We start from the raw sequence: 115,343 nt of genomic DNA, 5'->3' as shown, positions 1-115,343 counted from the left end.
ACGTCGTGGCGGCGGCGCGTGCCGCGCTGGGCGACAGGATCGCCCAGTTCGTGCCGGGGCACCCGATCGCGGGCCGCGAATCGAACGGCCCGGATGCGGCGATCCCCGACCTGTACCGCGGCAAGAAGACCGTGCTCGCACCGCTGCCGGAAAATGCGCCGGAGGCCATCGACAAAGTGGCCGCCGCGTGGCGCACGTGCGGCGCCATCATCCACATGCTCACGCCGCAGGAACACGACAAGGTGTTCGCCGCGGTCAGCCACCTGCCGCACCTCCTCGCGTACGCGCTCGTCGACGACATCGCCAACAAGCCGCACGCGGACCTGCTGTTCCAGTACGCCGCCAGCGGCTTCCGCGACTTCACCCGCATCGCGGGCTCGTCTCCGGAAATGTGGCGCGACATCAGCCTCGCGAACCGCGACGCGCTGCTCGGCGAACTGGACGCCTATCTCGCTCAATTGACTCACCTTCGCGCGCGGCTCGCCGCCAGTGACGGACCCGCGCTGGAGGCGACCTACGCCAACGCCCAGCGCGCCCGCCGCGCGTGGACCGAAGCGATCGAAGCCGCGGAAAAACCGCCGGCACCCGATCAGGAATCTGGAAAATGACACAAGCTAAAATCTATCCCCAGCACATCGACCTCGAACCCGTGATGCGCGTACAGGGCACCGTACGCCTGCCGGGGTCGAAGAGTATCTCCAACCGCACCTTGCTGCTGGCCGCGCTGTCCGAAGGCACGACGACCATCCACGACCTGCTCGCGTCGGACGACACGTCCGTCATGCTGGACGCCCTGAAAAAGCTGGGCATCCGGTGGGAAGAAGTCGACGAGCGCACGCACGTCGTGCACGGCGCCGGCGGCAAGCTGCCCGTTGCGCAGGCCGACCTGTTCATGGGGAATGCGGGCACCGCGATCCGTCCGCTGACGGCGGCGCTGGCCGTGATCGGCGGCGATTACACCTTGCACGGCGTCGAGCGCATGCACGAGCGTCCGATCGGCGACCTGGTCGACGCGCTGAATGCCGTCGGCGCGAGCATCGAATACACGGGCAATCCGGGCTATCCGCCGCTGCACATCCGTGCAGGCAAGGTGCAGCCGGACCGCATCGCCGTGCGTGGCAACGTGTCGAGCCAGTTCCTGACTGCGCTCCTGATGGCCGCGCCGCTGATGGCGGTCGCGAAGCCGGTGACGATCGAGGTCGTGGGCGAACTGATTTCGAAGCCGTACATCGAGATCACCCTGAACCTGATGCGCCGCTTCGGCGTGACGGTCGGCCAGGACGGCTGGGCGTCGTTCACCGTGCAGCCGGGCCAGACGTATCGCAGCCCGGGCAGCATCCACGTCGAAGGCGATGCGTCGTCGGCGTCGTACTTCCTGGCCGCGGGCGCCATCGCGGGCGGTCCGGTGCGCGTGGAAGGCGTGGGCAAGGATTCGATCCAGGGCGACGTGCGCTTCGCCGACGCGCTGGAGCAGATGGGCGCGACGATCACGAAGGGCGACAACTGGATCGAGGCGAAGTCCAACGGCGTCCTGAAAGCGATCGACGCCGATTTCAACCACATCCCGGACGCCGCGATGACGATCGCCGTCGCCGCGCTGTACGCGGACGGCACGAGTACGCTGCGCAACATCGCCAGCTGGCGCGTGAAGGAAACCGACCGCCTGGCCGCGATGGCGACGGAGCTGCGCAAGGTCGGTGCGACGGTGGAAGAGGGCCCGGACTACATCCGCGTCACGCCGCCCGACACGCTGTCGCATGCGACGATCGACACCTATGACGACCACCGGATGGCGATGTGCTTCTCGCTGGCGTCGCTGGATGGCGCGGCGCGGCGCGGCAACGCGATGCGCATCAACGATCCGAAGTGTGTGGCCAAGACGTTCCCGGATTACTTCGAAACGTTTTCCGGAATCGCACAAGACACATTATCCTGATGGGATAACTGGTAACCACATACAAGTACATGCCGAACTCGAATATTCCCGTCATTACGATTGACGGCCCGACCGCCTCGGGCAAGGGCACGGTGGCCCACAAGGTCGCCGACCGCCTGGGCTTCCACCTGCTGGATTCCGGCGCCCTGTACCGCCTGACCGCGCTGTCCGCGCTGCGCCGCGGTACCGACCTGCGCGACGAGCACGCGCTCGCCAAGGTCGCCGAACACCTGCCCGTCCGCTTCAACGGCGGCCACATCTACCTGGGCACGGAAGAGGTGAGCAACGCCATCCGCCAGGAAGAAGTCGGCAATACGGCATCGAAGATCGCCGCGCTGCCGGCCGTGCGCCAGGCGTTATATGGCTTGCAACTGAGCTTCCGCGAGACGCCGGGCCTCGTTGCGGATGGCCGCGACATGGGCACCGTGATCTTTCCTGGTGCCCAGTTGAAGGTGTTCCTGACAGCAAGTGTTGAGGCACGTGCGCAACGCCGGTATAAGCAATTGATTGACAAAGGATTTTCTGCTAATATGGACGATCTGCTGGCGGATTTGCAGGCCCGCGACGCGCGCGATACCCAGCGCGCCGTGGCCCCGTTGGTGCCGGCGGAAGGGGCGCATATCCTCGATACCTCGCAGATGACGGCGGACGACGCCGTCGAACAGGTACTTGCCTGGTACGCGCACCCCTAACAAGAATTCATCCCTGAAGTGGTAGGGACTGCCGTTAAAGCGGCGTTTTATGGTGCCCGGGGTGTCCCGGGTGTGGTTCAACTTGACCCAGTTCAGATCGCATATAGCCGATCTGCTGGCTAACATCTCAAAACTTATGGCTACTGCAGCAAATCAAGATACCGGTATGGAAAGCTTCGCAGCACTCTTCGAAGAGTCGCTGGCGCGTCAAGACATGCGTTCGGGCGAAGTCATCTCCGCCGAAGTCGTGCGTCTGGATCACAACTTCGTGATCGTCAACGCCGGCCTGAAATCGGAAGCTTTCATCCCCATCGAAGAATTCAAGAATGACCAGGGCGAACTGGAAGTCAACGTGGGTGACTTCGTTTCCGTGGCCATCGAATCGCTGGAAAATGGTTTCGGCGATACCATCCTGTCGCGCGACAAGGCCAAGCGTCTGGCTTCGTGGCTGGCTCTGGAAAAAGCAATGGAATCGGGCGAGATCGTCACCGGTACCGTGAACGGCAAAGTCAAAGGCGGCCTGACCGTCCTGACCAACGGCATCCGCGCATTCCTGCCGGGTTCGCTGGTCGACACCCGTCCGGTCAAGGACACGACCCCGTTCGAAGGCAAGACCCTGGAATTCAAGGTCATCAAGCTGGACCGCAAGCGTAACAACGTCGTGCTGTCGCGTCGCGCCGTCATCGAAGCATCGATGGGCGAAGAGCGTGCGAAGCTGATGGAAACGCTGAAGGAAGGCACCGTCGTCACCGGCGTCGTCAAGAACATCACCGACTACGGTGCGTTCGTCGACCTGGGCGGCATCGACGGCCTGCTGCACATCACCGACCTGGCATGGCGCCGTGTGCGTCACCCGTCGGAAGTCCTGTCGGTTGGTCAAGAGATCACCGCTAAGGTCCTCAAGTACGATCAGGAAAAGAACCGCGTCTCGCTGGGCGTCAAGCAACTGGGCGACGATCCGTGGACCGGCCTGTCGCGTCGCTACCCGCAAGGCACCCGCCTGTTCGGCAAGGTCACGAACCTGACCGACTACGGTGCGTTCGTGGAAGTCGAGCAGGGCATCGAAGGTCTGGTGCACGTCTCGGAAATGGACTGGACCAACAAGAACGTGGCGCCGAACAAAGTTGTCCAGCTGGGCGACGAAGTCGAAGTCATGGTCCTGGAAATCGACGAAGAGCGTCGTCGTATCTCGCTGGGCATGAAGCAGTGCAAGGCGAATCCGTGGGACGACTTCGGCATGACCCACAAGAAGGGCGACAAGGTCAAAGGTCTGATCAAGTCGATCACCGACTTCGGCGTGTTCATCGGCCTGCCGGGCAACATCGACGGTCTGGTGCACCTGTCCGACCTGTCGTGGACGGAAGCCGGCGAAGAAGCCGTCCGCCGCTTCAAGAAGGGCGACGAGCTGGAAGCCGTCGTTCTGGCGATCGATGTCGAGCGCGAGCGTGTCTCGCTGGGCGTCAAGCAGCTGGAAGGCGACCCGTTCAACAACTTCGCTTCGCTGAACGACAAGGGCACCCTGGTCACCGGCACCGTGAAGTCGGTTGAGCCGAAAGGCGCCGTGATCGCGCTGAACGAAGAAGTCGAAGGCTACCTGCGCGCTTCGGAAATCGCCCGCGACCGCGTGGAAGATGCCGGCACCCACCTGAAAGTGGGCGACAAGGTCGAAGCCCTGGTCATCAACATCGACCGCAAGGCACGCAGCATCCAGCTGTCGATCAAGGCCAAGGACAACGCTGAAACCCAGGAAGCCATGCAGAAGCTGGCTTCGGACAACAGCGCAGCAACCGGCACCACGTCGCTGGGCGCCCTGCTGAAGGCCAAGTTCGACAATAAAGGCTAATCACCGAGAGTGAGCAGATGACCAAGTCCGAGCTGATCAACCGCCTGGCCGAGCGCTATTCTCAGCTGGTGGCAAAAGATGCCGAGTTCGCCGTCAAGACGATCCTCGATGCGATGACCAACGCTCTCTCGAGCGGCCAGCGCATCGAGATCCGTGGGTTCGGCAGCTTTGCCCTGAACAGCCGGCCGCCCCGTATCGGCCGCAACCCGAAGTCCGGCGACAAGGTGATGGTGCCCGAAAAACGGGTGCCCCACTTCAAACCGGGCAAGCAGTTGCGCGAGCGGGTGGATGCGATGGTCGGCCAACCGATCATCGAAGACTGACTCGTCTGCGACAGACTCACAAAACGGCGTCCTTCGGGGCGCCGTTTTTTTTTTGCAGCCGGGCACCCATGGGAATAGAATGACCCTGCCTTCTCCCATCCGTTGCGCGGACCCCGGTGATGAAACAGAAAGAACTACGGCTGGCAATCGTATTCTTCGGCGGCGTGTCGCTGGCCGTCTACCAGCATGGGATCAACCGCGAAATCCTCAACCTCGTGCGCGCGTCGAAGCATTACCACCGGCACGACGGTTCCGCCTCCATGCACGACCACTATCCCGACGAGCCGCAGCATTCGACGGGAGACATTTACTATCGATTCCTTGAAGCGGTCGGCGAGCAATTCGATTTGCAGGTGATCGTCGACGTGGTGTCCGGCGCTTCGGCCGGCGCGATGAATGGCGTCGCATTGAGCCGCGCGCTCGCGCACGATCTGAGCCTGGCGCCGTTGACGGACATGTGGCTGGCCGACGCGGATATCGGACAACTGCTGCACGCCGATGCCAGGGCGAAGCGTTGGAGCAAGTGGTTTTTCTGGCCCTTTGTCCGACCGTTGCTGTCCCGCCTGAAACACGAAGGCCTCATCATCGGCCCGATCGATCGCGAAATGCAGGAAAGAGCGTCGATGTTCCTTCGCTCGCGGTGGTTCAAGCCGCCGCTCGACGGCCGCCGGCTCGCCACCCTGATCCTCGACGGCCTCACGTCGATGGAACGCCCCGGTACAGCCGGCGAGTCGCTGCTGCCGCCCGGCACGCGGCTGGACCTGCTGGTCACGGCGACGGATTTCCGCGGCCTCGACCGCTCGATCTTCATCCATGATCCGCCTGTGCTCACCGAGCGCGAGCACCGACGTCCGTTCCACTTCCAGCTCTATCATGAGAAAAGCGGGCACCTGCGCAGCGACTTCGATCTCGACAGCGTGCCGTCGCTCGCGTTCGCCGCTCGCGCATCCGCGTCGTATCCCGGGGCGTTTCCGCCGGCGCGGATCGGGGAAGTGGACGACCTGCTGGCGGCGCGCCATCGGCCATGGCCCACGCGTGCGCAATTCATCCAACACAATTTTGGCGGATATCGCGATCAGCGCAAGGAACCCGAGGATGCCGTGCTGGTCGATGGCAGCATCCTCGACAACAAGCCGATCAAGGCCACGCTGGACGCGATCCGCACGCACAGCGCGTTCCGCGAGGTCGACCGCCGCCTGATCTTCGTCGATCCGCACTCCCAGCTCGACAAGCCGCCGCCGGGAACGGAGATGCCGGGCTTCTTTGCGACGTTGCGCGGGGCCTTGTCCGACCTGCCGCGCACGGATCCCACCTACAAGGAGCTGGCGGACGTCGGGCGCTACAACAAGCAGGTGCGGCGCCTGAAGCAGGCGATTGCCTACGCCCGGCCGCAGGTCGCGAAACTGGTCGACGAGGTCACCGAAGGCAGGTCCAGGGGCAGGTTTACCGTCAACGACCTCCGGCATTGGCGCCTCAGCTCGACCAATGCGCTGGCCGGCACGCCGATCGTCTACGATTCGTTCATCCGGACGCTGGTGCTGGAGGCGCTGGATTTCGTCGCCGAACTGATCGCCGGCGCATGCGGCTTTTCCCGGGAATCGACCGCGTCGCACCGCGTGCAGGAGGCGATCGAACTGTGGGCCGCGCGCCATGCCATCCTCCTCACCGACTCCTACTTTGCGGCGGAAAACGCCTATGAAAACGTCGACATGCCCGCGTTCGCCAAGATGACGATCGACTTCGGCGTCGTGTACAAGAAACGCCGCCTGAATTTCGTACTGCACGAGATCAGCGATCTATACGATGCCAGCGAGCTCCACGCGGCGGCCGCGGAAGACCTCGATCTCATCAAGATCCAGGTCCACAAGCTTATCGATGCCCTGGCGATGTACGACACTGCCGATTTCCTCAGCGAGCGCGCGATTGCCACGTGCCGCACGCTGTTCGCGCCCGTGACGGCGCAGCGGATGGACGTCGAGCAGTTCGTCGCCGACCGGGATGCGGAGCTGACCGGACTGGTCCGGCGACTGGGTATCGAATGCGACCTCGCGGGCAAGAACGACGACGCCGATACGCTATTGTCGTCGGGGCTCGTGCAGAATCTCGAACCGCGCTACCGCACGGCGATCCTCACCGGCTACCTCGGCTATTTTTACTGGGACGTCATCCTGCACCCGGCCGTCACCGCGCTGGCGTTGGAAACCGGACCGATCGAAGAAATCCTCGTCGACCGCATCAGCCCGGACGACGCGCCCAGCCTGGCCCCACCCGGCAACCCGCGTGTCCTGCTGGGCGGGACCTTCGCCGGCTTCGGCGGCTTTCTCAATCGGGCGACGCGGGAAAACGACTATCTGTGGGGCCGGCTGCATGCGGTCGACCGCCTGTTCGACATCCTGTCCAGTACATTGCCGAACCCGATCCGCGCCACCATCGATCTGCATGCGTTGAAGAAGGCGGGATTCGAATGCGTGATGGAGGAGGAGGCGCAGCGGCTGCACCTCGTGCCGGACCTGGTGTCCCGGCTGCGCGCCGCGATCGCCGCCTTTTGACGCCGGAATTGGCAAAGATGTAACGACGCATTGCAGGGCCGATGCCGTTCGGGCAACCCACGTATAATCACGCCGCAAGCGCACAACGGCCGGGTCAGCCGTCCTAGGAATATCGTTTCAAATATGCGACACTGCGCATTTGCCGTCTTTTCATTCGGGACCTGCTGATGAAACTCGTCTCCACCATCGTCGGATGCCTGCTGTTCGTCCTGTTCTTCAGTTTCGCCCTGAAGAACACGCACCAGGTCGACCTGCATTTCTTCCTGAATTACGAGGTGCGGGGACCGCTGGTGCTGATGCTGCTCGCGTTTTTCATCGCCGGCGCCTTCCTCGGCATCCTTGCCGTGACGCCGACCGTGTTCCGGCACCGGCGCGAAAGCTCGCAGCACAAGCACACGATCCAGGCCCTGCAGAGCGCGGCCGGTACCGCCGCCAATGCGCCGCAGCCGGACAGCGTCGCGCCGCGCGCCTGAACGTTATTCAGTAATCAATAAGAACAACATATGGAATTTGAAATCTGGTGGCTGCTCGGCATCCCCGTCTTTTTTGCCCTCGGCTGGATCGCCGCCCGCGTCGACATCAAGCAACTGGTCTCCGAATCGCGCAGCCTCCCGCGCGGCTATTTCAAGGGCCTGAATTTCCTCCTCAACGAACAGCCGGACAAGGCCATCGACGCCTTCATCGAGATCGTCAAGCTCGATCCCGAAACGGCCGACATGCACTTCGCCCTGGGTAACCTGTTCCGCCGCCGCGGCGAGACGGAGCGCGCGATCCGCGTTCACCAGAACCTCCTGTCGCGTCCCGACCTGCCGATCGAGCAGCAGGTGCACGCGCAGTACGAACTCGGGATGGACTACCTGAAGGCGGGCCTGCTGGACCGCGCCGAAGAGACGTTCAACCTGCTCGTCGACACGCAGTACGGCGTGCAGGCCCGCCGCGCGCTGCTCGAGATCTTCCAGCGCGAAAAGGAATGGCGCCGCGCGATCGCCGCCGCCGAAGGCCTGATGGAATCCGGCGCCGGCGCGTATCACAAGGAAATCGCCCAGTTCTATTGCGAGCTGGCGCAGGACGCCCTCGTGCACATGCATTCGGACGAAGCGAAGGCGCTGCTGGACAAGGCCCTGCAGACCGACCGCAAGAGCGTGCGCGCGACGATGCTGTGCGGCGACGCCCTCAAGGCCGAAGGCGACATCGAAGGCGCGCTGAAGACGTGGCGCCGCGTGGAGCAGCAAAGCGTGCCGCACGCGGCCCTCGTCGCCACGCGCCTGATGGATGGCTACCGCGCCGTCGGCCGCCCGCAGGAAGGCGTCAACCTGCTGCGCTCCTACCTCGAAGAAGCGTCGTCGATTGACCTGATCGAGGTCGTCTTCAAGGCCGTCATTGAACTCAACGGCGTGGACGCTGCCAAACAGCTGGTGGTGGAAGAGCTGCGCCGCAATCCGACCCTGCTCGGTCTCGACAAGCTGCTGGAAGCGCGCCTGATGGATGCGCCGGCGAACGTGTGGGAAGAGCTGTCGATGGTGAAGAACCTGGTGCACGGGTACACGCAGAAGCTGGCGCGCTACCAGTGCAGCCATTGTGGTTTCAAGGCGCGCCAGTATTACTGGCAATGCCCGGGGTGCAGCAAGTGGGAGACCTACCCGCCGCGCCGCACCGAAGAACTGAACGTGATGAACTAAGCTAAAGCGAACCATGAAGATTACGATTATCGGCACCGGCTACGTCGGCCTCGTGACCGGCGCCTGCCTGGCGGAACTCGGCAACGACGTCTTTTGCCTCGACGTCGACCAACGCAAGATCGACCTGCTGAACAACGGCGGCATCCCGATCCACGAACCGGGCCTGGAAGAAGTCGTCGCGCGCAACCGCGCGGCCGGCCGCCTGCAGTTCTCGACCGACGTCGCCGCCAGCGTCGCGCATGGCCAGCTCCAGTTCATCGCCGTCGGCACGCCGCCGGACGAAGACGGTTCCGCCGACCTCCAGTACGTGCTGGCCGCCGCGCGCAACATCGGCCGTCACATGGATGGCTACAAGGTCATCGTCGACAAGTCCACGGTGCCCGTCGGCACCGCCGACCGCGTCGCCGCGGCGCTGCGCGAAGAGCTGCGTCATCGCGGCGAGGAAAGCATGGAATTCGCCGTCGTCTCGAACCCGGAATTCCTGAAGGAAGGCGCAGCCGTCGAAGACTTCATGCGTCCGGACCGCATCGTCATCGGCCACGACGACAGCCCCGCGGGCCAGCGCGCGCGCGACGTCATGAAGCTGCTGTACGCGCCGTTCAACCGCAACCACGAGCGCGTCTACTGGATGGACGTGCGCTCGGCCGAGTTCACGAAGTACGCGGCCAACGCGATGCTCGCGACCCGCATCTCGTTCATGAACGAACTGGCGAATCTCGCCGACCAGGTGGGCGCCGACATCGAAGCCGTCCGCCACGGCATCGGCTCCGACCCGCGCATCGGCCACAGCTTCCTGTACGCGGGCGCCGGCTACGGCGGCTCGTGCTTCCCGAAGGACGTGCAGGCGCTCGAGCGCACCGCGCGCCAGTACGACCAGGAACTGCTGATCCTGCGCGCCGTGGAAGCCGTCAACGACCGCCAGAAGCAGGTGCTGGGCCGCAAGGTCGTGCAGCGCTTCGGCGAAGACCTGACGGGCATGACCTTCGCCGTCTGGGGCCTCGCGTTCAAGCCGAACACGGACGACATGCGCGAAGCACCGTCGCGCGTGCTGCTGAAGGAGCTGATCGAGCGTGGCGCCAGCGTCGCCGTGCACGACCCGGTCGCGATGGAAGAAGCGCAGCGCGTGCTGGCGCTCGACCTTTCCGACGCCCAGCTGGCCCGCGTGGCCTTCAGGAAGACGCCGATGGAAGCGCTGGACGGCGCCGAGGCGCTCGTCATCGTCACGGAGTGGAAGGCATTCCGCAGCCCGGACTTCGAGCAGATCAAGGCGCGCCTGAAGCACCCGGTGATCATCGACGGCCGCAACCTGTTCGAGCCCCCGCTGATGACGGGCCTTGGCATCGAATACCACGGCATCGGCCGTTCCGTCCTGACGGGCAAGTGAGGCGAGCATGACCGGAACTATCCCGAGCCGCCTGCTGCCGACCGACAGCTACCGCCAGGCCGAAGCGCCGCCACTGGAAAGCGTGCGCCTGCTCGTCGTGGGCGACGTCATGCTCGACCGTTACTGGTTCGGCGACGTCTCGCGCATTTCTCCGGAAGCGCCGGTGCCCGTCGTGCGCATCGAGCGCCGCGAAGAGCGCCTGGGCGGCGCCGCCAACGTGGCGCGCAACGCCGCGGCACTGGGCACGCACTGCGGCCTGCTGGGCGTCGTCGGCGCCGACGAGGCGGGCGACCACGTCGAACGCATCCTGCGCGAATCGAGCATTCACAGCTACCTCAAGCGCGACGAGGCGATCTCCACGATCATCAAGCTGCGCGTGATCGGCCGCCAGCAGCAGATGGTCCGCATCGACTTCGAGGACGCGCCGACCGAGACAATCCTGCGCGACAAGCTCACGCAATTCAAGGCGCTGCTGCCGGACTACGACGTGATCATCCTGTCCGACTACAACAAGGGCAGCCTCGTGAACGTGGCCGAGATGATCCGCGCCGCGCGCGCCGCCGGCAAGACCGTCATGGTCGACCCCAAGGGCGACGATTTCACGCCGTACGCGGGCGCCACGATGCTCACGCCGAACAAGTCGGAACTCAAGCGCATCGTCGGCAGCTGGAAGACGGAAGAGCAGTTGACGGAAAAGGCCCAGAAGCTGCGCACGGACCTCGGCCTGGAAGCGCTGCTGCTCACGCGTTCGGAGGAGGGCATGAGCCTGTACACGGCCAATGAGGTCGTGCACGTGCACGCGGACGCGCGCGAGGTGTTCGACGTCTCCGGCGCCGGCGACACCGTCATCGCGACGATGGCCGCCATGCTGGGTGCCGGCGTATCGCTGCCGGAAGCGCTGGCGACGGCGAACCGCGCGGGCGGCATCGTCGTCGGCAAGCTGGGTACGGCGACGGTCACCCGCGACGAGCTGTTCGCGCAGCGGCGCAAGGATGACGGCCACGCGTAATTGCGTCGTCGCAAACCGCGCCGTCAACCCACCGTCGTATTGATCCGTTATGGCAACAGGCGGCCACCTCCCGGCCGCCACCACGATAACGGAGAACACGAGATGATCAAGAAGCTGATGCTTGCAGTCGCCACGCTGGTGGCGTCGATGGGCTTTGCATTCGCCCAGGTGGACGTCAACAAGGCCGATGCCGCCGCGCTGGATTCGGTCAAGGGCGTTGGTCCGGCCATGTCGAAGGCAATCATCGACGAGCGCAGCAAGGCCGGTCCGTTCAAGGACTGGGCCGACTTCCAGAAGCGTGTGAAGGGCGTGGCCGACAAGCGCGCGGCCCAGCTGTCGAAGGCGGGCCTGCAGGTGGATGGCAAATCGAAGGACGGCGCGCCGATGACGGCAACGGCAGCCGCCAAGGCCGACGCGAAGGCCGATGCAGCGGCCAAGCCCGCCAAAGCGGGCGCCAAGCCGGCCGATGCGAAGGCCAAGCCGGAAGCCGCCAAACCGGCCGCCTGATTCGCCGCACGCCGGATTCGCCGGCCGCCCCATCGGAACCCCGCCGCGCGCGGGGTTTTTCTTTGGCGCGGGGCCGCTCTCTGACCCGGTCCCGTACGTGCCGCCCCGTCTCGGATTAGAATGTCGGTTTCGCGTTCGCAAAAGAGTAGGCAATGGCATACAAGACCATCGAAGACACGATCGGCAATACCCCGCTGGTGCAGCTGGTGCGCATCCCCGGGCCGGAAGCGGCGGCCCGCAACAACATCATTCTCGGCAAGCTGGAAGGCAACAACCCGGCGGGTTCCGTGAAGGACCGGGCGGCGATGTCGATGCTGCGCGGGGCCGAGGCGCGCGGCCAGATCAAGCCCGGCGACACGCTGATCGAAGCGACGAGCGGCAACACGGGCATCGCGCTGTCGATGGCGGCCGCGATCCGCGGCTACAAGATGGTGCTGGTCATGCCCGATAACCTCTCCATCGAGCGCCGCCAGAGCATGGCCGCATACGGCGCCCAGATCATCCTGACGCCGAAGACGGGCGGGATGGAATACGCGCGCGACCTGGCCGAGCAGATGCAGAAGGACGGCCAGGGCATCATCCTCGACCAGTTCGGCAACCAGGACAACCCGCGCGCCCACTACGAGACGACGGGCCCGGAAATCTGGCGCGATACGGAAGGCCGCGTCACCCACTTCGTCAGTGCGATGGGCACGACCGGCACCATCATGGGCGTGTCGCGCTACCTGAAGGAACAGAACGAGGCGGTGCGCATCATCGGCGCGCAGCCGGAGGAAGGTTCGTCGATCCCCGGCATCCGCAAATGGCCGGAAGCCTATCTGCCGAAGATCTTCGATAAATCGCGCATCGACCAGGTCGAGAGCGTGACCCAGGCCGCTGCGGAACAGATGGCACGCCGCCTGGCGGCCGAAGAGGGTATTTTCTGCGGTATTTCCGCGGCCGGCGCCTGCGAAATCGCGTTGCGTATCTCGCAGACGGTGGAAAATGCGACGATCGTGTTCATCGTCTGCGACCGCGGTGATCGTTATCTGTCGACGGGTGTGTTCCCCGCCTGATTGTCTTGCTTGTCCGGCGCGGGTGCTCGGCGCTGGGACATCCCCATCCCGCATGCGCTGCGGGGAAAACTACGTCTGATCCGGCTATCCGATCGTTCGGGAGGCCGGCAGTGTCGGGCGGGGCGGCGGCGTCAATGGCCGCCGTCCGGTCCGGTGCGTGCCATTATTACTCGGCGCCGCCTGCGGTGTTGTCCTTGTCCTTCGGCTTGAACTGCTTGTCGCTGATGCGGAACTTGGCACGGCGGTCGCCCATCAGGTAACGCAGGTCGCGGATCGACAGATCGGAGACTTCGTGCATGCGGATCAGCAGCGAAGCGCCGACCGGCAGGCGGTGGTGGCGGATCTTCGAGATCACCGGCGGCGCGACTTCCAGAGCGCGCGACAGGGCCGCATCGTTCTTCAGGCGCAGGTTCTCGATCAGGGTGTCGAGCAGGCGATTCGGGTTGTATTGCAGCAGTTCGTCATTTTCCGAATCGCTGTTCATATCGATACCGACTTGGTTCGTCATGATTCACTATTCCTATGAGGGTTTGTCAGAGCTCGCGGCGGAACTTCCACTCCTGTAAGGATATGAAAGTTTCTACTAAATTATACAACTAATTTCCAATTTAGTACTTAAGAGCAATAAAGATCAGTGGCTTTCGTTGAGTTCGTTGTCTCATCGCAACAATAGCCGCAATGCAATTCTCTCACAAACTCACTGAGAACATAATTGTTTTTTATTTAAACTTAAGTGTAGAGCAATTAACGATGCGCCGCCGCACGTTTAGGAATTGAGTGGCGGAATGACAACTTGAGAGGGGGTATCGGGGAGGATGCCATGTTTCTCAGGAGAACTGTCTAGGAGAAATAAGCATACCCCCGGGGGTATAAGGTTGTCACGACGGCATGACTCAGCCGTATTTATGACAATCCTGTTACAAACTGATACAAAGTTGTTGCCGCAAAGGTACTAGATCCCGCGTGCCAACCGCACCGCACGGCCCAATTCGACCACGGACATGGCATAGAAATAACTGCGATTGTATTTAGTGATAGCAAAAAAGTTAGCGTTTGCTACCCAATACTCCGTCGGGTCCGCTCCATTTTGTAAATCGACGAGGCCATACAGGCGGCCATCCGGCAGGGCGGACCGTGTCGCGATGCCGGCACCGCCGAGCTCGTCCGGACGGTAGCGCGCTTCCAGGCCGCCCAGCAGCGGCTGCCAGGCGAGGCTGGGCGCCACGTCGGCCGGGAACACGGCTGGTCCGGTGTTATTGCGATCCCAGCCGTGCTGGACGAGGAAATTGGCCACGCTGCCGATCGCGTCCGCAGCGGAGCCGCGCAGGTCGACGATGCCGTCGCCGTCGAAGTCCACGCCAAGTTTCAGGATATTGCTCGGCATGAATTGCGGCATGCCGACGGCGCCCGCGAACGAGCCCAGCAGCGAGAACGGGTCGATGTTTTCCTTGCGCGCCAGCAGCAGTGTGTTTTCCAATTCGCCGCGAAAGAACGCCATGCGGTCGGCGCGGTTCGGCGCTTCCGGATAGGCGAAGGCGAGGGTGGTCAACACGTCGACGACGCGGAAGCGGCCCGTGTCGCGGCCATAGATCGTCTCCACGCCGAGGATGCCGACGATGATCTCGGCCGGCACGCCATAGGTCGCCTCGGCGCGCGCGAGGAGGTCGGCGTTCTCGTTCCAGAAGCGTACGCCGGCGTTGATGCGGATCGGCTCGATGAAGCGGTCGCTGTACGCCTGCCAGTTCTTCGGCTTGCCCGGCGGCGCCGGTTTCACGAGCTGGACGGCGGAATCGATGAAACGTGCCCGTTTGATCACATCCTCGATCTGCGCGCGTTCAAAACCGTTGCGGGCGACGATGTCGTCCTCGAATTCGCGCACGGCCTGCCAGTCGCTGAAATTGACGGCCTCGCCGTCGTAATCGATGGCGGGACGGGCGGGCGCCACGGCTTTCGCCTTCTTGCCGGCTTTTCGCCCCGCCTTGGCGGTCTTGGCGGACTTGGCCGCAGCCTTGGTGTGATGGAGCGAGGATGCGGCGAGGGCATCCGCCGCCGGCCCGGCGCCAACGGCCAGGGCAAGCAGCAGGGGAACGAAGGATTTCATCGAACTCGGGACAGCAAATCTCTCAGGATGGAAACGAGGCCGGTGCCCGGACTCTGCGGTCCGTAGCGGTAGGCGCTGTAGCGGCGCAGGAATTCCGTCGCGGCCGCGCCAGTCTCGGGGGCCAGGTCGGCAGCGGCGAGGCGCAGCGCATACGCGGTCGGCCCTTCGTCCGGCGCACGCGGCAGGCCAAGCTGACCGAGGCGCTGGCACAGGACCGAGTATAGCGCATCGACGGGGTCGGCTTTCCGCCTCTGCGAGAATTTTCTTACCAGGAACAACAGGGCGCAGAGCATGGCAATGAGCGCCAGGCTTTGCCAATGGGACAATCCTTCTTGTAAGCGTTGCACGAGATGCTGCTGGCGCTGCGGCGTGTAATTCAACACCCACTGGTTCCAGCCATTGTTGACGGCGCCGATGGCATAGCGGACGCGGCCCAGCAGCGAGTCCGGATCGGGCTGCAGGAGCCGGCCCAGGCCTTCGAAGCCGAACGGCGCGGGCGGCGGCAGCGCGCGCGCCAGGCTGCGCTGCACGCGTTCCGGCGCCACGGCGGCCGTCGGGTCGATGCGCACCCAGCCGCGCCGCGGCAGCCACACCTCGGCCCACGCGTGCGCATCGGACTGGCGCACGGTGAGGTAGCCGTCGATCGGATTCATCTCTCCGCCCTGGTAGCCCGTGACAACGCGTGCCGGTACGCCGGCCGAGCGCATCAGGAATACGAAGGCGCCCGCGTAATGCTCGCAAAAGCCGGCCCGCGTGCCGTACAGGAAGTCGTCGATCGAGTCCCGCCCCGGCAGCAGCGGCGGCTGCAGCGTGTAGACGAAGCCGCCGCCGGCAAACAGGCGCAGCACGGCCGCCACGCGGCGTCCGGGATCGGGTTCGGCCGCCAATGCCTGGCCGGCCGCGCGCGTCCGCGGATTCAAACCGTAGGGCAGCATCAGCCATTGGCCGTCGACGGGCGACGCGTCCGGCTGCAGGCTGTAGTGCACGAAGGAGACAAGGTCGTAGCGCACGCGCTCGGCGATCGGGTCGAGCGACTGGAATTCCAGCTCCCCGGACAAGGTCACGCCGTGCCCCGGCAGCTCGGGGATGGCGCGCGGCATCTCGAGCGCGAACAGCCAGCGCGTGTTCGACGGTTCCAGCGTGACCTGGTAGCCGACCGGTGTGCCGCCCACGGACAGCGACAGCGGCTGGGGCCGGGCCTGGCGCGACGGGCGCACGCGCGTCCAGGTGCGGCCGTCGTAGCTGCCCAGCACGGGGCCGCGCCAGTACAGTTGCGGCTGCGCGGGCACGGGCCCGTCGAACTTCACGCGGAACGCGACGTCTTCCGACTGCGCCAGGTTCGACATCTGCCCGGGCGCCATCGTGTCGGACAGGCCGCTCCGCGCGCTGTGGCTATCGTCCGGCATGCCCCACAGCGGTCCTTCGATGCGGGGGAACAGGACGAACGCGGCGCCCGCCAGCGGCAGCGCCAGCCCGAGCAGCTTCGCACCCATCCACAGGCGCGTGCGCAGCGGCGGCACCGTGCCCGTCAGCTGGAACGACAACTGCGTGGCCAGCAACGCGACGAGCGAGGCCAGCATCAGCAGCGCCGTCGGGATCGTCTGCGAATAAAAGAAATTGGTGAGCACCAGGAAGTAGCACAGGAACACGACGACGAACAGGTCGCGCCGCGCGTGCATCTCCAGCATCTTGAAGGCGACGAGCAGGACGAGCATGGCGACGCCCGCATCGCGGCCCAGCAGGGTGTGATAGCTGCCCAGCACGCCGAACATGGCCGCCGCCGCAATCGGCACGAGGACGACATTCGGGGCATGCGCCGGCCCAGCAAGGTGACCGCGGCGCGCCAGGCCAGCGTGGCGCCGCACAGCAGGCTTACCCACACCGGCAGGTGGGCCGCGTGCGGGGCCAGCACGAGCAGGCTGCTGGCGATCAGCAGCAGCGTGTCCTGCTTGTCCCGCGACAGGGGCGTCTTCACGCCGGCTCCTCCGGCAAGCCGTACAGCGCCAGCGCGCGCAGGCATGCTGCCTGGTGCGCCGTGCCGAGGGCCGCATCGTAGCGGATGCGGCCGAGGATAAAGCCGTAGGGCAGGGCGCGCTGCTCCGCTTCCAGGACCCAGCGGGTCATGCGTGCGAGGCGCAGTTCCACGTCGAGCCCGGACGGCAGCGCGTCGAAGTCGAGTATCAGCTCGTCGACCGTGCCGCCTTCGAACTGCTTGGTGACGAGCTGGCCGCCCAGGTCCGGATCGAGGCGTGCGATCTGGCGCCACGCGAGGTGGCGCAGCGGGTCGCCCGGCTGGTAGCTGCGCACGCCGCCGAAATCGTCGCTTCCCGTGCTGCCCACGCCGTCCGGACTGGGACGCCCGAGCATCGGCAACGGCGGCGCGTCCTGCTCGGGGAAGGGGTAGACGAGGGCGCGGCTGTCCGGTTGCCACCAGCTCCACGCGCGGAACAGCCCGAGCGGGAAGTGCGTCGACAGGCGCACGCGCGGCGCGCGCATCCACCCACGCGTGACGGTTGCCGTGCGCAGCACGAGCGTGGTGCTGCCGCCGGCCGGCACGTCGATGGCTTGCCGCGGCTCGGCCACGTGCTCGACATCGATCCAGACGGCGTAGCGGGCGAGGCGCGTCGGGTTCTCGACGCGCAGTTCGAACGGCGCGTCCTCGCCCGCGTACACGTCGGGCGCGCGGCCGGGACTCAATACGAGGCCGGCCAGGTTGCGCGTCGTCTGCACCATGTCGACGATGGCGCAGGCGCCCGCGACGAACGTGAGGCCGAAGCCGAGGCCCAGGTTGTAGTTGACCGAGCCGATCAGGAGGATCAGCAGCAGCGCACAAAAGCCGAGGCCCGCGCGCGTGGGCAGGATGTAGACGCGCCGCTGGTTCAGCAGCACGCTGCCCTGGTCGCGGGCCGTCGCCTTCCTGCGCCACGACGCACGCCTGCGGTTCAGCCAGTCGCGCGGTTGGGACATCGTGCCGGCCGCGTCCGCCATGTCAGACCGGGACCGATTTCTGCAACTGCAGCACGAGGTCGCGGCTGGCCATCGCCACGCCCTGCGCCGACCGCAACGGCCGCAGGCGGTGCGCACACACCGGCACGAGCAGGGCCTGGACGTCTTCCGGGATCACGTGGTCGCGGCCTTCCAGCGCAGCCCATGCGCGCGCGGCCTGCAGCAGCGCCAGCGTAGCGCGCGGCGACAATCCCTCCGCAAACAGCTTGCCCGAGCGCGATGCCTGCGCCAGCGCCTGCAGGTAATCGATGAGCTTGTCGGAGGCGTGGATCGCGCGCAGCGAGCGCTGGGCATCGAGCAGTTCTTCCGGCCGCATCACGGGGGCAATGGTTTTCAGCATCGCGCGCCGGTCCTCGCCCATCAGCAGGGCGCGCTCGGCGGCGGCGTCCGGGTAGCCGAGCGACAGGCACATCAGGAAGCGGTCGAGCTGGGATTCCGGCAGGGGGAACGTGCCGACCTGGTGCGCGGGGTTCTGCGTCGCGATGACGAAGAAAGGTTCCGGCAGCGCGCGGGTGACGCCGTCGGCCGTGACCTGCCGCTCTTCCATCGCTTCCAGCAGGCCCGATTGCGTCTTGGGCGTGGCGCGGTTGATCTCGTCCGCGAGCAGCACCTGCGTGAAGATCGGGCCGGGGTGGAAGACGAAGCCGTTCTTTTCGCGCTCGTAGACGGAGATGCCGGCGACGTCGGCCGGCAGCAGGTCGCTCGTGAACTGGACGCGGTTGAACCTCAGGCCCAGCGCCAGCGCGAGCGCGTGGGCGAGGGTCGTCTTGCCGACGCCGGGCACGTCGTCGATGAGCAGGTGGCCGCCAGCCAGGAGGCAGGTCAGCGCGAGGCGGACCTGCTGGTCCTTGCCGACCACGATCTGGCTGACCTGGCGGGCGCTAGCGTGCAATTTGTTGAACATGGATGGGTTCCGGTCGTCGTTCGGGGCGGCGGTGGGCGCAGGCGTGGTAGATTAACGCTGTTAGCAATCTTGACATGCCTGCGGTTGCCTTTCCCATCGATTCTATGCGAGAACGGAGGGACTTGCGGTATCGATGAGCATCAACCAGGAATCATGAGCACAGCCATTTACAGCCACCCGGACTGCTCGCTGCACGAGATGGGCAGCTGGCATCCCGAAACCCCCGAGCGCCTGCGCGCCATCGAGGACCAGTTGATCCTCGCGCGCCTGGACGGCCTCGTCGACCAGGTGAGCGCGCCGCTGGCCGACGAAGCCGACATCCTGCGCAACCATACGCAGGGGGCGCTCGACCTCGTACGCGAGAACCTGCCGGCGGCACCGGGCGAACACTATCCGCTCGACGGCGACACACTGCTGTGCAGGGACAGCTACCGCGCCGCCCTGCGCGCGGCCGGCGCCGCCGTGGCCGCGACGGACGCCGTCATTGCCGGCACCGTCGACAATGCCTTCTGCGCGGTCCGCCCGCCGGGCCACCACGCGCGGCCGACGGAGCCGATGGGCTTCTGCCTCTTCAACAACGTCGCCATCGCCGCGCGCCGCGCGCTCGACGTGCACGGCCTGGAGCGCGTCGCCATCGTCGACTTCGACGTCCATCACGGCAACGGCACGGCGGAGTCGTTCAGGGACGATCCGCGCGTGCTGATGGCCAGCTTCTTCCAGCATCCGTTTTATCCGTACACGGACCCGGAACCTATCACTGCGACCAGTATCAATGTGCCGGTGCCGGCCTACACTGGAAGCGACGTCGTCCGCAAGCTCGTCACCGAACAATGGCTGCCCGCGCTGCACGCGTTCCGCCCGCAGATGATCTTCATCTCGGCCGGCTTCGACGCCCACAAGGAAGACGACATGGGCGGCATGGCCCTCGTCGAGGCGGATTACGCGTGGATCACGCACCAGGTCGCCGGCATCGCGCGGCAGTACGCGGGCGGACGCATCGTCAGCTGCCTGGAGGGCGGCTACGCGCTGTCGGCGCTGGGACGCAGTGTCGTGGCCCACGTCAAGGCGCTCGCGGAACTCGACTGACCCGTCGAACTTCGCGCAGAGCGGCCGTATCTAACCTCCACATATCGATGAGTGGAGGACTCGATGAAACCGCTGCGTCTGCTTTTGATGTTGTGCCTGCTCCTGGTCTCCGGACTGGCGTCCGCGACCAATTACACCTTGTGGATCCACGGCCGCACGGGCGGGGCCACGATCGGTAACTACGCCGACTTTTCCTACTGGGGCCGGCGTCGATGGACGCCGGCGTCAACAAGAAAGCCGTCAACTGGGATGGCCGCAGCAGCATCGCCTCGCAGAGCGGCACGATCCGCAACGCCCTCGACTGCTTCTGCACGGGGACCAACTGGTGCTACATCGCCACGCACAGCGCCGGCGACCTGCTCATCGGCTACACGCTTGCCAACTACGGTGGCTCCGCGCGCGTGAAGAAGAACGCGCAGCCGAACGCATCGGGCGTGTGCGGCAATGCGGATGGTTCATCGCAGACGGGATGGAACATCAAGTGGATCGCGTCCGCCGCGGGTTCGGGCGGCGGCTCGGAACTGGCGGACGTCGGGGCCTGGACGACATCCGAGCCGCTCGTGCAGGACCTGCGCGTGAGGACGGCACGCGCGATGTACAACCACAACGAGACGCGCGGCATCTGGTTCTGGATGTACGCGGGCGCCGACGGCGGCCTGACGTCGGCCTTCCTGCCGGGCCAGGACGACGGCGTCCAGGCCTACCACAGCGCGGGCGCGGTCGCCGGCTCGTCGGGCGGATCCTATTGCAACCCGCAGGACTGGTTCTGCGATGTGCTGACACTGGGAGCCGGCCCGGCCGAGGGCGGGCACGCCAAGTGGGCCAACCACTGGGTCGCGTTCCGCGACGACGGCGAGGACTACAACCATTACACGGACGGGCACTGGGGCGGCATCGTCGCCGTCATGCGGGCGGCGGTCGCCGTGAACGCGCGTTGAACATTGCTCTGCGAGCCACTTATCTGGCTCGCGGGCAATTGACATACATACCGACCCTCTCTACAGTCGATTCGGCCGTAAGCTCATCGGCACCGAACCAGCGTACGGCGCACCATCCAACGACGACAATATGGAGGAGTGGAGATGAAACTGATGCGCTGGCTGACGGCGCTGTGCCTGCTCGGCATGACGGGACTGGCATCGGCGACGAACTACACGCTGTGGATCAACGGCCGCACGGGCGGCGGCACGATCGGCGACTACAACAGCTTCACGTATTGGGGCCCGTCGTCGACAGCGGCGGGCGTCAACAAGAAGGCCGTCAACTGGGACGGCTACAACAGCATCGCCTCGCAGAGCTACCACATCCGCGACGCGCTCGACTGCTTCTGCACCGGCAGCAACTGGTGCTACATCGCCACCCACAGCGCGGGCGACCTCATGATGGGCTACACGCTCGCGAACTACGGCGGCTCCGCGCGCATGAAGAAAAACGCGGCGCCGAATTCGTCGGGCGTGTGCGGCAACAGCGACGGGACGTCGCAGACCGGCTGGAACATCAAGTGGGTGCGCGCGGCGTCCGGCGCGGGCGGCGGTTCCGAGCTGGCCGACTACGGCTCGTGGGCTGTCTCCGACCCGCTGACGCAGGATCTCAAGACGACGACCGCGCGCGCCATGTACAACCACAACACGACGCGCGGCATCTGGTTCTACATGTACGCGGGCGCCAAGGGCACCGCGTATTCCGGCATCCTGCCCGGCCAGGACGACGAGGCCGTCGCGTACCACAGCTCGGGCGGCGTGGCCGGCAGTTCCGGCGGTTCGTACTGCAACCCCAGCGACTGGCTGTGCAACGACCTCGCGCTCGGCACGGCCGCGAACGAGGGCGGCAGTGCGAAGTGGAGCTACCACTCCGTATCGTTCCGCGACGACAGCGAAGCCTACAACCATTACACGAGCGGGAACTGGCAGGGCATCGTGTCGGTCGTACGCAATGCGATGGTGAACAGTGCCCTCTAGCCGTAACCGTAACGACAAGCCGCCGCCGCGACGTCCGTCCGCGGCGCCGCGGCCGCGTCTGCGCCGGCTGGCGCTGGCGGCGGCCGCCGTCGCCGTGATCGGGCTGCTCGTATGGAGCGCCATGGACCACGGCGCGCCGGTGCCCGCGGCCGCGGTTGCCCAGGCCCCGGCCCCGCGCGGACCGCACTTCTTCGGCCAGGTCCAGGCCACCGACCTGCCGCTGCCGGACGACCGCAATAACCGGCGCCGGCAACTGGTCGAGAACGTCCAGCTGGCCGACCACACATATTGCAGCTACCGTACGTCCAGCCAGTACCCGGTCGGCTCGCGCCCGATGACGGAAAATCCCGACCAGAACCGCCCCAACGATCCCGTCGCCTCGACGAACCCGATGCGCCTGGACAGCGGCGGCGCCAACACCGGCGTGCAGTTGCAGACGTCGCAGTCGCGCGTCTACATGGCGTCCGGCGAATCGGTGGCGTTCTCGCTGCGCGCCGTCGACGCCGGCGGCAAGACGCTCCCCCTCGTGATCACCCGCGCCCTTGCGCAAGGCATCACGTATGCCGGCACGCGCCAGACGCCGCAGGTCAGCATCCCGTTCGTGGACGACGGCACGGGCGCCGACCCGGTGCCGAACGACGGCGCCTTCGCCGGCGTGCTGGCGCCCGCGCAGACGGGGCTCGCCGCGTTCAACGGCACGATCCGCACCGAGGTGCGCTACAACGTGGGCGGCAAGACGGGCGTCGTGCAATTCGACGTCATCTACACGCCCGAACTGCCGGCCGTGTGGACCGGCGCGCCGCGCGAAGCCGTCGAGGAAGGCTCGCTCGTGTTCCACCTGCCGCTCGACGTGCGCATGCCCGGCCGCTACATCGTGAACGGCCGCGTCGACGACGCCCGCGGCCATGCCGTCGCACTGCTGACCTTCAACGAGGTGCTGGGCCCCGGTCCGAACGACATCAAACTGACGATGTTCGGCAAGCTGCTGCGCGACCAGACACCCGCGCCGCCCCTCACGTTGCGCGACGTCGACGGCTACCTGCTCAAGGAAAACACCGACCCCGACCGCGCGCTGCTGCCGCGGCTGCAGGGCAAGGTCCTGACGGCGGCGGCCCACTCGCCGAAAAGCTATTCGGATGACGAATGGCAGAGCGAGGAACGGTCGCGTTATCTCGCCGAATTCGGCAAGGATCTGCGCGAGGCGCGTGGCCGACTCGCTGCGTTCGACCCGGCCGCGCCGTTGCCGCCAAGCGAGTGCATGCCTGCAACACGGTAGGGCGATTTGCGTGAACTGGGGTAAAATACCCGGTTGCACGCAAATTTTTGAAGGTAGAGCATGTCGATTCAATGGTTCCCGGGCCACATGGCCGCCGCCCGCAAGCAGGCCGCGGAGCAGATGGAAAACACCGATGTGGTCATCGAGGTCCTGGACGCCCGCCTGCCGCAGGCGAGCAGCAACCCGATGGTCGAAGAGTTGCGCAAGTTCCGCCAGCGCCCCTGCCTGAAGGTCTTGAACAAGACCGATCTCGCCGACCCGGCCGCCACTGCGGCCTGGGCCGCGTGGTATGACGCCCAGGAGGGCGTGACCGCGTATCCGATGACGACCAAGAAGCCGTCGGACGTGGCGAAGATCCCCGACCTGTGCAAGGCACTGGCCCCGCACCGCGGCGTGCCGACGAAGCCGCTGCGCATCATGATCATGGGCATTCCGAATGTGGGCAAGTCGACGCTGATGAACGCGCTGCTGAAAAAGCGCGTGGCCAAGGTCGGCGACGAACCGGCCGTCACGAAGTCCCAGCAAAAGCTCTACCTCGACAAGTTCACGGTGCTGGTCGACACGCCGGGCATGCTGTGGCCGAAGATTGCGATGGAAAGCGACGGACTGATGCTGGCGGCCAGCCACGCGATCGGCACCAACGCCGTCATCGAGGAAGAAGTGGCGGAATACCTGGGCGGCCTGCTGCTGCAGCGCTACCCGCAACTGCTGACGGCGCGCTACGGCATCAAGACGGAAGGGCTGGACGGCTTCGGCGTGATCGAGGGCGTCGCCCAGCGCCGCGCGTTCCGCGTGCGCGGCGGCGACTACGACTACGAAAAGGCGGCGCACGTGCTGCTGCAGGACTACCGCCAGGGCGCGCTGGGCCGCATCAGCCTGGAAACCCCGCAGACGCGCGCCGAGGCGCTGGAGCGTCACCGCATCGAGATGGAAGAGAAGGCGCGGATCGCGGCCGAGAAGGCGGCGCGCAAGGCGGAAGAGGCGGCGCGCGGGAAGCGCGGCACCTGATCAGGCCGCGGCGCCAAACCTGAAACTCGACACCGTCAACGCCCCAAAGAAACTCTCTTCGTGATACACGCACGCGGCCGGCTCCTGCTCGGCCGCGCCCAGCGCCACCCACAGCGGCACGAGGTGATCTTCGCGCGGATGCGCCATGCGCGCATATGGCGCCTCGCTCCAGTGCAGCAGCGCCTGTTCGCGGTCGGCGGGAGACAATTCCAGCAGCACGTGCTGCAGCCACGTATCGAACGCGTTCGACGCCAGCGCGCCGCCCGGGCCGAACTGGCGCAGATTGTGGAACGACAGGCCGCTGCCGAGGATCAGCACGCCCTCGTCGCGCAGCGGCGCCAGCGCGCGGCCGGCGGCCAGGTGCACGGCCGGGTCGTAGCCGTGGCGGATCGACAGCTGCACCACCGGCATGTCGGCCTCGGGATAGATCGGTGCCAGCATCGAGAACGTGCCGTGGTCGAAGCCACGCTCCGCGTCCAGGCGGGCGGGCTGGCCGGCGTCGTTCAGCAGCTGCGCGACGCGTGACGCCAGCTGCGGTTCGCCCGGTGCCGGATAGCGGATCTGGTACGTGTGCGGCGGGAAGCCGCCGTAGTCGTAGATCATGTCCGGCGCCGTGCCTGACGACACCGTGAAGTCGTCCGTCTCCCAGTGGCTCGTCACGACGAGTACCGCTTTCGGACGCACGCCGATCTGCCGCTTGATGTCGACCAGCGACGCTTCCAGCTCGGCATACGTGGGGCCGTACTGGTCCTTCATCCACGGCCACGGGCCGCCTCCGTGCGAGACGAAATAGGTGGGCAGGCGGGTCATGGCAGGCTCCTTCAGGCGGCAATCGAAACATTCATGGTAGCGGATCGCGCGGATCAGCGCAGGAGCGCCGTCAGCGCAAACAGGCGCGCCATCCGCATCCACCCGAGCACGAGCACGACGAGCTGGGCCAGCACGACCGCGCCCACGGTGCCGACCGTCCCTAGCGCCGGCACATGCACGCGCGCGAATGCGAGCAGGGCGGCCACGACGAGACCGGCCGCGGTGATGCCGAGCCAGGTGCCCAGCAGTGCGAGTGGCCGGCGTACCAGCTGCCCGCAGCCGCGCCACCACGCGCCGATGACGGACGTGCGGCGGCGGTCGGCGGCCAGCATGGCGCGGCCGATGTCGACCGTCGCGTGGGCCAGCAGGAGCAGCACGACGGCCGCCAACGTGGCCAGGTGCGCGGCGCGTTCGGCGTCGGTTTCCAGCAGCGCCGTCTCCGCGACCTGGCCGGCCAGATGGTGGGCCGAGCTGCCGACCATGCCGGCCATCCCTAGCGGCACGACCGACCACGCGAGCATGCGCGCCATGCGCGGGTAAAACTGCGCGCCGGCGGCCAGCAGCGTGCCGGATGCGAGCGGCTGCGGTGCGCGTGCGGCCGCGAGCGCCATCCCGGCCAGCAGCGGCGACAGCAGCAACGTCAGCACCAGCGCGACGAGGCTGCCCGCGCCCAGCGCCGGCGCGTATTGTTCGCGTGCGGCATGCAGGATGTCGGCGTACGCGATCATGTCGAGGCGTCCCGCCAAACGTGCCGCGTACACCGAGTGATCGAGGCTGGCGGACAGCAGCTCCCACATGGGCAGCGCGGCGACGACGGTCGGCAGCAGCAGGAGCACGGCCCACCACAGCAGCAATCGCCATTGCAGCGCGGCGCGTGCCGCGTTTTGCACGCCGTGCGGGCCGGCCGCGCGCTGCGCGCGTGACGGGGATTCGAGGATCGTTTCGGTCGTCATAAGGTGGCGATCAGGGCAAGGAGGTAGTTGACGACGGCCGCGAACTCGAGGCCCCAGCGATGCGATGCGCTCGCATCCGGGTCGAGCGTGCGGCTGTCGTCGAGCTTGTTCACGTCCAGGTAGTGCAGCCGCTGCGGATCGAGTTCGGCGGAGACGGCCTTCGCCGGCTTCGTCCACGTGAACCTGTGCCAGCGTTCGTCGGCATCCCAGCGCGCGGTCTCGGTGCTGCCGTCGGCGAACTTCACGACGAGCGTCTGCGGCACCGGCGCGCCATGGCGGCGGACCGTCACGTCCGTGCGGTACGGGTACGGGCCGGTGCCGTCCGGATGCGTCTTGCGCCATGCCGCGCGCGCGGCGTCGATGCGCCTGTCGACGGCGCCCTGGCTCTCGTGCGCGCCGGGGAGTGGCACCAGCTCCGTGCTCGTGAGGTCGGCGATGCTGTCGTCGACGCGGGACACAGCGTAGACCTGGCGGTCGAACGCGTCCTCGATGACGGCGCGCTGGCCCGTCACCTCGGCCAGCGTCTCGCGCAGGTCGGCGGTGCTCGGGTGGCGGAACTTCCAGCGCCGGTAGTATTCCTTGAACGCGCGCTCCATCGGCGCGCGGCCGATGCGCGCTTCCAGGTCGCGCATCAGGATCGCCGTGCGCGTGTAGACGGGGCCGATGTCCTGCAGGCGATGCCACGCGTTGGCGCCGGGCGGGTCGGCCGGGTCATGGCGCGGCGTGGCCGTGCGTTCGGCGTCGAAGGTCGGATAGCCGGGCGCGAAGCCGAGCCTTGCCAGCAGCGGCGTCGCGATGTACGCGAGCTGGCCCTGGTCGCGCATCATGCGGTTGTCCCAGTATTCGTTGAGGCCTTCGTCCAGCAGCGGTTCCTCGAATTCGTTCGACGCGAGCAGGCCGTAGAAATAGCTGTGGCCGAATTCGTGGATGGTGACGAAGGCGAGGGCGAACTGGTTCACAGTGCGCGGTTCGACGGTCCGGTAGGCCTCGGCCGTGAAGAACGTCGGGTATTCCATGCCCGCCGCTTCCTCCGCGTTGTAGGGCGGGATCACGATGGTCAGCGTCTTGTATGGGTACGGGCCCAGCGTGTTCGAGAAATACGTCAGCGATTCCTTGGCCGCCTTCAGCGCGGGCGCCGCGCTGGCCGCGAATTCGGGCGGGTACAGCACGGTCACCGTCACCGTCGGGCTGCCGGGGCCGGACCATGTGTCGACGAGCGGTTTCGCGGTCTGGTTGTCCGCTGTCCAGGCGAAATCGTGGACGTCGCCCTGCACGAAGCGCCACGTGCGCATCCCGTCCTTGTCGATTGGAGCGCCATGCGGTTCGCCCGTCGCGCCCACGGTGTAGTCGCGCGGGACGGTGAGCTTGACGTCGTAGCTGCCGAAGTCCGCGTAGAACTCGGAATTCAGGTGGTACTCGTGCACGTTCCAGCGCGGCGTCGTCGCGCCCCGTTCCCCCGGCAGTTCCAGCACGCCGATCTTGGGGAACCACTGCGCGACGAGGTGGAAGGTGCCGAAGTACCCGGCGCGCGCGACGACGCGCGGCAGTTGCGTGACGAAGTCGATGTCGAGCGTCGTCGATGCGCCCGGCGCCACGGCCTGCGGCAGGTCGAAGCGCACGACGGTGCGGTCCGTCGCCGGGCCGTTGTCCGGATGGACGAAGGTCCACGGCACGTTGGTGCCGCCTTGTGCGACGCGGTGCAGGGCGATGTGGCCCCACGCGTCCTTGATGTCGACGCCGGAGCGGAAGGTGCCGTCGCGCTCGCGCCGTTCGGTGAAATACGTGCTGCCCGCGCTCTCGAACGCGTTCATGTACAGGTGCAGGTAGACGCTCCTGACGGCGACGTTGCTGCGGTTGCGCCACGTGAGCCGCTCGCGGCCCGTGACCGTGTGCTTGACCGGGTCGAGCGTGGCGGCGATGTCGTAATGGACGACGCGGTCCGACAGCGTGGGCTCGCGGCCCGTGCGCGGGCCGCCCCACGCATCCGGGCTGCTGGGGATGCGGACGGCGGCGGCATCGGGCTTGGCCAGGGCGATGCCGTCGGGTGACGATGGAAGCTGCGGTGCGGCGAACACCGCCCCCGCCAGCAGCAGGACGGCGGCAAGGGCGAAGCGGACACTGAAACGAGGATGCATGCGGGACCCCTGGCGTGGCTGTTATTTTTGTGCCCACACTATACAGGTTATAATCTCGGGGTTCTGGTGCCCGCATGCGCGTCTGCGCGTGCAGTTAAACGGGAAACACGAAGCGGCGTCGCCACCGGCGGCGTGCCAACGTGTGCTGCCCCCGCAACGGTAAACAAGCGTCGCCGCATGGCGACAGGCCGCCCCGACGACCACTGTGCTTGCGCAGGAAGGTGGGGCGGTCCGTCTTGGAGCCCGGAGACCGGCCAGACAGGGGAAGCCGGCGTCATGCCGCGCTTTTGTGTACGCCGGCGTGCGGGGACGCTTGCCGGCGCAAACGAACACTGAACATCCTATGCATACTGCCGCCTCCACCCGCGGCGCGCCGGCTATCAAGCCGCTCGCGCTGGCCTGTGCCATCGTCCTGTCCTGTTCCACGAGCGCCGTGCGCGCCCAGGACGGCAACCCATCGACCGTCGTCATCACCGGTTCCCGCTTCCCGAGCGTGGAAACCCTGCGCCCGATCGGCGCCACCGTCATCACGCAGGACGACATCCGCCGCGCCGGCGTGAACGACGTGAACAGCGCGATCCGCAAGATCGGCGGCGTGTTCGGCCGCCAGAGCCTGGATTCGTCGCCCGACTTCGCGCTCGACCTGCGCGGCTTCGGCACCAACAGCGCGCAGAACATGGTGATCATGGTCGACGGCGTGCGCCTGAACGAGAACGAACTGGCGAACACCGTGCTGTCGACGATCCCGATCGACACGGTCGAACGCATCGAGATCACCCGCGGCGGCGGTAGCGTGCTGTATGGCGAAGGCGCCACCGGCGGCGTCATCCAGATCACGACGCGCCGCAACGTGGACGGCGGCCTTCACGGTTCCGTGTTCGCGGAAGGTGGCTCGTTCCACGAGCACGACGTCCGCGCGCAGCTGTCGCAGACGGCGGGCAACGTCAGCGCCGACATCGCCGTCGCGCGCCAGGGCTCCAATAACTACCGCCGCAACAGCGATTTCGACCAGACGACGGCCTCGCTGAACGTGCAGACCCGCTTCACGGGCGGCCGCGCCGGTATCCACGTCGAGAGCGCGCGCCAGGATTCGCGTCTCCCGGGTTCGCTGTCGCTGGCCCAGTTCGACGCCGACCCGCGCCAGGCCTCGACGCCGAACGACTTCGGCTCGCTGAACACGGACCGCGCAAACGCCTTCGCCGAATACCGCCTGGGTGCCGTCGACCTGGCAGCCGACCTGTCGCACCGCGAGCGCAACGTGCGTTCGAACTACCTGTCCTTCGGCTCGAACAATGCGTACGACGGCCGCCAGGACCAGTTCTCGCCGCGCGCCCGCTGGCTGTCCGACGTCGGCGGCATGCTCAACGAACTGGTGGGCGGTGTGGATTTCACGCGCTGGAAGCGCAAGACGACGGCCTCGTTCTCGAGCGCCGACGCGAGCCAGTCGTCGAAAGCCGTGTACCTGCGCGACGAGCTGCGCTTCGACCCGGCCCACGACGGCCGCATCGCCCTGGGCGCGCGCCATGAGAACTTCGACAAGAGCGTCGTGGACGCCGTGGGTGGCATCGCGCCGGAAGACCGCTCGCAATCGCAGAACGCGTGGGAGGCGCAGGCAAGCTATCGCGTGCACCCGCTCGTCGAGGTGTATGCGAAGGCGGGCAGAGCTACCGCGTGGCGAACGTCGACGAGAACGGCTACCGGTCCAGCCTCGATATCCTGAAGGCGCAGACGTCGCACGACCTCGAACTGGGCACGACGTTGCGCCATGCGCCGGGCGACGACAGCCGCACGCTTTCGGCGCGCGTGTTCCGCCATCGCCTGAACAACGAGATTTTCTACGACCCGACGCTGAACGGCGGCTGGGGCGCCAATACGAACCTCGATCCGACCGAACGCAAGGGCTTCGAGATCGACGCCGAAGCCGCGCTGGCGGCAGGCTGGCGCGCGAGCGCGCACCTGCAGCACGTGATCGCCCACTTCACGGACGGCCCGAACACTGGCCGCGAACTGGCGCTCGTGCCGAAGAACGTCGTGACGGCGCGCCTGGCGTGGGTGCCGGGCAATGGCCAGTCGGCGGACGTGGGCGTGCAATGGGTCGACAGCCAGCGCTACGGCGGCGACTTCAGCAATACCTGCGGCGCACGCATCCCGTCCTACACGACGCTCGACGCGCGCTACAGCATCAAGCTGGGTGCGTGGGAAGTCGCCGCGACGGGGCTGAACCTGGCGGACCGTCACTACTTCAGCAATGCGTTCTCGTGCAAGGGCGGTATCTACCCAAGCGATGGGCGCCAGCTGAAACTGTCGGCCCGGTACGACTTCTAACAAACCGGGGTCAGAGCCCGGTTTTGGGAAATTGCCAAAAATCGGGCTCTGACCCCGGTGTTGGTTACGACGGTAACCAATTGCAAGAAATAAGCCCCGGCTAAGGCTGACGACCGAAAAAGTGGTAATCTCGCGTCGTTCGCTTAACCAACCCAAGAAGGAAAACTATGCGTTCCCTGCGTTTTGCCCTGCTCGCCACCGTCCTCGCCGCCAGCACCGCTTTCGCTTCGCCGACCGACCCGAAGAGCGGTGTCGAGTACGTGACGCTCGCTCAGCCGCAACCGGTGCAGGCCACGGGTAAAAAGGTCGAGGTGATCGAGTTCTTCATGTACCACTGCCCGCACTGCAACGCGCTGGAACCGCAGCTCGAACAGTGGGTCAAAAAACAGGGTGACAACATCGTGTTCAAGCGCGTGCACCTGCCGTCGTCGGGCCCCAACGATCCGGAAGCGCACCTGCGCCTGACCTTGGAAGCGCTGGGCAAGGCCGAGGAATTCCAGCCGAAGGTGTTCAAGGCCTGGCACGTGGATCGCCTGCGCCTGAACACGGACGCGGCCATCATCGACTGGGTGTCGAAGAACGGTATCGACCGCAACAAGTTCCTGGAAGCCTGGAACTCGTTCGGCGTGACGACCAAGCTCCGTCGCCTGCAGCAGATCACCAGCGACTACAAGGTCGACAGCGTGCCGACCATCATCATCGATGGCAAGTACCAGACCTCGCCGGCAATGCTCTACAATTCGGTCAAGACCCAGAACGAGCCGGTCCTGTTCGGAGCCACGCTGCAAGTGATGGACGCCCTGGTTGCGAAAGCGGCCAAGTCAAAATAACAGGTAGAGAAACAGCGCAATGAGTGATGTCGAAGGCAAGATCCTGAAGATGTACGACAAGTCCAAACCGGACGAGGAACATCTGTTTGATTCGAGTAACTGGAACCACACGGCCTGGATACTCGTGATCGTGCTCGCAGGTCTTGCATTCTGGCTCGCCATTGCGCTGGTGAACGCTGAAAACCAGCGCAACGCGCTGATGACGAATCAATGCCAGGACCCCGTGTTCAAGGGCGAAGTCGACCGGCAATGCCTCCTGACCGTGCATTCGCGCGAACACTGGTGGGAACACCTGTGGTACGGCATGCGCCACGTGAAGCCGGAGCGCCCGGCGCCGGTCGGCCGTCGATAATTCCTTAAGGAAATGGTAACCTTCAGGTTTTCCACGACCTGAAGGATTGCCCATGCTTTTCCTGCGTGCCGCCGGCCTCGGCCTGCTGCTGTCCCTGTCGGTGTCTCTCGCCGGTGCATCGCCCGCCGTTCCGCAGAATGGCGTCGATTACGCTACGCTCGCCCGTCCGCAGCCCGTGCAGGCGAACGGCAACAAGGTCGAGGTCATCGAATTCTTCATGTACCACTGCCCGGTGTGCAATGCACTGGAACCGTTACTGGAGGAGTGGGTCAGGAAGGAAGGCGACCGCATCACGGTGCGCCGCATCCATTACCCGTCGACGGGACAGGCCGATCCGGAAGCGCACCTGTTCCTGACGCTCGAGGCGCTGGACCGGCTCGGGGACATGCACGAGAAAGTGTTCAAGGCGGTGCACGTTGATCATATTCGACTGAACAAGGACGACGTCATCATCGATTGGGCGGCGAAGAACGGCATCGACCGCGCGGCCTTCCTGGAGGCGTGGAATTCGTTCGGCGTGACGACACGCCTGCGCCAGCTTGAACGGATCGCGGCAAGCTACCAGGTCGACTCCGCGCCCACGCTCATCGTCGGCGGCCGCTTCCTGACGAACCCAGGCCTGCTGTCCCGCCAGATGGAAGGCGCCGATCGCGCAGACGTGTTCAAGGCCACGCTGCACGTGGCGGACAAGCTCGTCGACAAGGCCGCAAAAGGTCAATAGCGATTCAGGCCGACAGCACGCCGTCCGGCAGGCTGATGACGAAGCGGGCGCCGCCCAGCGCCGATTGCTCGACTTTCAGATGGCCGCCATGCAGGGAGATCGCCTTGTGCGCGATCGACAGGCCGAGGCCGAAGCCGCCGGTGGCGCGGTCGCGGCTGCGGTCGAGACGGTAGAACGGTTCGAAGATGCGTTCCCGTTCCTCTTCGGGGATGCCGGGACCGTCGTCCTCGACCGCGATCTCGATGCGGCAATCGTCGCGCCGTACGCGCAGCGCGACCTCGTGCGCCGCATACTTCTGCGCATTCCTCAGCAGGTTGCCGATGGCACGGCCGATCAGGCGGCGGTCGCCATCGACGCTGCCCAGGCGCTCACCCAGGTCCACGTGCAGGCGCTGCGGCCGCGGATGCAGGCCGTCCGTGCATTCGCGCAGCAGCGGTTCCAGCTCGAACAGGGTGCGCTGCGGGCCCTGGGCGTTGTCCAGCTTGCTCATCGACAGCAGTTCGTTGACGAGGTCGTTCAACTCGGTCAGGTCGCCTTCCATCGCCGCGATGCGCTTGGTCAGCGCCGGGTCGCCCGCGCGCTCGGCCAGCAGTTCCAGTGCGAATTCCAGCCGCGCGATCGGGGTACGGAGTTCGTGCGACACGGAGTGCAGCAGGTTCTTCTGCGCTTCCAATAACCCCTGGATGCGCTCGGCCATCGCATTGATGCGTTCGGCCAGCGGATAGACCGCGTCCGCCGGCTTCAGATGCGCCCGTGCCGACAGCTGCCCGGCACCGAATTCATCCGCCACGCGCGACAGCGTCTGCAACGCCTGCCAGTGCGAGCGCGACCACAGCGCGATCGGCACGAGCAGCGCGAGCGCCACGACGACGTAGCGCACGATTTCCATTGTGAGCGCCTGGCCGAGGTCGATCGGCAGGTTGTAGGCGCGGATCGCTTCCTCGTTGCTGCCGATGTAGCGGTCGCCGTGCAGGTCGACGCGGCGGAAGAATGCCTTGTGTTGGGGATCGAGCACGACGTCGCCCCGCTCCAGCGCCTCGTGCTGGCGGGCGGGCAGGGCGGCGCGCGCCTGGTCCAGCGGGATGAGGTCGAAGTGGGCCTCCGACACTTCGCGCACCTTGTTCAGGCGGCCCAGCCACTCGTCGGCCGGCGCGCGGTCGACGTATTGTTCGAGCAGGAAGATCTGCGCCGACGCCTGGCGCCGCGCGATGTCGTCGAGCGGATCGCCGAACAGCCGGGCGAAGACGAAGTAGATGACGAACGTCGCGGCCGTAATCGACAGCATCACGAGCACGAAGAAGCGGAAAAACAGGCGATTCACGCCGCCGTCCTCCGGCCGTGGTTACTGTCTGGATCTGGATTGGTCTTGCACATATCGAAATTGTATAGGAGCAATCATATAAAAAACCATCCCTTACAAATTGAGGACAAATGCCCGACAGTCCGCGGATGAAGTTCTTGCCCCTTGTCCGTACGATGTCTACACGTCAGGACACGTCGAAAACCGTCGCGAGCGGCAGCAGTGCCGTTCGAGAAGCGCAGCTGTACGTGAGTACAGCGAGCATCGCAGGACGGCAATGCAACGCGCAGTAGGTTTGCGACCTGTCCTCATTGGGTTTTCCGTTTGGGTCCGCCCGATGCGCGAGAGAAGGCGGACCCTTTTTTATTCGGGATGCGTGCCGGGTACATGGCGCCATCGTTTCCAGGAGAGGGAGAGTATGAGCATGTTTGGACGCGTGATGACGCCGCTGGGCGCCATGATCGTCGGCGCGACATTGGCCGCCTGCGGTGGAGGAAGCACGATGCATGACCAGCAAGCGAGCCCCGGCATCGCGGTCGGCGAGCCGAACCCGGCTGCCCTGGCCACCGCCCCGTTCGTCGAGATGGCGCGCACTGCCGCCTGCGCCGAGACGAAGAACCGCCTGTTCGTCATCGATGGCAAGCAAGTGTTCTGGGATCACGCCGGTCGCTGCGCCGACGCGTCCTATGAGCAAGTCTTGTTCGGCAACAAGCCGGAAACCCGCCTGTGCTCGTATGGCGACACGATCGCCGGACCGAAGACCTATTGCCAGGACGAGAGCGCCCGCGCGCTGTTCGAAACGATCGTCAAGAACGCCGACCAGCCGGATCTCGGCCTGGGCAGCGGTCACAAGGTCGAGCAACTGAACTTCCTGCCGGCGGCCGGTACGGCGGTCACGTTCGACACCGTGGCGAAAGACACGTTCTCGGGCGTGACGGCGCCGCAGACCGTCGTCATCAAGGACCAAGCCGCCTGGGACAAGCTGTGGGCCCAGCACACCGCCGGCCGCACGCCGGTGCCGGCCCAGCCCAAGGTCGATTTCACGCGCAAGATGCTGATCGGCGTGTTCGCGGGCGAGTACGCCAGCGGTTGCCGCAGCATGGTCATCGGCCGCGTTGCGGCGGGCGCCAGCAAGCTGGAAGTCGAGATCGACGAGCGCGACGTGACGACGGTCGCCATCTGCCTGCCCGTCGTGGTCCAGCCGATGCAGGTCGTGGCCGTCGACCGCATGGACGCCGACGTCGCGTTCAACAAGGTGGCCGCCTCGGACATCTTCTTCCAGACCGCGGACGCGACGAGCCTGTCGGGCATCCACGAGGAACGCACCGTCGTCGTCAAGGACGAGGCCGCATGGACCCGCCTGTGGGACGAACACGCGCCGGGCCGCGCCAGGCCTGCCGTCGATTTCGCGTCGCAGATGGTCGTCGGCGTATTCATGGGCAATGGCGCCAGCAGCTGCTACTCGACCGCGATCGATGGCATCCTGCGCGCGGGCGACAAGATCCTCGTGCGTGAGCTGCGCTCGGTGCCGGGACCGGACATCATGTGCGCCATGCTCGTGACGACGCCGGCGCACCTCGCCGTGATTCCGCGCAGCGATCTGCCGGTGGTGTTCTCTTCCGAAGTGGCAACCAGGCATTAAAGCAGGAAAGGATATGGGAGGAAGGAAGACAAGGACGTAGAATATTGTCTTCCCGAATCTTTCAACCCTGAACATGAACAAGCTTCTCTTCCTCGCGCTGAGCGCTGCCTGCGGCACGACGTGGGCCCAGACGCCGGCGACCAACCCCATGCCCGACGGCAGTCGCGACATGTACGTCGGCTTCGGCGTGCAGTCGGCGCCGCGCTGGGACGGGACGGGAAGCCGCAAGGTATCAGCGTTGCCGGTGCTTCAGGTTCAATGGAGCAACGGCCTTTTTATTTCCGGCATGAGCGCCGGCATGCACCTGTCGGACAGCCCGACGTTGGAATACGGCCCGCTGCTGGCCGTGCAGCCCGGCCGTGACGAGTCCGGCACCGGCCGGTCCGTCGACGGCGTCGGCACCGTGGGCACGAGCCTGATCGGCCCGGTCCCGGACCCGATCGACAAGCGCAACATGGTCGCCACGCGCCTGGAAGGCATGGACGAGATCGGCGCCCGCCTGCAGGGCGGCGTGTTCGCGAACTATTACCTGACGCCGCAATGGCGCCTGACGAGCAGCGTCCTGTACGGCGCCGGCAACGACCACGACGGCGCGCGCCTGGACCTGGGCGTGCAGCGGCTCGCGATCGAACTGGGCAGCCAGCATCGCGTGTCGGTGTCGGCGGGCGTCTCCATCGTGAACCGCAACTACAACCAGACGTATTTCGGCGTCACGCGCGACGAAGCCGTGCGTAGCCGGTTCTCCTACTACGAGGCGGGCGGCGGCCTGCAGGAGGCGCGCGTCGGCGTGCGCTGGAACTGGGCCCTGTCGCCCTCGTGGATGCTGACGTCGAACCTGCAGGTCAAGGGCCTGCTGGGCAATGCCGCAAAGAGCCCGCTCGTCGAGCGGTCCACCAACATGACGGTTTCGACCGCCTTCGCCTACCGGTTCTGACGATGCGCGCATCCCGCCAACTCATTGCTGCCTTCGCCTCGCTGCTCGCGGTCGTTTCGACCGGCGCGCAAGCACAGGCACAGGCCGGCGAATGGGTGAGCTACCGGGATGCGTACCGGGCCATGGTCCAGTTCGAGAAATACGGCGGCCCGAAGAATCTGTTGCAAAGCCAGCTGCAGGTGCAGTCGCGCGACCACGCCGGACTGGGCGAGGGCGCCCAGCTCACGCTGACGGGCAAGACGACGCAGCTGAACCTGCCGCTGGACGCCCTCGGCCGCACCGTGTTCCCGCTGACGAAGGCGGCGTACGACGAGAACGCGGCGCTCGTCCTGAACCGCAAGGGCATGCCGTTCGTGCTGCGTCCGCAGGTGACAATCGCGCCGCGCGCCGACGGCCAGTACGACGCCGCCGACCTGCGCACGGCCTGCGCCCAGGCGCTGGGCTTCGTGCGCTACGTCGACGCGTCGCAGCGCGCGCGCCAGTGCGCCGGCGTGCGCTTCGTGTTCCCAAGGAAGGGAACGGCCGAACCGGCCGGCGCCCGCCTGCGCCACGCGGACGGCGGCGAGCAGGCGTTGCCCGTCACGTCCGGCGCCGCCTTCACCGGGGATCCCGACGAAGGCTTCCCCATCGTGACCTGGCGCTTCTCCACCGCGCCCGGACGGGCCCAGGTCGTCACCTATTACGCGCCGCTGGCGATCGTCCCGATCTTCGAATAAACGCGGTATGCTCGTCCGGTTGCATACGACGAGGACGAGAATGGACAAGACAGTACTGATCACGGGCGCCAGCCGCGGCATCGGCGCCGCCTGCGCGCTGCTGGCCGGGCGACGCGGCTACACGGTCTGCGTGAATTACCGGGAGAATGAAGCGGCGGCAAACGATGTCGTGCGCGCCATCGAAGCGGCCGGCGGCCGCGCGTTCGCGGTGGCGGCCGACGTGGCCGACGAAGACGACGTCGCGCGCCTGTTCGCTGCCATCGACGCACGCTGCGGCCGGCTCGATGCCCTCGTCAACAATGCCGGCATCCTCGCGCGCCAGGCGCGGGTGGAACACATGGACGCCGCCCGCATCAACCGCATCCTCGCCACCAACGTCACGGGCAGCTTCCTGTGCGCGCGCGACGCCGTGCGGCGCATGTCCACCAACCACGGCGGTAACGGCGGGGCGATCGTGAATGTGTCGTCGCGCGCGGCCGTGCTCGGGTCGGCCAATGAGTATGTCGACTACGCCGCGTCGAAGGCGGCCGTGGACGCGCTGACGATCGGGTTGGCGAAGGAAGTGGCGCAGGAAGGCATCCGCGTGAACGGCGTGCGGCCGGGGCTGATCCACACGGACATGCACGCCAGCGGCGGCGAACCGGGCCGCATCCAGCGCCTGCAATCGTCCGTGCCGATGGCGCGCGGCGGCACGGCGGACGAGGTGGCCGCTGCCGTGCTGTGGCTGTTGTCGGACGAGGCGTCGTATGCGACCGGGACGTTCATCGACGTGTCGGGCGGGCGTTGACGACCGCCGTCGTTCCCGCGAAGGCGGGAACCCAAGTTCTGCGTGCGTCGCGATCACGCGTGAAAATTGGGTCCCCGCCTCCGCGGGGACGACGTTTTTAGTTCCAGGCCGATGGCGAAAACAGGTAGCCTTCGCCCCACACCGTCTTGATCTTCTCGGACAAATTGTCGTCGAACTTGCGGCGCAGCTTGGAGATGCAGTTGTCGATGCTGCGGTCGAGGCCGTCGAATTCGATGCCGCGCATCTTCTTGAGCAGCTCGTCGCGCGACAGCACGCGGCCGGCGGCCTCGGCCAGCACGAGCAGCAGCTTGTATTCCGTATTGCTGAGCACGCACGGCTGCCCACGCCACGTGACGCTGCGGTCGCTCGTCATGATGCGCAGCGCACCGAACTCCAGCACGCGGGTATCCGTCGTCGTCTTCGTCTGCGTGCGGCGCAGCAGGGCGCGCAGGCGCGCCAGCAGCACGCGCGGCTGCACGGGTTTGTTGACGAAGTCGTCCGCACCCTGTTCCAGGCCCGACACTTCGTCATAGGTATCCTCGCGCGCCGTGAGGATCAGGATCGGCACGTCGGACACGTCGCGGATCTGGCGGCATACGACCATGCCGTCCATGCCGGGCAGCATGAGGTCGAGCACGACGATGTCCGGCGTGGCCGTCTTGAAGTGTTCCAGCGCGGCGTCGCCCCGCGTGACGAGGTCGACCGAGAATTCATAGCCGGACAGGTATTCCGTCACCAGTTCCGCGAGGCGCGGATCGTCTTCCACCAACAGTACGCGATACATGATGTTCTCCTTGAGCCCGACATTCTATAAGAGTGGGCAAGGTTGGAGCATGTTTGGTGGGTAGCCATGACAAAAACATACAGTTTCGCGACAAATCCGGCCGCAGAACGTGCGATGCGGGGTAGTTGAGCGGCGTCATAGCTTACGCGACCATGGCGCTAAATATATTGACGACAGGCAATGGCGACCAGATAAGATTGCCTGCGTCCAATATGTTTCGCAAGGTTTGCGTCTTCCAGTTATATAGTTTCGGTCGAAGCCAATAAGCGAAAGTAAGCAAAAAAAAGGCCTGCATGAAGCAGGCCGTTTTACTTACGCCAGGTATGGCGAAACAATCACGTATTACGCGAAGTTCTTGTTCACGAAGTCCCAGTTGACGACGTTCCACCATGCCTCGACGAACTTCGGACGGGCGTTGCGGTAGTCGATGTAGTAGGCGTGCTCCCAGACGTCGCAGGTCAGCAGGGCCACGTTGTCGGTGGTCAGCGGGGTGCCGGCGTTCGAGGTGTTGACGATGTCGACGGTACCGTCCGTCTTTTTCACCAGCCAGGTCCAGCCCGAACCGAAGTTGCCGACGGCCGACTTCTGGAACTCTTCCTTGAACTTGTCGAACGAACCCCACTTGGCGTTGATCGCATCGGCGACCGGGCCGGTCGGGGCGCCGCCGCCGTTCGGGGTCATGCAGTTCCAGAAGAAGGTGTGGTTCCACACCTGGGCCGAGTTGTTGAACACGCCGCCCTGCGATTTCTTGATGATCTCTTCCAGCGACAGGTTTTCGAACTCGGTGCCCTTGATCAGGTTGTTCAGGTTCGTGACGTAAGCCTGATGGTGCTTGCCGTAGTGGTATTCCAGCGTCTCGGCCGAGATGTGCGGCTGCAGGGCATCCTTAGCGTACGGCAGTGGGGGCAGGGTATGTTCCATGTCTTGTTCCTTGGTAAGTTGACGGGAGACTCAATAGTCTCTGCGGTACATCAATTCGGGCGCTTATTCTAAACCGGTTAAGCAAACGTTGCAGATATGGCTTTGCGAATACATCAGATTGTCATTCGAGTAAGTCTTGTACGCCGGCGATACTGACTTCGGCACTGCCGTCCGCCAGGCGGATGCGCAATACGTCGCGCGGCTTGATCTGGCCCGGCGAATGTAGAACTTTACCTTTCGCGTTGCTGACGATCGCATAGCCGCGCTCCAGCGTCCGCTGCGGGTTCAGCAGTTCCAGCTGCGCCGCCAGGGCGTTCAATGCCTCGCGCCGCGCGCGCAACTGGTTGCCGACGCTGGCCATCAGGTGGCGCCGGTCGGATTCCAGCCGCGTGCGCAGGCCGCTCCAGTCCGGGCGATGGCGGGCCCAGCGCTGCTGCAGCTGGGCCAACAGCAGGCCATGGCGGTTCACCGGCGCGCGGACGGCATGCGTGAGACTGCTGGCCATGCCCAGAAGTTTCAGGCGCTGGTGCTGGATCTGGCTCGACGGGCTCAACAGGCGGCGCGACAGGTTGTCGAGGCCCTGGCCGGCGTCGGACAGGACGCGGTCCATCGCGCGGCGCAGGTCGCCGGCGTCCGCCTGCAGCGACGCGATCCAGTCCGCACGTGCGGTGGCGGCGAGCTCGGCGGCAGCCGTCGGCGTGGCGGCGCGCAGGTCGGCGGCGAAGTCGGCGATGGTGAAATCCGTCTCGTGGCCCACGCCCGAGATCACGGGCATGCTGCACGCCGCGATCGCGCGCGCGACGGCTTCTTCGTTGAAGCTCCACAGGTCTTCGATCGAGCCCCCGCCGCGGCACACGATCAGCACGTCCACTTCGCGTCGGTGCGATGCGACGGCGATGGCTTCCGCGATCTTCTGCGCGGCCAGCTGGCCCTGCACGGGCGCCGGATACAGCACGATGCGCACGTGCGGCACGCGCCGCCTGAGGGCCGTCAGCACGTCGCGCAGCGCGGCCGCCTGCGGGCTCGTGACGATGCCTACCGTGCGCGCGAACAGGGGCAGTGGACGCTTGCGGCTTTCGTCGAACAGACCCTCGGCCCCCAGCTTTTCCTTCAGGCGCATGAACGCTTCGTACAGCGCGCCCACGCCCGCGCGGCGGATCGCCTCCACGTTGATCTGGTAATCGCCGCGCGCCCCGTACAGGGTGACGAGGGCGCGCACCTCGACCTTGTCGCCCTCGCGCGGGGTAAAGCCCGCGTACTGGGCGCGGCCGCGGAACATGACGGCGCGCACCTGGGCTGCGTCGTCCTTCAGCGTGAAATACCAGTGGCCGCTGGCTGCGCGCGTGAAATTCGAGATCTCGCCGCCGATCCAGACGAGCGGAAAGGTGCGCTCCAGCAGGCGCGCGACCTGCTGGTTGAGGGCCGTGACGGTCAGTACGGGCGGGGCGGCGTAGGCCGGGTCGGCGTCTTCGGTGGGGAACATAGGGATGAGCTGGTTTGAACTGTCCACAAAAACATGGCTGCGCGCAGTGTAAGACACATCTGCTGTAAAACAACAAGTAGTTTTTGTAAACACCTGATTTTTATAGTAAAAGATGCTGCCCGATTTCGATGCAGCAACCAAATTGCCTTACGGATCAATGGCTTGAGTGCATCTTCGGATACTTGGCCACAATCTTATCCACAGTTTATGTGCGAAAGTGGACAAGTCGGCGCTGCTCAAAAATTCAGCTTGAATATATTTTCCTTGGGCAATCAAACACTTAGGGCGCTGTCGCGGCCCTTGCTCACATCGTTTTCCACAGTTTATGTGAACAGAGGCCCGTCAACCCGCGCATACACGACCGGTTTTCCACTGCCTAAAAAATCTGCACGGAGAAAATACCGTTTAGATTCAATGACTTTGTCTTCCATCAAGTGCGTTGCTCACAATCTTTTCCACAAAATGTGTGCAGAAGACCGGTTGTGTCGGGACGCGACTATAACCCAGTGGCGGCGTGGCCGGAACAGCCGGCCGTCAAGGCGTGTGCGCTGTGCACAAGTCCAGTATGCCTAAAAATTGGGCTTGGCTAAGAATGCTGAGATAAATCAACGAGTTAGTGGGCGAACGATGAGCTTGCTCACATCTTTTTCCACAGTTTGTGTGAAAAATCCTGCGGGGGGCAGACCCGGCACGGGGACAAGCGCTTGCCCAAAAAACGGGCGCATATTCTTTTCTTCTAAGAATCAAGGACTTAAGGTTTGGTTTGGGCGCTTGCGCACAATTTTGTCCACAAAAAATGTGCAGAAGGGCAGGGTAGGAGGGGATGTGTAGTCTGGCACAACCGTGCCTATTTTTTGGACTTGGAAATTTCTCTGAGCAAAATCAAATACTTACCGCATGGAAAGCTGATTCCTCACAAATTTATCCACAGAAATTGTGGGCAACTACGTGCAGATGGAGCTCGCTACGGGCCTGTAAAGTTCCTTGCTGGAAACGCGTTTTGGTTCTGCCAAGTTTTTACGCACGGAAAAATATCCTTTAAGAATCAAGCCACTTAGCGCCAACGGACGGCCTTGCACACACTTTTATCCACAGAAAGTGTGCAGAACTCTACTTGCCGCAATCCGGGCAACACGTTACATTGCGCAACTACATTGTTTCATTGTTTTTTACTTATCCAGGAGTCCCATTTGCTCGCCATTCTTCAAGCCGCCGGCTGGCCCATCTGGCTGTTGCTGATCGCGTCGATCATCGCCCTGGCCCTGATCATCGAGCGCCTGATCTACCTGCGTCGCGAAAAGATCCTGCCGCGCCAGCTGCTCGATGAAGTCATCCAGGTTTATCGCAGCGGCAAGGTCACTCCGGACATCATCGACAAGCTGCAAACGAATTCCCCGCTCGGTGCCGTGCTGGCCGCTGCGCTGCGCAACGTCGACGCGCCGCGCGACGTGATGAAGGAATCGATCGAGGAAGCGGGCAGGGGCGTTGCCCACGTGCTGGAACGCTTCCTGACGACGCTCGGCACGATCGCGTCGCTGGCGCCGCTGATGGGCCTGTTCGGTACGGTGGTCGGCATGATCGAGATCTTCGGCGCGCAGAATGCCAGCGGCACGAATCCCGCCCAGCTGGCCCACGGTATCTCCGTCGCGCTGTACAACACGGGCTTCGGCCTGGCGATCGCGATGCCGGCCCTCGTGTTCTACCGCCACTTCCGCGCACTGGTGGACAGCTTCATCATCGACATGGAGCTGCAGGCCGTGAAATTCGTCGACGTCGTCCACGGTGCCCGCAAATGATCGACTTCCGTCGCGGCCGCAAACGCGAGGATCCGGAAATCAACCTGATCCCGTTCATCGACGTGCTGCTGGTCGTGCTGATCTTCCTGATGGTGACGACCACGTACAGCAAGTTCACCGAACTGCAGATCACGCTGCCGACTGCGGATGCCGAGAAGGCGATCGAGAAGCCGTTCGAGATCAACGTCACGGTCGACGCCAAGGGTAACTACACGGTGAACAACGTGCCGGTCGCGTTCCACGGCGTGGCGAGCCTCGCCGACGACCTCAAACGCGCGGCCGGCACCGGCCCCGACGGCCAGCCGCTGCCGGCACCCGTGAAGGACCCGGTCATCATCGTCAATGCCGACCAGTTCGCGATGCACCAGATGGTGATCAACGTGCTGGAAGCGGCGCGCATGGCGGGATATGACAAGCTGACGTTTGCGGCGCAGACGGGCGGGCAGAAGTAAGAATTTTCGTCGTCCCCGCGCAGGCGGGGACCCAAGTTCTGCGAGCGCTGACAGTGTGCGTGCAAATTGGGTCCCTGCCTTCGCAGGGACGACGGTTTGGCTAGTACATGGCATCCTCTCTCGAATCCACACTCACCCGCGCCTGGCTCCGGCGCGGGCCGCTCGCCGTAGCCTTGTGGCCGCTGTCCCTGCTGTTCCGTCTGCTGACCGCGCTGCGCATCGCCCTGTACCGCGCGGGCGTGCTGAAGGCCGGACGGCTGCCCGTGCCCGTGGTCGTCGTCGGCAACATCTTCATCGGCGGCACGGGCAAGACGCCGCTCACGATCTGGCTGGCGCAGCAACTGCGCGCGGCCGGGATGCGGCCGGGCGTGATCTCGCGCGGCCATGGCGGCGCGGAAGATGCACCGCGCGAAGTACTGGTGACGTCGCGCGCGCAGGACGTCGGCGACGAACCGCTGCTGATCGCGGCGCGTGCCGGCTGCCCCGTCGTCGTCGGCCGCAAGCGCGTCGCGGCCGGACGCCATCTGCTGGACCTCCATCCCGACGTGGACGTGCTGATCACCGACGACGGCCTGCAGCACTACGCCCTCGCGCGCGACGTCGAGATCATCCTGTTCGACGGCCGCGGCACCGGCAACGGCTGGACCCTGCCGGCCGGCCCGCTGCGCGAAGCGCCGTCGCGCCGGCGCGATGTCACCGTCGTCAACGCGCCGGAGATCACGCCGGCGCTGGCCGCGGCGGTGGGCGGACAGCCGTGGCAGATGCGCCTCGCGGGCGACCATGCCGAGCGCCTGATGGATGCGAACGAGCGCGTGCCGCTGTCCGCGTTGCGTGGAAAACGGGTACTGGCGGCGGCCGGCATCGGCAATCCGGGGCGCTTTTTCGCACTGCTGCGCGCGGCCGGCCTGGACGTCGCCGAACTGCCGCTGCCCGACCACCACGACTTCCTCGACGACCCGTTCCGTACCGTCGACGCCGACGTCATCCTGGTGACGGAGAAGGATGCAGTAAAATGTCGGCAACTTGAAACAATCAACAACGACCCGCGCGTGTGGGTCGTGCCGGTCGGCGCGCAGATCGATGCCGCGCTGGCTGCCCAAATCGTGGAGAAATGTCGTGGACGCCCGACTGCTTGATATCCTGGTCTGCCCGCTGTGCAAGGGACCGCTCGAATATGACAAGAAAGCGCAGGAATTGATCTGCCGCCCGGACCGCCTCGCGTATCCGATCCGTGACGGCATCCCGATCATGTGGGCCGAGGAGGCGCGCAAGGTCGAGCCGGCCCTGTAACCCGATGAGTTTCGTCGTCATCATCCCGGCACGCCTGGCCTCCACGCGGCTGCCGAACAAGCCGCTCGCCGACCTGGGCGGCAAGCCGATGGTCGTGCGCGTGGCCGAACGCGCGCAGCAATCGGGCGCCTCCCGCATCATCGTCGCCACCGACCACGCCGACATCGCCGCCGCCTGCGCCGCGCATGGCGTGGAAGCCTGCATGACGCGTTCGGATCACCCTTCCGGCACGGACCGCATCGCCGAAGTGGCGCACCTGCTCGGCCTCGCGCCCGATGCCGTCGTCGTCAACCTGCAGGGCGACGAACCGCTGATCGATCCCGCGCTGCTGGCCGCGTGCGCCGCGCGCATCTCGGCCGACGTGCCGATGGCGACCTGCGCCCATCCGCTGTCCGATGTGGCCGACGCCTTCAACCCGAACGTCGTGAAGGTCGTGCTGGACAAGTCCGGGCGCGCACTGTACTTCTCGCGCGCCACGATCCCCTGGCACCGCGACGGCTTTGCCGCCACCCGCGAGCAACTGCCTGCGGGCTACGTCCCCCTGCGCCACATCGGCCTGTACGCGTACAGCAATGCGTTCCTGCAGCGCTATCCGCAGCTGGAACCCGCGCCGCTCGAATCCATCGAGGCACTGGAACAATTACGCGTGTTGTGGCACGGCGTCCCGATCGCCGTGCACGTGACGGACGAGGCGCCCCACGCGGGCGTCGACACCCCGGCCGATCTGGAGCGAGTGCGACTTTTCTATACGTCTTGATCCTGGTAGAAACTACTCTTCAGGCTGCTTGCGGCACGTCAAACGGCTGAGAGATCGGCCGCCGCCGGTGGCTTTTATTGCTGCTTTTGTGGTAAGTTTCGTATCAGTAGCTAGATATGCATCATGCAGTTGTCTGTTCCCAACTACAACTGCGTCAAAAAAATTATTAGATACCTTTAGGAAATCCTTCATGCGTCTCATTCTGTTAGGAGCCCCCGGCGCCGGTAAAGGCACCCAGGCGAACTTCATCAAAGAAAAATACAACATCCCCCAGATTTCCACCGGCGACATGCTGCGTGCGGCCATCAAGGCCGGCACCGAGCTGGGCCTGGCTGCGAAAAAAGTGATGGATGCTGGCCAGCTGGTGTCGGACGACATCATCATCGGCCTGGTGAAGGAGCGCCTGAAGGATGCCGACTGCGCCAACGGCTACCTGTTCGACGGCTTCCCGCGCACGATCGCGCAGGCCGACGCCATGAAGGACAGCGGTGTGAAGATCGACTATGTGCTGGAAATCGACGTGCCGGACGAGCTGATCGTCGAACGCATGAGCGGTCGCCGCAGCCACCCGGCATCGGGCCGCGTGTACCACGTCAAGTTCAACCCGCCGAAGGTCGAAGGCAAGGATGACGTGACGGGCGAGCCGCTGGTCCAGCGTGACGACGACACGGAAGAAACGGTCAAGAAACGCCTGGCCGTGTACCACAACCAGACCGAAGTCCTGCTCGGCTACTACAACAAGTGGGCGGAATCGGGCCTGCCGGGCGCGCCGAAGTACCGCAAGATCTCGGGCGTCGGCCCGGTCGAACAGGTACGCGACGCCGCATTCGCGGCACTCGCAGGCTGAGCATTCCAGAGCGGCGCAAGCCGCTCTTTTTGGCTCCGGATGACACATGCCATCCGTCCAGGTTTTTAGATCAAAGTTTTGTCGCACCCTTGTGCGGCGAATGCAGCAAGGCAGGCCGTACCGCAGGTAAGCTCAAGTTAGCTCAACTAAGCTCAACTAAGCGCACGCGGCCTTTCGACTCTGTAGTGGTTTGATCGAAAACGAGGGGGACGACATGGCATCTGCGCAGCTCACCTTCGCCGTCGCGTGCGGCGTCATCGCGGTATTCTACGGCTTGTGGTCGCGCCGATGGGTCCTGCAACAGGATCCCGGCAACGGCCGCATGCAGGAAATCTCGCTGGCCATCCAGCAGGGGGCGTCGGCCTACCTGGCGCGCCAGTACCGTACCATCGCGATCGTGGGCTTCGTCCTGCTGATCGCCATCTACTTCCTGCTCGGTGCCGCAACCGCGGGCGGCTTCCTGGCCGGCGCGCTGCTGTCCGGGGCCTGCGGCTTCATCGGCATGAACGTGTCCGTCCGCGCCAACGTGCGTACGGCACAGGCGGCCGCGACCGGGCTCGACCAGGCGCTGAACGTCGCCTTCCGCGGCGGCGCCATCACGGGCATGCTCGTGGTCGGCCTGGGCCTGCTGGGCGTGGCGCTGTTCTATTGGATCCTCGTGCTGCGCGCGGACCCCGCCCTGACCCCGCACGAAGTGATCCAGCCGCTCGTGGGCCTCGCGTTCGGCGCCTCGCTGATCTCGATCTTCGCGCGCCTCGGCGGCGGCATCTTCACGAAGGGCGCCGACGTCGGCGCCGACCTCGTGGGCAAGGTCGAGGCCGGCATTCCCGAGGACGATCCGCGCAACCCCGCCGTCATCGCCGACAACGTGGGCGACAACGTGGGCGATTGCGCCGGCATGGCGGCCGACCTGTTCGAAACCTACGTCGTCACGCTGGTCGCCACGATGCTGCTCGGCGCGCTGGTGATCCCCGGCATGGGCGGCACCGGCACCGTGTATCCGCTGCTGCTGGGCGGCATTTCCATCATCGGGTCCATCGTCGGCTGCTCGCTCGTGAAGAACCATCCGGGGCACAAGATCATGTACGCGCTGTACACGGGGCTGTGGTGGTCGGCCGGGCTGTCGCTGATCGGATTCGCCGCCGTCACGTGGCTCGTGTGGCCGGACGACATCATGCGCTGGCGCATGCTGGGCTGCGCCACGGTCGGCATCGCGCTCACGGGCCTGATGGTCTACATCACCGAGTACTACACGGCGACGGAATTCGGGCCCGTGCGTCACATCGCCGAAGCGTCGACGACGGGCCACGGCACCAACATCATCGCGGGGCTCGGCGTGTCGATGAAGTCGACCGCGTATCCCGTGCTCGTCGTGTGCGCCGCGATCCTCGTCGCGTACGCGCTGGGCGGCCTGTACGGCATCGCCATCGCGGCGACCGCCATGCTGTCGATGGCCGGCATCATCGTCGCGCTGGATGCCTACGGCCCCATCACCGACAACGCGGGCGGCATCGCCGAGATGAGCGGCATGCCCGACCAGGTGCGCGCCGTCACCGACCCGCTGGACGCCGTCGGCAACACGACGAAGGCCGTCACGAAGGGGTATGCGATCGGCTCCGCGGGGCTCGCGGCCCTCGTGCTGTTCGCCGACTACACGCATGCGCTGGAAGCGCATGGCACCCATATCGCGTTCGAGCTGTCGAACCCGATGGTGATCGTGGGCCTGTTCATCGGCGGCCTCGTGCCTTACCTGTTCGGTGCGCTGGCGATGGAAGCAGTGGGGCGGGCGGCGGGTGCCGTCGTGCTGGAGGTGCGGCGCCAGTTCCGCGACATCGTCGGCATCATGGCGGGTACCGGCAAGCCGGAATACGACAAGGCCGTCGACATGCTCACGGCGTCCGCGATCCGCGAAATGGTGCTGCCGTCGCTGCTGCCCGTGATCGTGCCGATCCTCGTCGGCATGCTGCTTGGGCCCGCGGCGCTGGGCGGCATGCTGATGGGTACGATCGTGACCGGACTCTTCGTCGCGATCTCGATGACGACGGGCGGCGGCGCCTGGGACAACGCCAAGAAATACATCGAAGACAATCACTACGGCGGCAAGGGTTCCGATGCGCACAAGGCCGCCGTCACGGGCGACACGGTGGGCGACCCGTACAAGGACACGGCCGGGCCGGCCGTGAATCCGCTCATCAAGATCATCAACATCGTGGCGCTGCTGCTCGTGCCGCTGCTGCCGGCGGGCGGCTGGCTGGCCGTGTCGGAACCGCAGGCGCTGTACGCCAAGCCCACGGCGACCGTGCAGGCACCGGCAGGGGCATCCTCGAAAGCAGCGGTTCAGCGCCCGAGCGCTTCGCTGAGCGCGCTTTCCAGCGATGCGCGGTCCGAATCGCCGCGGTAGCGTACGCCGTTGATGAAGAAGGTCGGGGTGCCGGTCGCGCCGTCGTGGTGGGCGCGTTCGGCATCCGCCTGCACGCGTGCACGATGGCGGCGGTCCAGCACCTCCGCGCGGAAGCGCTCGATGTCGAGATCGAGGCTTTCCGCCAGCACGGCGAGGTCCTGCTTGTCGAACACCTGACGCTGCTGTTCGTACAGCGCGTCGTGCATGTCCCAGAAGCGGTCCTGGCTGCCGGCCGCCTCGGCCGCTTCCGACGCCAGTTCGGCCAGCGGGTGCAGGTGCGCCAGCGGCAGGTGGCGGTAGACCAGGCGGATGCCGCCGAATTGCTCGTCCAGCTCGCGCAGCGCGACGTGGGCGCGGGCGCTGTACGGGCATTGGAAGTCCGCGTATTCGATCACCGTCAGCGCGGCATCCGCCGGGCCGCGCACGTGTTCGTCATTTCCGATCTCGTCAACTCGCTTCATCGATTTTCTCCTGGTCGCATCGAGGCGCCATGATGACATGACATGCTAAATTGTGTAGTAAATTTTCACCCGGAAAGAAGATAGGTGTAAAAACAAAACAGATGGCGACGAGTTAGCCTCCGTTGCGGTACAGTAGCGTCATCAGCGGTTTTGTTTATTGAACAAGCCGCGCCAGCTTACTAACCAAATGGAGAAAACCATGACGATCAATCTGGAAGGAAAGGGCGTAACCGACGCCCTCGGCCTCGATCCAACCGACGCACCGCGCCAGGACAGCATGCAACGGGCCGACGGCGCCGACCGTGCCGAACTGCAGCGCGCGCTGCTCGTCTACGGCGTGGCCGGCGCACTGGGCGCCGATCACGCACGCAGCACCATGAACGAGACGCGCGTCTGACGGCGTCACGTCGATCAACGAACGGGACCGCGAGGTCCCGTTTTTCATTTCAGAACACGCACATGCGGTCCGCTTCCTCGCGCAGCCACGGCCGGAAATCCGGATGCGCAATGGCGATCAGCGCCTGCGCGCGCTGCTTCGCCGACTTGCCGCGCAGCTGTGCCACGCCCCATTCCGTGACGACATGGTTGACGTCGTTCTTGCTCGTGGTGGCGTGGGTGCCAGGCGACAGGGTCGGCACGACGCGCGAGACGGTGCCGTCCTTCGCCGTGGACGGCAGCACGATGAACGACTTGCCGCCGCGCGACCGGTTCGCGGCGCGTACGAAATCCACCTGGCCGCCCGTGCCGGAATAGGGCAGGTGGCCGATGCTTTCGCTGCCGCACTGGCCCAGCAGGTCGACCTGCAGGCTCGCGTTGATCGACACGAGTTTGTCGTTCTGGCCAGCGATGTACGGATCGTTCGTGAAGTTCGACGGATGCATCTCCAGCATCGGATTGTGGTGCATGAAGTCGTACAGGCGGCGCGAGCCCAGCGCGAACGTCGCCACCATCTTGCCGGGCAACAGCGTCTTGCGGCGGTTGGTCACGGCGCCCGCTTCCACGAGTTTCAGGATGCCGTCGCCGATCATTTCCGTGTGGATGCCGAGGTCGCGCTTGTCCGTCAGCTGCATGACGACAGCGTCCGGAATGCCGCCGTAGCCGATCTGCAGGGTGGAACCATCCTCGATGTGCTCGGCCACGAGGCGGCCGATCGCTTCCTGCACGGGGCCGATGTGGGGCAGGCCCACTTCCATGATCGGGTCTTCGCTTTCGACCAGCGCGGTGACCTGCGAGATGTGCACGTGACACTGGCCGTGTGTGAACGGGACGTGCGGATTCACTTCCAGCACGACGGCGCGCGCCTTCGCGACGGCCGCCATCGTGTAATCCGTGCCGAGGCTGAGGGCGAAGTGGCCGGATGCGCTCATCGGCGATGCCATCGCGAACACGACATCCGCCGGCATGAGCCCTCGTTCGATCAGCATCGGGATCTCGGAAAAATAATTGGGGATGAAGTCGCACCAGCCGCCCTGGCCGCCGGCGCGCGAGGCCCCGCCGAAGAACAGTGCCGCGTGGCGCACATGCGGCCGGCACTCGGGCGCGAAATAGCCGTACTTGCGCATCGCGAGGATCTGCGCGACCTGGACGTCGTGAAAGCCCCGGCATTCCTGCGACAGCGCGTGCAGCAGGGTGGGCGGTTCGCCGACACCGGTCGGGACGACGATCATGTCGCCGTCGCGGACATGGTTGAGGGCGTCGAAGGCACTGCCGCGTTTGGCGCGGTACATCTCCTGCAGGGTCTGCATGGTCGTCTCCTGTATGTTTTTGTTTGAAAACATGCATCGTGGCAGCTTAACAGCGTGGCGCAGGAAACTGACGCGCACCTGACACTCGTCTGACGCACAGCAGCGCGCCGGCACGGCGCAGTGCGGCCGATAATGGACGCGAGGAGTGACGGATCATGAAACCGAAACCATATGTACTGACCGCATGCGCGCTGCTCGCGTGGACGTGCGCGGCGCACGCGCAGAACCAGACCCAGCGGACGGAGCAGGCCAACCGCGACGCGGCCGTGCCCGACGAAGCGAGCACGACGAAGCCTGCGCGCACGCCGCCGCCGGCGCCGCTGAGCTATGGTCCCGTGCTGAACCCGCGCGCGCAGCAGGGCGCGGACGTCGTCCGCAAGGACCCGGCCGAGGTGCACGACGAGGCGGATACGTTGACCCGCCAGGCCCCGCCGTCCGAGAAGCCCGAGAAGAAGCTGAGCGACAAGCAGCTCGAGGAACTGCGCCGCCGCGCCGTACGCCGCCACCCGGCGTCACAGGGCGAGGGGCCGATGGCGCCGCGGCCGCTGCGGTCCGGCGAGACGCCGCCCGCCACCGTCGCCGTACCGATCCCGCCGCGGGCGACAGCGCCGCAACCGACCGTGCCCAGCACCACCGTGATCCGCGGCTGCCAGGGCATCGTTTGCACGGATGGGGCCGGCAATACGTTCAACGCCGGCGGTAATGCCGGCACCAGCAGCACCGGCCGTGCATGTGCGCGGAACGGGACCACGGTCACGTGTTTTTGACGTATCAGCCCAAATCCCGCTAGAATCCGCTGGTTGACGTTTACGTAAACGGAACATCCAGCGAATAACGAAAGGGAGACAGATGCAAATCCAGAATAACGTGTTCATCGTGACGGGCGGCGCTTCGGGCCTGGGCGCGGCCACCGCGCGCACCATCGTGGAAGCGGGCGGCAAGGTCGTGCTGGCCGACGTGCAGCAGGAAGCCGGCGCGGCACTGGCCGCCGAACTGGGTGCCGCGGCGCGTTTCGTGAAATGCGACGTGACGTCGGAAGCCGACGGACAGGCCGTCGTGGCGGCGGCCCTGGAACTGGGCAGCCTGCGCGGCCTCGTCAACTGCGCCGGCGTCGCGCCCGCCATCAAGACGGTCGGCAAGGACGGCCCGCATCCGCTGGACGCCTTCCAGCGCGCCATCAACATCAACCTCGTCGGCACCTTCAACATGTGCCGCCTGGCGGCCGATGCGATGGGCAAGGAAGAGGGACTGGAACACGGCGAGCGCGGCGTGATCATCAACACGGCGTCCGTCGCCGCGTTCGACGGCCAGATCGGCCAGGCCGCATACGGCGCGTCGAAGGCGGGCGTGGCCGGCATGACCCTGCCGATGGCGCGCGACCTGTCGCGCAGCGGCATCCGCGTGATGACGATCGCACCGGGCATCTTCGAGACGCCGATGCTGATGGGCATGCCGCAGGAAGTACGCGATTCGCTGGGCAAGATGGTGCCGTTCCCGCCGCGCCTCGGCATGCCGCGCGAGTATGCGCACCTGGCGAAGACCATCATCGAAAACGTCATGCTGAACGGCGAGACGATCCGCCTGGACGGTGCCATCCGCATGCAGCCGAAGTGAGCGCTTAAGCAATTTCCTGTACGATGCCCTCTGGTATTTCCGGAGAAATCGTATGACCTCGAAGTTGCTCGCCCCGAAGTTGCTTACCCTCCTTTTGGGCGGCGTATTGACCGCCGCCCTCCAACCCGCCGTCACGCTCGCCCAGGACGCCTCGGCGCTGCAGCGAGCCCCGAGGCCGCCAGCGGCTATACCGAGAAGGCCGGCTGGACGGCGCGCAAGTACATGGTGGCGGCCGCGAATCCGCTGGCCGTCGAGGCGGGCTACGAGATGCTGAAGCAGGGCGGCACGGCGATCGACGCGGCGATCGCGACGCAACTGGTCCTCACGCTCGTCGAGCCGCAATCGTCCGGCATCGGCGGCGGCGCGTTCCTGATGTACTACGACGGCAAGAAGGTGCAGGCGTTCGACGGCCGCGAGACGGCGCCGTCGAAGGCGGACGAGCATCTGTTCCAGCGTCCGGACGGCACGCCGATGTCGAGGTCCGAGGGTATCGTGGGCGGCCGTTCGACGGGCGCGCCGGGCGTGCTGCGCATGCTGGCGCTGGCCCACCGCCAGCACGGCAAGCTGGCGTGGAAGACGCTGTTCCAGCCCGCGATCCGCCTGTCGGAACAAGGCTTCGCGGTGAGCCCGCGCCTGAACGGCCTCCTCGCCGGGGACCGGTACCTCCGCAACGACCCGACGGCGCGCGCCTACTTCTATGCGCCCGACGGCAAGCCGTGGCCCGTCGGCCACGTGCTGAAGAATCCCGAACTGGCGCGCACCCTGCGCGAACTGGCCGCCGGCGGCGCCGACGTCTTTTACACGGGCCGCATCGCGCGCGACATCGAGACGAAAGTCAAAAGCCACCCGACCAATCCGGGCCTGCTGACCGCGGCCGACATCGCCGCCTATCAACCCAAGCTGCGCGAGCCGGTCTGCAACGACTACCGTGCCTACACCGTATGCGGCATGCCGCCGCCGTCGTCGGGCGGGATCGCCGTCGCGCAGATGCTCGGCATGTTCGAGACGCGCGACATGAAAGCGCTGGCGCCAGCGAACGGCATCCCGGGCGCGGACGCCGTGCACGTGTTCTCGGAAGTGGGCCGCCTTGCGTATGCGGACCGCGACCGCTACGCCGCCGACACGGACTTCGTCCCGCTGCCCGGCCGCGGCGTACCCGCGCTGCTGGACAAACGCTATCTCCAGCAGCGTGCGAGCCTCGTCGGGCAACGCTCGATGGGCAAGGCGCAAGCGGGCCATCCGCCGGGCGTGGAGATGGCGTGGAACTGGGGCCTGGACAATTCGATCGAAGCGCATTCGACGTCGCACGTCGTCGCGGTCGATCCGTACGGCGCGGGATTGTCGATGACGACGAGCGTCGAGGACGCGTTCGGCTCGCGCCAGATGGTCGACGGCTTCATCCTCAACAACCAGCTGACCGACTTCTCGTTCGATTCGCGCGACGCGAACGGCCCCATCGCCAACCGCGTGGAGCCGGGCAAGCGTCCACGCAGCGCGATGAGCCCCACGATCGTGTTCGACAAGAAGACAGGAAAATTCGTGGAAGCGGTCGGCTCGCCGGGCGGTCCGCTGATCATCAATTACGTGGCGAAGGTCCTCGTCGGCACGCTCGACTGGGGCCTCGACATGCAGCAGGCGATCTCGCTGCCGAACTTCGGCAGCCGCAACGGCCCGACGGAACTGGAGGCCGGGCGCTTCCCGCTGTCCGAGGTGAAGGCCCTGCAAGCGCGCGGCCACGACGTGCGCGTGTTCGAGCAGACGTCCGGCCTGCAGGGCATCGCGCGCACGGAGATTCACGGCGTGCCCCTGTGGCTCGGCGGTGCCGACCCGCGTAGGGAAGGTGTTGCAAAAGGCGATTGAAGACCAGGTCCATTCCACACGTAGACTGCCCGGCAATGGCATCGAAAGACAGAAAAGAAATACGTCGTCAGCTCCCTCCGGGACCGAACAAGAAAGAGTTTTCCCGGGAAAAATGGCTCAGTGCGATGGACGCGGAAAGCTGGACGCCGGACTTCCATAATCTGTTCACGGCCGGGCTCTTTTTCGACACGCTGCTCACCCGCATACGTGCGGAGAAAAAATTAAGCCAATCGCGCCTGCGGCCTGCTCAACTCATGCGTGCGATATTGGCGATATCGACGCACCATTATCACCGGATCTGTGGCCTGTCGATGTCGCAATCGATGGCAGCCCACGACGGTCGCAACCTGAACGGTGTATTGGATGTCACGCTGGATTGCGATGGCAGCGAAGAATTTTTTGTCGACGAAATCATGACCGGTCTCGGTGACGGACTCAGGCATGTGCTGGGTGAATTGGTCAACGAACACAGGGAAACCACGCTCTGGATTCCGGAGCCAGCGCTTACACAGGCCGATATCGAGCAGATTGCGCATGAAGTGGGTGTGGCCGTCACTTACCGCACCGCGTGCGAATATTGGAGCGAGTGTGAGGGTAACGGTTACCTGCTTGACGAGGAACATGACGGAAGTGTCGCACTTCGTCCCGGCGACACAAACAAAGAACGGTGTCGCACCGTTTCCATTTACCGCCGTGTCAACGCCGCGCTGCAGCACAGTCTGTCGTTGGCTGCGGACTTGAAAGGTTTGAGTCCGCAGCAAAAGGCGAGTGTCAGCAAAGTGCCGCTGGTATCCAGGATTTACGGCGGGACCCGTGTGGAACGTGTCGACCTGAGCTTCAACGAAAAGACGATGGACGAAGGCGTTCTGGCGACCGTGGAAGCGCTGACGGTCGAGGAAGGATGCTATGAAGAGCTGATGGATCGTCCGTTGCCGAAATTCGGCGCCGTGACCCTCAGGCAGCTCATGCAGGCTTGGCGAGTCCTCGAGTCGCTCGCGAGGCGTGTCTACGAAGATGCGGTCACGGACGACGTCGACGATATCGCGGCGTGCGAACGGGGTGGTCCTGCGATGAGCCGCTACCTACTGACGAACGTCATCGCGCGTGCCTTGCGCGTGGATGCGAAACGCGCAAGGGACATCCTCGCCGTGTTCGTATTTCGCGGAAAAGGCGAACAGGAGTTGTGGACCCAGCCTTTGATCAGGATCGGTGACCTGTACTACTTTGTCTTTCCATGCATTCTCAGCGTTCATCTTTTTCGGATTGCCGAGGGCTGGATGCGTCAGGGTGGCGTGGCCATGGCCGTACGAGGTACTTGCTTCGAGCGATTTGCGAGAAAGGAAATCGAAATTGCCCGCAAGCGGAGCGACGCGGAGCGGATTTTCAAACTGGTTAACAGCAAGTTGAAGTTGAAACTGAACGGCGTCACGGAAGATATCGATCTCGTCCTCGTCGTCGGTTCCACGATTTTGCTCATCGAGGCGAAATGCATCCTGTGGCCGGATGATGCGTTGCAGTTCGCTAACTACTTCGACACGATCCAGGACGCTGCCGGACAAATCAAGGCGAAGGCGGCGCTCGTTCGGGGAAACTATGCATATTTTTGCGAACGGATGGCGAAGAACGGGGTGGAGGTACCCGCTGACTGCCCTGAAATCGTTTCCTGTGTTTTAGTAAATTCCGCGATATACACGGGGTTCGCGTTCGACGGCATCCCGGTAATCGATCTTCCGATCCTGCTCGCCTATATCGAAAATTCGTACGTGAAATTGAAGCAATGGCGCACGGACGGGCACGAACTGTCGCTACGGTTCTACGAGGGCAGCGAAGATGCCGGGGGTGGACTGGCCGCATATCTGGCACACCCGCCGCATCTGGCGGATCTGCAGGTGCAAGAACGTGAAACGTCTTTCCGCTTTCCCGAGCAAAACGGTGTTCATCTCACACATCACTTCTATAAAGTCGACACCGATCTCGCTGAGATTAAGCGCAAATACGTCGGCAAAGATGAGCTGGATTCAACACAGAGTGTTCGGTATCGTCCTTCGCCCGATGTTTCCAGGTAAGCGTAGCGTACGATGTCATCCGGCCGAGTCTCGGCGGCCGGCCGCGGGCGCGCTTTTGACCGTTTGTCGAGGCCCTTATACAACGAAGTGTTTGTCGAAAAGCTATTTATTCAACGCAAGTTAGGCAGAGTTTGCTAATCTTGCTCTGTGGATATTGAATGTAAAACGGGTTTGATTCTCAGCGGTGGCGGCGCGCGCGCGGCTTACCAGGCGGGGGTCTTGCAGGCGATCTCCCGCATCCTGGGGGAGGCGGGCTGGCCCGCCGCGCGCAACCCGTTCGAGATCATCTGCGGCACGTCGGCCGGCGCCCTCAACGCGGCCGGGCTGGCCTGCCGCGCCGACGACTTCGGCGACGCCGTCGACCAGTTGGCGGACGTGTGGGAGGGCATCGATGTCACGCAGGTCTATCGTGCCGATTCGCTGGGCGTGCTGCGCTCCGGCGCGCGCTGGCTGTCGCTGCTGTCGTTCGGCTGGATGCTGCGCCAGTGGCATGCGGCGCCGCCGGCTTCGCTGCTCGACAACACGCCGCTCGTCGGCCTGCTGCACCACATGCTCGACCTGCCGCGCCTCGACGCGGCGCTGGCCAGCGGCTGCCTGGACGCGCTCGCCGTCACCGCGTCGTCGTACAGCGGCGGCCAGCACGTCACGTTCTACCAGAGCGAACGCGAGATCGCGCCATGGAAGCGGCACCAGCGCGTCGCCCTGCAGGGACAGATCGGCGTCGACCACCTGCTTGCGTCGAGCGCGTTGCCGTTCATTTTCCCGGCCGTGCCGCTGTACCTGGACGGCCGTATGGAATACTGCGGCGACGGCTCGATGCGCCAGTTGGCGCCGATCGCGCCCGCGATCCACCTGGGCGCGCGCCGCGTGCTCGTCGTGGGGGCGGGCCGCATGAACGAAACCGTGAACCACCTGCCGGCGCGCGTGCACTATCCGAGCGTCGCCCAGATCGCCGGCCACGCGCTGTCGTCGATCTTCCTCGACGGCCTCGCGATGGACATCGAACGCCTGCAGAGAGTCAACGATACCTTGTCGATGCTGCCGGACGACCTGCTGGCGAAGACGCCGCTGCGCCGCATCCGGCTGCTCGCGATCGTGCCGTCGGAACGCCTGGACGACATCGCCGCGCGCCACACGCACGACCTGCCGGGGCCCGTGCGCACCCTGCTGGGCGGGATCGGCGCGACGGAAAAGCGCGGCGCCGCGCTCGCGTCCTACCTGCTGTTCGAAGGCGGCTACACGCGCGAACTGATGGCGCTGGGCCAGCGCGACACGTATGCCCGGCGCCACGACGTACTGGAGTTTTTCGAAGCATGAGACGATGGCTGTTCCTGCTGGTTGCGCTGCTGTGGCTCGGGCTCGCCCAGGCCGCGCCGACCCCGACCCTGCGCTTCGAGCACCTGTCGGTGGACGACGGCCTCGCGCAGGAATCCGTGCTGTCCATCGTCCAGGACCCGGACGGCTTCATGTGGTTCGGCACCCAGTCCGGCCTGTCGCGCTATGACGGCTACCGCTTCACGAATTTCCGCAACGTCGTCGGCGATCCGAAGACGCTCGCCAACAACTGGGTGCGCGTGCTGTACGTCGACCGCAAGGGCCGGCTGTGGATCGGCACGGACGGCGGGCTCGATCGCTACGAACCGAAGACCGGTACGTTCACCCACTTCCTGCCGGACGAACCGGCCAAGCGGGGCAACGGCAACCGCCACATCCGCGCCATCCTGGACGACGGCAAGGAGGGCCTGTGGCTCGCGACCGCGGACGGCCTGCAGCACTTCGACATCGCGACCGGCCGCTTCGATACGTGGCACCACGTGCCGGGCGTGCCGGACAGCCTCGCGTCGGACAAGCTGACGGCCCTCGCGCGCGGGCGCGACGGCCGCCTGTGGATCGGCACCGCGGCGGGCCTCGACAGCCTCGATCCGGAGCGGATGCACTTCCGCCACCACCCGTCGCCGCGCGGCGGCAAGTACGACTTCGTGCAGGCGCTGATGGTCGACGCGGGCCAGGGCCTGTGGGTCGGCAGCATGGGCGGCCTGGAACGACTGCCGCTGGGCCAGAAAGGCGACGTCCGCACGTTCGGGCTTGATGACGGCATGCCGCCCGGCGAGATCAACGTGCTGTACGAGGATGCCGAGCGCCAGGTCTGGGTCGGCTCGCACGACCGCGGCCTGTACCGCTGGCTGCCGGCGCCGGGCCGCTTCGAACGCCATCCGCACCGCATCACCGACAGCTACAGCCTCGGCGACAACCAGGTCACGGCGCTGTACGGCGACCGCGTGGGCACGTTCTGGGTCGGCACGTGGTACGGCGGCGTATCGCGCGCGGACATGGGCAGCGGCGGCTTCGCGCGCATCGTGCGCGGCGACGACACGCCGCTCGCGCTGGAAGACAACAAGGTGCGCGGCATCGTCGGCGAGGGTACCGGCAAGCTGTGGCTCGCCACGAACGGCGGCCTGCACCTGTTCGATCCGGCGACCGGCGCGGACCAGGCATGGCGCCTGTCCCCCGTCGAAGCGGGGCTGACGGGCGATGCGATGGCGACGTCGGTGGCGCTGGGCCGCGACGGCGGCGTGTGGGTCGGCACGCGCAATGGCCTCGCGCGCTTCGATCCGAAGACCGGCCAGTTCACGCGGCGCCCGCTGTCCATGGACGACGTCGACGCCAACTTCGTGCGCAACGTGCACGTCACGCGCGACGGCACCCTGTGGGCCGCGAGCCGCGGCGGCCTGCACCGCATCGCACCGGACGGCAAGCAGACGACGTACCAGCACGACCCGGCCGCGGCCGCGAGCCTGGCCGACAACATCGTGCGCCCGATGCTGGAAGACCGCCACGGCCGCTTCTGGGTCGGCACGTTCGACGGCCTGGACCTGCTCGACCGCGGCACCGGCAAGTTCCGCCACTTCCGCCACGACCCGGACGATCCCACGAGCCTGTCGCACGACGAGGTGCACTACCTGCTGGAAGACCGGCGCGGCGACCTGTGGGTCGGCACGGCCGTGGGCCTGAACCGCATGGTCATCGGCGCCGACGGCACGCCGCGCTTCCAGCGCTACACGGTGCGCGACGGCATGGCGGACGACGTCGTGGCCGCGATGCAGGAAGACCTCGACGGCTTCATCTGGGTCTCCAGTTCGAGTGGCCTGCACCGGCTCGATCCGTCCAGCGGCGCCTGGCGCAATTACAATGCGACCGACGGCACGATCGAGGGCGCCTATTTCGACGCGTCCGCGCTGCGCGTGGCCGACGGCACGCTCTACTTCGGCGGCAACAACGGCATCACGGCGTTCAATCCGCGCGCACTGCATGACAACCTGATCGCGCCGCGCGCCGTCATCACCGGCCTGCAGATCTTCGGCCAGCCGTGGCAGGACGTCCGTCCGGGCATGCTGCCGGGCCCCATCGAGCGCCTGTCCGGCATCACGCTCACGCCGCAGGATTCCGTGTTCTCGCTGGAGTTCTCGGCGCTGCACTTCGCCGCCCCGGGCCGCAACCGCTTCGCCTATCGTCTCGTCGGCTTCGACCAGGACTGGATCGGCGTCGACGCCGGCAAGCGCTTCGCCACCTACACGAACCTCGATCCGGGCACCTACACGTTCCAGGTGCGCGCGGCGAACAAGGATGGCGTCTGGAGCGACGCCGCCGCCACGCTGGAGATCACCGTCCTGCCGCCGTACTGGAAGACGTGGTGGTTCCGCACCCTGTGCGCGCTGGTGGTGATCGGCTGCGGCTACGGCGCGTACCGCATCCGCGTGGACGTCCTGCGCCGCCAGAAGGCCATGCTGGAGCAGCAGGTCAGCGCGCGTACGGAGCGCATCGAGCAGCAGAACCGCCTGCTCGAACGCCAGACCGAGGAATTGCGCGAGCAGGAACGGCAGGTGCGGCGCCGCACGAACGAGCTGGCGCTGGCCAACGACGCGCTGCAGGAAAACGAGGAGCGGCTGTACCAGGCCAAGCAGCGCGCGGAAGACGCCACGCGCCAGAAGTCCGAGTTCCTCGCCAACATGAGCCACGAGATGCGCACGCCGCTGGCCGGCGTGATCGGCATGCTGGGCTTCGCGCTGCGCGACACGGCACTGCGCGACTGCACGCGCGAGCAGATCCTGCGCGGCCAGGCGAACGCGCAGTCGCTGCTGGCGATCATCAACGACCTGCTCGACTTTTCCAAGATCGAGGCGGGCAAGCTGACCATCGAGAACATCGACTTCGCGCTCGACGAATCGATCTCCCACGTGGGGACGCTGTTCGAGGAGCAGGCCGGCGCGCACAGCGTGGGCTTCGCCGTGCGCCTCGAGCCGGACCTGCCGCGCTTCGTCGTGGGCGATCCGACCCGCCTGCGCCAGATCCTCGTGAACCTCGTCGGCAACGCCTTCAAGTTCACCGAGAGCGGCTCGGTCACCGTGCGCGTCGAGCGCCGTCCGGAAGACCAGCACGACCGCGCGGGCCGCAACATGATCCGCTTCTCGGTGGAAGACACCGGCATCGGCATCGCGCCGGATGCGTTGCCGCGCCTGTTCCAGAAATTCGAGCAGGCCGACGCGACGACGACGCGCCGCTACGGCGGTACGGGCCTGGGCCTGGCGATCTGCCGCCAGCTCGTCGAACTGATGGGCGGCACGATCGGCGTCGCCAGCACGCCGGGCGTGGGCTCCACGTTCAGCTTCGTGCTGCCGCTGGCGGACGGCGTGCAGCCGCACTCCGTCGTCGACCAGCCGCGCGCGCCGCACACGCACCGCCTGCGCGTGCTGTGCGCGGAAGACTATCCGACCAACCAGATCATCGTGCGCATGATGCTGGAAGAGCTGGGCCACCAGGTCGACGTCGTCGAGAACGGCCTGCTGGCCGTGATGGCCTGCGCACGCACGCGCTACGACCTGATCCTGATGGACGGCCGCATGCCCGAGATGGACGGCGCGACGGCCACGCGCCTGATCCGCGCCGGCGGTCCGCTGGACGCGCCCGTGCTGGACCAGCACCTGATGATCGTGGCGCTCACCGCCAACGTCAGCGAGGAAGACCGCACGCGCTACCTGGCCTGCGGCATGGATGCCTTCATCACCAAGCCCATCGACGACGCGCAGCTGCACTTCCACATCACGCGCGCGATCGAGCGCCAGCTGCAGCGCGGGATCGAGCTCGCGCCGATGCCGGCGCCGGCCGCGCGCACGCCGTCGACGGCCGAGCTGGATGCCATGTTCGACGTGCCGGCCGACGCCGTCGCGCCGGTCGCGCCGGAGCCCGGTATCGTGCGGCGCACGGGCGACCTGAAGGACCGCCTGCGCGGCGCCTTCCTGGCCGACCTGCCGCGCCGCCGCATCGAACTGGAGAAGGCGCTGGAGGTGGGCGACCATGACACGGCCGGGCGCGTCCTGCACGGCATGAAGGGCAGCGCCGGCTACCTGGGCGAGGACGGGCTTCGTGCGCTGTGTGCCGAACTCGAGGGCCTGGCGGACGCCGGGCAGCTCGACGCCGTGCGCGCCGGCCTGCCGCGCCTGTGGGACCTGCTGGCTCGTTTCGAAGCGGAAACAGCCTGAATCGTGCGCTTGCAAGTTATCTGTATAATTGCCATTTAACAATTGCGACACAATGGGGCAGGGATGAAGGTTCTGATAGTCGACGATGACGTGGTGTCGCGCATGATGCTGATGCATATGATCGACAGCACCGCGAGCGGCGTATTCGACGTGCTGGAAGCGGAGGATGGCGAAGACGCGTGGGCGCAACTCGACGCCGGCGCGGATCCCGTGCTGCTGTTCTGCGACCTGCGCATGCCCCGTCTGTCGGGCATGGAATTGCTGGCGCGCGTGAAAGCGGATGCCCGTTTCGCCGGCCTGCCGTTCGTCCTCGTCTCGGCCGCTGCCGATGGCGCGACGATGGAGCAGGCGCTGTCGCTGGGCGCCGCCGGCTACATCGTCAAGCCGTTCGACGCTGCGCGCGTCGCGCAGCACCTGCAACCCCTGATGCGCGCGCCCGACGAGCAGCCCGACGCCACCCTGCGCCGCCTCGGCATCGACGCCACGCGCCTGCTGCTGTACCTCGGCGGCCTGCAGCGCCAGCTCGTCAGCGCCGGCACCGACCTGGCCGCGCTGCTGGCCACGAGCCAGCTCGACGCGGCCCGCGCCCACCTCGCGCGCCTGTGCGAGGGCTGCCGCACCTTGGGCCTGCACGGTGCCGCGAACGGTTTCGACGCCTTGCGCGACGCACCCGACGGCGCCGCCCTGACGCGCGAACTGGAGGCCGCGCATCGCGCCGTCATGCGCCAGACCGATGCCGCCCGGCACCTGGCGATGTAAGGTTTCGCGCCTGTTCGCAACGTTAAATTCCTGCTGGAAAACGCGAAAAATTGTTGTCGGAAATGTTGTAAATCACCCCTCCACACGGTTGCGGAATCCGGCATACTGATCCTTTGCCGTGGCCGGCATGCAGCATATCCCAGGCAGAACGGCAACTTGTCGGGCGTCTTTTTTGCCCCGTACGGACCGCGCCAAGCGCGCGCCGTCCGTCACGAGCTTGTCATTAAAATAGTCGACTTTGCACGGCAGCAGAGAACTGTCGGGATGGACTATCGACCAGGGATTGCATGAGCGAGGACTATGAAGACCACGGTTTCCCCCAGCCTGACCTTCCTTACCGGCGGCGGCCAGATGGCCGCGCGTATCGCCGCACATGATTGGCGCGCCACGGCGCTCGGACCCATCGAGCACTGGCCGGGCGCACTGCGCACGGCACTGGGCCTGGCGCTGAATTCCCGGTTCCCCACCTTGCTGTGCTGGGGCGCCGACCTGATCAGCTTTCATAACGATGCCTATACCCCATTGCTCGGCGACAAGGCCGCGCTGGGCCTGCCGTTCCGCACGGTCTGGCCGGAAGTCTGGGACACCGTCGGGCCGATCGCGACGAAAGCCTACGCGGGCGAAGCCTGCCACCACGAAGACATGCCTGTGCTGATGGAGCGCCAGGGCTATCCGGAACAGAGCTGGTTCACGTTCTCGTACAGTCCCGTGCGCGACGACGACGGCACCGTCGGCGGCATCCTGTGCACGGTCGTCGAGACCACCGGCAAGGTACGCGCGCTGGCGTCCCTGCGCCAGAAGGAAGAGACGCTGCGCCGCCTGAACGAGGCGCTGACGCACCAGGTGGCGTCGCACGCGAGCGACCGCGAACGCCTGTGGCGCATCTCGCCCGACGTGATGGCGGCGGCATCGCTGGCGACGGGACGCTTCCTCACCGTGAATCCCGCGTTCACCGCGTCCTTCGGCTGGAGTGCCGAGGAAGCGACCACGCGTCCGTTCATGGAGATGGTGTACCCGGACGACCGCGAGGACGTCCTGCGGAAGATGCAGGTCCTGGCCGACGGCACGCCGCTCGTCGGCTACGAGACGCGCGTGCTGCACAAGGACGGTTCGTACCGCTGGGTGTCGTGGACGATCTCCCCGGAAGGCGAACTGCTGTACGGCGTCGCGCGCGACATCACGGCGGAAAAACACCAGGCCGACGCGCTGCGCCAGGCCGAGGAAGCGCTGCGCCAGTCGCAGAAGATGGAAGCCGTGGGCCAGCTCACGGGCGGTCTCGCGCACGATTTCAACAACATGCTGGCGGGCGTGACGGGTCATTTGGAACTGATGAAGCTGCGCCTGCGCATGGGCCAGAGCGGCGATCTGCTGACGCGCATCGACGCCGCCCTCGGCGTCACGCAACGCGCCGCCGCGCTCACGCACCGCCTGCTCGCGTTCTCGCGCCGCCAGGCCCTCGATCCGAAGCCGACCAGCGTCAACGCACTCGTGATGTCGATGACGGACCTGATCGAGCGCGCGGCCGGCCCGTCGATCGCCGTGCGCACGCGTCTTGCCGCGGCGCTGTGGACGACCCTGTGCGACCCGAACCAGCTGGAAAGCGCCTTGCTGAACCTGGCGAACAATGCGCGCGACGCGATGCCGGAAGGCGGCCTGCTCGTCATCGAGACGGAAAACGTCACGCTCACGCCAGCCCAGGCGCGCCGCCACGGCGACCTGCGGCCCGGAGAATATGTGCAGGTGAGCGTGCGCGACAACGGCGCCGGCATGGCGCCGGACGTCGCCGCACGCGCGTTCGACCCGTTCTTCACGACGAAGCCGATGGGGCAGGGGACCGGCCTGGGCCTGTCGATGGTGTACGGCTTCGCGCACCAGTCGGGCGGCAACGTGCGCATCGAATCGCGGCCGGGGCAGGGAACGGAAGTGCGCCTGCTGCTGCCGCGCCACCTGGTCGAGACGCCGGCGGCGGCCAGCCCGGACGTCGAGCCGCCGCTGGAAGCGGGGTCCCGCAAGGGCGTGGTGATGGTCGTCGACGACGAGGCGGACATCCGCGCCGTGATGTCCGAGGTGCTGGAGCTGCAGGGCTACACGGTGCTCGTCGCCTGCGACGCGCCGCAGGCGCTGCGCCTGTTGAAGGACGCGCGGCCGGACATGCTCGTGACCGACGTCGGCCTGCCCAACGGCATGAACGGCCGCCAGCTGGCCGACCACGTGCGCGTGCAATGGCCGCAACTGCCCGTACTGATGGTGACGGGCTATGCGGAAAGCACGGTGATGAAGAACGAGAAGCTGCCCGCGCAGATGGAAATCCTGACCAAGCCTTTTGCCATGAACGCGCTGGTGGACAAGGTCGGCTGCATGCTGGCGCAGAGTGTGGGTACTGAGGTGAACGCGGAGACGGGCGCCGAAGCCGCCTGAGCGGCGGCTTCGGGCTTGTCGGTTGAACGTCAGGCGGCCAGGTCGTTCCGGCCGTCGTCCAGCGTGACGAGTTCACCGAAGTGCACGGTGCGCGTCGCGATGTCGTGGTACGCGCCCACGAGACCCATCTCGCCGCGCGCGATGCGCTCGCGCAGGAAGGCGCTGCCGGCGATGATCTCATCCAGCGAGTTCTCGATGTTGCGGCGCGTGACGTCCTCGAGCATCGCCTTGCTGTCCAGCGGATGGTGGGCGCCGCACTTGCACTGGTCGACCGCCTTGCGGATCTTGCCCGTGATCGCCCCCATGCTGTGCGCGCCTTCGTTCTGCAGCGCGAGGCCGATCGCGCCGCAGCTCGAGTGGCCTTTCACGACGATCAGTTTCGCGCCCAGTTTATGGGCGATCTCCAGGCTGCCGATGATCTCGCGGCTGATCACGTTGCCGGCGATGCGGATCGTCAGCAAATCGCCCAGGCCGGCATCGAAGATGATTTCCGGCGACGTGCGCGAATCGATGCAGTTGACGACGACGGCCATCGGGTGCTGTCCGCCCGCCGTCGCCTCGACCTGGTGCAGATAGTATTTCTTGGTCGTGCGGCCCGCGCGGAAGCGCTCGTTGCCGTCGCGCAGCAGTTGCAGCACGTCTTCCGGAGCCAGCCTGGTCTGCGTGTCCTTGTCGAGGGCGGGCACGAACTGGATCGGGTCGTGCAGGACGTATTCGTCGCGCAGCCCGACGACGTTCAGCTTGACGTTGCGTTCCGCCGCCACGACGCGATAGTCGTTGATGACTTCCAGCACGTCGTGGTCGATGTAGTCCGAGTTGGCCGCGTCGATCAGCACGTTCGCGTTCTCCGGGATTTCCCACAGCGCGCTCTTGATCGTCGCTTTGTTCAGGAACGACACCTGGTTCGGCAATTCCATCTTGACGACTTCGCCGATGTGCAGGCGGTACTGTTCCATCGAGAACGGATTCTTGAAGTGGCTGCGCATCAGGTAGAACAGGGCGGCGGCGAGGCCGATCAGCACGCCGGTCAGCAGGTCCGTCAGCACGATCGCGGCGACGGTGACGGCGAACGGCACGAACTGCGACCAGCCCTTCTTGTACATGTCGCGGAACAGCGAGACCTTGGCCAGCTTGTAGCCCGTCACGATGAGGATCGCGGCCAGCGCGGCGAGCGGGATCAGGTTCAGCATGGGCGCCAGTACGAGCACGCTGGCGAGCAGCAGCAGGCCGTGAACGATGGTCGACGCCTTCGTGCGGTTGTCGTTCTGGATGTTGACGGAACTGCGCACGATGACGGACGTGACGGGCAGGCCGCCCAGCAGGCCGGCGCAGATATTGCCGACGCCTTGCGCGACGAGTTCGCGGTTCGTCGGCGTTTCGCGCTTGTGCGGATCGAGCTTGTCGACCGCTTCCACGTTCAGCAGCGTCTCCAGCGACGCGACGATCGCGATCGTGAAGCCGACGATCCACACGTCGTGGTTCGTGAAATGGGCGAGGTCCGGGAAATGCAGGTAAGCACCCAGGTTGCCGATATCGATGGGCGGGATATCGACGAGGTGTTCCGGATCGATGCTCAGTGCAGGAAAGAAACGATCGAATGTCACATTCAGTGCAACGCCCAATGCCACGACGAACAATGGCGCCGGCAGCAATTTGATGTTTTTTAATGGCGTTTTGTCCCAATACACCAGGATCAGCATCGACAGCAGTGCAATGATCATGGCGCCGGGCGTGATTGCATTGAATGCGTGCGCAATGGCGGAAAACGTGTTTTCGCCATTGGCCTGGATGAACGACGTTTCATCGGCCGGATTGGCGTCATAACCGATCGCATGGGGAATCTGTTTGAGAATCAGCAGAATGCCGATCGCCGCGAGTAATCCCTTGATCACGTTCGACGGAATGTAATTGGCGATAAAGCCGGCACGGGCGAAACCCATGGCCAATTGCATTACGCCGGCAATCAATATGGCCACGAGCAGGATCTCGAAGGCGCCGAGTTTCGTGATCGAGGCGAGGACGACGGCCGCCAGCCCGGCCGCGGGGCCGCTGACGCTCGTGTGGGAACCGCTGATGGCACCGACGACGATGCCGCCGATAATGCCGGAAATAATCCCGGAAAACAAAGGTGCGCCCGAGGCGAGGGCAATACCGAGACACAGGGGCAAGGCGACAAGAAACACTACTATGCCGGCCGGCAAATCGTACTTGAGGGTATTCGTATGCATGAGAATCTCGCGGAAGAACGATGGTTGTCAGTCAGAATGCGCTTATTCGTTTTGCGCATGGCGATATAACGATTTACATCGGGTTTTGGCCGATGAATCGGATTCATGAACGTTTGATTTGGATTGAACCAAAACGGTGCAATGCACCGTTTCGATGCATTTTCAGGAACGTCGATTGTTAAAACGACGGGGAAAAAATATAACATGCAGTTTGCAAATGCGTCCAGCATGTCCAATCAAACGTTACAATTCTTTCGACCGAATGGATTTGGATAAAAGCGGTTTTTATCGGGTTATTTTTATTGCTTTGAATAATCCCGAATTACGACTCTGATAAACGTGCGGACGCCTGGAGAGGGGGCGAACGTTGTGGGAGGGGCGTGGCTGCTGTAGAATAGCTGGCTGCAGTACGCAGAGTGTCGCCATAGTACAATGGATAGTACAAGGTCCTCCTAAGACTTAGATGCAGGTTCGATTCCTGCTGGCGACACCACTTCCACCGCCTCCCACACTTTTTACGGAAGTCCGCGAACCGATCGGCGTCGCGGCCGCTCACACCATGGCTGTCATTTCCCTCTCTTCCGCGCAACTGGCATTCGGCCACGTCGCGCTGCTCGACCATGCCGATTTCTCGCTGGAAGCCGGCGAACGCGTCGGCCTCATCGGCCGCAACGGCACCGGCAAATCGTCGCTGCTGAAAATCATTTCCGGCCGTTCGAAACTGGACGACGGCCTGCTCGTCATGCAGCAGAACGTCAAGATCGCGTACGTCGAGCAGGAACCCGTGTTCGATCCGGAGATGACGGTGTTCGACGCGGTCGCCATGGGCATGGGCGACCAGCAGGCGATGCTCGCGGAATACGAGTCGCTGACGGGGCAATTCGGTCATGGCAATGACGACGCCATCATGGAGCGCATGCACGATCTGCAAGTGAAACTCGACGCGACGGATGCGTGGAACCTCGGCAACCGGGTCGAGACGACGCTGGGCCGCCTGGGCCTCGCGGGCGATGCGAAGATGGGCACCTTGTCGGGCGGCATGCAGAAGCGCGTGGCGCTGGCCGTCGCGCTCGTGTCCGGCCCGGACGTGCTGCTGCTGGACGAACCGACGAACCACCTGGACTTCACGTCGATCCAGTGGCTGGAAGGCCTGCTGCGCGAATTCCGCGGCTCCGTGCTGTTCATCACCCACGACCGCCGCTTTCTCGACAACGTCGCCACGCGCATCATCGAACTGGACCGCGGCCGCCTGCTGTCGTTCCCCGGCAATTTCAGCAAGTACCAGGAGCGCAAGAAAGAACTGCTCGCGATCGAAGAGGTCGAGAACGCCAAGTTCGACAAGGTGCTTGCACAGGAAGAGGTGTGGATCCGCAAGGGCGTGGAAGCGCGCCGCACCCGCAACGAAGGCCGTGTGCGCCGCCTGGAAGACTTGCGCCTGCAGCGTTCCGCGCGCCGCGACCAGCAAGGCCAGGTGCGGATCGACGTCGCGACCGGGGAGCGTTCCGGCAAGATCGTCGCGGAACTGGAAAACATCTCGAAGGCCTATGGCGAGAAAACGATCGTCAGCAACTTCACGGGCACGATCATGCGCGGCGACAAGGTCGGCCTGATCGGGCCGAACGGCGCGGGCAAGACGACGCTGCTGAAAATCATTCTTGGCGAAGAGACGGTGGACAGCGGCAACGTCAAGCTGGGCACGCGTTTGAACGTCGCTTACTTCGACCAGATGCGCGCGCAGCTGAACGAGGAAGCGACGCTGGCCGATACGATCGCGCCGGGCAGCGACTGGGTCGAGATCAACGGCCAGCGCAAGCACGTGATGAGCTACCTGGGCGACTTCCTGTTCGCGCCCGAGCGCGCGCGTTCGCCCGTGAAATCGCTGTCCGGCGGCGAGCGTAACCGCCTGCTGCTGGCGCGGCTGTTCGCCAAGCCGGCCAACTGCCTCGTGCTCGACGAACCGACCAACGACCTCGACATCGATACGCTCGAACTGCTCGAAGAACTGTTGACGGATTACACGGGCACCGTGTTCCTCGTCAGCCACGACCGCACGTTCCTCGACAACGTCGTCACGCAAGTCATCGTGTCCGAAGGGCAGGGGGCATGGCGCGAATTTGTCGGTGGCTATAGCGACTGGGAACGCGTGAAAGCGACCCCCACGCCCGCGCCCGCGGTAGCACAAAAGGCCCCGCCGGCGAAAGCGCAGGATATGTCATCCAGCGCACAGAACGCGCCCGGCAAGAAGGTAAAGTTGAGTTACAAGGAGCAGCGAGAGCTGGAGGAGTTGCCTCAGCTTATCGCCAGCCTTGAAGACGAGCAGTCGGCCATCACGGCACAGCTGAATGCGCCCGACTTCTACAAGACCAATCCCGCTGACGCGCGCCGGATCAATGCGCGTTACGCTGAAATCGAGGAGCTGCTGCTCGACGCCCTGGAGCGTTGGGAAGTCCTCGAAGCGCGCGCACGGGGAGAATAGCCCATGCGTTAGCGCATCGCTGAGCGCGGGCCAGGCGCCCGCTGACGGAGGAACATTGACTGAGCATGAAGACCGCTGCGCCGTGCCCGCCACGGCAGCCATCTCCGCCGACGCTCCGATGTTCAACCGCGCGGCCTGGCTTCGCATCCTGCCTTTCGCCGCCTACCTGGCCTTCATCGTCATCGGCGACGTGCTCGAACGCCTGGGTGTCCCGCAGGACGCCCTGCGCTGGCTGTACCCCGCCAAGATCGCCCTCGTGGCCCTGTTGCTGGCGCTGTTCTGGCGCCAGTATCGAGAACTTTCCCCCTTTTATCTCACACCGTCGCAGCTGCTCACCGCGCTGGCGACGGGCGTGCTCGTGCTCGTGCTGTGGATCAGCCTGGACGCTGACTGGATGGTCGTCGGTTCCCCATCCGGCTTCGATCCACGCGTCGATGGCCGCATCGACTGGCTGCTCGTTGCGATCCGCATCGCCGGCGCGGCGCTCGTCGTGCCTGTCATGGAAGAGTTGTTCTGGCGCTCTTTCTTGATGCGATGGGTCGATGCGCCCGACTTCGAGTCGGTTGTGCCCTCTCAACTCACCATCAAAAGTTTCGTGATCACCGTCGTGCTGTTCGGTGTCGAACATAACCTCTGGCTTGCCGGGATCGTTGCGGGCGCGGCCTACAGTCTGCTGTACATGCGTCACCGCAACTTGTGGTCGCCGATCCTGGCACACGCCGTCACCAACGGCCTGCTGGGTGTGTGGGTGGTTCGGACCGGCAGTTGGTCTTACTGGTAAGCCGTCCGCCATTAACTTCAAGAAAAAGATAAACCATCATGCTGAATTTCCGCGTGCGTCCCCTTGCCCTGTTGCTCTGCACCCTGTTCACCTTGCCCGCCGGTGCCGGCCCCAGCGATGCGCTCCACCTCTATGCCGGCGTTGGCTACGGCCACGACGACAACCTGCTGCGTATCCCCGAAGGCCAGCCCGGCTTCGATGGCACCCGCGCCGATTCGTGGTGGATGCGCGAGGGTGGATTGATCTTCGATAAGACCTACAGCCGCCAGCGGATTTCCATCGTGGCCAAGCTGTCGAAGTACGACTTCGACCATTTCAAACAGCTGAATTACGATGGCAAGGACTTGCAGGCAACCTGGTTCTGGCAACTCGGCAACCACCTCGAAGGCAAGGTCGGCACCACCTACCAGCAGGTGCTGGCGCCCTACACTGATTTCCAGAGCAACGAGCGCAACCTTCGCCGCAGCCGCAGCCAGTTCGCGGAAGGCGCGTGGCGCTTCCACTCGTCCTGGCGCGTGCGCACGGGCTTCCAGCGCGACAAGTACGACTACGAGCTGTTCGCCCAGCGCTACAACAACCGCACGGAGGACTCGAGTGAGGTCGAGCTCGATTACCTGCCCAGCAGCGGCAGCACGGTCGGCCTCGTGGCGCGGCGGGTCAAGGGCAAATATCCCTATCCGCGCCCCGTCGGTCCGAACCTTCTCAACGACAATTTCACGCAGGATGAACTGAAGGCACGTGTGCTGTGGATCGCGACGGGCTCCACGACGTTCGACGCCCTGGTCGGCTACACACGGCGCGACCAGCCTTCGTTCGGCACGGGCAAGACGAGCGGCGTGGCCGGCAAGGTCAAGGCCACGTACCAGCCGCGCGGCAAGATGACGTACCGCGCCGCCGTCTGGCGCGACTTCGCGCCGCTGGAGAGCACGGTCGTGAGCTATACGCTGAACAAGGGCGCCAGCGTGGGCGCGCAGTGGGATGCGACGGCCAAGATCAAGGTGAATGCCGACGCCGTCTACGAGCGGCGCAACTACAACGCGCGCGAGACGTTCGCCAACGCGGGCGACATCCGCGATTCCATCCGCACGCAGAGCCTGTCCGCGACGTGGACGCCGCGGCCGACCATCCAGGTATCGGCCGGGCTGGCGCATCAGGCGCGCAGCGGATCGCCGGTGCTCGGTACGGGCAGCTTCAAGTCGAACAGCGTGTCGCTGTCGGCCAATGCGCAGTTCTGATTGCGCAGTTTCTGATTGTCCTTATGACCGTCAATGACATACCGCTGATTTCGTTTTTCCAGCGCGTACTCGATCCTCTGATCATCATGGGCACCCTGTACCTGTCGGCGGTGCTGTTCCATGAACCGTTCTCGGGCTACCTGCTGGTGTTGATGGTGTTGGCGTTCTTCATCTCGTCGGCCGTGTACCAGCACGTCGATCCGTACCGCACGTGGCGCAGCGGCCGCATGTGGGCCTATGCGCGCGACACGATCTTCGGCTGGTGCGTGACGCTCGCCGTGCTGATGTTCCTCGGTTCGTCCAGCGGCCTCAAATACTATTACGACGAGCGCGTGCTGCTCGCCTGGGCCGTCGCCACGCCGCTGATTTTGCTGGGCAGCCACATCGCCGTGCGCATGGCGAACCGGCCCGGCAACAACAAGGAAGTACGCTCCGTCGTGGTGGTCGGCGTCAACGACGTGGGCCTGAAATTCGCCGGCATCTGCGACCGCCATCCGAACCTGTTCATGCAGGTGCGCGGCTTCTTCGACGACCGCGACGGCGAACGGCACCCGGCCGAGCTGCCGCACCCGATGCTGGGCAAGACGAGCGAGCTGGTGCAGTACGTGCGCGATAACGGCATCAAGATGATCTTCATCAGCCAGCCGATCTCGGCGCAGCCGCGCATCCGCAAGCTCATCGACGAGCTGCAGGACACGACCGCGTCCGTCTATTTCCTGCCGGACGTTTACATCTTCGACCTGATGCAGGCCCGCTTCGACAACGTGGGCGGCATGCCCGTGATCGCGATCTGCGAGACCCCGTTCATGGGCCTGAACAGCACCATCAAGCGCGGCTCCGACATCGTACTGTCGTGCCTCATCCTGCTGTTGCTGGCGCCGCTGATGCTCGCGATCGCCGTGGCCGTGAGGATGGATTCGCCAGGCCCGATCATTTTCCGCCAGCGCCGCTACGGCCTGTATGGCGAAGAGATCATCGTCTACAAATTCCGCTCGATGAAGGTGACGGAAAACGGCGCGGCCGTCGTGCAGGCGCGCAAGGACGACGACCGCGTGACGCCCATCGGCCGCTTCCTGCGCCGCACGTCGCTCGACGAACTGCCGCAGTTCGTCAACGTGTTGCAGGGCAGGATGAGCATCGTCGGGCCGCGTCCGCACGCGGTCGCGCACAACGAGCAGTATCGCAAGCTGATCAAGGGATACATGCTGCGCCATAAGGTCAAACCGGGCATTACCGGCTGGGCCCAGGTCAACGGCCTGCGTGGCGAAACGGCCACGCTGGACAAGATGGAGGCGCGTATCCAGTACGACCTCGATTACCTGCGCAACTGGTCGCTGTGGCTGGATCTGTGGATCGTCCTCAAGACCGTAAAAGTCGTGTTGACGCGCGAGAACGCGTTTTAAGACCTGCACATGTGGGGTCGCTTAGGTTCGACTTAAAGAGCCGGATTCAATCGGATCGGCGCTTGCGGCGCCGGATGGGCTGCGTGAGAATAATTGCTGAGATTGCAATTTTTTATTGATTTTGCATAACAATTCGCCAGGACAACAGCCAATGAAGAAAGCGTTGATCACGGGTGTCACCGGCCAGGACGGTTCCTATCTCGCGGAACTCCTGCTGGCCAAGGGTTATGAAGTGCATGGCATCAAGCGGCGCGCCTCGCTCTTCAATACCGAGCGGATCGATCACATCTACCAGGACCCGCACGTCGAAGACAGTCGCTTCCACCTGCACTACGGCGACCTGTCCGACACGTCGAACCTCAACCGCATCCTGTGCGAAGTCCGTCCGGACGAGGTCTACAACCTCGGTGCGATGAGCCACGTGGCCGTGTCGTTCGAATCGCCGGAATACACGGCCGACGTCGATGGCCTGGGCACGCTGCGCCTGCTGGAAGCGATCCGGTTCCTCGGCCTGGAAAAGACGACGCGTTTTTATCAGGCGTCCACGTCGGAACTCTACGGCCTCGTCCAGGAAACCCCGCAGCGCGAGACGACGCCGTTTTATCCGCGCAGCCCGTATGCCGTCGCCAAGCTGTACGCCTACTGGATCACGGTCAATTACCGCGAAGCGTATGGCCTGTATGCCTGCAACGGCATCCTGTTCAACCACGAATCCCCGCGCCGCGGCGAGACCTTTGTCACGCGCAAGATCACGCGCGGCCTCGCGAACATTTCGCAAGGCCTGGAGCAGCAGCTGTTTCTCGGCAACCTCGACGCGCTGCGTGACTGGGGCCATGCACGCGATTACGTCGAGATGCAGTGGCTGATGCTGCAGCAGGACACGCCGGAGGACTACGTCATCGCGACGGGCCGCCAGTATTCCGTGCGGCACTTCGTCGAAACGGCCGCGCGCGAGCTGGGCATCGAGATCGCGTGGCAGGGCGAGGGCGTGCACGAACGCGGCGTGATCGCCGCCATCCACGGCGACAAGGCACCCGGGGTCGTGGTGGGCCAACCGATCGTCGCCGTCGACCCGCAATACTTCCGTCCGACGGAAGTCGACACGCTGCTCGGCGATCCGGGCAAGGCGCGTCGCCGGCTCGGCTGGGAGCCCCGGACCTCTTTCGAAGCAATGGTGCAGGAAATGGTGGCGCACGACCTCGAGACGGCGCGTCGTCACAAGCTCCTCGCCTCGCATGGCTACAACGTTGCAATTTCACTGGAGTGAACGTTGAATACTCAACCCCGCATCTACGTGGCCGGCCATAACGGGCTGGTCGGTTCGGCCATCGTGCGCGTGCTGCGCGCGCAAGGCCACACGAACATCGTCACGCGCAGTCACGCGGAACTCGAACTGACCGACCAGGCCCAGGTCCGCGAGTTCTTCCGCAACGAGCGCATCGACCAGGTCTACCTGGCCGCCGCCAAGGTCGGCGGCATCCACGCGAACAACACGTATCCGGCCGACTTCATCTACGACAACATGATGGTGCAGGCGAACGTCGTGCACGAAGCGTGGCGCAATGGCGTGAACAAGCTGCTGTTCCTCGGCTCGTCGTGTATCTACCCGCGCCTGGCCCAGCAGCCGATCAGGGAAGAGTACTTGATGAGCGGCATGCTGGAGCCCACCAACGAGCCGTATGCGATGGCGAAGATTGCCGGCATCAAACTGTGCGAAAGCTACAACCGCCAGTACGGCACGGATTACCGCAGCGTGATGCCCACGAATCTGTACGGTCCCGGCGACAACTACCACCCGGAAAACAGCCACGTGATCCCCGCGCTGATGCGGCGCTTCCACGAAGCCAAGCTGACCGGTGCGCCCGAAGTCGTGATCTGGGGCAGCGGCAAGCCGATGCGCGAATTCCTGTACGTCGACGACATGGCGGAAGCAAGCGTGTACGTGATGAACCTCGACCACGACACCTATGCGTCGACCACCGACCCGATGCATTCGCACATCAACGTGGGCACGGGCGAGGACGTCACCATCGCGGATCTCGCGCGGCTCGTCGGCGAGACGGTCGGCTACCGCGGCCGCATCGCGTTCGACCCCAGCAAGCCGGACGGCACGCCGCGCAAGCTGCTCGACGTGTCCAAGCTGAAATCCCTCGGCTGGCAGGCGCGCACGCCGTTGCCGGAAGGATTGCAGCGCGCGTACGCGGCCTTCGTCGACCTGATGGCCGACCAGGAAAAGCGGGCCGCCGCCTGAACCATCGCGGCCGAGCCGTACGGCAGAGTGTTAATTGACGAACAGAGTCCGAGTCGTGCGGCTCCCAGAATGAGCAGGCTATCAGTAGCGTCTTACCCATCCACCCAGGAAACCAATTGAACAACAACCACGTGGCTGCCATCATGAACACATCCTCCCCTACGACTCCCAAGCGCGTGCTGTGCGCCGCGCTGATCCTGGTTGCGGCAACCTTGAGCGCGTGCGGCGACAAGGCGAAAGAAAAGAAACCCGGTCAGGCGCTGGCGAGCGTGAATGGGGAAGAGGTCACGGTACTCCAGCTCAACGAAGAATTGCAGCGCGCGGGCGTGTCCGCCGCCCAGCAGGATGCCGCAAGCAAGCAGTTGCTGCAGGTGTTGATCGACCGCCAGTTGCTGCAGGAAGCGGCCGCCAAGGAAAACCTCGATCGCGACCCGAAGGTCATGCAGGCGATCGACCGCGCCCGTTCGCTGATCATCGCGCAAGCCTATTTACAGAAGCGCGTCGGCAACGTGGCGAAGCCGACGCAGGCGGAAGTCGAGGACTACTACAACAAGCATCCGGAGTTCTTTTCCAACCGTAAGCAGTTCAGCATGAACGAACTCGTCATTTCCGCCAACGACCTGACGCCCGACGTGCGCAGCGCGGCCGACAGCGCCAAGTCGCTGGAAGAGGTCGCGGTCTGGCTGGACACGCACAAGATCAAGTACGGCCGCAACCAGGTCACGCGCTCGACGGCCGACGTGCCGCCGCAACTGTCGTCCAAGCTGCTGGGCATGCCCAAGGGCCAGCTCTTCGTCGTCAAGGAAGGGCCGCGCGCGATGTTCATTTCCGTCGCCGAAGTCAAGGATGCGCCGGTCTCGCTGCAGGTCGCGTCCAACCAGATCGAGCAATTCCTCGTGAACCGCAAGAACAAGGAACTGGCCGCAGCCGAGCTGCAGCGCCTGCGTTCCACCGCCAAGATCGAGTACCTGAACAAATCGATGGTGCCCGATCCCAAGGCCGCGCCGGCGTTGCCGGCCGGTGCCGCACCGACGAGCGCGGTGGCGAATGCCGATCCGGCCGCGGCGCCCGCCGCCGCCGGTGCGCCGGCCGCCGCGCCGGTGCCCGAGAATGCACCGGCCGACAATGCATCCGGCGCCGACAAGGCAGCGCTGGACCGCGGCGTCGCCGGACTGAAGTAATCCCAACATTGACGACCAATAAGGAGTGAAGAACATGAAACGACTCGTACACTGGATGATTGCGGCAGTCCTCACGCTGAGCGCGGGCATGGCGGGCGCGGCGGCCATCCTGCTGGGCCCGGGCGACGTGGTCAAGGCATCGGTCTACGGCAGCCCCGACCTCGCCATCGAAACGCGTGTGTCGGAAACCGGCACCATGACGTTCCCGCTGCTGGGCGAAGTGCAGGTCGGTGGCCTCACGACGCAACAGGCGGAAAAGAAAATCGGCGGCCTGCTCGAGAAGGGCGGCTACCTCAAGAAGGCCCAGGTCAACCTCCTGATCACCACGCTGGCGAGCCAGCAGGTGTCGGTGCTGGGCCAGGTCAACCGTCCGGGCCGCTATCCGGTCGACGGTCCGCGCAAGGTGCTCGACCTGCTGGCGCTGGCCGGCGGCATCGGCCCGGAAGGCGGCGACATGGTCAGCCTGGTGCGCACCCGCAACGGTGCCACGACGCGCGAAACCATCGACGTCGTCGACATGGTGCGCAAGGGCGAGCTGAACCGCGATTACGAAGTGGCCGGCGGCGACATCATCTTCGTCGAACGCGCGCCGCGCGCCTACATCACGGGCGAGGTACAGCGTCCGGGTCCGTTCCGCCTGGAACGCGCGATGACGGTCCAGCAGGCCCTGTCGGCCGGCGGCGGCCTGACCCAGCGCGGCACGCAGCGCGGCCTGCGCATCACGCGCCGCGATGCGAGCGGGACCCAGCACACGATCGACGCGAAAGCGGATGACATGGTGCAGGTCGACGACGTCATCACGGTAAAAGAGTCCTGGTTCTAAGGTAGCGGCAGCTCCGGTTCTTTGTTCCACTCCGTTTTAAAAGGTTCATCATGAACGTCCATCAATTCCTGCTGATCTTGCTCGCACGGAAGAAGATCATCCTGACGACCCTGCTGGTCACGGTCGCGCTGGCCCTCGGGTTCAGCCTGATCCAGGCCAAGACGTACAAGGCAACGGCATCCGTTCTGTTGAACTACAAAGGCGTGGATCCATTGACCGGGCTGACGATGCCGGGGCAACTGCTGCCGGGCTATATGGCCACGCAGATCGACATCATCAGCAGCAAGAACGTGGCGCTGCGGGTCGTCGATGCGCTGCACCTGGCCAATAGCCCTGCGGTCATCGAACAGTTCAAGGATGCGACCGAGGGCAAGGGTTCGGTGCGCGACTGGCTGGCCGACCTGCTGCTGAAGAAACTGGAGATCGTGCCGTCGCGCGAATCGTCCGTCGTCGAGATCAGCTTCAAGGGCGCCGACCCCGCGTTCGCGGCGGCGGTGGCGAACGCGTTCGCCGACGAGTACCAGAAGATCACCGTCCAGCTGAAGACCGATCCGGCCAAGAAGACGGCCTCGTACTTCAACGAACAGACCAAGCAGTTGCGCGACAACGTCGAGGCCGCGCAGGCCCGCCTGTCCAAGTACCAGCAGGAGAAGGGCATTGTCAGCCTCGACAACAACCGCGTGGACGTCGAACTGGCGCGCCTGAACGACCTGTCCGCCCAGCTGGTGGCGGCGCAGACGGCCGCGATGGAAGGAAACTCGCGCCAGGCCGCCGCCGGTTCCGCGCTGACGTCGCCGGACGTGGCGAACAACGCCCTGATCCAGACGATGCGCGCCAACGTGGCCCAGGCGCGCGGCAAGTTCGCCGACACGTCCCAGCGCTACGGCCGCAATCACCCGCAATACCAGGCCGCCAAGGCCGAGCTCGACAAGGTCCAGGGCGAGCTGAACGCCGCGCTGGGCACCGTGTCGCGCAGCGTGGGCGCGAATGCCCAGGTGCTGCGCCAGCGTGAAGCGGAACTGCGCGAGGCGGTGGCCCAGCAGAAGGCGAGAGTGCTGGAAATGAACCGCGCCCGCGACGAACTGGGCGTGCTGCTGAAAGACCTCGACAGTGCCCAGCGCGCGTTCGATTCCGCGTCGCAGCGCTTCTCGCAGACCCGCATCGAGGCGCAGTCCGAGCAGTCCGATATCTCGCTGCTGAACCCGGCCGTGGCGCCGACCGAGCCGTCGGGCCCGCGCGTGCTGCTGAACACGCTGATCGCGTTCCTGCTGGGCACGATCCTCGGTGTCGGCCTGGCCCTGCTGCTGGAACTGCTGAACCGTCCGGTGCGCTCGGCCAGCGACGTCAAGGACATGCTGGGCATCCCCGTGCTGGGCACGATCGAATGGAAGTCGCCGCGTGGACGGACGGGTGGCATCCGCTCCCTGATGACGCCCCGCCGCCTGCTCCGTCTTAACTGATCCTGGATTTCAACATGAACTCTCCGATTTTCAATACGCTGCCTGCAGGGCCGGGGCCGGAAACGAGCATGGGGGCCTTGCTGCTCGACTCGGGCAAGCTCAAGCCGGAAGACGCCGAACGCGTGCTGCGCATGCAGAAGGAGACCGGCATCCGCTTCGGCGAAGCGGCCGTGCGGCTGGGCCTGGTCAGCGAGGACGACATCCAGCAGGTGCTGGCGCGCCAGTTCTCGTACCCGTATCTGCAGAAGGGCCAGGCCGGCCTGTCGCCCAAGCTGCTGGCGGCCTACGATCCGTTCTGCCCGCAGGTCGAATCGCTGCGCGCGATCCGCAGCCAGCTGATGCTGCGCTGGTTCGCGCGCGGACGCCGTGCGCTGGCCATCGTCGGCGTGGACCCGGAAGACGGCGCCGCGCTGTTCGCATCGAACCTGGCGATCGTGTTTTCCCAGCTGGGCGAGCAGACCCTGCTCGTGGACGCGAACCTGCGCGCCCCGCGCCAGCAGGATGCGTTCGCGCTCAAGCCGCGCCAGGGCCTGTCCGACCTGCTGGCCGGCCGCGCCGACCTCGACGTGATCGCGCGGGTGCCGGCGTTCGTCGACCTGTCGATCATGCCGGCCGGGACGCTGCCGCCGAACCCGGGCGAACTGCTGGCGCGCGAAGGCTTCCGCAACCTGAACACCCAGCTGGAAAGCCGCTACGACGTCGTGCTGTACGACGTGTCGCCATTCCAGCACGGCATGGACTCCGTCGCGGTCGCGAGCCGCGCGGGCGGTGCGCTGCTGGTCACGCGCAAGAACTACACGCGGATCTCGCACATCGGCCGCGCTGCCGAGCAACTCGTCGATGCCGGCTGCGAAGTCCTCGGCTCGGTGGTGATGGAGTTCTGACATGGACACCGGAGCACGCGCCAGCACCGTGCGGCAGCATGCACCGGACCTGCGTGCGCTGCGCGGCGTCCTGCCGGAATGGTGGCCGGTCTTCCTGGGCCTGGCGATCCTGTTCGTCCCCACGTTCTACGACCTGTTCACCGGCGCCTGGGTCGGAGAAGAGCAGGGCCACGGGCCGATCATCTTCGGCCTCGCGCTGTGGCTCATCTACCGCAAGTGGCCGGACGTGCTGGAGGCGACGACGCCCCCGCGCACCAGCTGGGCCGGCTGGCCCATCCTCGCCGTCGGCCTCATGGCGCATCTGCTGGGCCGGTCGCAGAACATCCTGATGCTGCAGATCGTGGCGATCATCCTCGTGATGGCGGCCGTGCTGCTCGTCAAGCGGGGCGGCCGCGCGCTGCGCGTGCTGTGGTTCCCGTTCTTCTTCATGCTGTTCATGGTGCCGCTGCCCAGCGAATTCGTCGCGGCGGTGACGATGCCGATGAAGATGGCCGTGTCGTGGGCGACCGAGCACCTGCTGTTCGCGTTCGGCTACCCGATCAGCCGCTCCGGCGTGATCCTGCAAATCGGCCAGTACCAGCTGCTCGTGGCGGACGCGTGCGCCGGCCTGCAGACCCTGCTGACCCTGGAAGCGCTGGGCCTGTTCTACCTGAACCTGATGCGCCACCCGTCCGCGTTCCGCAACATCGGCCTGGCCCTGTTCATCATCCCGATCTCGTTCTCCGCCAACGTGATCCGCGTGATCGTGCTCACCCTGATCACGTATTACTTCGGCGACGCGGCGGGGCAGGGCTTCCTGCATGGCTTCGCCGGCATGGTCCTGTTCGTCACGGCACTCGTGCTGATCCTGTCGATCGACTCGGCGCTGCAATGGTGGGCCCGGCGCAGGGGGGCGGCATGAACCGCAAATTCATGGCCAGCGTGATCCTGGGCGTGGCGATGGCGGGCACGTCCGCGCTGACGGGCGCGCTCACGCCGAAGCAGAAGGTGGCCGCCGTCCAGGAACGGTTCGACCTCGACGCGATGATTCCTCAGCGCTTCGGCAACTGGAAGGTCGACAACACCGTCGTGCCGCTGACGCCCGACGAGACGCAGAAGGAACTCATCGCCACCCTGTACGACCAGACGCTGGCGCGCACCTATGTCAACGATGCCGGCCAGCGCGTGATGTTGTCGATCGCGTACGGCGGCGACCAGAGCAAGCAGCTGCAGCTGCACCTGCCGGAAGTCTGCTACGTGGCGCAAGGCTTCGACATGGTGCAGGACCACAAGGCCGAGCTCGCCACGCATTACGGCAGCGTGCCCGTGAAACGCCTGGTTGCGCGCCAGAATGCGCGCAACGAGCCGATCACGTATTGGGTGACGGTGGGCGACAAGGCCGTGATGTCCGGCCTGGGCCAGAAATACCAGCGTTTCCTGTACGGCCTGACGGGCAAGATCCCCGACGGCATGCTCGTGCGCGTGTCGACCATCGAGGCCGACCAGAACAGCGCCTACCGCGTGCAGGACCGCTTCGTGAACCAGATGCTGGACGCCATGTCGCCGCATAACCGCACGAAACTGCTGGGCGCCTCCACCAACAAGGGCTGACGGTCGATGCAGAACTTTCTCCTGTACTTCTATACATCGCTGCCGTTCATCGCCGTCGTGGTGCTGGCGATCATGGCCGTGGTCGGGATGGGCGTCGGCATGGTGTGGCCGCGCTTCCTCGCCTACGTCTACATCGCGGTGTTCTTCTTCAAGAATTCGACGAGCTACGGCTCGCTGGCCGCGGCGGCCGCGCCGGGCATCTACAGCCGCGGCTCCGGCGTGCTGTTCTTCCCGCTGCTGCTGTGGTGCATGGCCGGGGCCTGGTGCTGCGCGCGCGTGTCGGCCGGCTTCCAGCGCTATCCGGCGCCGCCGTGCAACCTGCGGCCCTGGTTCCTCGCCTGGATCCTGCTGCTGGGCGGCCACGTAGCCGTCGCGCTGTTCTCCAGCGTGACCCTGGCCGAAGCGCTGGCGCCTTCCGGCTTTTCCAACATCGTCTGGATGGCGCCGCTCGTCTCGCTGATGCTGCTGTCGTTCCGCACCCGCGAGCACGCGGTCGAGCTGTCGCGCTTCATCCTGCTGGCCGGGCTCGGACGCGCGCTGTTCGGACTCGCGCGCTGGGCATTCCTCGGCGGCGACCCGAACAACGTGTATGCGAACATGAACGCCATCAAGATCAAGCTGACGTTCTTCGACATCAACGACAGCCTGCTGTGCACGATCGCTTTTGCCATCGCCGCCGTGAACCTGTTCCAGGTCGTCAGGAACAAGCGCTCGCTGTTCTGGACCGCGATCGACTGGGCCACGCTCCTTACGACGGCCGCGTGCATCGTGCTGTCGTACCGCCGCAGCGCATGGATCGGCTTCGTGCTCGCCTTCCTCATCATCATGATGCGCTTCCCGCTGCAGCGCCGTATCCACATGATGGCGCTGGGCGCGCCCGTCCTCGGCGCCGGGCTGCTGTATGCGGCGTTCAAGCGCCTGGGCCACACGAAAGGCGCCGGCGGCGGCCTGTCGAGCCTGTTCTACGACATGGAATCGAAGCGCTTCGGCGCCGAAAGCGAGCGCGTGCTCGAACTGAAATTCGCGCTGGCCGATTTCATCTCGCATCCGCTCACGGGCATCGGCACGTGGGGGCGGTACACGGGCTATCAGCACATCTCATGGCAGGCGGGGCAGGACGGCGGCCTGTTCCTGCACAGCGGCGTGCTGCACATCGCCCTCAAAGCCGGGCTGCCCGGGCTGATCCTGCTGGGTGGGACCATCTGGGCGTTCACCCGCCTCGCGCGCCACGCGCTGCGCACGTTGCCGCCCGACCTGCTGGGCCTGGCGACAGCCGGCGCCGCGGGCCTGGCATTCATGCTGCCCGACCTGCTCATCGGCACGCCGTTCCCGCAGGTGCGCACGACGCAGATGCTGGCGATCTGCCTCGCGCTGCCGTACGTGGCAATGGCCGTGGCGCGCGCGCAGCCGGCCGTGCAGCCCGTCGAGACCCGCAAGCGCCGCCACGTCAACCTGGTGCCGGCGCACGTATGAACCTCAGCCTCGTCCGCAACGCCTTCTCGAACCTGCTGGGCGCCGTCATTCCGGCGCTGGTGGCGCTGGGTACGGTGCCGCTCGTCGTGAAAGGGCTGGGCGATGCGAACTACGGCGTGTACTCGCTGGTGACGGCAATCGTCGGCTATTTCGCCGTCATCGACATCAACGTCACGGCGGGTTCCGTGAAATACATCGCGGAATTCAACGCCCACAAGGATCAGGAACGCATCGACGAGACCGTGTTCTTCGGCCTGTCCGTGTATTCGCTGCTGGGCCTTGTCGGCGGGCTCGGCCTGTACTTCGGTGCCCACTTCTTCGTCACCCGCGTATTTTCCGTGCCGGCCGCGCTCGAACACGAGGCCGTCGTGACACTCCAACTGGCGGCGCTCGGCTTCTTCCTCGGCCAGTTGCAAAGTTATCTGCAAAGCGTGCCGCAATCGCTGATGCGCTACGACATCGCGAGCCGCATCGAGATGCTGTTCGGCACCGGCGTGCCGCTGCTGACGGTGGCCGTGCTGATGCTCGGCTATGGCTTGTTCGAAGTGATCTTGCTGCGCGTGATCGCGAGCGCGATCAATTGCGCCGTGCTGTGGCGCTGCATCCGCCGGCTGCTGCCTGACCTGCGCTACCGTAAGCCCGGCGCGGCGATCCGCAAGGAATTGCTGGGCTTTTCCGCGTACTCGTTCCTGAGCCGCTTCGCGACACTCTCTTACGCGTATGCCGACAAGCTCATCATCGGTGCGCTGGTCGGCGTGACGGGGCTCGCGTATTTCACCGTCGCCTCCACGCTCGCGAACCGTATCCTCAGCCTCACGTACCGCCTGTCCGGCGTCTTTTTCCCGGCCGCGAGCGCGCTGGCGGCACGCGGCGAGCTGGAGCGTCTGAACCGGCTGTACCTGAAGGCGAGCCGCTACGTCGTGTTCATCAACGCCTCCGTGCTGGTGCTCGTCGCGGTGTTTTCGTACCAGATCCTGTTTTACTGGATGAACCCGCAGTTCGCGCGTGCGGGGCAGGTCGTGCTGGCCGTGATGGCCCTGTCGCAATTCATCGATTCGCTGACGAGCCTGCCGTCGCTTGTGAACGACGGCATGGGCCACCCCCGTTTTTCCGGCATGTTCGCGCTGGCGCGCGCCGCGTTCGGCCTGCTGGTCGTGTACCTGGGCGTCGCGGGCTGGGGCATCGACGGCGCCGCGTGGGGGCATTTGATCGCATCGGTACTGCTGACGTGCGCGTTCCTCGTCGCCGTGCATGGCCGCACCGTGCCCGCGCGGCTGGGCGAGCTCGTCCGTAAAGCCTACCTGCCCAGCGTGGCGGGTGTCGCCGTCGTCGCGGTCGTCGCCAACGCGGGCAACCGCCTGTTCGACGGCGGCCCGGTCGATTTGCTCCTGCTCGTGCTGCTGACGGCGGGCCTGCTTCTCGCGTACGGCAGCCTGTTCGTGATCGAACGGGACGACATGAGCACGGCATGGACGAGGGTCAAAGGGTTGTTATCGATGAGGAAAGCGGCTTGAAAGTCCTGATGGTTTCGGAAGACTTGCCGGGCACGCAGGTGGGCGGGCTGGGCAAGCATGTCGTGACATTGTCGAACGCGCTGCTCGAGTTGGGCCACGAGGTCGACATCATGGGACGCAGCGACCGGTGCCACGGTGGCAGCGCGGCCGAGATCGGTTTTAAAGGCCGTGTGCTGCCCGGCTTCGATTTTTCCCGGCCCGGGTGGAAGGAATCGCAACTGGGGTTCTTCAACCCGGTCAAGCGGCCGTGGTTCGCGCGTAGCATCGCGCGCGCGCTGCTGCGCGAGGCGGGCAAGTACGACGTCGTGCACTACCACGGCCACCTGCCGATGGCGGGGCGCTACGTGCCGCGGAGCGTCAACTTCGTGCAGACCCGCCACGACCAGGGCAGCGAATGCGTGATCCACCTGCGCTTCAGGCAGGAACACGTGTGCACGACGCTCGACGCGCGCGACTGCGCCGCCTGCATCCACCCCGCGCCGAACGTGGTGCGGCGCGAGATGTCCGGGCTGGCCGTGCGCCGCTACCGGTCCGAGACGGCGGAAGCCTTCTCGCGCCACAAGACGATCTTCGTGTCGGATTTCCTGCGCCAGGCGTTCCTGCGCGCGGTGCCGGACGCGGACCTGTCGCGGGCACGCGTGATCCACAACTTCATCCGCTACCCGTACCTGCGCGAGCGGGCCGCGCGGCCCGACGAGGTGCAGGCGGGGAGGTGCTGCTCGTCGGCCGCATCGATGCCGGCAAGGGCTTCGGCGAATTCCTCGCGCAGGTGCAGGGCTGGCTGCCGAAGCATGCGCGCATCTCCATCGTCGGCGACGGTCCGCTGCGGGGCCAGCTGGAGAGCCGCTACGCGGGACCGCAGGTGCGCTTCCTCGGCTGGCTGCCGTACGACGAGGTGATCCGCATGTCGGCGCGCAGCCACGTGCTCGTGATCCCGTCCGTGTGGGAAGAACCGTGCGGCACCACCGTGCTGGAAGCGCTGGCCCTCGGCAAGCAGTGTCTCGCGCTGGCGCGCGGCGGCACGCCGGAGCTGGCCGCGTACCAGTATTACGACGGCCAGCTGCAACTGGCCGAGACCATGCCGCGGCTCGTGGAGCGGCTGGCGCACACCCTGGGCCGCGCGCCGGTGACGGTGCCGTTGCCCGATGCCTTCCCGATGGACGTGTTTCACGCCGTCCCCCAGATCCTGGACTTCTATCACGAGTGACCCATGAATAAACCGACCTTTTCGATCGTCACCTGCACCTGGAACAGCGCCGCCACCCTGGCCGACACCCTCGCGTCCGTCCAGCGGCAGACGTGCCAGGACGTCGAGCACATCTTCGTCGACGGCGGCTCCACCGACGGCACGCTGGAGATGATCGCAGCGTACCCGGGCAGGAAGCGCGTGCTGCGCGACGTGGGCGGCGGCATCAGCCGCGCCATGAACCAGGGTATCGAAGCGGCCACCGGCGAGTACGTGGCGCACCTGCATTCGGACGACTACTACGCCAGCGACGACGTGCTGGCAACCGTCGCCGAACGCTTCGCGAGCGAGCGCGTGGACTGGGTGTTCGGCACGGTACAGGTCCTGAAGGATGGCCAGCTGATTCCGCCGTACAAGATGGTGCCGTTCAGCTACCAGGCTTTCGCCGCGGGCCGCGCGTCCGTACCGCATCCGGCCGTCTTCATCCGCCGCAGCGCGTTCGACCGCGTTGGCATGTTCGACGAAAAGCTGAAATACGCGATGGACATCGACCTGTGGCTGCGCCTGGGCAAGGTGGCACAGCCGGCTACCATAGCCCGGCCCTTGACTGTGTTCCGCGACCATGCGGGCAGCGTCTCGTCCGCCAACAAGATCAAGGCGCGGCAGGAAGAGTTCCAGGTTCGCCGCCGCTACCTGAAGCAGGCGCCGCTCGCCTTCGGCATCTATTGCCTGCGCTACTACAAGCGCATGCGCACGCTGCGCGCCGAGGCCCATGCCGGCGTACCGGTAATGCAATCGTAATGTTCGTAATCTTTATATCGGATTAAATAAATAACATGGTTGTCGAAGCCATTCGAACGATGGCGAATCGATTAACTTTGCCGAAATAGCTGCACAGTTTTCAAAAAGTCTTTTCTGTAAAAAAACGGCTTTTAGCTGCCTGGAAATATTACCGTTGATAAGGGGTCTATAGGGTCGTCCGATTTGTGGGGTATACGAGAAAAATCTTTGATTTCTAAGGGGATTTTTCCGCAAGAAAATTTATTTGCGGTACTATTTCTCGTATCGAACAGCGCTCATTTGCATCAGCGGAGCGCTTCAAGCAAATCGGGCCCTGGCTTCCTGCCAACGGGCTGACTCTCTAGTCGTCCAGTTAATATTTCTCGGAGCAACCACATGAAATTTCACCGGAAGGGCGTTGTCGCCATCGCCGCACTGTCGTCGCTGTTGATGTCGTTCAGCGCACACGCCGACTGGGCCCAATCCACCGATCCGCTGGTGGTCCAGCCGGCACCGGCCAATGGCGCCGTGCAGGCACAGAACCCGCCGGGTTTTGCGTGGGCGCGTCACCCGACCGGCCCGGCCAGCTACGAGATCGAGATCACGCCGAACGGCGGCTCGCCAGTGAAGGCGACGGTCGAACGCAACTGGTACCTGCCGACCAAGGCACTGGCACTGGGCAATTACACGTGGCGCGTGCGTCCGGCCGGTTCGACCGAATGGTCGACCCCGCGCGCGTTCGCGATCACGAGCAAGTCGACCGTGTTCGAAGTGCCCGACAACGCCACCCTGCGTTCGCGCATCCTGAACAAGGCACGTCCCCGTTCGCTGGCCCCGTCCTTCACCGCGTACTCGACGTGGAGCTCGGCCAAGAAGAGCGACCTGGATCCGTACGTCAGCCGCCTGATCAACGAAGTCAAGCTCCAGACGACGGCGCTGCCCGACCTGTCGGACGCGCGCTGGCCGATCGTGATCTCGTCGCCGCTGACGGCGCAGATGGCGTCGCAGCAGACCGACGTGCGCAACCGCATCAACGAATCGTCGCGCCAGCTGGAAGCGGCCGCGGTGCTGTGGCGCCTGAAGAAGGACCCGATCCACCTGGCGGAAGCGCTCAAGCGCGGCGACCAGCTGGCATCGCTGAACCCGACCGGCCCCACCAGCTACGCCAACCAGGACCAGGCCACGCGCCAGATCGCGCTGTCGCTGCTGAAGGGCATGGACCTGCTGGCCGGTGACCTGGATTCGACCCGCAAGGCCAAGTGGCTCGCCGTCGTCAAGACGCGCGTGACCGAGATGTACGGCAGCATCGCGGGCGACAACGGCCGCCTCGACCAGTACCCGTTCGACTCGCACGGCAACACGCTGATGATCTACATGGCGCTGATCTCGACCCTGGCGCTGGGCGACATCCCGGAAGCGCAGACGTGGTTCGACTTCGCGTTCCGCTCCTACGTGAACACCCCGTCGCCGTGGTCGGGTGCGGAAGGCGGCTATGCCAACGGCACCGCCTACGCCGAGTACGCGGCCGGCTACATGACGGCGCTGTGGGATCCGATCGTCCAGGCGACCGGCGTGAACCTGTACGCCAAGCCGTGGACGCTGGGCTTCCTCGACTTCGCGACGCAGTTCACGCCGCCGGGCTCGAAGATCCACGCGTTCGGCGACGGTTCCGAGACGAAGCCGGACCCGCGCGTGTTCCGCGCCTTCGCCAACCGCATGGTGTCGCCGCGCGCCGCCTGGTACGTCGCCAACCTGCCGGGCATCGAAGACTCGCTGTCCGTGGTCGAAGCACCGTACCCGATGCCCGTGACCGGCACGTCGATGAAGATCCCGCCGTCGAACTCGGCCTACTACCCGAGCACCGGCTGGGTCGCGATGCACAGCGATATCGGCTCGACGGCCCGCACGTCGTTCTACTTCAAGTCCAGCCCGTACGGCTCGTTCAACCACAGCCACGGCGACCAGAACGGCTTGCTGCTGTCGGTGGCCGGCCAGCCGCTGCTGGTCAAGGCCGGCTGGTACGACTGGTACGGTTCGCCGCTGTGGACCGACTGGTACCACCAGACCAAGTCGCAGAACGCGGTCACGTTCGACGGCGGCAAGGGCCAGCTGGTCGGCGGCTACCGCGAGCAGCTGCAGCGCAACGGCCGCGTCGCCGGCTTCTCGGCCCAGTCGTCCTACGACTATGCCGAAGGCGACGCGACCCCGTCGTATGGCGGCCAGCTGACGATGGCCAAGCGCCAGATCTGGTACCTGCACGGCCAGGACGCCATGGTCGTGCGCGACAAGCTGCAGGCGGTCGTCGCCCACACCTACGAGTGGAACTTCCACGCGCCGGTGGCGATGACGGTCGAGAGCCCGTCGAGCGTGAAGATCGCGGCCGGCGGCCAGTCGGTGTGCCTGCGCGACCTGAACGGCAACGCGCCGTTCGCCAAGTGGACCGGCCCGGCGCCCAAGTCCGGCGTGACGGAAGACCATGGCGCGTTCTACCTGAAGAACGACGGCAAGTCGGTGGCCGAGTTCCTCGTGCTGATCGACGTGGGCTGCAAGCGTCCGGCCACCAAGGTCGCGACGTCGGGCACGACCCGCACGCTGACGGTCGGTACGCAGTCGGTGAACCTGAACTAACTCAGGCGTATCGTCACCTGGTGTCGTCACGCGCCGTGCTAGACTCGGCGCGATGACGACACAGGTATTCCTGATCCAGGCACACAAGGACCTGGACCAGCTCAATGCGCTGGTCGAGCAGCTGCGCGACGACGATTTTCGCGTGTACGTGAACCTCGACCGCAAATGCGCGCTCGACCCCGCCGCCGTGCACCCCGCCGCGCGCCTCGTGCAGGACCGCGTCGACGTCCACTGGGGCACGTTCAGCCAGGTGCAGGCCGTGCTCAACTCCCTGCACCAGATCGTGGCCGAGGTGCCCGAATTCGACAAGGTCATCTTCCTGTCCGCCCAGGATTTTCCATTGCTGTCGAATGCGCGCCTGAAAGAGGCCCTCGCGCGACACGCCCACCATGAACTGCTGGACACGGTCGCCATCGGCACCGAACCCGGCCAGTGGGCCGCCGGCTTCCGCTACCAGTATTTTTACCGCGACGACGGCCCGCGCCTGCTGCGCACGGCCTGCCGCATCGCCAACCGCGCGATGCGCGCGGCGGGCATCACGCGCCGGCTGCCGGGCGGGATGCGGCCTTACGGCGGCTCGTCGTGGTGGGCGCTGTCGCGGGCCTGCGTGCAGGACATCCTCGCACGCGTCGCGCGCGACCCCGGCCTCGTGCGCTTCTTCCGCCGCTGCGCGTGTCCGGACGAGATGTTCTTCCAGACCCTCGTGATGAATTCGCCGTTCGCGCCCCGCGTGCTGGGCCAGAACTTCCGCTACGTCCAGTGGCCGGAACACGGCGCCCGCAACCCCAAGATCCTCGACGAAGGCGACTTCGAGCGCATTGCCGCGTCGCGCGCGCACTTCTGCCGCAAGATCGACAGCGAGGCCAGCGCCGCGCTGCTGCCGCGCCTGCACGCGCTCCGGGCGGCTTAAGACTCGCGCAATTGTGCGCGCTGACGAGTAAGCTAGAATCGGATTCCATGCGTTGTTCATAAAGCAAGGAATCCATGCGCTCCATCCTCTTTGTCGTCCGCGATCCATTGCCCCCCATCCGCGCCGACGTGCGCACCCTGTTCGGCACGGAGATGCCCCGTTACGGCGTGGCGACCGAGCTGGTGGGGCAGGGCGGCAGCGGCGATGCGTCGCCGTGGCCGGCCGGGGGCATGCACGTCGTCGGTTCGCTGAAGAGCCGCTTCGCCAGCGTGTGCGCGCCGCTGTGGGACATGCTGGGCCTCGTGCGCGCGCTGCGCCATGGCCGACCGGACTGCATCCAGGTGCGCGACAAGATCGCCAGCGGCGTGCTCGGACGCGTCGCCGCCGCGCTGCTGCGTGTGCCGTTCATTTACTGGATGTCGTTCCCCATCGTGGAAGGCTTCGAGGTCCGGCGCGACGACATCGGGCGCGCCGGCCGCGGCGTCAAATGGATGGGGCATGCGCTGCGTGCGTGGGCGTCGCGCGTGGCCATCTACCGCTTCGTGCTGCCCGGCGCGCGCCATGTGTTCGTGCAGAGCGTTGCGATGGCCGACTGGCTCGCCGCGAAAGGGTTCGATCGTTCGACCATGACGGCCGTGCCGATGGGCGTGGATGCCCAGTTATTCGACCGCGCCGGCGTGGATCCCGTGGACGACCCGCGCCTGGACGGCCGCCGCGTCGTGCTGTACCTGGGCCGCATCGCCCGCTCGCGCCGGTCCGACTTCCTGCTCGACGTGGCGGACAAGCTGCGCGAAAAAAATCCCGACGTGCTGCTGGTGATCGCCGGCGACGCCCCGTCCGACGACGAGATGGCGTGGATGCGCCGCGAGATCGCCCGGCGCGGCCTCGATGGCCACGTCCTGCTGACGGGCTGGCTGCCGCAGCGCACGGCGCTCGGTTACGCGGTGCGGGCCGAGGTGGGCCTGTCGCCGATCCCGCGCGGCACGCTGTTCGACGTGTCGTCGCCGACGAAGCTGGTGGAATACCTGGCCCTGGGCATCCCCAGCGTCGCGAACGATATTCCCGACCAGAAACTGGTCATCGCCGAGAGCGGGGCCGGGCTGTGCGTGCCGATGGAAGCGGGGCCTTTTGCCGACGCCGTCCTGCAATTGTTAAACGACGGGGCGCTTGCTGCCGAGTTCGCGTTACGTGGGCCACCGTACGTTACAAGCCATCGGACGTATGATATTCTCGGTAACAATGTTGCAAAAATTTACAAGAAAATCCTGACGGAGTCGACGTAACGATGCCGATGTGGACCTACTCGCTGAAGTGCTCGCTGCGTTCGCTCGTGCGCGAAGCAGTGCGTAACGTCTGGGGCAGGGCCTTCGTGTATCCCGATCTCGTCGCGAACGAACGGTCGCGCGAGGCGCTGGCCGCCTACGTCGCGCGGCGTGCCCGCCAGGTCGGCGTGCCGCTGGACGGCGACGGCACCGTGCTCCCGCGCCTGTCCCCCGGCAGCGCCATGCTGACGAAGGCCGACGTGCGCCAGCAGCCGGAAAAACTGGTGCGCCCGCGCGGCCCCGGCTCCTGGATCCGCACGACCATCAGGACGAGCGGCACGTCCGGCTCGCCGCTGACCATCGTCCAGTCGCTCGGCAACCTCGTGCGCGAGGAAGGTTTCGTACACCGCCAGCTGCAATGGATAGGCTGGCGCAAGGGCCAGCCGCGCGCGTGGATCCGCGGCGACATCGTCTGCCCCGACCATCCCGCGGATGGGCGCTACTGGTGCCGCGACTGGGTGGGCAATATGCTCATGATGTCGTCATACCATTTGTCGAACGAGACGATCGGCCGCTACATCGCCGAGCTGGAACATTTCGACCCCGTCGTGATCCACGCGTACCCGTCGTCGATCGCGGCGCTGGCCGCCTGGCTGAACGCGGCCGGTAGACGCTATCGCGGGCGCGCGCTGCGCGGCGTGATGACGTCGTCCGAGACGCTGGAGCCAGGCGTGCGCGCGGCTGTCGAGCAGGCGTTCGGCGTCAAAGTGTTCGACTGGTACGGCCAGGCCGAGCGCGTGGCCGCCATCGGCACGTGCGAGGAGGGGCGGTACCACGTGCTCACCGATTATTCCGGCGTCGCGCTGCTGGAAACCGAAGGCGATGCCTGCGAACTGGTCGGCACGTCGCTGAACAATGCCGCGATGCCGCTCGTGCGCTACCGGACGGGCGACACCGTGATCCCGGACGGCGACGCCTGCCCCTGCGGCCGGGTGTTCCCGACGATCAAGGCCGTCATCGGGCGCCAGGAAAAGATCGTCACCTTGCCGGACGGCCGCATCATCGCGCGCCTGGACCGCATCTTCCAGGGCCACGACCGGCACCTCGTCGAAGGGCAGGTGCTGTACCGCGGCGACGGCGAGTTCGTACTGCGCGTCGTGACGGCCGACGGCTTCTCGGATGCGGACGAGCGGGCGCTGGTCGACAAATTCCTGCTGCGCGTGCCCGGCGTGAAAGTGCGCGTCGAGCGGGTGGCGGCGATTCCGCGCGGACCGAACGGCAAGTTCGAATTCATCGCGATCGAAAGTTGAAGCGTGCGCACAGCGGGAAAATCATGATGTATTATCGAAATATTGTCCAATTTATAAGGGCCTGAGCGTTGGAACGACCAGCACAGATGCGGACGAAGGCCCCGCCACGGGTCCTGATGGTCGGCACCGCGCTCGAAGGCAGGGGCGGGGTGGCGGCGGTCGTGTCCGTGTTGCGCCGTCATGGTCTGTTCGAGCGCGAGTCCGTACGCTACGTGGCCACCCATCGCGACGGCTCGCCGCTCGTGAAGGCGCGCTTGCTTCTTTCCGGGTTCTGGCAGACGCTCGTCGCCTGCGTCGGCGGGCATCCGGCCGTCGTCCATGTGCACGCGGCATCGCACGCGAGCTTCCTGCGCAAGTCGGTCGTGCTGCTGATCGCGCGGCTGGCCGGCTGCAAGACCATCTTTCATTTGCACGGCGGCGGCTTCCGCACCTTCGCCACCGAGGAAGCCGGCTCCCTGCTGCGGCGCTGGATCCGCCATACGCTGGAAGCGAGTTCCCTCGTGATCACCTTGTCCGAAGGCTGGGCCCAGTTCGTGCACGCGTTCGCGCCGCGCGCCCGCGTGGCCGTCGTGCCGAATTCCGTGCCGCTGCCAATGCTGTCGTCCATGGATGCCGCCGTGCCCGGCCGCATCCTGTTCCTGGGCCGGCTGGAAGCGGCCAAGGGCGTATACGAATTGCTGGAAGCGGGCGCGCGCCTCGTGCGCGAGGCGTCCGGCCCCACGCCGCTGCGCCTCGTGTTCGGCGGCGAAGGCGACGCGCAAGGCCTGCGCCGGCGCGCGGCCGAGCTGGGCATCGCCGACCGCATCGAACTGCCGGGATGGGTCGGCCCCGAGGCGCGCGACGCCGAGCTGGCGAAGGCTAGCGTGTTCTGCCTGCCTTCCCACGCGGAAGGCTTGCCGATGTCGATGCTGGAGGCGATGGCGGCGCGCAAGGCCGTCGTCGCGACACATGTTGGAGGTATTCCGGAAACCCTGCGCGACGGCGACAACGGCCTGCTGGTGCCGCCGCGCGACGAACGGGCGCTCGCCAGGGCGCTTGCACGACTCCTGGGCGATACCGCCCTGCGCGACCGGCTGGCGGAACGTGCGCGCGCAACCATCGAACAACAATACTCAACCGAGGTAGTGTGCGGGCAGCTGTCCGCGATCTACCGTGAACTGGCGGGGACACGATGATGAGCGAAGCGACAGGGATGGTCTGGCTGGTCAACCGATTGCGCTGTATGTCCGTGGCCGAGGTCGGCTACCGGATCCAGCAGGCGGCGGTCACGCGCGTGGCGAAACGCATGCGGGTGACCGCCGCGCCGCCGCTGCCCCGTGCCCGCATGTTCAACGTCCAGGGTAGCCCCACCTTGTCGCAGGCCGAGCGCGACGCGCTGCTGGCCGACGCCGACAGCATCTGCGCCGGCCACGTCGTCCTGTTCGCCAACCGCCGCTTCGACGTGGGCCTGCCGCCCGTGTGGAACCGCGATCCGGACAGCGGCGTCGTCGGGCCGAACATCTACGCGGGCGACATCACGATCACGAACCGCGAACAGGTCGGCGACATCAAGCACGTGTGGGAACTGAACCGCCACCTGCACCTCGTGCGCCTCGCGCAAGCGTGGACCGTGACGAACGACGTCGCCTGGCTGCACGCGCTGCAGACGCAGCTGCGCAGCTGGCTCGACCAGTGCCCGCCGCTCGTCGGCCCCAACTGGACGAGCTCGCTGGAACTGGGCATCCGCCTCATCAACTGGGGCCTCGTGTGGCAGATGATCGGCGGCGAAGGCAGCGGCCTGTTCGCGGGCGAGGAGGGCCAGCGCCTGCGCGCCGACTGGCTGGATTCCATCCACGCCCACTGCAGCGCGATCGCACGCCACCTGTCGCGACACTCCTCCGCGAACAATCACCTGATCGGCGAACTGGCCGGCCTGTACGTGGGCGCGTCGATCTGGCCGTGCTGGAAGGCGTCGGGTGCGTGGCTGGAGCAGGCCCGGCGCGAACTGGAGCACGAGGCGCAGGCGCAGTTCTCGCGCGACGGCGTGAACCGCGAGCAGGCGTTCGCGTACCACATCTTCTCAAGCGAATTCCTGTTCGTGGCGGGCCTCGTCGGCCAGGCCTGCGATCACCCGTTCTCGCGCGCCTACTGGACCGCCTTGCTGCGCGCGCTCCGTTTCCTGCGCTCCGTGCGCGACGTGGGCGGCAACGTGCCGATGGTCGGTGACGCCGACGACGGCATCGTGTTCCGGCTGGATTCTCCCGGCAGCGACCGTGCCGAACAATTGCTCGCGCTGGGCGACGCCGTGCTGCGCCGCATGCCGCCCACGCATCCGGGCGTGCGCTGGCTGCTGCACACCTTGCCCGGCAAGCGGCCGGAAGCGGATCCGCACGAATCGGAGACGGGGTGGGCGTTCCCGGACGGCGGCTACCTGCTGTTCGGCTCGCATTTCGGCGAGCCCAACGAGATCAAGGGCATGGTCGATTGCGGCCCGCTGGGCTATCTCGGCATCGCCGCGCATGGCCACGCGGACGCGCTGGCGCTGACGTTGTCCGTGGGCGGGGAAGAGTGTCTCGTCGATCCCGGCACGTATTCGTACTGGCAGGAACACAAGTGGCGCGATTATTTCCGCGGCACGTCGGCGCACAACACGGTGCGTATCGACGGTCTCGACCAGTCGGTGTCCGGCGGGCGCTTCATGTGGCTGAAAAAGGCGCGGGCGTCCATCGACCGCATGCCGCAATCGCCGCACGAATTCGATTTCCGCGGCGCGCACGATGGCTACGAGCGGCTGGCGGACCCCGTCCGGCACATGCGCAGCGTCCGGTTCGACGCCGCGAGCGCGACCCTCACCGTGCGCGACGAAATCGCCGCCAAGAAACATCACCAGGTCGAGCTGTTCTGGCATTTCGCGCCCGGCCTGGACGTGCGCCTGAACAGTGCCGGCCTGCACGTGCGGGGCAGGCGCTTCGCCATGCAGATGCATGCGCACGGCGCGGACCTGAAGCTGGAACTGGTGCGCGGCAACGAAAATCCGCCGCTCGGCTGGTACTCGCGCTGCTATGAAAGCAGGCAGCCGTGCGACGTTCTGAAGATCAGCACCGTATCGTCCGCCGTTCCGGTCGAGTGCAAGTTTACAATAACGTTTTTCTAACAGCGTTTTTCCATAACTAAAGGGATTGTTTCAAATGCTCATCTATCTGGTCGCAGGTGCCCGCCCCAACTTCATGAAGATCGCGCCAATCGTGCGCGCGCTGCAGGCACGCGCGGATGCGCCGGCGTTCAAGATCATCCACACGGGGCAGCACTACGACCGCGAGATGAACGACGTGTTCTTCGAAGAACTGGGCATCCCGCAGCCGGACGTGTTCATGGCCGCCGGCGGCGGCAGCCACGCCCAGCAGACGGCCAAGATCATGATCGGCTTCGAAGAGATCCTGACGAAGGAAATCCGCGGGTAACAATATGAGGTAAGGAACATGAACGAGCGCATCACGCTGATGGGGTGCTCCATCGACAACCTGACGATGGAAGAGACATTGCAGACGGTCGAGGGGTTCATCCATACAGGACGGCCCCATCAACACGTGGTGGTCAACGTCGACAAGCTGGTCAAGGCCAGCCGCGATCCGGAACTGCGCCGGATCATCAACGATTGCGCGCTCGTGAATGTCGATGGCATGCCGGTCGTGTGGGCGTCGCGCCTGCTGGGCCGGCCGCTGAAGGAGCGGGTCGCGGGCTGCGACCTGTTCGAGGCGCTGATGCGGCGCGCGGGCGAGAAGGGCTGGCGCGTGTTCCTGCTCGGCGCGCAGGAAGACGTGGTGAGCAAGGTGGCGTCCACGTACCGGCATAAATATCCGAACCTGGTACTGGCCGGCTATCGCAACGGTTACTGGAAGGGAGAAGCGGAGGAAGCGGAGGTGGTCGAGCAGATCCGCGCCGCGCGGCCCGACCTGTTGTTCGTGGCGATCAGTTCGCCGAAAAAAGAGCAGTTCCTCGGCCGCTGGCAGGCCGAGATGAAGGTCCCGTTCGCCATGGGCGTCGGTGGAACCTTCGACGTGGCGATCGGCCACGTCAAGCGCGCGCCGCTCTGGATGCAGAAATCCGGGCTGGAATGGTTCTACCGTTTCCTGCAGGAGCCGCGCCGTATGTTTCGCAGATATTTTATCGAGGACATGGCCTTCATCTGGCTGTTCCTCAAAGAGTTGAAGTTGAAGGGCGCACGATAGCGCCCACGAGGTTGCAGTACACCAAAACACCAGACAGGGATGGCGCCGGCACCGAGCCGGCGCCACAACATAACGATGCGCGCCGGCTCGAGGAAAGGGCACGGCGGCGGCAACACTTTTGAGAAAGAAGAGCATTCATGAAGATTCTTGTTACTGGCGGCATGGGTTACATCGGTTCGCACACCGTCGTGGAACTGCAGAACGCCGGCCACGACGTGGTCGTGTACGACAACCTCTACAACGCGGTGCGTTCGGTGCAGGATCGCGTGCAAAAGATCACCGGCAAACCCTTCGAATTCGTGGAAGGCGACATCCGCGACCGCGCGGCCATGGAAGCCGTCTTCGGCGCCCACAAGATCGATGCCGTGATCCACTTCGCGGGCCTGAAGGCGGTCGGCGAATCGGTGGCGCAGCCGCTGCGCTACTACGACAACAACGTCTACGGCAGCGTCGCGCTGTTCGAGACGATGGCCAAGTTCGGCTGCAAGACGCTCGTGTTCTCGTCGTCGGCCACGGTGTATGGCGATCCGGCCTCGGTGCCGATCAAGGAGGATTTCCCGCTGTCGGCCACCAACCCGTATGGTCGCAGCAAGCTGATGATCGAAGACATCCTGCGCGACCTGTTCAAGGCCGAGCCGGACTGGCGCATCGCACTGCTGCGCTATTTCAACCCGGTGGGTGCCCATGAAAGCGGCCTGATCGGCGAGGAGCCGAACGGCATCCCCAACAACCTGGTGCCATACATCGCCCAGGTCGCCAACGGCCAGCGCGAAAAGCTGTCCGTGTACGGCGGCGACTATCCGACGCCGGATGGCACCGGCATGCGCGACTACATCCACGTCGTCGACCTGGCCATCGGCCACGTCAAGACCCTGGACAAGCTGGCCAAGGGCGACGGCCTGTACACGTACAACCTCGGCACCGGCAATGGCAACAGCGTTCTGGAAATGGTGCATGCCTTCGAGAAGGCCTGCGGCAAGCCGATTCCCTACCAGATCGTCGACCGCCGCCCCGGCGACATTGCCAAGTGCTACGCCGACCCGACGAAAGCCCGCGAGGAGCTCGGTTGGACCGCACAGCGTGACATCGCGCAAATGTGTGCCGATTCCTGGCGCTACCAGACTACCCCAAAATAAACGTATGAGGACCGAACCATGAAAGCGATGATTCTTGCAGCAGGCAAAGGTACGCGTGTACGTCCGTTGACCTATGACCTGCCGAAACCGATGATCCCCGTGCTGGGCAAGCCCGTGATGGCCTACCTGATCGAGCACCTGCGCAAGCACGGCGTGACGGAGATCATGGTGAACGTCAGCCACCTGCACGAAAAGATCGAGGAATACTTCGGCGAGGGCGAGCAGTACGGCGTCCAGATCGGCTATTCCTTCGAGGGTTACACGAAGGAAGATGGCGAAGTCGTTGCCGTGCCGATCGGTTCGGCCGGCGGCATGAAGAAGATCCAGGAATTCGGCGGGTTCTTCGACGACACGACCATCGTCCTGTGCGGCGACGCGCTGATCGACCTGGACCTCAAGGCTGCCCTGGCGGAGCATCGCCGCAAGGGCGCCATGGCGTCCGTCATCACGAAGGAAGTCCCGTGGGACAAGGTCTCGAGCTATGGCGTCGTCGTGACCGACAAGAATGGCCGCATCACCCAGTTCCAGGAAAAGCCGAAGCAGGAAGACGCGCTGTCGAACTTCATCAGCACCGGCATCTACATCTTCGAACCGGAAGTGATCGACCTGATCCCGTCGGGCGTGGAATTCGACATCGGTTCCCAGCTGTTCCCGCTGCTGGCCGAAAAGGGCATGCCGTTCTATGCCCAGGGCCGTCCGTTCAACTGGCTGGACATCGGCAGCGTGAGCGATTACTGGGAAGTGCTGCAGAACGTGCTGACTGGTGAGGTCAACCATATGGATGTGCCGGGCATCCAGATCGAGCCCGGCCTGTGGACCGGCCTGAACACGAGCATCGACTGGCGGGGCACGACGATCAAGGGCCCCGTCTACATTGGTTCGGGCGTCAAGATCGAGGCCGGCGCCACGATCATCGGCCCCACGTGGATCGGCCACGGCAGCCATATCTGCGAGGGTGCCGAAGTCGTCCGTAGTGTGCTTTTCGAGTACACTCGCGTGCTGAACGACGTGACATTACATGAAATGATCGTTTTCAAAGACTACAGTATCGACCGTGCCGGCGAGATGAAGCATTCCTCCGAGTACAGCTCGTCCGAATGGCTGAACGCGCGCGACCGCCGCCGCAGCCGGCGCAAAGAACAGGCGGAAGAAACAGATTCGACATTAGAGAAAGCCAACGCATGAAAATTTACCCAGTCATCCTCTCCGGCGGTGCCGGTACCCGTCTGTGGCCGCTGTCGCGGGCAGTGATGCCCAAGCAGCTGCTGCCGCTGGTGACGGACAAGACGATGCTGCAGGAAACCGCGCTGCGGGTCCGCGGCTGGCCGGGGTTGATGGCGCCGCTGGTGGTCTGCGGCAATGAGCACCGTTTCCTCGTGGCCGAGCAGCTGCGCGGCGTCGGCATCACGCCGCACGGCATCCTGCTCGAACCGGCGGGCCGCAACACGGCCCCGGCCGTGGCGGCAGCGGCCGCCTTCCTGAAGGCGCAGGATCCGGACGCCGTGATGCTCGTGCTGCCCGCCGACCACGTGATCGAAAAGAACGAAGCGTTCCGCGTCGCCGTGGAACGTGCGGCGGCGCAGGTGGAGCAGGGCGCGCTGGCCACGTTCGGCATCGTGCCGAGCGCCCCGGAAACGGGCTATGGCTACATCCGCCGCGGCGAACCGCTGCCGGGCTGCGACGACTGCTACAAGATCGAGCGCTTCGTCGAAAAGCCGGACCGCAACACGGCCGAAGGCTTCGTGGCCGACGGCGGCTTTTACTGGAACAGCGGCATGTTCATGTTCCGTGCCGACCGCTTCCTGGCCGAGATCGAGAAGCACGCCCCGACGATCGCCCAGGCCGCCGGCGCCGCCGTGCAGTCGGCCTACCGCGACCTGGACTTCTGCCGCCTGGACGAAGCCGCGTTCGCCGCGAGCCCGTCCGATTCGATCGACTATGCGGTGATGGAACACACGCGCGACGGCGTCGTCGTCGCGGCCGACATCGGCTGGAGCGACGTCGGTTCCTGGTCGGCGCTGGCCGACGTGCAGGACAAGGATGCCAGCGGTAATGCCGTGCGCGGCGACGTCTACCTCGACAGCACGAGCAACACCCTCGTGCGCGCCGAGAGCCGCATCGTGGCCGTCGTGGGCGTGAAGGACCTCGTCGTCGTGGAGACGAACGATGCCGTGCTCGTTGCGCACAAGGACATGGTCCAGCGCGTCAAGAATGTCGTCGACCACCTCAAGGGCAACGAGCGCACGGAACACCTGTACCACACCAAGGTGTACCGTCCGTGGGGCTATTACGAAGGCATCGACGCGGGCGACCGCTTCCAGGTCAAGCGCATCTGCGTGAAGCCCGGCGAAAAGCTGTCGCTGCAGATGCACCACCACCGCGCCGAGCACTGGATCGTCGTGTCGGGCACGGCACGCGTCACGTGCGGCGACAACGTCACCCTGCTGTCCGAGAACGAGTCCACGTACATCCCGATCGGCATGACGCACCGCCTGGAAAACCCGGGCAAGCTGCCGCTGCACCTGATCGAAGTGCAGTCGGGCAGCTACCTCGGCGAGGACGACATCGTCCGCTTCGAGGACATCTACAAAAGGGCGTAAGCCCGCATCCCCGCGTCCGCGTTGCCAACGCGGACGCCTCTTTTCCCCAGGTCTACAGTGCGAATGGCCGCGCGCATGCGGCATACAATGCATCGTCGAAACCCATCGGGGGAACATCATGAAGATGAAGACGATCATCGCGGCATGCGCGCTTGCCGGCATCGGCGGCACGGCGGCGGCAGGCGATATCATCGGTGGATCTGCTCTGCTGGACGCGGACAGCCACGCCCAACTCGAACGCTGGCTCGGCGCCGGCGAATTCAATCTCAACAATGTGTACACCCTGCGCCCCGGCGATACGTCGGACGCCTTCCACGCGGGCGCGGACGGGAAGGGCGCGACCTTCACCCTGTTCGAAGTGACGAACGGCGCCGGTGCGAGCTACCTCGTGGGCGGCTACAACCCGCAGAGCTGGGCGTCGGACGAGGGCTGGCATGAAACCCAGCGCGACTGGCAGCGCACGGCCTTCCTGTTCAATATGACGACCCCGGCCGTGTACCGCCAGGTCCTTACCGACTACGTGCTGCCGAGCCAGGGTCTGCGCCAGACGTATAACGAGGCCGGCTACGGTCCCATCTTCGGTTCCGGGCCGGACCTGTACGTCAACGACGAGCTGACGGCGGCCACGTCATGGCAACTGAGCTATGGAAATCCGGCGAACGAAGGGCTCAGCATCATCGACGGCAGCCTGCACGGCGAGATCGTGAAGCTGAATGCGCTGGAAGTGTTCGCGATTTCGCCCGTGCCGGAGCCCGCCAATGTGGCGATGCTGCTGGCCGGCGTCTGCATCCTGGGCATCACCGTGCGCAAGCGCACACTAAGCCGTGCCTAAGTTGTCCGCCTTGCAAGCTGTGGCATGATGAACGGGAGCCTCGCGCTCCCGCTTTTCATCCATGTTACGACTGCCCATGATCCGGATCCCGAGACTCTGCCTGTCCCTGTTCTTCGCTGTCTTCCTTGCGGCACCTTCTCACGCCCAATTCGTCAGCGCACCCCGCCTCCAGCCGGATCAACTGGCCATCGTCATCAACGATGCCGAGCCGAACAGCGTCAAGGTCGGCGAGTACTACCGCAAGCGGCGCGGTATCCCGGCGGCCAATGTCGTGCACGTGCGCATTCCCGGCAAGCCGCACGAGATCAGCCCGGAACGCTTCGCGCAACTCAAGGAAGAGATCGATGCACACCTGCGGCCCGAGGTGCAGGCCGTGCTGATGGTGTGGACGGCGCCGTACAAGGTCGCGTGCAATTCGATCACGGGCGCCTACAGCCTCGGATTCGATCCCGACCAGTGCATCAAGACGTGCCTGCCGGGGCGGCCGAGTCCTTACTTCAATTCCAGTTCCGCGCGACCTTACACGGATTTGAACATCCGCATCTCGATGCTGTTGCCGACGGAATCCGTGGAGCAGGCGAAGGCGCTCATCGACCGCGGCGCCGGCGCGGGTTTCCGGATCGCGCCGGCGACCGCCTACTTCCTGGCGACGTCCGAAAAGGCGCGCAATTCCCGCGCCCAGTTTTTCCCGCCGGCCGGCAGGATCGCCGCACGCAAACTGACGACGAAGACGATGCAGGCCGACGTGCTGGAAGGCGCGCAGGACGTCATGATCTACGAGACGGGCATGGCCGAGGTCGCAAAACTGGACACGCTGCACTTCCTGCCCGGCGCGCTGGCCGATCACCTGACGTCGCTGGGCGGCGACCTGCTCGGCGGCGGCCAGATGAGCAGCCTGCGCTGGCTGGAAGCGGGCGCGACGGCCAGCTACGGCACCGTCAGCGAGCCGTGCAACCACTGGCAGAAATTCCCGAATCCGACGGTGCTGCTCAAGCACTATGTGCAGGGAAACAGCGCGATCGAAGCCTACTGGAAGAGTGTCGCCTGGCCCACCCAGGGCCTGTTCATCGGCGAGCCGCTGGCCGCGCCCTATCGCAAGCGCTGAGTTCGTCCAGTTATTGGTCCGTTCGGACTAATGCGTGGTCATGATGTTGTCAATTAGCGCATTTAATATACATTTGTTAAGTGTTGCATTGACAAATCATTTCCAGGATACCCCATGACACATCTGCACTCTCCAGGTCGCTTGACCGTGCTGGCCGCTCTGCTGGCCGGCTTGTCGGCACCCGTGTTCGCCGCACCGGGCGGCGTCGTCATCAGCCAGGTCTATGGTGGCGGCGGCAATTCCGGCGCCACGTACAAGAACGATTACATCGAGCTGCTGAACACGGGCGACACGGCCGTCACCTTGACCAACTGGAGCGTGCAATACGCGTCGGCCACGGGGTCGACCTGGCAGGTAACGAAGCTGCCCGCCAGCGTGACGCTGGCCGCCGGCCAGTACTACCTCGTGCACGAGGCGGCCGGCAGCGGCGGCACGGATGCGCTGGTGCCGGACGCCACCGGCACCATCCCGATGAGCGCGACGGCCGGCAAGGTCGCGCTCGTCAACTCGATCACGGCACTGTCGGGCACCAAGCCGGTCGACAACGTCGTCGACCTCGTCGGCTTCGGTACCACCGCCGGCTATTACGAAGGCTCGGGCGCGACGCCGGCCCCGTCGAACACGCTGGCCGTGATCCGCAAGAACAATGGCTGCCTGGACTCTAACGATAACAGCAGCGACTTCGTCACCGGCGCAGCAAGCCCGCGCACCACGGCCAGCGAGCGCGTGTCGTGCAGCGGCGGACCGCTGCCGCAGCCGATCGTGCTGGCGTGCCCGGGCAGCGTGGGCATCGACGTCGGTACCGGTACGACCGCGCCGCTGCAGGCAAGCGACGCCGACAGCCTTGTCAACAGCGCCGTCATCAGCAAGGGGGCCGTGGCCGGCATCAGCCTGACGGGCTTCACGGCCGCGACCACCGACAACCGCACGGCGACCGCGAACCTCGTCGTCGACGCGAGCCTGCCGGCCGGCACGTATCCGGTCGAGATCACGTTCGCCAACGACGCGAGCCAGAGCGCGAGCTGCACCGTCAACGTGGCTGTCAGCGGCCTCGTCAAAATCCCGCAGATCCAGGGCAGCGGCCTGGCTAGCCCGTACGTGAACACGGTGCAGACGACGTCCGGCGTCGTCACGAAGAAGCTGGGCAGCGGCTTCTACATCCAGGACCCGCAGGGCGACGGCGACCCGAACACGTCCGACGCGATCTTCGTGTTCGGCGCCACCGCGGCAGCCGCCGTCAACGAAGGCGACCTCGTGCGTGTAACGGGCACCGTGACGGAGTTCACGCCGAACGGTTCGAAGCGCTCGTACACGGAACTGAAGGATGTCAGCGCGGCGACGGTCCTCGGCACCGGCAACACCATCCAGCCCGTCAACATCGACCTGCCGACCGAGCTGAGCCACTACGAAGGCATGCTCGTGCGCTTCACCAATCCGCTGACCGTCAACGGCAACAGCTACCTGGGCGACCGCGGCGAACTGGTGCTGGCCAACGGCCGCCGCGAGACGCCGACGAACCGCTACCGCGCCGGCACGGCGGAAGCGAACGCCCTGATCGCCGCCAACGCGCAGAACATGGTGATCCTGGACGACGGCATCTTCACGGTGCCGCCGCATATCCCTTACCTCGCCGCGGACAAGACCGTGCGCGCGGGCGACACGGTGACGGACCTCGTCGGCGTGCTCGACTTCGGCGCCATCGGTGGTGGTGGCGGCTGGTACAAGCTGCAGCCGACCGGGACGCCCGTGTTCAGCCGCACGAACGCGCGCGAAGATGCGCCGACCGTCGTCGCGGGCAATGTCCGCGTGGCCAGCGCCAACGTGCTGAACTTCTTCACGACGTTCACGGACGGCACCGACGCGTGGGGCCGCACGGGGCAGGGCTGCTTGATCGGCTCGTCCGCACCGTCCAAGAGCAATTGCCGAGGCGCAGACAACATCGCCGAGTTCAACCGCCAGCGCGACAAGATCGTCAATGAACTGAAAGCGATGAACGCGGACGCCGTCGGCCTGATGGAAATCCAGAACGACGGCGACATCACGGTGAGCTACCTCGTCGACGCGCTGAACCAGGCAATCGGCTCGAAGGCGTACGCGTATGTGGCCAAACCGGCCGCGACGGGCACGGACGCAATCCGCGTCGCGATGATCTACAAGCCGGCCGTGCTGACGCCGGTGGGCGGCGCGCTGTCGGACGGCGACGCCGTCAACAACCGTCCGCCGATGGCCCAGACCTTTAAAGTCAACGCGAATGGCGCGAAGTTCTCGCTGATCGTCAACCACCTGAAGTCGAAGGGCAGCTGCGGCGGCGCGGGTGCCGGCGACACGGACAGCGGCGACGGCCAGGGGTGCTGGACCGCGACCCGCGTCCTGCAGGCCAAGCGCCTGTTCACGTATTTCATCCCGACCGTCGTGGCGGCCGCGGGCGACCCGGACGTGCTGGCCGTGGGCGACTTCAATGCATACGGCCATGAAGACCCGATCGCGTACCTGACGGACAACGGCATGGTCAACGAACTGGAGCGCTTCGTGCGGCCGAACGGCACCCCGTACTCGTACGTGTTCGACGGCCAGAGCGGCTACCTCGACCACGCGCTGGCCAGCAGCGCCCTGAACCCGCAGGTGGCCGGCGTGACCGAGTGGCACAACAACGCGGACGAGCCGGATGCCATCGACTACAACCTGGGCGACACGGCCGACGATCCGTACGTGAACAATCCGTTCCGTGCCTCCGACCACGATCCGGTCGTCGTGAGCCTGAATCTGGCGCCGGCCTATGCCGACGTCACGGCCGGCGTGAAGATCGTGCCGGGCACGCTCGGCTACAACCGCGTCACCGGGAAATTCAGCGGCAACGTGACGTTCACGAACACGAGCGGCGCGGCGCTGTCCGGCCCGCTGCAATACGTGCTGCAGGGCCTGCCGGCCGGCGTCACGCTCGACAACAAGAGCGGCGACTTCAACGGCGCGCCCTACGTGACCCTGCCGGGCACCACGCTGGCACCGGGCGCGACCGTGACCGTGGCGCTGACGTTCACGAACCCGTCCAAGACGGCCATCACGTTCACGTCGAAACTGTATTCCGGCACCTTTTGATTGAGAGATAGCACATGATGAACCTGAAAACCTTCTTCTCCCGCGCGCTGCTGGCGCTGTCCCTGCTGGCCGGCGCCGCGAGCGCGAACCCGGCCTACCACGTGGCCCTCGACACGACGGGCACGAGCGGCGACGGCTACATGCAGATCGACTTCCTGCCGTTCGCCACGAGCGAGGTGCTGACGGCGACGATCAGCGGCCTGGACGGCGCCTTCACGGGCACGCCGTCCCTCGACAACGTGGTCCAGTCGGGCGGTTCGTACACGTTCTCGAGCGACGCGTTCTCGGAATTCTTCCAGTCGATCACGCTGGGCGGTAAATTCGGCTTCGACGTGATGTTCGGCGGCGCGCCGACGGACGGCGGCAGCATCGGGCTGTCCGTCAGCCTGCTCGACAGCGTCGGGGATTACCTGTCGTTCCAGGCGGCGCAGATCAGCCTCGTGGCGGGCGAGCCGGCGGTGGTGGCCGTCGATCCTGGCTTCGCGACCGTGAATCCGGTGCCGGAGCCGGCGGATTGGCTGATCGTCGCGACGGGGCTGGTCTTGCTGGGGGCGATGCAGCGCCGTCGATTTATTCGCTAAACATATGAATTCCTAATAGAAATCATATTGTTCAGAGGACTTTGCTTAGTGCATATTCGATCCTGTTGTCGCCGAGACAAGGATCTTATATGCGCGCACATGTCCTCGTGGCGGACCCCGACCCGGCCGTCCGCCAGCTGCTGGAACTGAACCTGACCCGTGCCGGTCACGACGTCCGCCTGTGCGCGGACGCCGAGTCGGCACTCGTCCTGCTCGACACCGCCGTCCCCGACATGCTGCTGCTGGAGTGGGACCTGCCCGGCCAATCGGGCGAAGCGCTGATCCGGCGCCTGCACGCGCAGGCGCGCACGCGCGGAATCGCCATCATCATGGTGTCCGCGCGGGCAGGGGAGCACGACAAGATCCTCGCGCTGGAGGCCGGCGCCGACGACTACCTGACGAAACCGTTCAACCCGCGCGAACTGCTGGCGCGGATGCAGGCCGTGCTGCGCCGGCGCGCGCCGCATGCGTCCGTTGATGCCGTGCAGATGGCGGGCCTGCACCTCGACCCGTACACCCAGCGCGTGGTGGCCGGGGCGAGCCCGGTCGCGCTGGGGCCCGTCGAATTCCGTTTACTAAACTTCCTCATGCATCATCCGGAGCGGGTGCACACGCGCTCGCAACTGCTGGACAAGGTCTGGGGCCGGCACGCGGTCCTCGACGAGCGCACGGTCGACGCCCACGTGGGCCGCCTGCGCCACGCGCTGCAGCCGAGCGGCCACCAGGAGCATATCGAGACGGTGCGCGGCACCGGCTACCGCTTCGTCGCCTGACCGTGGACCCCGTCGTCATCCTCAGCCGCCAGGAGCAGGAATACCTGCTGTGCGCGATCGAATCCGGCTTGCGCGTGGCCAGCCCACACCAGTTCTTCCTGTGGACGCAGGGGCAGGTGCAGGCGCTGCTGCCGCACCAGGTGCTCGTGTGCCTGCAATCCGGTCACGGCGGCGCATTGACGCGGCTCGAATGCCTGCACGGCACCGTGCTGGCGCCGGGGGCGCGGCAGGCGCTGATGGACCTGGCGTTGCGCATCGCGCGGGGTGCACGGTTGCCGGTGGTGATCGACGCGCACGAGGCGCCCGACAGCCTGGGCGACGAGATCCTGCGGGCGGGATTCGACAACGTGCTTGTGCACGGCACGGGGCCGACGAGTGCCGGGGGGAGTGTGTTCCTGCTGTTCGGGCTGGCGCTGCGGCCGACCGCCCGTCACGCCTATTTCCTGGAACTGCTGCTGCCGCACCTGCACCTGGCGCTCGGGCGGCTGCCGGCGGCGCGGACGTCCGTGGACGGGGCACCGGCACGTGCGCTGTCAGCGCGCGAGACCGAGATCATCGGCTGGCTGCGGGCAGGCAAAAGCAATGACGAGATGGGGAGGCTCCTGGGGATCAGCGCGCTGACCGTCAAGAACCATTTGCAGCGGATCTACCGCACGCTCGGCGTCAACAACCGGGCGCATGCGCTGGCGCGCTGCATGGACTTGCGATTGCTGGAGGACGATCAGGACTGCGGTGTCTCGGCCGCGGCGCGGCGCATGGCTTCGTAGCGGTAGGCTTCGGCGTTCGCGTCGATGATGCGCAGGCCCTTGCAACCGTCGGCCGCGCAATCCGGTGCCGGCGAGTTGGCCGAGGCGACCTGGGCGGCGCTACCCGTCATCGCGGCGGTCTGGACCGGCTGGTCGATCTGGGCGCCACTGCCGCAGGCGGCGAGCAGGGTGGCGAGGCTGACGGCGAAAACGGTACGGAGAACAGAGATTTTCATGATTTAAGGCAACGCAAAACTCATCGATGCGTCACTGTAACCTCAGTTTTTCCGCAGCTCAATATTTTTGTCGTTAATTTCGTGCAAATATTATCATTTCGAAAGATTTTCGCGTGGAAATAAGCGAAGATGGGCGATGATGTACGGAAATATCCTCGCGGAAACTTTAAATGCATCTGAGGAAAAATTCGCGCAAAAACGACAGAAATCCTTCCCCTATTAACGAAAAAACATAAAGGATTTCACACAGATAACGGGGTATGCTAGGCGTTCCAACATCCCCGACCCCAGGGATGGGGGAACAATTGCGGAACAGTGTTCAGGCGAGCAGAACAAGGTTAAAATTTTGCGAACAAGAAAATCCGTTTGCGAATTCGACCGACGATCGATGCGGGAAAATGATTTGTCGCCATGACGGGGCCATGGTAGCCTTCACGCAAGGCTTTACACTAAAGCAATAGAGGAGTCGGTTGGATGTATCGTGTGCAGAACCAGGACACCGCCGCGCGGGTCCGCCAGGGTGGTTTCACCCTGCTTGAACTCTTGGTAGTTATCGTTATCATCGGCTTGCTGGCGGCTTACGTCGGGCCGAAATATTTCTCCCAACTGGGCAAATCCGAAGTCACCGTCGCCAAGGCCCAGATCGAAGCGTTCGAAAAATCGCTGGACACCTACCGCCTCGACGTCGGCCGCTATCCGACGACGGAAGAGGGCCTGGCCGCGCTGCTCACGGCGCCGTCGACGGCGTCCGGCAAGTGGAACGGCCCGTACCTGAAGAAGGGTATCCCGCTCGATCCGTGGGGCCACGCCTACCAGTACCGCGCGCCCGGCACCAAGGGCGAGTATGAAGTGGTCTCGCTCGGCAAGGACGGCCAGCCGGGCGGCGAAGGCGAGAACGCCGACATCAGCTCCCAATAACGCTTCCCGCCTGTCGCTCCCATGCAGTTCGCGGTTCGCACCCTTGCGCCCGACATGCGCATCGCCAGCGTGCTCGTCGACGCCATCGACGAGGCGGACGCGCGCCGCCAAGTCGAGGCGCGCGGGCTGTTCGTCAGCGCGATCGAACCCGTGCAGGCGCCGCTGCTGCGCCGCCAGCGCGGCGGCAAGCTGTCGCTCGTGCTGTTCAGCCAGGAGCTGCTGGCGCTGCTGACGGCGGGCCTGGGCATCGTCGAAGGGCTGGAAGCGCTGCTGGAAAAGGAAACCAGTCCCGCCACGCGCGGCGTGCTGGAACGGCTGCTGGCCGGCCTGCGCGAAGGCAAGCGCCTGTCCACCGTGATGGCGGCGCAGCCCGCGCTGTTCCCGCCCCTGTACGTGGGCATCGTGCGCGCTGCCGAGGGGACGAGCGATTTGCCGCGCGCGCTCGAACGCTATATCGAATACCAGCAGCGCATCGACACCGTGCGCGCCAAGGTCGTGAGCGCGTCCATTTACCCGGCGATCCTGCTGCTCGTGGGCGGCGGCGTGAGCATTTTCCTGATGTCGTACGTCGTGCCGCGCTTCGCCGAGGTGTACCAGGGCGCGGGCCGCAACCTGCCGTGGATGTCGCGCCTGATGCTGGACTGGGGCCAGTTCGCAGGCAGGCATGCGGGCGGACTCCTCATCGGCTTCGTGACCTTCGTCGCATTGGCCGCGTGGGCCATCCGGCGCGCGCTGAAGCAGGGCGGTGCGGCGCGCCTGCTGGCGAAACTGCCCGGCATCGGCGAGCGCGCCCGCATCTACGAACTGTCGCGCCTCTACCTCACGCTGGGCATGCTCAACGAAGGCGGCATCACGCTCGTGAACGCGATCGATACCGTGCAGGGCATGGTATCGCCCGGTATCGCCGGCGGCCTGAAGGCGGCGCGCGCCGCGATCGAGGCGGGACGGCCGATGTCCGACGCGTTCGAGGCAAACGGCCTGACGACGCCGATCTCGCTGCGCATGCTGCGCGTCGGCGAGCGCACGGGCGCGATGGGCACGATGCTCACGCGCTCGGCCGCCTTCTACGACGGCGAGATCGGCCGCTGGATCGACCGCTTCACCCGGACCTTCGAACCCCTGCTGATGGCGGCCATCGGCCTCGTCGTCGGCGCCATCGTCGTGCTGCTGTACATGCCTATTTTCGACCTTGCCGGAGACATGTCGTGAACGCGCTACCCATAGTGCTGGACGGCGCACTGCTGGCGCGCGCCCGCGTGCAGAGCCGGCAATCGCGCCGCTCCCTCGTCGAAGAACTGCAAGGCCTGTCCGGCCTGGAGCCGCGCGAAATCGTGCGCCTGCTGGCCGAGCCTTTCGGCCTCGCCACGATGGAAACGCCCGAGATGTTCGGCCAGCAGCCCGCGTTCGACCTGCTGCCGCTGGCGCAGGCGCTGGCGCGCCATTGCGTGCTGCTGCGCGACGACGACAAGAACCTGACGGGCGTGATCGCGGACCCGTTCGATCTCGACCTGCAGACGTGGCTGCAGGCGCAGGCCGGCGCGACGGCGGCTGCTCCGCTGCACCTGCGGCTGGCGCTGCAATCCGATATCCAGGCCTATCTCGGCAAGCAGGAGGAATCCGCGCGCGCCGTCGACACGCTGGTCGGCGACAGCGGCGAAGGCCGGCGCGACGGCAAGAGCGCGACCGTGCTGTCGTTCGCGTCCGTGTCGGAAGCCGCGAGCCCCGCCGTCAAGCTCGTGAACTCGACCTTGTACGACGCATTGAAGGCCGGCGCCTCCGACATCCACCTGGAGAGCACCGCGGGCGGCCTCGCCGTCAAGTACCGCGTGGACGGCGTGCTCGATCACGCCGCGTCCGTCGGCGGCATCGAACTGGCGGAGCACATCATCTCGCGTTTGAAAGTGCTGGCGGAGCTGGACATCGCCGAGCGCCGCGTCCCGCAGGACGGCAGCTTCCGCGTCGAATCGGCCGGGCGCGAGATCGACCTGCGCGTGTCGATCATGCCCAGCATCCACGGCGAGGATGCCGTCATCCGTATCCTCGACAAGCGCGCGATGATCGAAGCCTACGGCTCGCTCACCCTGGAAGCGCTGGGTTTCGACGCGCCGTCGCTGGCCACGCTCAGGATGCTCGCGCAGGAGGCGTACGGCATGCTGCTCGTGACGGGACCGACGGGCTCCGGCAAGACCACCACGTTGTACGCGGCGCTGACCGAGATCCACAACGGCCGCGAAAAGATCATCACGATCGAGGACCCGGTCGAATACCAGCTGCCCGGCATCCTGCAGATCCCCGTCAACGAAAAGAAGGGCCTGTCGTTCGCGAAGGGCCTGCGCTCGATCCTGCGCCACGACCCGGACAAGATCATGGTCGGCGAGATCCGCGACCGCGAGACGGCGGAGATCGCGGTGCAGTCGGCGCTGACGGGCCACCTCGTGCTGACGACGGTCCACGCCAACAACGTGTTCGACGTGTTCGGCCGCTTCACGCACATGGGCATCGATCCGTACGCGTTCGTGTCGGCGCTGAACGGCATCTGGGCCCAGCGCCTGATCCGCATGAACTGCCCCCGCTGCGTGGTCCAGTACACGCCTTCCGATGACGAGCTGGCGTCTGCGCACCTGACGCGTGCGGACGTCCACGATTACCAGTTCATGCACGGCCTGGGATGCGGCGATTGCCGCGGCACCGGCTACAAGGGCCGCCGCTCGATCGCCGAGATCCTGACCTTGAACGACGAGATCCGCGAACTGATCGTCGACAAACAGCCGATCCGCCGCATCAAGGCGGCCGCCGCCGCCAACGGCACGCGCAGCCTGCGCCTGGCGGCGCTGGACCTCGTGAAACGCGGGGCCACCACGATCGAGGAAATCCGGAGGGTCACGCTGCATGCTTAATGGTTTCAAGTCGAGCTTCGGCCAGTCGCTGCGCATCGGCATCGCGCCGGACGCGCTGGCGCTCGTGCGCACCAGCATCTGGCCGCACGAGCGCGCACGCCTGCTCGGCCAGGTGGCCGCGACGGGCGCCGACCCCGTGTCGCTCGGTGCGGCGCTGGGCATGCTGCTGGGAGAACACGACGTGGCCGGCCTGCCGGCGACGGTGGTGCTGGCCGACGACCTCGCGCGCCTGTGGCAGGTGACGCCGCCGGAAGGCGCGACGCGCCTCGCCGACCTGGAAGCGGCGGCCATGCTGCGCTTCCAGTCGCTGTTCGGCGGCGCTGCCGGGTGGACGATCAGCGCGGACTGGGATGCCGCGCGCCCGTTCCTCGCGGCCGCGTTGCCCCTGTCCCTGCTCGAACAACTGACGACGGCCGCGTCCTCCCAACGCTTCAAACTGGTCGAGATCGTGCCGCAATTCGTCGCGGCGCTGAACCAGCACCGCCGCGTGCGCCGTACGGGCGCGTGGTTCGGCGTCGTGCACGGTGGCGTATTGAGTATTGCCGCGTTCGACGGCGACCTGCTCGCGGCCGTGCGCACGGCGCCGATCCCGCCGGGCGCGGACCGCGACTGGCTCGAGGGCCATGTGGCGCGCGAGGCGCTGCGCGTCGGCCTGTCGCGGCCGGAGCGCCTGCAGGTCTGCGGTCCGGCGCCGAAGGGCTGGGCGAGCAGCGCGGGCCGGCTGAAATTCGCCTGCACCTTGTTCGAGGACGAGACCGATCCGCTGTGGCCGGATTGCGCTCGGCTCGCGCTGACGGGGAGGGCGCCATGAAGAAGGTCCGCATCGATTTCGCGCCGCCCGGCCTCGCGCGCACGTGGCACCGCGCGCCGCGCGGCACGTGGAGCCTGTTGCTTGTCGCTCTGGCTTTGGCGGGGCCGCTCGCGAGCGGGGTTGCGCAATACCGCAGCCTGCAGCGCGTGGAGGCAGAGCGGACGGCGCAGGTCGCGCAGGCGCAGGCACGCGCCGTGGCGCGCACGCCCGTCGCCGCGCCGGCGCGCACGGTGCCGCCCGCGCAGGCCGGCGCCGTGAACGCGTCCGTGCAGCAGCTCAACCTGCCGTGGCGCGGGCTGCACGACGCCGTCCAGGCGGCGACGCCCGCCACCATCGCGTTGCTGGCGCTGGAACCGGACGCGCGGAAGAGCAGCGTGCGCATCACGGCGGAAGCGAAGAACAGCGACGACATGATCGCCTACGTCGAGGCGCTGCAGCGCGTCGAGTGGTTCACGACCGTTTTGCTGGCGCGTCACGAGATCAACGAACAGGATGCGAACCGGCCGATCCGCTTCCAGATCGATGCGCAGTGGAGGTCCGCACGATGAAGACGGCGCTGACCTCACCGCTGCTGCGCCTGCGCATCGTGCTGCTGCGCGCGAATCCGCTCGTGCTGGCGGCCGGCATCCTCGTGCTCGTCATGGCGGGCGCGCTGGCGTGGACCCTGAATGCCGTGTGGACGATGGAACGGGCACAGGCCGCCCGCGCCGCGCAGGCGAAGCAAAAGGCGCAGGTGGCAACCGCACCGGAACCCGTGCCGGCACCCGCGCCCGTGCAGGCGCTGGACAACCTCACCGCCTTCTACGGCGCACTGGGCGCGCGCGGGACCGCGGAGCAGCAGGTGAAAACGCTGTTCAGCCTCGCGACCAGGTCGGGCCTCGTGCTGCGCCAGGGCGAGTACAAGCCGGGCTACGACCGCAATGCGAAGGTATACACGTACCAGGTCAACCTGCCCGTGAAAGGCAGCTATGCGGCGATCTGGCAGTTCGCGATGGCGGCGCTGCGCACGATCCCGTTCGCGTCGCTGGACGAGATCACCTTCCGCCGCGACGGCATCGGCGACGCGACGGTGGACGCGCGCCTGAAGCTGACCTTGTACCTGCGCGACGGGACGGACCCGTCATGAAGAAGGCCGATATCAAGCCGCGCCACGCGATCCTCGCGCTGGCCCTCGTCGGCGCCGCGCTGCTGGCCTTGTTCGGCGACCGGTCGCCGGAGGGCAGCATCGCCGAGCCGGTCGAGCGTCCCGCCGCGAAGGCGGCGCTCGTGCACACCGCCGCTTCTGCTCCCACCTCGGCGCCCGTGCCGGTCGTCGCCGCGGCGAAGGCGGGCGAAGCGCCCGCGGGACAACAGATCCTCGCGCTGGTGCCGCGCGACGTGCTGATCGGGGACAGCGAGGCCGCGTTCGGCCAGGGGCAGAATGGTGCCGGTCCGTTCGCGCACCAGGACTGGACACCGCCGCCGCCTCCGCCCCCGCCGCCGCAACCCGCGCCGCCGCCACCGCCGCCGACCGCGCCGCCGCTGCCGTTCACGTTCATCGGCAAGTCCGTCGGCGACGGCGCCTGGGAAGTCTATCTGGCGCGCGGCGACCGCACGTACGTCGTGCGCGAGAAGGGGGCCGTGATCGACGGGACGTACCGCGTCGAGTCCATCGCGCCGCCGGTCCTGACCCTGACCTACCTGCCGCTGAATCAAATCCAGCAGCTCAATATTGGAGTATTCGATTGATCGCTCGCCCCACTCTGGCCCGCCGCCTGCTCCCGGCGCTACTCGCCATCCTGCTGTCCGGCTGCGCGGCCCAAATGGCCTACCGCGAAGGAAACGAGCTCGTGGCCCAGGACAAGGTCGAGGCCGGGCTCACGAAATACCAGGAAGCGCTGGCCGCCGATCCGTCCAACGTCCAGTACAAGACCGCGTTCCTGCGCGCGCGCGACGCCGCCACGAACCGCCTGCTGCCGCAGGCCGACCGTGAGCTGGCCGACGGCAAGGTGGATCTGGCCGTCGCCGACTACCGGCGCGTGCTGGCGTTCGATCCGCTCAACGACCGCGCCCGCGCCGGCCTGCGCCAGGTCGACGCGGACCGCCGCCACGGTGTGTTGATGGGCGAAGCGCAGGCCGCGCTGGAGCGCAAGGATTACGACACGGCGAAGGCGAAGCTGACCGCCATCCTGACGGAGCGCCCGACCTACGAGCCCGCGCGGCGGCTGTTGGTCGAGGTGAACGAGAAGATCGCCGCGAATTCGCCCGAGGCGGCGCTGGCGGCCGCGTTCCGCACGCCCATCAACCTGGAATTCCGCGACGCGCCCATCAAGCAGATCTTCGAAGTCATCGCGCGCCACTCAGGCCTGAACTTCCTGTTCGACAAGGACGTCAAGACGGACCAGCGTGCGTCGGTCTTCCTGAAGAACAGCACGGTGGAAGCGGCCGTGTATTACCTGCTGATGACGAACCAGCTGGAACGCCAGGTCATGGACGGCAACACGATCCTGATCTACCCGAACATCGCGGCCAAGCAGAAGGAATACCAGGAGATGACGGTGAAGACCTTCTACCTGGCCAATGCGGAAGCGAAGTCCATCGGCAACACGCTGAAGACGATCCTGAAATCGAAAGACGTCGTCGTGGACGAGAAGCTCAACCTCGTGATCCTGCGCGACACGCCGGAAGCCGTGAAGCTGGCGTCGCAGCTGGTGGCGCTGCAGGACGTGCCGGAGGCCGAGGTGATGCTGGACGTCGAAGTGCTGGAGGTGCAGCGCAACCGCCTGCTCGACCTGGGGGTCGACTGGCCCACGAGCCTGTCGTTCACGCCGCTGCAGTCGACGGCCGGCAGCGCGATCACGATCGACCAGCTGCGCCACCTGAACGGCAGCACGATCGGCGTGACGGGCGTCGCCGGCTCCGTCACCGCGAGCAAGACGGACGGCGATTCCGACACCCTGGCCGCGCCGCGCATCCGCGTGCGCAACAAGGAAAAGGCCAAGGTCGTCATCGGCGACAAGCTGCCGACCATCACGACG

General features: G+C 65.6%; 97 protein-coding genes, 1 tRNA gene, 2 pseudogenes and 1 riboswitch (2 of these 101 cut by a window edge). Of the genes and pseudogenes, 84 read left to right on the top strand and 16 right to left on the bottom strand.

The genetic code is table 11. The features are described 5' to 3' along the window. The 12 genes from P0M04_RS00760 to cysM all read left to right on the top strand — a co-directional run. Positions 1–608, top strand: the 3' portion of a protein-coding gene (locus tag P0M04_RS00760; RefSeq protein ID WP_259452385.1) for a prephenate dehydrogenase. Its footprint begins 301 nt before the window's first position; the window shows 608 of its 909 coding nt (coding positions 302–909); its start codon lies beyond the left edge, outside the window; it ends in the stop codon at positions 606–608. After that, positions 605–1,936, top strand: a complete 1,332-nt coding sequence (aroA, locus tag P0M04_RS00755) for a 3-phosphoshikimate 1-carboxyvinyltransferase (RefSeq protein WP_259452386.1) — start codon at positions 605–607, stop codon at positions 1,934–1,936. The genes P0M04_RS00760 and aroA overlap by 4 nt, the downstream gene beginning before the upstream one ends. A gap of 29 nt (positions 1,937–1,965) precedes the next feature. Beyond that, the gene (gene cmk / locus P0M04_RS00750) at positions 1,966–2,628 is read left to right on the top strand and encodes a (d)CMP kinase (protein WP_259452387.1); all 663 of its coding nucleotides are present in this window, start codon (positions 1,966–1,968) and stop codon (positions 2,626–2,628) included. Between the two features lie 166 nt (positions 2,629–2,794). Then, positions 2,795–4,471, top strand: a complete 1,677-nt coding sequence (gene rpsA, locus P0M04_RS00745) for a 30S ribosomal protein S1 (protein ID WP_281042278.1) — start codon at positions 2,795–2,797, stop codon at positions 4,469–4,471. A gap of 17 nt (positions 4,472–4,488) precedes the next feature. Continuing rightward, positions 4,489–4,794 carry an integration host factor subunit beta gene (locus P0M04_RS00740; protein WP_075795246.1) on the top strand — a complete coding sequence of 102 codons (306 nt, stop codon included), beginning with the start codon at positions 4,489–4,491 and terminating at the stop codon, positions 4,792–4,794. Positions 4,795–4,913: 119 nt separating this feature from the next. Next, complete coding sequence (locus P0M04_RS00735; protein ID WP_259452389.1) at positions 4,914–7,343, top strand: patatin-like protein; 2,430 nt, start codon at positions 4,914–4,916, stop codon at positions 7,341–7,343. 167 nt (positions 7,344–7,510) lie between these two features. Further along, positions 7,511–7,816: a LapA family protein gene (locus P0M04_RS00730; protein ID WP_056129565.1), complete on the top strand. Its 306-nt coding sequence runs from the start codon at positions 7,511–7,513 to the stop codon at positions 7,814–7,816. A 30-nt stretch (positions 7,817–7,846) separates the two neighbouring features. Further along, positions 7,847–9,022 (top strand): lipopolysaccharide assembly protein LapB, encoded by a 1,176-nt coding sequence (gene lapB, locus P0M04_RS00725; RefSeq protein ID WP_259452390.1) that lies wholly within the window; start codon positions 7,847–7,849, stop codon positions 9,020–9,022. A gap of 13 nt (positions 9,023–9,035) precedes the next feature. Next, complete coding sequence (locus tag P0M04_RS00720; protein ID WP_259452391.1) at positions 9,036–10,406, top strand: UDP-glucose dehydrogenase family protein; 1,371 nt, start codon at positions 9,036–9,038, stop codon at positions 10,404–10,406. 7 nt (positions 10,407–10,413) lie between these two features. Then, complete coding sequence (gene rfaE1, locus P0M04_RS00715) at positions 10,414–11,415, top strand: D-glycero-beta-D-manno-heptose-7-phosphate kinase (protein WP_259452392.1); 1,002 nt, start codon at positions 10,414–10,416, stop codon at positions 11,413–11,415. A 102-nt stretch (positions 11,416–11,517) separates the two neighbouring features. Continuing rightward, positions 11,518–11,922 carry a ComEA family DNA-binding protein gene (locus P0M04_RS00710; RefSeq protein WP_259452393.1) on the top strand — a complete coding sequence of 135 codons (405 nt, stop codon included), beginning with the start codon at positions 11,518–11,520 and terminating at the stop codon, positions 11,920–11,922. Between the two features lie 152 nt (positions 11,923–12,074). Continuing rightward, positions 12,075–12,977: a cysteine synthase CysM gene (cysM, locus tag P0M04_RS00705; RefSeq protein WP_258850391.1), complete on the top strand. Its 903-nt coding sequence runs from the start codon at positions 12,075–12,077 to the stop codon at positions 12,975–12,977. A gap of 166 nt (positions 12,978–13,143) precedes the next feature. Here the strand turns inward: cysM and P0M04_RS00700 are convergent, their stop codons facing one another. From P0M04_RS00700 to P0M04_RS00680, 5 genes are all read right to left on the bottom strand, one after another. Further along, complete coding sequence (locus P0M04_RS00700; protein ID WP_259452394.1) at positions 13,144–13,485, bottom strand: hypothetical protein; 342 nt, start codon at positions 13,483–13,485, stop codon at positions 13,144–13,146. A 444-nt stretch (positions 13,486–13,929) separates the two neighbouring features. Next, positions 13,930–15,078 (bottom strand): lytic murein transglycosylase B, encoded by a 1,149-nt coding sequence (gene mltB, locus P0M04_RS00695; RefSeq protein WP_259452395.1) that lies wholly within the window; start codon positions 15,076–15,078, stop codon positions 13,930–13,932. Next, positions 15,075–16,958, bottom strand: a complete 1,884-nt coding sequence (locus tag P0M04_RS00690) for a transglutaminase TgpA family protein (protein ID WP_281042274.1) — start codon at positions 16,956–16,958, stop codon at positions 15,075–15,077. Before P0M04_RS00690 ends, mltB begins: the two co-directional genes overlap by 4 nt. A gap of 91 nt (positions 16,959–17,049) precedes the next feature. Continuing rightward, positions 17,050–18,045: a DUF58 domain-containing protein gene (locus tag P0M04_RS00685; RefSeq protein WP_259452397.1), complete on the bottom strand. Its 996-nt coding sequence runs from the start codon at positions 18,043–18,045 to the stop codon at positions 17,050–17,052. Between the two features lie 22 nt (positions 18,046–18,067). Next, positions 18,068–18,988, bottom strand: coding sequence for an AAA family ATPase (locus tag P0M04_RS00680; RefSeq protein WP_259452398.1), 921 nt, complete (start codon positions 18,986–18,988; stop codon positions 18,068–18,070). A gap of 153 nt (positions 18,989–19,141) precedes the next feature. Between P0M04_RS00680 and P0M04_RS00675 the strand changes: the two genes are divergently transcribed. From P0M04_RS00675 to ylqF, 5 genes are all read left to right on the top strand, one after another. Then, positions 19,142–20,074 carry a histone deacetylase family protein gene (locus tag P0M04_RS00675; protein WP_259452399.1) on the top strand — a complete coding sequence of 311 codons (933 nt, stop codon included), beginning with the start codon at positions 19,142–19,144 and terminating at the stop codon, positions 20,072–20,074. A gap of 212 nt (positions 20,075–20,286) precedes the next feature. Further along, positions 20,287–21,012: a hypothetical protein gene (locus tag P0M04_RS00670; RefSeq protein ID WP_281042273.1), complete on the top strand. Its 726-nt coding sequence runs from the start codon at positions 20,287–20,289 to the stop codon at positions 21,010–21,012. 144 nt (positions 21,013–21,156) lie between these two features. After that, positions 21,157–22,032 carry a hypothetical protein gene (locus P0M04_RS00665; RefSeq protein WP_259452401.1) on the top strand — a complete coding sequence of 292 codons (876 nt, stop codon included), beginning with the start codon at positions 21,157–21,159 and terminating at the stop codon, positions 22,030–22,032. Beyond that, entirely contained in the window at positions 22,022–23,308 is a 1,287-nt protein-coding gene (locus P0M04_RS00660; RefSeq protein WP_259452402.1) for a choice-of-anchor X domain-containing protein, read from the top strand. The genes P0M04_RS00665 and P0M04_RS00660 overlap by 11 nt, the downstream gene beginning before the upstream one ends. A gap of 87 nt (positions 23,309–23,395) precedes the next feature. Further along, on the top strand, positions 23,396–24,316 hold the full coding sequence (gene ylqF, locus P0M04_RS00655) for a ribosome biogenesis GTPase YlqF (protein ID WP_281042444.1): 921 nt from the start codon (positions 23,396–23,398) through the stop codon (positions 24,314–24,316). Here ylqF and P0M04_RS00650 read toward each other — a convergent pair whose 3' ends face one another. The 3 genes from P0M04_RS00650 to P0M04_RS00640 are packed head-to-tail and all read right to left on the bottom strand — an operon-like array spanning position 24,317 to position 28,214. After that, entirely contained in the window at positions 24,317–25,126 is an 810-nt protein-coding gene (locus tag P0M04_RS00650; protein ID WP_259452404.1) for a DODA-type extradiol aromatic ring-opening family dioxygenase, read from the bottom strand. A gap of 53 nt (positions 25,127–25,179) precedes the next feature. Further along, a complete protein-coding gene (locus tag P0M04_RS00645; RefSeq protein WP_259452405.1) occupies positions 25,180–26,079 on the bottom strand; it encodes a hypothetical protein in 900 nt (299 codons plus the stop codon). After that, entirely contained in the window at positions 26,076–28,214 is a 2,139-nt protein-coding gene (locus P0M04_RS00640; RefSeq protein ID WP_259452406.1) for a M1 family metallopeptidase, read from the bottom strand. The genes P0M04_RS00645 and P0M04_RS00640 overlap by 4 nt, the downstream gene beginning before the upstream one ends. A 47-nt stretch (positions 28,215–28,261) precedes the next feature. Beyond that, positions 28,262–28,487, top strand: a riboswitch (cobalamin riboswitch). Between the two features lie 70 nt (positions 28,488–28,557). Between P0M04_RS00640 and P0M04_RS00635 the strand changes: the two are divergent. The 4 genes and pseudogenes from P0M04_RS00635 (at position 28,558) to P0M04_RS00615 (ending at position 32,442) form a co-directional block, all read left to right on the top strand. Further along, a pseudogene (locus P0M04_RS00635) lies at positions 28,558–30,539 on the top strand (TonB-dependent receptor). A gap of 167 nt (positions 30,540–30,706) precedes the next feature. Next, positions 30,707–31,369 (top strand): thiol:disulfide interchange protein DsbA/DsbL, encoded by a 663-nt coding sequence (locus tag P0M04_RS00625; protein ID WP_259452408.1) that lies wholly within the window; start codon positions 30,707–30,709, stop codon positions 31,367–31,369. A 19-nt stretch (positions 31,370–31,388) separates the two neighbouring features. Continuing rightward, complete coding sequence (locus tag P0M04_RS00620; RefSeq protein ID WP_259452409.1) at positions 31,389–31,721, top strand: hypothetical protein; 333 nt, start codon at positions 31,389–31,391, stop codon at positions 31,719–31,721. 52 nt (positions 31,722–31,773) lie between these two features. Beyond that, complete coding sequence (locus tag P0M04_RS00615) at positions 31,774–32,442, top strand: thiol:disulfide interchange protein DsbA/DsbL (protein WP_259452410.1); 669 nt, start codon at positions 31,774–31,776, stop codon at positions 32,440–32,442. A gap of 4 nt (positions 32,443–32,446) precedes the next feature. Here P0M04_RS00615 and P0M04_RS00610 read toward each other — a convergent pair whose 3' ends face one another. Beyond that, positions 32,447–33,763, bottom strand: a complete 1,317-nt coding sequence (locus P0M04_RS00610; protein ID WP_259452411.1) for an ATP-binding protein — start codon at positions 33,761–33,763, stop codon at positions 32,447–32,449. Positions 33,764–34,160: 397 nt separating this feature from the next. Between P0M04_RS00610 and P0M04_RS00605 the strand changes: the two genes are divergently transcribed. The 4 genes from P0M04_RS00605 (at position 34,161) to P0M04_RS00590 (ending at position 37,821) form a co-directional block, all read left to right on the top strand. Then, the gene (locus tag P0M04_RS00605) at positions 34,161–35,384 is read left to right on the top strand and encodes a hypothetical protein (RefSeq protein WP_259452412.1); all 1,224 of its coding nucleotides are present in this window, start codon (positions 34,161–34,163) and stop codon (positions 35,382–35,384) included. A gap of 73 nt (positions 35,385–35,457) precedes the next feature. Beyond that, positions 35,458–36,318 carry a MipA/OmpV family protein gene (locus tag P0M04_RS00600; RefSeq protein WP_259452413.1) on the top strand — a complete coding sequence of 287 codons (861 nt, stop codon included), beginning with the start codon at positions 35,458–35,460 and terminating at the stop codon, positions 36,316–36,318. Between the two features lie 2 nt (positions 36,319–36,320). Further along, positions 36,321–37,034, top strand: coding sequence for a hypothetical protein (locus P0M04_RS00595; RefSeq protein ID WP_259452414.1), 714 nt, complete (start codon positions 36,321–36,323; stop codon positions 37,032–37,034). Positions 37,035–37,074: 40 nt separating this feature from the next. Next, a complete protein-coding gene (locus P0M04_RS00590; RefSeq protein ID WP_259452415.1) occupies positions 37,075–37,821 on the top strand; it encodes an SDR family oxidoreductase in 747 nt (248 codons plus the stop codon). Positions 37,822–37,918: 97 nt separating this feature from the next. On the opposite strand, the gene P0M04_RS00585 is transcribed toward P0M04_RS00590, so the two are convergent. The 3 genes from P0M04_RS00585 to xseA all read right to left on the bottom strand — a co-directional run bounded on the left by P0M04_RS00585 (position 37,919) and on the right by xseA (position 41,009). Next, positions 37,919–38,605, bottom strand: a complete 687-nt coding sequence (locus tag P0M04_RS00585; protein ID WP_036237291.1) for a response regulator — start codon at positions 38,603–38,605, stop codon at positions 37,919–37,921. A gap of 342 nt (positions 38,606–38,947) precedes the next feature. Next, entirely contained in the window at positions 38,948–39,526 is a 579-nt protein-coding gene (locus P0M04_RS00580) for a superoxide dismutase (RefSeq protein ID WP_259452416.1), read from the bottom strand. Positions 39,527–39,647: 121 nt separating this feature from the next. Next, the gene (xseA, locus tag P0M04_RS00575) at positions 39,648–41,009 is read right to left on the bottom strand and encodes an exodeoxyribonuclease VII large subunit (RefSeq protein WP_259452417.1); all 1,362 of its coding nucleotides are present in this window, start codon (positions 41,007–41,009) and stop codon (positions 39,648–39,650) included. A 1,190-nt stretch (positions 41,010–42,199) separates the two neighbouring features. On the opposite strand from xseA, the gene P0M04_RS00570 reads away from it, so the two are divergent. The 7 genes from P0M04_RS00570 (at position 42,200) to P0M04_RS00540 (ending at position 48,552) form a co-directional block, all read left to right on the top strand. After that, positions 42,200–42,805: a MotA/TolQ/ExbB proton channel family protein gene (locus P0M04_RS00570; RefSeq protein ID WP_036237285.1), complete on the top strand. Its 606-nt coding sequence runs from the start codon at positions 42,200–42,202 to the stop codon at positions 42,803–42,805. After that, entirely contained in the window at positions 42,805–43,257 is a 453-nt protein-coding gene (locus P0M04_RS00565) for an ExbD/TolR family protein (RefSeq protein ID WP_259452463.1), read from the top strand. The genes P0M04_RS00570 and P0M04_RS00565 overlap by 1 nt, the downstream gene beginning before the upstream one ends. Positions 43,258–43,364: 107 nt before the next feature. Next, positions 43,365–44,393 carry a tetraacyldisaccharide 4'-kinase gene (gene lpxK / locus P0M04_RS00560; RefSeq protein WP_259452418.1) on the top strand — a complete coding sequence of 343 codons (1,029 nt, stop codon included), beginning with the start codon at positions 43,365–43,367 and terminating at the stop codon, positions 44,391–44,393. Continuing rightward, positions 44,374–44,547: a Trm112 family protein gene (locus P0M04_RS00555; protein ID WP_081984107.1), complete on the top strand. Its 174-nt coding sequence runs from the start codon at positions 44,374–44,376 to the stop codon at positions 44,545–44,547. Before lpxK ends, P0M04_RS00555 begins: the two co-directional genes overlap by 20 nt. Before the next feature lie 4 nt (positions 44,548–44,551). Further along, positions 44,552–45,304, top strand: a complete 753-nt coding sequence (gene kdsB, locus P0M04_RS00550) for a 3-deoxy-manno-octulosonate cytidylyltransferase (RefSeq protein ID WP_259452419.1) — start codon at positions 44,552–44,554, stop codon at positions 45,302–45,304. Positions 45,305–45,494: 190 nt separating this feature from the next. Then, on the top strand, positions 45,495–46,151 hold the full coding sequence (gene adk / locus P0M04_RS00545; protein ID WP_259452420.1) for an adenylate kinase: 657 nt from the start codon (positions 45,495–45,497) through the stop codon (positions 46,149–46,151). A 214-nt stretch (positions 46,152–46,365) separates the two neighbouring features. Beyond that, complete coding sequence (locus P0M04_RS00540) at positions 46,366–48,552, top strand: sodium-translocating pyrophosphatase (RefSeq protein ID WP_259452421.1); 2,187 nt, start codon at positions 46,366–46,368, stop codon at positions 48,550–48,552. Here the strand turns inward: P0M04_RS00540 and P0M04_RS00535 are convergent. Further along, the gene (locus tag P0M04_RS00535; protein ID WP_259452422.1) at positions 48,489–49,013 is read right to left on the bottom strand and encodes a DsbA family protein; all 525 of its coding nucleotides are present in this window, start codon (positions 49,011–49,013) and stop codon (positions 48,489–48,491) included. The two genes, P0M04_RS00540 and P0M04_RS00535, sit on opposite strands and share 64 nt — an antisense overlap. Positions 49,014–49,212: 199 nt before the next feature. Between P0M04_RS00535 and P0M04_RS00530 the strand changes: the two genes are divergently transcribed. After that, on the top strand, positions 49,213–49,410 hold the full coding sequence (locus P0M04_RS00530) for a hypothetical protein (protein ID WP_259452423.1): 198 nt from the start codon (positions 49,213–49,215) through the stop codon (positions 49,408–49,410). Between the two features lie 49 nt (positions 49,411–49,459). Here P0M04_RS00530 and P0M04_RS00525 read toward each other — a convergent pair whose 3' ends face one another. Then, on the bottom strand, positions 49,460–50,758 hold the full coding sequence (locus P0M04_RS00525; protein ID WP_259452424.1) for an acetyl-CoA hydrolase/transferase family protein: 1,299 nt from the start codon (positions 50,756–50,758) through the stop codon (positions 49,460–49,462). Between the two features lie 155 nt (positions 50,759–50,913). Here P0M04_RS00525 and P0M04_RS00520 point away from each other — a divergent pair, with 155 nt between their 5' ends. The 8 genes from P0M04_RS00520 to P0M04_RS00485 all read left to right on the top strand — a co-directional run bounded on the left by P0M04_RS00520 (position 50,914) and on the right by P0M04_RS00485 (position 65,012). Next, positions 50,914–51,525, top strand: a complete 612-nt coding sequence (locus tag P0M04_RS00520; RefSeq protein ID WP_259452425.1) for a hypothetical protein — start codon at positions 50,914–50,916, stop codon at positions 51,523–51,525. A gap of 82 nt (positions 51,526–51,607) precedes the next feature. Beyond that, a complete protein-coding gene (locus P0M04_RS00515; RefSeq protein WP_105379647.1) occupies positions 51,608–52,372 on the top strand; it encodes a 3-hydroxyacyl-CoA dehydrogenase in 765 nt (254 codons plus the stop codon). Between the two features lie 222 nt (positions 52,373–52,594). Then, the gene (ggt, locus tag P0M04_RS00510) at positions 52,595–54,232 is read left to right on the top strand and encodes a gamma-glutamyltransferase (protein ID WP_281042255.1); all 1,638 of its coding nucleotides are present in this window, start codon (positions 52,595–52,597) and stop codon (positions 54,230–54,232) included. 35 nt (positions 54,233–54,267) lie between these two features. Continuing rightward, positions 54,268–56,298 (top strand): hypothetical protein, encoded by a 2,031-nt coding sequence (locus tag P0M04_RS00505; RefSeq protein WP_259452427.1) that lies wholly within the window; start codon positions 54,268–54,270, stop codon positions 56,296–56,298. 147 nt (positions 56,299–56,445) lie between these two features. After that, a complete protein-coding gene (locus tag P0M04_RS00500; RefSeq protein ID WP_259452428.1) occupies positions 56,446–57,615 on the top strand; it encodes a patatin-like phospholipase family protein in 1,170 nt (389 codons plus the stop codon). After that, entirely contained in the window at positions 57,612–61,835 is a 4,224-nt protein-coding gene (locus tag P0M04_RS00495; protein ID WP_259452429.1) for a hybrid sensor histidine kinase/response regulator, read from the top strand. The genes P0M04_RS00500 and P0M04_RS00495 overlap by 4 nt, the downstream gene beginning before the upstream one ends. Before the next feature lie 63 nt (positions 61,836–61,898). After that, a complete protein-coding gene (locus tag P0M04_RS00490) occupies positions 61,899–62,594 on the top strand; it encodes a response regulator transcription factor (RefSeq protein ID WP_259452430.1) in 696 nt (231 codons plus the stop codon). Between the two features lie 300 nt (positions 62,595–62,894). Further along, a complete protein-coding gene (locus P0M04_RS00485; protein ID WP_259452431.1) occupies positions 62,895–65,012 on the top strand; it encodes a hybrid sensor histidine kinase/response regulator in 2,118 nt (705 codons plus the stop codon). 29 nt (positions 65,013–65,041) lie between these two features. Here the strand turns inward: P0M04_RS00485 and P0M04_RS00480 are convergent, their stop codons facing one another. Continuing rightward, the gene (locus P0M04_RS00480; protein WP_259452432.1) at positions 65,042–67,240 is read right to left on the bottom strand and encodes a bifunctional SulP family inorganic anion transporter/carbonic anhydrase; all 2,199 of its coding nucleotides are present in this window, start codon (positions 67,238–67,240) and stop codon (positions 65,042–65,044) included. A gap of 418 nt (positions 67,241–67,658) precedes the next feature. Between P0M04_RS00480 and P0M04_RS00475 the strand changes: the two genes are divergently transcribed. The 35 genes and pseudogenes from P0M04_RS00475 (at position 67,659) to P0M04_RS00305 (ending at position 107,485) form a co-directional block, all read left to right on the top strand. Next, positions 67,659–67,733, top strand: a tRNA-Arg gene (locus P0M04_RS00475). Between the two features lie 66 nt (positions 67,734–67,799). Further along, complete coding sequence (locus P0M04_RS00470) at positions 67,800–69,716, top strand: ATP-binding cassette domain-containing protein (RefSeq protein ID WP_259452433.1); 1,917 nt, start codon at positions 67,800–67,802, stop codon at positions 69,714–69,716. A gap of 55 nt (positions 69,717–69,771) precedes the next feature. Beyond that, positions 69,772–70,497, top strand: coding sequence for a CAAX prenyl protease-related protein (locus P0M04_RS00465; protein WP_259452434.1), 726 nt, complete (start codon positions 69,772–69,774; stop codon positions 70,495–70,497). Between the two features lie 38 nt (positions 70,498–70,535). Further along, complete coding sequence (gene epsL, locus P0M04_RS00460; RefSeq protein WP_259452435.1) at positions 70,536–71,732, top strand: XrtB/PEP-CTERM-associated polysaccharide biosynthesis outer membrane protein EpsL; 1,197 nt, start codon at positions 70,536–70,538, stop codon at positions 71,730–71,732. A 23-nt stretch (positions 71,733–71,755) separates the two neighbouring features. After that, positions 71,756–73,135 (top strand): undecaprenyl-phosphate glucose phosphotransferase, encoded by a 1,380-nt coding sequence (locus P0M04_RS00455; protein ID WP_259452436.1) that lies wholly within the window; start codon positions 71,756–71,758, stop codon positions 73,133–73,135. 151 nt (positions 73,136–73,286) lie between these two features. Continuing rightward, positions 73,287–74,402, top strand: coding sequence for a GDP-mannose 4,6-dehydratase (gene gmd / locus P0M04_RS00450; RefSeq protein WP_259452437.1), 1,116 nt, complete (start codon positions 73,287–73,289; stop codon positions 74,400–74,402). A gap of 3 nt (positions 74,403–74,405) precedes the next feature. Next, the gene (fcl, locus tag P0M04_RS00445) at positions 74,406–75,386 is read left to right on the top strand and encodes a GDP-L-fucose synthase (protein ID WP_259452438.1); all 981 of its coding nucleotides are present in this window, start codon (positions 74,406–74,408) and stop codon (positions 75,384–75,386) included. A 143-nt stretch (positions 75,387–75,529) separates the two neighbouring features. Beyond that, positions 75,530–76,567 carry an EpsD family peptidyl-prolyl cis-trans isomerase gene (locus tag P0M04_RS00440; RefSeq protein ID WP_259452439.1) on the top strand — a complete coding sequence of 346 codons (1,038 nt, stop codon included), beginning with the start codon at positions 75,530–75,532 and terminating at the stop codon, positions 76,565–76,567. A gap of 34 nt (positions 76,568–76,601) precedes the next feature. Further along, positions 76,602–77,390, top strand: coding sequence for a polysaccharide export protein EpsE (gene epsE, locus P0M04_RS00435; protein WP_259452440.1), 789 nt, complete (start codon positions 76,602–76,604; stop codon positions 77,388–77,390). 50 nt (positions 77,391–77,440) lie between these two features. Continuing rightward, the gene (gene epsF, locus P0M04_RS00430) at positions 77,441–78,850 is read left to right on the top strand and encodes a chain length determinant protein EpsF (RefSeq protein WP_259452441.1); all 1,410 of its coding nucleotides are present in this window, start codon (positions 77,441–77,443) and stop codon (positions 78,848–78,850) included. 14 nt (positions 78,851–78,864) lie between these two features. After that, a complete protein-coding gene (gene epsG / locus P0M04_RS00425) occupies positions 78,865–79,734 on the top strand; it encodes a chain length determinant protein tyrosine kinase EpsG (protein WP_036237253.1) in 870 nt (289 codons plus the stop codon). 1 nt (position 79,735) lies between these two features. Continuing rightward, on the top strand, positions 79,736–80,635 hold the full coding sequence (xrtB, locus tag P0M04_RS00420) for an exosortase B (RefSeq protein WP_259452442.1): 900 nt from the start codon (positions 79,736–79,738) through the stop codon (positions 80,633–80,635). Further along, positions 80,632–81,324: an exosortase-associated protein EpsI, B-type gene (epsI, locus tag P0M04_RS00415; RefSeq protein WP_259452443.1), complete on the top strand. Its 693-nt coding sequence runs from the start codon at positions 80,632–80,634 to the stop codon at positions 81,322–81,324. The genes xrtB and epsI overlap by 4 nt, the downstream gene beginning before the upstream one ends. A gap of 6 nt (positions 81,325–81,330) precedes the next feature. Next, complete coding sequence (locus tag P0M04_RS00410; protein ID WP_259452444.1) at positions 81,331–82,797, top strand: O-antigen ligase family protein; 1,467 nt, start codon at positions 81,331–81,333, stop codon at positions 82,795–82,797. Beyond that, positions 82,794–84,311, top strand: a complete 1,518-nt coding sequence (locus tag P0M04_RS00405) for an oligosaccharide flippase family protein (protein WP_259452445.1) — start codon at positions 82,794–82,796, stop codon at positions 84,309–84,311. Before P0M04_RS00410 ends, P0M04_RS00405 begins: the two co-directional genes overlap by 4 nt. Then, positions 84,266–84,907, top strand: a pseudogene (locus P0M04_RS00400) (glycosyltransferase family 4 protein); the annotation flags it as partial. The gene P0M04_RS00405 and the pseudogene P0M04_RS00400, both read left to right, overlap by 46 nt. Before the next feature lie 116 nt (positions 84,908–85,023). Continuing rightward, positions 85,024–85,518: a glycosyltransferase gene (locus P0M04_RS00395; RefSeq protein ID WP_281042249.1), complete on the top strand. Its 495-nt coding sequence runs from the start codon at positions 85,024–85,026 to the stop codon at positions 85,516–85,518. Between the two features lie 3 nt (positions 85,519–85,521). Next, entirely contained in the window at positions 85,522–86,298 is a 777-nt protein-coding gene (locus P0M04_RS00390; RefSeq protein WP_259452447.1) for a glycosyltransferase family 2 protein, read from the top strand. Between the two features lie 375 nt (positions 86,299–86,673). Next, positions 86,674–88,905: a heparinase II/III domain-containing protein gene (locus P0M04_RS00385; protein WP_259452448.1), complete on the top strand. Its 2,232-nt coding sequence runs from the start codon at positions 86,674–86,676 to the stop codon at positions 88,903–88,905. Between the two features lie 52 nt (positions 88,906–88,957). Then, a complete protein-coding gene (locus tag P0M04_RS00380; RefSeq protein ID WP_259452449.1) occupies positions 88,958–89,815 on the top strand; it encodes a beta-1,6-N-acetylglucosaminyltransferase in 858 nt (285 codons plus the stop codon). A gap of 74 nt (positions 89,816–89,889) precedes the next feature. After that, a complete protein-coding gene (locus tag P0M04_RS00375) occupies positions 89,890–91,098 on the top strand; it encodes a glycosyltransferase (RefSeq protein WP_259452450.1) in 1,209 nt (402 codons plus the stop codon). A gap of 2 nt (positions 91,099–91,100) precedes the next feature. After that, positions 91,101–92,387: a phenylacetate--CoA ligase family protein gene (locus P0M04_RS00370; protein WP_259452451.1), complete on the top strand. Its 1,287-nt coding sequence runs from the start codon at positions 91,101–91,103 to the stop codon at positions 92,385–92,387. A gap of 86 nt (positions 92,388–92,473) precedes the next feature. Further along, complete coding sequence (locus P0M04_RS00365) at positions 92,474–93,562, top strand: glycosyltransferase family 4 protein (RefSeq protein ID WP_259452452.1); 1,089 nt, start codon at positions 92,474–92,476, stop codon at positions 93,560–93,562. After that, positions 93,562–95,520 (top strand): heparinase II/III family protein, encoded by a 1,959-nt coding sequence (locus P0M04_RS00360; RefSeq protein WP_259452453.1) that lies wholly within the window; start codon positions 93,562–93,564, stop codon positions 95,518–95,520. Before P0M04_RS00365 ends, P0M04_RS00360 begins: the two co-directional genes overlap by 1 nt. Positions 95,521–95,554: 34 nt before the next feature. Then, positions 95,555–95,827, top strand: coding sequence for a UDP-N-acetylglucosamine 2-epimerase (locus P0M04_RS00355; RefSeq protein WP_259452454.1), 273 nt, complete (start codon positions 95,555–95,557; stop codon positions 95,825–95,827). 18 nt (positions 95,828–95,845) lie between these two features. Beyond that, complete coding sequence (locus P0M04_RS00350) at positions 95,846–96,595, top strand: WecB/TagA/CpsF family glycosyltransferase (protein WP_259452455.1); 750 nt, start codon at positions 95,846–95,848, stop codon at positions 96,593–96,595. A 137-nt stretch (positions 96,596–96,732) separates the two neighbouring features. Then, positions 96,733–97,731, top strand: a complete 999-nt coding sequence (gene galE, locus P0M04_RS00345) for a UDP-glucose 4-epimerase GalE (protein ID WP_259452456.1) — start codon at positions 96,733–96,735, stop codon at positions 97,729–97,731. Between the two features lie 18 nt (positions 97,732–97,749). After that, the gene (locus P0M04_RS00340) at positions 97,750–98,916 is read left to right on the top strand and encodes a nucleotidyltransferase family protein (RefSeq protein ID WP_259452457.1); all 1,167 of its coding nucleotides are present in this window, start codon (positions 97,750–97,752) and stop codon (positions 98,914–98,916) included. After that, the gene (locus P0M04_RS00335) at positions 98,913–100,331 is read left to right on the top strand and encodes a mannose-1-phosphate guanylyltransferase/mannose-6-phosphate isomerase (RefSeq protein ID WP_281042243.1); all 1,419 of its coding nucleotides are present in this window, start codon (positions 98,913–98,915) and stop codon (positions 100,329–100,331) included. Before P0M04_RS00340 ends, P0M04_RS00335 begins: the two co-directional genes overlap by 4 nt. Positions 100,332–100,449: 118 nt before the next feature. Further along, a complete protein-coding gene (locus P0M04_RS00330) occupies positions 100,450–101,163 on the top strand; it encodes a PEP_CTERM-anchored TLD domain-containing protein (protein ID WP_259452928.1) in 714 nt (237 codons plus the stop codon). Between the two features lie 76 nt (positions 101,164–101,239). Continuing rightward, complete coding sequence (locus P0M04_RS00325; protein WP_259452929.1) at positions 101,240–102,268, top strand: TIGR03790 family protein; 1,029 nt, start codon at positions 101,240–101,242, stop codon at positions 102,266–102,268. Positions 102,269–102,382: 114 nt separating this feature from the next. Beyond that, complete coding sequence (locus P0M04_RS00320; protein ID WP_259452930.1) at positions 102,383–105,364, top strand: ExeM/NucH family extracellular endonuclease; 2,982 nt, start codon at positions 102,383–102,385, stop codon at positions 105,362–105,364. Positions 105,365–105,378: 14 nt separating this feature from the next. Next, positions 105,379–105,945 (top strand): NF038129 family PEP-CTERM protein, encoded by a 567-nt coding sequence (locus P0M04_RS00315; protein WP_259452931.1) that lies wholly within the window; start codon positions 105,379–105,381, stop codon positions 105,943–105,945. A gap of 89 nt (positions 105,946–106,034) precedes the next feature. Further along, positions 106,035–106,718 carry a winged helix-turn-helix domain-containing protein gene (locus tag P0M04_RS00310; RefSeq protein WP_259452932.1) on the top strand — a complete coding sequence of 228 codons (684 nt, stop codon included), beginning with the start codon at positions 106,035–106,037 and terminating at the stop codon, positions 106,716–106,718. Positions 106,719–106,720: 2 nt separating this feature from the next. Continuing rightward, a complete protein-coding gene (locus tag P0M04_RS00305) occupies positions 106,721–107,485 on the top strand; it encodes a LuxR C-terminal-related transcriptional regulator (RefSeq protein ID WP_259452933.1) in 765 nt (254 codons plus the stop codon). On the opposite strand, the gene P0M04_RS00300 is transcribed toward P0M04_RS00305, so the two are convergent. Further along, positions 107,440–107,700: a hypothetical protein gene (locus P0M04_RS00300; protein ID WP_259452934.1), complete on the bottom strand. Its 261-nt coding sequence runs from the start codon at positions 107,698–107,700 to the stop codon at positions 107,440–107,442. The two genes, P0M04_RS00305 and P0M04_RS00300, sit on opposite strands and share 46 nt — an antisense overlap. A 474-nt stretch (positions 107,701–108,174) precedes the next feature. Here P0M04_RS00300 and gspG point away from each other — a divergent pair, with 474 nt between their 5' ends. The 8 genes in view from gspG to P0M04_RS00260 are tightly spaced (at most 21 nt apart) and all read left to right on the top strand, a layout consistent with a single transcriptional unit that may run on beyond the window. Further along, positions 108,175–108,618: a type II secretion system major pseudopilin GspG gene (gene gspG / locus P0M04_RS00295; protein WP_259452935.1), complete on the top strand. Its 444-nt coding sequence runs from the start codon at positions 108,175–108,177 to the stop codon at positions 108,616–108,618. Positions 108,619–108,639: 21 nt separating this feature from the next. Next, on the top strand, positions 108,640–109,827 hold the full coding sequence (locus tag P0M04_RS00290) for a type II secretion system F family protein (protein WP_259452936.1): 1,188 nt from the start codon (positions 108,640–108,642) through the stop codon (positions 109,825–109,827). Then, positions 109,824–111,515 (top strand): GspE/PulE family protein, encoded by a 1,692-nt coding sequence (locus tag P0M04_RS00285; RefSeq protein ID WP_259452937.1) that lies wholly within the window; start codon positions 109,824–109,826, stop codon positions 111,513–111,515. The genes P0M04_RS00290 and P0M04_RS00285 overlap by 4 nt, the downstream gene beginning before the upstream one ends. Then, the gene (locus tag P0M04_RS00280; RefSeq protein ID WP_259452938.1) at positions 111,508–112,326 is read left to right on the top strand and encodes a hypothetical protein; all 819 of its coding nucleotides are present in this window, start codon (positions 111,508–111,510) and stop codon (positions 112,324–112,326) included. Before P0M04_RS00285 ends, P0M04_RS00280 begins: the two co-directional genes overlap by 8 nt. Further along, the gene (locus P0M04_RS00275) at positions 112,323–112,874 is read left to right on the top strand and encodes a PilN domain-containing protein (RefSeq protein ID WP_259452939.1); all 552 of its coding nucleotides are present in this window, start codon (positions 112,323–112,325) and stop codon (positions 112,872–112,874) included. Before P0M04_RS00280 ends, P0M04_RS00275 begins: the two co-directional genes overlap by 4 nt. Further along, a complete protein-coding gene (locus tag P0M04_RS00270) occupies positions 112,871–113,452 on the top strand; it encodes a hypothetical protein (RefSeq protein ID WP_259452940.1) in 582 nt (193 codons plus the stop codon). Before P0M04_RS00275 ends, P0M04_RS00270 begins: the two co-directional genes overlap by 4 nt. After that, a complete protein-coding gene (locus P0M04_RS00265; protein ID WP_259452941.1) occupies positions 113,449–114,054 on the top strand; it encodes a hypothetical protein in 606 nt (201 codons plus the stop codon). The genes P0M04_RS00270 and P0M04_RS00265 overlap by 4 nt, the downstream gene beginning before the upstream one ends. Beyond that, positions 114,051–115,343, top strand: partial view of a secretin GspD/PilQ domain-containing protein gene (locus P0M04_RS00260; RefSeq protein ID WP_307727387.1) — the 5' portion only. It continues 846 nt past the right edge of the window; the window shows 1,293 of its 2,139 coding nt (coding positions 1–1,293); its start codon is at positions 114,051–114,053; the stop codon falls past the right edge of the window. The genes P0M04_RS00265 and P0M04_RS00260 overlap by 4 nt, the downstream gene beginning before the upstream one ends.

Origin of the sequence: Telluria mixta (assembly GCF_029223865.1) — a bacterium.
GTDB lineage: Bacteria > Pseudomonadota > Gammaproteobacteria > Burkholderiales > Burkholderiaceae_D > Telluria > Telluria mixta.
The sequence above is the reverse complement of the archived record's forward strand: the minus strand, read 5'-3'. Positions and strand labels throughout refer to the sequence as shown.

Coding starts and splice junctions, on each gene's coding strand:
- aroA (WP_259452386.1), top strand. CDS start 605: ATGACACAAGCTAAAATCTATCCCCAGCACATCGACCTCGAACCCGTG.
- cmk (WP_259452387.1), top strand. CDS start 1,966: ATGCCGAACTCGAATATTCCCGTCATTACGATTGACGGCCCGACCGCC.
- rpsA (WP_281042278.1), top strand. CDS start 2,795: ATGGAAAGCTTCGCAGCACTCTTCGAAGAGTCGCTGGCGCGTCAAGAC.
- P0M04_RS00740 (WP_075795246.1), top strand. CDS start 4,489: ATGACCAAGTCCGAGCTGATCAACCGCCTGGCCGAGCGCTATTCTCAG.
- P0M04_RS00735 (WP_259452389.1), top strand. CDS start 4,914: ATGAAACAGAAAGAACTACGGCTGGCAATCGTATTCTTCGGCGGCGTG.
- P0M04_RS00730 (WP_056129565.1), top strand. CDS start 7,511: ATGAAACTCGTCTCCACCATCGTCGGATGCCTGCTGTTCGTCCTGTTC.
- lapB (WP_259452390.1), top strand. CDS start 7,847: ATGGAATTTGAAATCTGGTGGCTGCTCGGCATCCCCGTCTTTTTTGCC.
- P0M04_RS00720 (WP_259452391.1), top strand. CDS start 9,036: ATGAAGATTACGATTATCGGCACCGGCTACGTCGGCCTCGTGACCGGC.
- rfaE1 (WP_259452392.1), top strand. CDS start 10,414: ATGACCGGAACTATCCCGAGCCGCCTGCTGCCGACCGACAGCTACCGC.
- P0M04_RS00710 (WP_259452393.1), top strand. CDS start 11,518: ATGATCAAGAAGCTGATGCTTGCAGTCGCCACGCTGGTGGCGTCGATG.
- cysM (WP_258850391.1), top strand. CDS start 12,075: ATGGCATACAAGACCATCGAAGACACGATCGGCAATACCCCGCTGGTG.
- P0M04_RS00700 (WP_259452394.1), bottom strand. CDS start 13,485: ATGACGAACCAAGTCGGTATCGATATGAACAGCGATTCGGAAAATGAC.
- mltB (WP_259452395.1), bottom strand. CDS start 15,078: ATGAAATCCTTCGTTCCCCTGCTGCTTGCCCTGGCCGTTGGCGCCGGG.
- P0M04_RS00685 (WP_259452397.1), bottom strand. CDS start 18,045: ATGTCCCAACCGCGCGACTGGCTGAACCGCAGGCGTGCGTCGTGGCGC.
- P0M04_RS00680 (WP_259452398.1), bottom strand. CDS start 18,988: ATGTTCAACAAATTGCACGCTAGCGCCCGCCAGGTCAGCCAGATCGTG.
- P0M04_RS00675 (WP_259452399.1), top strand. CDS start 19,142: ATGAGCACAGCCATTTACAGCCACCCGGACTGCTCGCTGCACGAGATG.
- P0M04_RS00670 (WP_281042273.1), top strand. CDS start 20,287: ATGGACGCCGGCGTCAACAAGAAAGCCGTCAACTGGGATGGCCGCAGC.
- P0M04_RS00665 (WP_259452401.1), top strand. CDS start 21,157: ATGAAACTGATGCGCTGGCTGACGGCGCTGTGCCTGCTCGGCATGACG.
- ylqF (WP_281042444.1), top strand. CDS start 23,396: ATGGCCGCCGCCCGCAAGCAGGCCGCGGAGCAGATGGAAAACACCGAT.
- P0M04_RS00650 (WP_259452404.1), bottom strand. CDS start 25,126: ATGACCCGCCTGCCCACCTATTTCGTCTCGCACGGAGGCGGCCCGTGG.
- P0M04_RS00645 (WP_259452405.1), bottom strand. CDS start 26,079: ATGACGACCGAAACGATCCTCGAATCCCCGTCACGCGCGCAGCGCGCG.
- P0M04_RS00640 (WP_259452406.1), bottom strand. CDS start 28,214: ATGCATCCTCGTTTCAGTGTCCGCTTCGCCCTTGCCGCCGTCCTGCTG.
- P0M04_RS00625 (WP_259452408.1), top strand. CDS start 30,707: ATGCGTTCCCTGCGTTTTGCCCTGCTCGCCACCGTCCTCGCCGCCAGC.
- P0M04_RS00620 (WP_259452409.1), top strand. CDS start 31,389: ATGAGTGATGTCGAAGGCAAGATCCTGAAGATGTACGACAAGTCCAAA.
- P0M04_RS00615 (WP_259452410.1), top strand. CDS start 31,774: ATGCTTTTCCTGCGTGCCGCCGGCCTCGGCCTGCTGCTGTCCCTGTCG.
- P0M04_RS00605 (WP_259452412.1), top strand. CDS start 34,161: ATGAGCATGTTTGGACGCGTGATGACGCCGCTGGGCGCCATGATCGTC.
- P0M04_RS00600 (WP_259452413.1), top strand. CDS start 35,458: ATGAACAAGCTTCTCTTCCTCGCGCTGAGCGCTGCCTGCGGCACGACG.
- P0M04_RS00595 (WP_259452414.1), top strand. CDS start 36,321: ATGCGCGCATCCCGCCAACTCATTGCTGCCTTCGCCTCGCTGCTCGCG.
- P0M04_RS00590 (WP_259452415.1), top strand. CDS start 37,075: ATGGACAAGACAGTACTGATCACGGGCGCCAGCCGCGGCATCGGCGCC.
- P0M04_RS00585 (WP_036237291.1), bottom strand. CDS start 38,605: ATGTATCGCGTACTGTTGGTGGAAGACGATCCGCGCCTCGCGGAACTG.
- P0M04_RS00580 (WP_259452416.1), bottom strand. CDS start 39,526: ATGGAACATACCCTGCCCCCACTGCCGTACGCTAAGGATGCCCTGCAG.
- xseA (WP_259452417.1), bottom strand. CDS start 41,009: ATGTTCCCCACCGAAGACGCCGACCCGGCCTACGCCGCCCCGCCCGTA.
- lpxK (WP_259452418.1), top strand. CDS start 43,365: ATGGCATCCTCTCTCGAATCCACACTCACCCGCGCCTGGCTCCGGCGC.
- kdsB (WP_259452419.1), top strand. CDS start 44,552: ATGAGTTTCGTCGTCATCATCCCGGCACGCCTGGCCTCCACGCGGCTG.
- adk (WP_259452420.1), top strand. CDS start 45,495: ATGCGTCTCATTCTGTTAGGAGCCCCCGGCGCCGGTAAAGGCACCCAG.
- P0M04_RS00540 (WP_259452421.1), top strand. CDS start 46,366: ATGGCATCTGCGCAGCTCACCTTCGCCGTCGCGTGCGGCGTCATCGCG.
- P0M04_RS00535 (WP_259452422.1), bottom strand. CDS start 49,013: ATGAAGCGAGTTGACGAGATCGGAAATGACGAACACGTGCGCGGCCCG.
- P0M04_RS00530 (WP_259452423.1), top strand. CDS start 49,213: ATGACGATCAATCTGGAAGGAAAGGGCGTAACCGACGCCCTCGGCCTC.
- P0M04_RS00525 (WP_259452424.1), bottom strand. CDS start 50,758: ATGCAGACCCTGCAGGAGATGTACCGCGCCAAACGCGGCAGTGCCTTC.
- P0M04_RS00520 (WP_259452425.1), top strand. CDS start 50,914: ATGAAACCGAAACCATATGTACTGACCGCATGCGCGCTGCTCGCGTGG.
- P0M04_RS00515 (WP_105379647.1), top strand. CDS start 51,608: ATGCAAATCCAGAATAACGTGTTCATCGTGACGGGCGGCGCTTCGGGC.
- ggt (WP_281042255.1), top strand. CDS start 52,595: ATGGTGGCGGCCGCGAATCCGCTGGCCGTCGAGGCGGGCTACGAGATG.
- P0M04_RS00505 (WP_259452427.1), top strand. CDS start 54,268: ATGGCATCGAAAGACAGAAAAGAAATACGTCGTCAGCTCCCTCCGGGA.
- P0M04_RS00495 (WP_259452429.1), top strand. CDS start 57,612: ATGAGACGATGGCTGTTCCTGCTGGTTGCGCTGCTGTGGCTCGGGCTC.
- P0M04_RS00490 (WP_259452430.1), top strand. CDS start 61,899: ATGAAGGTTCTGATAGTCGACGATGACGTGGTGTCGCGCATGATGCTG.
- P0M04_RS00485 (WP_259452431.1), top strand. CDS start 62,895: ATGAAGACCACGGTTTCCCCCAGCCTGACCTTCCTTACCGGCGGCGGC.
- P0M04_RS00480 (WP_259452432.1), bottom strand. CDS start 67,240: ATGCATACGAATACCCTCAAGTACGATTTGCCGGCCGGCATAGTAGTG.
- P0M04_RS00470 (WP_259452433.1), top strand. CDS start 67,800: ATGGCTGTCATTTCCCTCTCTTCCGCGCAACTGGCATTCGGCCACGTC.
- epsL (WP_259452435.1), top strand. CDS start 70,536: ATGCTGAATTTCCGCGTGCGTCCCCTTGCCCTGTTGCTCTGCACCCTG.
- P0M04_RS00455 (WP_259452436.1), top strand. CDS start 71,756: ATGACCGTCAATGACATACCGCTGATTTCGTTTTTCCAGCGCGTACTC.
- gmd (WP_259452437.1), top strand. CDS start 73,287: ATGAAGAAAGCGTTGATCACGGGTGTCACCGGCCAGGACGGTTCCTAT.
- P0M04_RS00440 (WP_259452439.1), top strand. CDS start 75,530: ATGAACACATCCTCCCCTACGACTCCCAAGCGCGTGCTGTGCGCCGCG.
- epsE (WP_259452440.1), top strand. CDS start 76,602: ATGAAACGACTCGTACACTGGATGATTGCGGCAGTCCTCACGCTGAGC.
- epsF (WP_259452441.1), top strand. CDS start 77,441: ATGAACGTCCATCAATTCCTGCTGATCTTGCTCGCACGGAAGAAGATC.
- epsG (WP_036237253.1), top strand. CDS start 78,865: ATGAACTCTCCGATTTTCAATACGCTGCCTGCAGGGCCGGGGCCGGAA.
- xrtB (WP_259452442.1), top strand. CDS start 79,736: ATGGACACCGGAGCACGCGCCAGCACCGTGCGGCAGCATGCACCGGAC.
- epsI (WP_259452443.1), top strand. CDS start 80,632: ATGAACCGCAAATTCATGGCCAGCGTGATCCTGGGCGTGGCGATGGCG.
- P0M04_RS00410 (WP_259452444.1), top strand. CDS start 81,331: ATGCAGAACTTTCTCCTGTACTTCTATACATCGCTGCCGTTCATCGCC.
- P0M04_RS00405 (WP_259452445.1), top strand. CDS start 82,794: ATGAACCTCAGCCTCGTCCGCAACGCCTTCTCGAACCTGCTGGGCGCC.
- P0M04_RS00390 (WP_259452447.1), top strand. CDS start 85,522: ATGAATAAACCGACCTTTTCGATCGTCACCTGCACCTGGAACAGCGCC.
- P0M04_RS00385 (WP_259452448.1), top strand. CDS start 86,674: ATGAAATTTCACCGGAAGGGCGTTGTCGCCATCGCCGCACTGTCGTCG.
- P0M04_RS00380 (WP_259452449.1), top strand. CDS start 88,958: ATGACGACACAGGTATTCCTGATCCAGGCACACAAGGACCTGGACCAG.
- P0M04_RS00375 (WP_259452450.1), top strand. CDS start 89,890: ATGCGCTCCATCCTCTTTGTCGTCCGCGATCCATTGCCCCCCATCCGC.
- P0M04_RS00370 (WP_259452451.1), top strand. CDS start 91,101: ATGCCGATGTGGACCTACTCGCTGAAGTGCTCGCTGCGTTCGCTCGTG.
- P0M04_RS00365 (WP_259452452.1), top strand. CDS start 92,474: ATGCGGACGAAGGCCCCGCCACGGGTCCTGATGGTCGGCACCGCGCTC.
- P0M04_RS00360 (WP_259452453.1), top strand. CDS start 93,562: ATGAGCGAAGCGACAGGGATGGTCTGGCTGGTCAACCGATTGCGCTGT.
- P0M04_RS00355 (WP_259452454.1), top strand. CDS start 95,555: ATGCTCATCTATCTGGTCGCAGGTGCCCGCCCCAACTTCATGAAGATC.
- P0M04_RS00350 (WP_259452455.1), top strand. CDS start 95,846: ATGAACGAGCGCATCACGCTGATGGGGTGCTCCATCGACAACCTGACG.
- galE (WP_259452456.1), top strand. CDS start 96,733: ATGAAGATTCTTGTTACTGGCGGCATGGGTTACATCGGTTCGCACACC.
- P0M04_RS00340 (WP_259452457.1), top strand. CDS start 97,750: ATGAAAGCGATGATTCTTGCAGCAGGCAAAGGTACGCGTGTACGTCCG.
- P0M04_RS00335 (WP_281042243.1), top strand. CDS start 98,913: ATGAAAATTTACCCAGTCATCCTCTCCGGCGGTGCCGGTACCCGTCTG.
- P0M04_RS00330 (WP_259452928.1), top strand. CDS start 100,450: ATGAAGATGAAGACGATCATCGCGGCATGCGCGCTTGCCGGCATCGGC.
- P0M04_RS00325 (WP_259452929.1), top strand. CDS start 101,240: ATGATCCGGATCCCGAGACTCTGCCTGTCCCTGTTCTTCGCTGTCTTC.
- P0M04_RS00320 (WP_259452930.1), top strand. CDS start 102,383: ATGACACATCTGCACTCTCCAGGTCGCTTGACCGTGCTGGCCGCTCTG.
- P0M04_RS00315 (WP_259452931.1), top strand. CDS start 105,379: ATGATGAACCTGAAAACCTTCTTCTCCCGCGCGCTGCTGGCGCTGTCC.
- P0M04_RS00310 (WP_259452932.1), top strand. CDS start 106,035: ATGCGCGCACATGTCCTCGTGGCGGACCCCGACCCGGCCGTCCGCCAG.
- P0M04_RS00300 (WP_259452934.1), bottom strand. CDS start 107,700: ATGAAAATCTCTGTTCTCCGTACCGTTTTCGCCGTCAGCCTCGCCACC.
- gspG (WP_259452935.1), top strand. CDS start 108,175: ATGTATCGTGTGCAGAACCAGGACACCGCCGCGCGGGTCCGCCAGGGT.
- P0M04_RS00290 (WP_259452936.1), top strand. CDS start 108,640: ATGCAGTTCGCGGTTCGCACCCTTGCGCCCGACATGCGCATCGCCAGC.
- P0M04_RS00280 (WP_259452938.1), top strand. CDS start 111,508: ATGCTTAATGGTTTCAAGTCGAGCTTCGGCCAGTCGCTGCGCATCGGC.
- P0M04_RS00275 (WP_259452939.1), top strand. CDS start 112,323: ATGAAGAAGGTCCGCATCGATTTCGCGCCGCCCGGCCTCGCGCGCACG.
- P0M04_RS00270 (WP_259452940.1), top strand. CDS start 112,871: ATGAAGACGGCGCTGACCTCACCGCTGCTGCGCCTGCGCATCGTGCTG.
- P0M04_RS00265 (WP_259452941.1), top strand. CDS start 113,449: ATGAAGAAGGCCGATATCAAGCCGCGCCACGCGATCCTCGCGCTGGCC.